Source organism: Acinetobacter sp. ANC 4636 (assembly GCF_054454555.1).
On sequence record NZ_JBTKVD010000007.1, the window covers coordinates 115,344 to 203,169 of the forward strand.

An 87,826-nucleotide genomic window follows, 5' to 3' on the forward strand; every position below is an offset into this window, starting at 1 on the left:
AGTGAATGATCCGCTCAAGGGCTTGGTTGGCATTGTTGGCATGCAGTGTCGCAAGTACCAAGTGGCCAGTTTCAGCAAACGCAACGGCATAGTCCATGACTTCCTTGGTACGAATCTCACCAATCAAGATTACATCAGGTGCCTGTCGTAAGGTATTTTTGAGTGCAACTTCAAAAGAGTTAGTATCAATACCGACTTCGCGTTGGGTGATAATACAGCCAGCATGCTGGTGTATAAACTCGATTGGATCTTCAATGGTAATGATATGCCCTTTGGAGTTATGGTTACGGTGACCTAACAATGCAGCCAAAGAAGTCGATTTACCTGTACCTGTAGCCCCTACAAAAATAATAATGCCACGCTTGGCCATGACCAGTTCTTTAAGAACAGACGGTAACTTTAATTCTTCAACACTTGGAATTTTGTGTTCAATACGGCGCAAAACCATACCGGGTAAATCCCGTTGGTAAAAGGCACTGACACGGTAACGTCGGGTTTGTTCACGGTTAGTAATCGCAAAGTTGCATTCCCGAGTTTCACTAAATTCTTTGCGTTGCTTTTCACTCATGATGGCATGAATGAGCTGGTCAACTATTTCACCGGTCAGTTTAGTCGATGAAATGGGGGTAAGTTGCCCATTGATTTTCATTGATGGTTCAGCATCTGCGGTAATGAACAAATCCGATGCTTTTTTCTCACTCATCATGTTGAGTAAGTCATTAAAATCCATAGCCATGGCAGGGTTCCCTTCGCTGAATTACATAAAGCTGTCTGGTTGTTTGGCGGCGGTACGTGCGACATCCTTGGTAATCACACCCTTTGTGACAAGGTTTTTGAGGCTTTGATCGAGTGTGACCATGCCCTGATTGGCACCTGTTTGAATTGCTGAATACATTTGTGCCACTTTGTTTTCACGAATTAGGTTACGAATAGACGGTACACCCAGCATGATTTCATGTGCTGCAACACGACCACCCCCCGTTTTTTTCAGCAGGGTTTGTGAAACCACTGCCTGTAAAGATTCTGACAGCATGGCACGAATCATATCTTTTTCTTCAGCAGGGAATACGTCAATCACACGGTCAATGGTTTTTGCAGCAGAGGTGGTATGTAGTGTTCCAAATACCAAGTGACCAGTTTCAGCGGCAGTTAGTGCCAAACGAATCGTTTCTAAGTCACGCATCTCACCGACCAAAATAATGTCAGGGTCTTCACGCAGTGCTGAACGGAGTGCTTCGTTAAAGCCATGCGTATCGCGATGTACTTCACGCTGGTTGATCAGACACTTTTTAGATTGATGTACAAATTCGATTGGGTCTTCGATGGTTAAAACATGATCATAACGGTTTTCGTTAATATAGTCGATCATTGCTGCAAGTGTGGTTGATTTACCAGAACCTGTCGGTCCTGTAACCAGCACAATACCACGAGGAAATTCACAGATTTCTTTAAAGGTATTGCCTAGACCCAGATCTTCCATAGTCAGGATTTTTGAGGGAATGGTACGAAATACTGCACCTGCACCACGGTTCTGGTTAAATGCGTTGACACGGAAACGCGCCACGCCAGGAACTTCAAAAGAAAAGTCAGTTTCTAGGAGTTCTTCATAATCATGGCGTTGTTTATCATTCATGATGTCATAAATGAGGCGATGGACATCCTTGTGCTCTAATGCAGGAAGATTGATGCGGCGTACTTCACCATCAATACGAATCATCGGCGGTAAACCTGCAGAAAGGTGTAAATCCGATGCCCCATTTTTTGCAGAAAAAGCCAGTAATTCTGTAATATCCATTCTTGCCCCAAAGGTTTCGTTATTTTTGTAAAATAATAACGGCTTTCAAAACATCTAACCAATACTTTCCACCGCAAAACATGAAAAAAACCTTGAGAGATGCCTGTTTATGAATCATTACCAAGAATCTCGTGATGCTGTATTGCAACAAATACAACATGCATGTGCACAATCCCACCGTTCAGCTGATAGCATTCAATTGCTTGCCGTGTCGAAAACCCATCCGAGCGATGCTTTACGTGGCATGTATGCAACAGGTCAGCGAGCTTTTGGCGAAAATTATTTGCAAGAAGCACTGGATAAAATTGAGGCGTTGCAGGATTTGGCGATTGAATGGCATTTTATTGGGCATGTGCAGCGTAATAAAACCAAACATCTGGCTGAAAAATTTGCTTGGGTGCATGGTGTTGATCGCTTAATTATTGCTGAACGCTTGTCAGGTCAGCGTTTAGACTCCGATGAACCATTGAATATTTGTTTACAGGTGAATATTGATGGTCAAGATAGCAAAGATGGCTGTGCCCCTGAAGAGGTTGCAACATTGGTTGCGCAGATTAGCCAGCTTCCTCGTTTGCGTTTACGTGGTTTGATGGTGATTCCTGCACCCAATAATCTGAAAGCATTTGCCGATGCACAGACGCTATTTGAACAAGTCAAAGAGCACCACGCTCACCCTGACGACTGGGATACGTTAAGCATGGGCATGTCGGGCGATCTTGAAGCAGCAGTTGCCGCAGGCTCAACCATGGTTCGGGTCGGAACAGCATTGTTTGGTGCGCGAGATTATCAAAAATAACCATACAGATCAGGTGCTATCAGTCAGGCAAAAATTAAATGCGCGGTCTTATGCATGTAGTCATATTGTTTTGGAAAACGGAAGTCAAAATGATGTGTGGTATTGACCAGACTGACTCAGGGCTTTTAGCTCGTTTCAATGGGCTTAGGGTGAATACACACTGATGGGCTTGTTTATACAATTGGGGTTTCCCAGTCGTTGAAAACACGTTGTTTGGGAGACGCACGATTTTGACGATAGCCTTTGCGGAGGAGGGCTGTTGTGGCATCGTACGGTTCCCATTCACATCGGATCTATTGTCTAGCCCACAATTTCAATTTTACTTGCTCCTGAACCGAGTGGCTGCACTTGAATTTGTACAGGGATGCGTTCATGCATGTCCTGAATATGCGAGATCAGTACGACTTTACGTCCCTGATTTTGCAATTGATCGAGTGCATTCATCACCATGTGTAGCGATGATGCATCTAAGGTGCCAAAACCTTCATCAATAAACAGTGATTCGATTTTCATGGAGCCTGATGCCATATTGGCAATCGCCAGTGACAAGGCAAGGGCAGTGAGGAAGGATTCACCACCAGACAGTGAGGCAACCGAACGTACTTCGCCATCCATATCATGGTCAATGATGGCGAGGCTAAGCGAGTGTTCCAGACGCTTGAGCGTGTAACGCTGTGACAGCATCGCCAGTTGTTGATTTGCATATTCAAGTAAAATATCCAGATTGTATTGCTGAGCCAGATCACGGAATTTTTTGCCGTTGGCATCTCCCATTAAACCTGAAATTTTACCCCAGCGATGTTCCTGCTGCTGAATTTGCTGAATCTGTTCGAAAAATTCTTGTTGTTTCTCTAGATTGCGCTGATGTAGTTCCAGTTTAAGTTTGAAGTTGTCGCGGATGTCTTGGGTTTGTTGCAGGGATTCAAGCAATACTGTGAATTCGGTTTGCAGTTGAGCCAGTCCAATTTCAGGCTGATGGCCCAAATGTTGTTGTAATTGCTCTTGAATGGCTTTTAGTGCCGCCTGAGCATCTGCCAAGCCACGCTCGGCATCTTGAACGTCTCGGCGGATCTGTTGGGCTTCTTCAGGCGAAATGTGTTGTAGCTGAGAAAGTAACGGCTGATCAAACTCTGCATGTTGTGTTAGCCATTGTTCGATTTCAAGGGTTGCTGCCTGATGTTGCGCCGTCACCTGAAGCAACTGAATGTTGAGCTGATCAAGTTGCCGTTGCTGCTGATCAAATTTTTCGCGGGCTTGTTCGAAACTTTGGCGAATTTGGTTAAATTGAATCTGTAGATTTTGACGTTGCTCATCATATTGAATCAACCATTCATGTGGTTTTTCAATCTGCATTTGCGTCATTTTAAAAATCAATTGGATCGCGAGTTCTTTATTTTCTTGCCCTTTACGCTCACATTCTGCTTTCTCTTTTTCTGCTTGTTGAATTTGCTCATGCTTGGTATGAATTTCATGTATTTTTTGCTGTAAGCGCTGAGCTTGAGTATCAAATTGATGTTGCAAAACTTCGATATGGTTTAAAAGCTGACTACGTTGGTTGAGCTGCTGCACCATTTGATTGGCAATCTTTAGAGGGTGTTTTTGCCATGCATCACGTTGCTCTGTCGTGAGTAGATCGAGCAGATACTGAATATTTTGTTCAGACTGCTGCACAATCGAAAGTTGCTGTGACGTTTGCTGAATGTGCTGGGCAAGCTCACGTTGCTGCTTTTGGAGAGTGTCTAGCTGTTGGATCGACTGTTCGATCTGCTGCTTATCGTGTTGAAGTGTTTGAATGATTTGTAAAAGCTTCTGCTGGGTTAGCTCAGGGGCTTGGCTGAAATCAAGGTCAATTTGAGCTTGTGTGCAGACCTGACTCATGGATTGCTGAGTTTTTTCAAGATCAGCGGTTAAAGCATTTAGGCGGCTTTGATTTTGCGTGAGCGCCATACTGTGTTGTACATGAATCTGCTGCGCCTGTTGCCAAGCCTGCAATTGCTGTTGTTCCAGTTGAATGGCTTGTTGTTCTTGTTGTTCCTGTAAATTAAACAGCTCACTGGAAAGTGCAGATAAATCTGTTTTAAACGGATGGTGAGTACTGCCACAGACCAAGCAGGCTTCGCCTTCAATCAATTGCTCACGTAGCTTTTCAATATTTTCGGTATGCACCAGGCGTTGCTGCTGCAAGAGGCGTTGTAACTGTTCTCGTTCCAGTTTTTGGGTTTGATATTGCTGTTCAGTGTGCTGAACCTGTTGTGTACTTTGCTCAATCTTTTGTGAGAGTTCAGTAGATTGTTTTTGAACAGTATCTTGTTCTAAGCGAAGTTGAACATATTGCTGAAATTGAGTATTGATGAGAGCCAATTGATGGCTTTGTGCAAATATTTTCTCATGCTGGCTACGGAGCTGCCGTAATTGTGCATCAATATTTTGCTCATGACCAAATTGCTGTTGCAGTGAAGCAAGCTGTCGTTGTTTTTGACTTAAATCTGTTTGTGCAGTTGCAAACTCACCGAATTGTTGTTCGAAGCTTTGAAAATGCTGAATAAAGCGTTGTAGTGGTGCTATATGTGCAGACACTCCTTGATCCAAACTTGAAAATTGTGCGGTTTGTTGTAGCTGTTGTGACCCTTGCTCAAGCTGCATGCTGAACTGATCGCAGTCCGTTTGCAATTGAGTCTGTTGTTGTAATAACGGTTGTAAAGTTTGTTGCAAACTTTCTAGCGTGGATTTGGCTTTAACAAATTGCTTGCCAATAAATTCGCGCTCTTGAATATAGGTTCGGACTTTCTCAAGGTTGGACTGATGTATTTGTTCAAACGTATGTTGAGCTTTAAATTGTTGATCGACATTTTCAAACACAGTTTTTTCTTGTTCAAAACCGTGTTTAATAACGTTGAATTTTAGCTGGCAGCTTTGAATTTGCGGTTGTAACTGATGCAGTTCCGCCTGAGTTTTTTGCTGTTGAATCACACTCGGGCGAATTGAGGCAAAGGTTTCCAATTGTTTAAGTTGCGTGCGTTTTGAACCCAATGCATCAAATTTTTGTTGCTGCTCAGTCAGATGTTGCTGGCGTTGTTGTATATCCTGTTCGAGTTGCTGCTGCTGGGTAAACCAGCGCTGATATTGCTCAAGTTTTATCTTCTCAGTATTGAGTTTTTCATACTGCATATTGCTGTGTTGCAGTTGCTCGGTCAGTTCAGTCACAGCTTCATCTGACAAGATTTCAATATGTCCTAAAACATTTTCCAGTTCTTTACGTTGCTTGGCAATGTCACGGGTTTTTTCAAATGCCAATTGCCCGATTTTGGCAAAAATCGCCGAGTTGGTCAGATATTCGAGCAGTTCACCGCGTTCACTGTCGCGGGCTTTTAAGAAAGCAGTGACTTCAGATTGGGCTAGCAACACCGCGCGGGTAAATTGTTCAAACGACAACTGGGTAATGTTTTTGATACTGTCATCGACGGCTTTGGTTTTGTCGGCAATCACCACACCATCGCTCAGGCAAGTTAGCGAGCGCTGTACGCTTTGTAATTTGCCCGTAGGGTTTTCACGGGCGCGCTTGAGTTCCCAACGTGCCAAATAACGTTTCTGATCGGGTGCAATAAAGCTCACTTCAGCAAAACCATGCCCCGCGCCTCGCCGTAGCACGGTTAAAGGTGAATTAGATAATAATTCTGAACCGTCGACATCACGAAGTTTACCGTCGCTTTCTTTGAGGCGCGGAATTTTATTAAATAGGGCAAGGCACATCGCATCCAAAATCGTGGATTTGCCTGCGCCCGTTTTGCCTGTAATTGCGATCAGCCCTGCATTTGCCAATGGCTGACTTTCAAAATCAATCCACTGTTCACCTGCCAGAGATGCCAGATTTTTTATGCGAATAGATAAAATTTTCATGGCAAATCCTTAAGCAGAGGTTTCATCATCAAGTACATGTTGGGCTTGTTCAACCAAACTCATAAAGTCTTTGAGTACGCTGTCATCGGCATCGTAACCTTGTTTTTGCCACAGGCTGCTAAATAGTTTTTCAGGGGTCGGTGGTTCTAGACTTATGTTTAAAGCCTGATCTTGTTGCTGTTCATTGGGTAAATACTGGCGGGAAATCTTGACCAGTCGATAACGGTTTTTTGGCAGTGCATCTTCAAACTGTTGCCGCAAATTTAGAGCAGGTGGTTGGGCAGTGCTGTATTCAATATCCACATATTCACGTTGTTCAATCTCCTCAATTTCGCCGTGTGGTAAAGCCTGTAACTGGGTAAAGACTTCATCGAGACTGCCGCGAATGGCAATCAGGTTGATGCTGCGTGGAATGGCTATTGCGTCAAAAGTACACGGCTGTTCAGGATTTTTGGGATCAATCCTGACATCAACTACCTGATGCTTATAATGAATTTCGCTAAAAGACAAGGGGATCGGCGAGCCGCTATAACGAATATGTGCTTGTCCGACTTTTTGCGGTTTATGCAAATGTCCCAGTGCCACATAATCAATTGCACCATCAAATAATGCAGTAGACAGCGCTTCTTCATTACCAATGATAATTGGTCGTTCCGAGTCTGATGTTTCTGCACCTTGCATGTGTGCATGCGACATGACAATCAATGCCTGTTCAGGTGTTTTTCTTTTTTGTGCTTCGCCAATCAGGGTACGATGTAGATATTCAATTGCGGATTGGCTGGTGCTGGTCTGATCGTTCAGGCCTGTAATTTCCGCAGAACGTAGAAAAGGCAGTGCCACACACCACGCCACAATATTTTTTTGGGCATCATAAATCGGCAAAATCAGGCGCTCAGTATTTAAGCTTTTGTCATCGTTCCAGCGAATTACACCGACAGCTTTTGCATGGTATTTTTCCAGTAATGGTTCGACCTGTTCGATTCGATAACCTGAATCATGATTGCCGGCAATCATCAGGGTTTGCATCTGTGGTGCAGCCTCGTGTGCATCGGCAAGGAATTGATAGAGTTGTTTTTGTGCCTGTGAGCTCGGATTGATCACATCGAAAATATCACCTGCAATCAGCAGAGCATGTGGTTGTTTTTCTTTGATTTGTTGAATGAGCCATGCCAGAAATTGTTCATGTTCATAGTGGCGAGAATGGTTATAAAAGAATTGCCCCAAATGCCAGTCTGAAGTATGAAGAAAATGCACGCTCATAAAGTTGGAAGTCCTGCGAATGAATGCCCATAAGGTAGCATAAAGCTGTATGCAAGTTGCAGAATACGCATCAAGATTGAAAGTGACTTTTTTACGGTAATTGAATTGGGTTGATTGAATCTATTTTATTTTATTGATTTTTTTCTGGGTATATTGTGTTTCGATATTGCTAACCCCATATTAATTTATAGGTGTGATATTCAATAGATTGCTTAAAACGAGTGAAAAAATATTCTGAAAAAGAAAAGACCAACGATTCGAGTGATATAAATCGTTGGTCTAAGATACTTCGTACAACGGGTTATTTTTATGAAGTTACCCGAGGCAAAGATTGTTGATGGCAGGTAACTGAAGAGACGTTTTCGCTGATGCCGTGCAAAAACGTCAACAACAGACCTTGTACCCTATATAACGTCAGTGTTTGAGTAATGGTTGACAAGAAAAGCTAAAAAACTTTAAAAAAACTCAAGCGGTCTAATTTGTGATCAAATATTGGCAAGCATGCTATATTTTAGAGCATCTCATCTAATAAAAATGAATAAAGGAAATACTATGTCTGCTGCAACTATTTTGATTACAGGTGCTTCGGGCTTTATTGGCGGGCATTTGTTACCGTATTTGTTAGAGCGTGATTATCGGGTGATTGCCCTGAGCCGTAAAAATCGAACGTCAGACCACCATAACCTGCGCTGGGTTCAGAAACTCAGTCAGGTCAATAATGAAATGATTGACTATGTGATTAATCTGGCGGGAGAAAATATTGGTCAGCAGCGCTGGAGTACAGAGCGCAAAGAGCAACTGATTTATAGTCGGGTTGAGACTACAACACAATTGTTTCAGTGGCTTAATCACCAGAAGCATCAGCCAAAACTGGTGATTTCAGGTTCAGCAGTAGGTTATTACGGGATTGATGAACAGCAACAGTGGCAAAAGATTTGCGATGAAAATACTGAGCCCCAAGACATTTTTATGTCAGAACTTTGTCAGCAGTGGGAACAGGCCGCTTTAGCATATCAAGCGCAGTACACGGTTAAAATTATCCGTTTAGGCGTGGTCTTTGCCGCAGATGGTGGAATTTTACCGCAGATGCTGCAACCGATAAAAATGAAACTGGTTGGAAAAATCGGACATGGTCGTCAGCCTGTCGCATGGGTGCATATTGCTGATGTACTCAGTGTGATTGAGTTTCTAATCACTCATCAGCCACAGGCACACGTTTTTAATGTAGTGGCACCTGAACAGTCGACCCAACAGCAGTTTGCCGAGTGCGCTGCCAAATATTTGCAGGTTCGTCCACTACTGACAGCCCCAAGTTTTGCTTTTAAGCTTTTACTGGGCGAGCAATCTCAACTGATTTTAAATGGACAGTTTGTCCAGCCCAAAGCTTTGCTTGACGCAGGCTATCATTTTCATTATCCAACTCTGGATTTGGCATTGCAGCAATTATTGGCGTAATTAGGCGAGGGCATTTTGTATGAGACGCTGCGGCGAATACGCTGCTGGATCGACCAAAGTGCTTTGTTGCAACATGAGTTGACGCAGTAGGCGCGCAGAAGCAGGTCCCATACATAAACCATTACGGAAATGTCCGAAGTTGGCCCATAAGTTGTCGACCTCTGGCATTTGCCCGATGTAAGGCACGCCGTCTGGGGAACTTGGGCGTAAGCCTGCCCATTGATCGACCAGTGGAAACTGTGCCAGTTCTGGCACCATTTCAAATACCGCATCGACAATATTTTGCTGAATATGGGCTTTTGGTGTGTTGTCAAAACCAAAATCATTCATGCTTGAACCACAGACAATATGTCCATCACGCCGTGGAATCAGGTACATGACCTTATTCATACACATGGTCGGCAACCAGTTTTCTGGTGTTTTAAACAGTGCCATTTGTCCATGTACAGGTTTGACTGGAATGCTTAAATTGAGTGGCTCAGCCCAAGTTTGACTCCACGCACCTGTGGCAAGTACCACCTGATCAGCTACAAATTTTTCGCCATTTTCAGTGTGAATTGCTGTGACTTTCTGATTTTGAATCTGTAATTTTTGAATTGCACAGTTTTCCACAAATTTGATTTGATGTTGCTGTTTTAAATAAGCAATTAAAGACTGCAACAGCCGTGGGTTTCGCACATTGGACAGGTGCGGAAAATACAATGCCTGCTGAAACTGTTCCGAGACACGTGGGTTGACCTGATGTAAGTGTTGTCCCTGTAGCAGTTCTGCGTATTGCATCGGTTCCTGATAGCGTTGCGCATAGCTTTGCCCAATGGCAAAATCTTCAGGGTCAAAAATCAGCATACCTGTATGCTGAATCTGAAAATCAATCTGGGTGATGGGATACAACTGTTCATTGTATTCCTGATAAAGCGCCTTGCCATATTGAGCCAGCTGGTTGACCGCAGCAGGGTAGCGCCACGGGTACATCGGCGACAAAATCCCACCGCCTGCCCATGAAGCTGCTTTGCCTGCATGTTGCTGGTCAAAAATCGTGACGGAACAGCCGTGTTGAATCAGTTCAAAGGCTGAGAGTAAACCACTTACACCCGCCCCAATGATGGCAATCTGCATCGTGCGCTCGATCTATCTAGGAAAACGAATTATTGCATTTCTTTGAGTTTTTGCGCAGCGACATCGGCAAAGTATGTCCAGATCCCGTCTGCACCTGCACGGCGGCAGCACAATAATGATTCTAGAATCACATTGTCACTGAGCCAGCCATTTTGAATCGCGCCTGCAAGCATGGCATATTCACCACTCACCTGATACACGAAGGTCGGAACACCGAAGGTATCTTTGACTTCACGCACGACATCTAGATATGGCAAACCTGGTTTGACAATCACCATGTCTGCACCTTCTTGCAAGTCTAGAGCAATTTCATGCAAGGCTTCAGCGCGGTTGCCGATATCCATTTGGTACGTGTATTTGTTGCCACCTTTTAAGTTGCTTGATGAACCCACAGCATCGCGAAATGGGCCATAAAAACTTGAGGCGTATTTTGCAGAGTACGCCATGATATTGGTATAAATGAAGTTATTTTGTTCGAGTGCCTGACGAATCGCGCCAATACGTCCGTCCATCATGTCACTCGGTGCAATCACATCAGCACCTGCTTCAGCGTGGCTGAGTGCCTGTTTAATCAGGCATTCTACGGTTTCATCATTTAAGACATAACCGTTTTCATCAATAATGCCGTCCTGACCATGCGTGGTATAAGGGTCAAGTGCGCCGTCAGTAATCAGCACCATTTCTGGTAATTCTTTTTTGAGTAAACGGCAGGTGTTTTGAACCACACCATCTTCACGCCACGCGGCTTCAGCAGTCAGGCTTTTGTCTTCTTGTGGTGTAACAGGGAACAGCGCCAGTTTAGACACTCCAAGCTCTAAAAGGCTTTCCGCTTTTTTCAACAGCAAATCAGCTGACAAACGCTGAATGTTTGGCATACTTGGAATGTCTTCACGCTGGTTTTGTCCTGGCAGTACAAATACAGGGTAAATCAGGTGGTGTGGGGTAATTTGAGTCTCACTGACCATCGCTCGAAGTTGATCATTCTTACGGATACGGCGCATACGGGTGGCAGGAAATGCAGGGCGATTGAACGTATAAGTCATAACAATCTCGATGTTCAGTATTAAACTTGGGGGCTATTGTAGCCCTATAATGAGGCGTTTGTACAAGAACATATCATCATTCAAGGAATAACTCAGCATGGGTCAAGCAAAAAAAACATGGACAGGGCAACTGGATATTTCATCTGAAAATCAGCTCTCTGCAGTCTTGCAGCAATTGTGTGATGCCTTTAACCATTCGCCTTTTTTACAACATAACGGGATTTGCATGCGGGTGGTGGATGATCAGATTCAAGGGCATTTGAATATGCAGCCAAACCTGATTGGCAATGTGGCTTATGAAATTTTACATGGCGGTGTGGCGGCCACCTTACTCGATAGCCTTGGCGGTGTGGTGGCAATGGCAGAATTATATAAGCGTGCCGATATTCAGCATCGAGAACAGGTACTTAAACAGATCGAACGTCTGGCAACACTGGATTTGAGGGTGGATTATCTGGCACCTGGTCGTGGGCAAGCATTTATTGCTCATGCAGAAGTCTTAAGAATGGGCAAAAAAAGTTGTACAATGAGAATGTCTATGCAAAATGACTGTTCAGTCACTATAGCGGTAGCAATCGCTTCTTATGCTTACTAAATAGATGAATATTAATAAATATTGATTAATATTAAAACTTTAGATTGTGTTTTTAGGTATTAGAAACCTCCTAAAATAAGGTGTTCTGTTGCACTTTGTACACGTTTTTACGAAAAAAACAATCTTGTATTTTTATAATCAAAATGTGATTTTTACCCGATATAACGAAGCAAACGATTCAAAAAATCAAGACTGGGTATAGTTCAAATACATTTCCTGAGCCGATTGGCGAAGCCTGTGCACAGCTGAGATGTATTTGAGGTGTTCTGATCACAGTTTGAGTTAATTTAGGAATATGTGATGACAGATGTCTCCAATAATACACCCGAGACCCAACCGCCAGAGTCAAATTCTGAACCAGCCATGAAAGCCAAACGCAAAAAAATGCTTGGCTTTTTGGCACTCATATTGGTTATTGCAGCGGTACTTTATGCAATTTGGGCCATTTTTTTCAATAATACGGTTAATACCGACAATGCCTATGTAGGCGCTGATACGGCTGAAATCACCTCAATGGTGACAGGGCAAGTCTCACAGGTTTTGGTACAAGATACCCAACAAGTGCATAAAGGCGATATTTTGGTACAGGTCGATCAGCGTGATGCCAAAATTGCACTCGCACAGGCAGAAGCGGCATTGGCAAAAGCCAAACGTCAATACCATCAGACCCAAGCCAACAGCAGCTCGTTAAATTCACAAATTTTTGTGAGTAGTGACAGCATTAGCAGTGCGCAGGCACAGGTTGTCAAAGCACAGGCAGATTATGACAATGCACGTCAAGAGTTAGCTCGTCGTCAGGCACTTGAGCAAACAGGTGCAATTTCCAAAGAAGAACTGACATCGTCACAAAGTGCAGCAAAAACTGCACTGGCAGCGTTAAATGTTGCCAAAGCAGCGGTGTCACAAGCCGAATCAAGTCGTAAAGCGGCACAAAGTAACTTAGCTGCCAATGAAGCCTTGATTACGGGGGCAAGTGAAAACACCGCACCTGATATTTTGACTGCACAAGCCCAAGTCCAACAGGCATTGCTTGACTTGGAACGCACGTTGATCCGTGCACCAGTCGATGGTGTGGTGACCAGCCGTAATATTCAGGTCGGGCAGCGGGTTGCACCAGGCACTGTGCTGATGAGTGTCGTGCCTATTTCACAGCTGTATGTTGATGCCAACTTTAAAGAAAGTCAGCTTGCCAAAGTCCGTATCGGGCAAACCGCAACGCTTACCTCTGACTTGTATGGAAAAAGTGTGGTCTATCATGGCAAAGTCATGGGCTTTTCGGGTGGAACGGGTTCAGCATTTGCCTTGATTCCTGCGCAGAATGCGACAGGTAACTGGATTAAGGTGGTACAGCGTTTACCTGTACGTATTGCACTTGATCCAAAAGAACTAGCCGCGCATCCACTACGTGTCGGTTTGTCGATGAATGCTGATGTTGACCTCAGTGCGAAGTAATTGCTTATGAAAAATGCCACTCCTTTTGCTGAGTTGACAGGAGGGCGATTACTGCTGGCAGCATTTGTAATCGCGCTGTCAAACTTTATGGTGGTGCTTGATACCACCATTGCCAATGTCTCAGTCACCCATATTAGTGGTGACTTGGCAATTTCAACCTCGCAAGGCACATGGGTGATTACGTCCTATGCAGTTGCTGAAGCAATCTGCGTGCCGTTAACAGGCTGGCTGGCTGGGCGTTTTGGCTCGGTACGGATTTTCGTTGCTTGTCTGATCGGGTTTACCGTATTTTCCTTACTGTGTGGTTTGTCCAACAGTCTTGAAATGCTGGTGTTTTGCCGAATTGGGCAGGGGCTGTTTGGCGGCCCGCTCATGCCAATTAGCCAAGCTTTGCTGATGCGTATTTTCCCACCTGAAAAGCATGCCCAAGCCATGGGGCTATGGGCAATGACCACCGTGGTGGGGCCGATTTTGGGGCCAATTTTAGGGGGCTGGATCAGTGACAATCTGACATGGCACTGGATTTTCTTTATTAATTTACCTGTCGGGATTATTTGTGCACTTGCTGCGATTCGAATACTCAAACCTGCGGAAACCCCAACGACACAGTTAAAAATAGATGGGATGGGCTTGGGATTACTGATTCTTTGGATTGCTGCCTTACAGTTGATGCTCGATCTGGGGCATGACCGTGACTGGTTCAATAACGGCATGATTGTGGTGTTGGGATTGATCGCAGCGATTGGTTTTGTGGTGTTCCTGATCTGGGAATATACCGATAAGCACCCTGTAGTGGATATTCGGATTTTCAGGCATCGGGGTTTTTCAATTGCAACCTTGACACTGGCGTTTGGTTTTGCCGCTTTCTTTGGCAGTATTGTGATTATTCCGCAGTGGCTACAAAGCAACATGGGTTATAACGCCACGTGGGCAGGTTATCTGACCGCAATGATGGGCTTTGGGAGTTTGACCATGTCGCCGATTGTGGCAAAACTTGCCAGCAAGTTTGATGCGCGACTACTGGCATCCTTTGGTTTTGTGCTGATGAGTGGCGTAACCTTGCTGCGGGCTTTCTGGAACAATGAAGCGGACTTTATGGCACTGGCATTACCACAGATTATTCAGGGTTTTGCTGTCCCATTTTTCTTTATTCCATTGTCTAATCTGGCACTAGGTTCAGTGTTACCGCAAGAAATTGCATCGGCAGCAGGGTTGATGAACTTTGTACGAACCATGGCAGGTGCATTGGGAACTTCATTAGCAGTGACCATTTGGGATGATCATAGCAAGATTGCCCGTAGTGAAATGGTATCTAACTTACATCCGGAAGGAACGGTACGAGCACTTGAAGCCAGTGGTATGAGTCATTCAACCATTGTGGGCACCATTGCGAATTTAGTCGATAAAGAAGCTTCAACCATTTCGGTCAATCATGTATTTTTAATTTTTACCTTGGTCTTTTTGGTCGGGGCAATTTTGATTTGGTTTAGCCCGCGTGCTAAAGGCAATGTCGAGGGTGGGCATGCTCATTAAAAGAAGCCAGTCATTCGACTGGCTTCTTTTATTTTAATTTAAATCTGAACGTGCACGTTGTAAGGCCCGATGCCACTGTTGTAGCTGGCTCTGGCGCTGATCTACTGAGATTTTTGGCTCAAAGCAACGATCAAGTTGCCAAGACTGGGCAATTTCCCCGACATGGGCAAACACGCCAATTTTCATGCCTGCCATAGCCGCTGCTCCCCATGCAGTGGCTTCACGCATTTTCGGGCGCATTACAGGGACATTGAGAATATCTGCCTGAAATTGCATCAGCATGTCGTTTTGACTTGCACCACCATCAACTCGTAATTCTTTTAAGGGTTGAGATAAATCCAATTGCATTGCTGTAAAAACATCAGCCACTTGAAAGGCGATTGCTTCTAGGGCAGCGCGAGCGATGTGGGCTTTGGTGGTGCCACGCGACATACCACACAGTAATGCACGTGCATCACTGTCCCAATAGGGCGCGCCCAACCCTGTAAAGGCAGGTACTAGCACAACGCCATCGGTGTCTTTGACCTGAGATGCCAGTTTTTCCACTTCTTGGCTGCTTTTAATGATGCCCAAGCCATCACGTAGCCATTGCACAATAGCACCTGCCATAAATACACTGCCTTCGAGAGCATAGTGAGTTTTATTGTTGCAGGTCCACCCCAGTGTGCTGAGTAGCTGATTGTGGCTGTATTGCAGTTGGTTGCCTGTATTGAACAGCATAAAACAGCCTGTACCATAGGTGTTTTTTGCCATCCCTGCTTCAAAACAGGATTGTCCAAACAATGCAGCTTGCTGATCACCTAAAATCCCTGCAATCGGGATATTGCTGCCGAGTAGACCTTGTGCAGTATCGGCAATATAGGCATCAGAATGGATAATTTTGGGTAAAACACTGGCAGGAATATCAAACAGTTCAATTAGCTCTTCATCCCAGATTTGGTGACTGAGGTTCATGAGCATGGTGCGTGATGCATTGCTGACTTCAATCACATGTTCTGCACCTTGGGTCAGATTCCATACCAGCCAGCTGTCAATCGTGCCAAATGCTACATGCCCTTGCTGTGCCAGTTGGCGTAAACCATCAACATTTTCTAATAACCATACTAGCTTGCCTGCACTAAAATACGGGTCAATTTGAAGGCCGGTTTTTTTGTGAATTTTTTCAGATAACTGTTGTTGAATTAACTGGTTACACCATGCAGTAGCACGGCGGTCTTGCCAGACTAATGCGGGTGCGAGCGGTCTACCTGTACGTTTGTCCCAAACTACAGTGGTTTCGCGTTGATTAGTAACACCGAGTGCCCGAATATCTTTAGCAAGAATCTGAGCTGAAGCCAAAGCTTGCTGTACCACGGCAATTTGAGTGGACCAGATTTCATTGGCATCTTGTTCGACCCAGCCCGAGTGGGGTGTCTGAATGGAAATTTCACGTTGTGCGATGGCATGAACTTGCCCAAGTTCATCAAAAATAATCGCACGGCTTGAGGTTGTTCCCTGATCGAGTGCAAGTAAGTAGCTCATTAACAAAACCATCGTATCGTAGGGGGATAATAAAAATACTAGCTTAACCCTATAAAGAAAGATATCTGCCTGATGTTTGCAAATCGGGAGAGATCAATTAAGCTTTAACGTGATTTAAAATAAATTGTTATCATCAGATGCATACGATAAAAAAACTTAAGTTGAATCAACAATTCACAGATTTGGATGTCCTTGAAATTGATAGTCCATCTTGTCGTGCTTGCATTGCCTTGCAGGGGGCGCAAATTTTACAGTATCAGCCAAAACATCGCGCGAACTCACTGCTTTGGTTATCTAAAGCCAATACAGGACAGGTGGGTAAAGCATTGCGTGGCGGCATTCCGCTATGTTTCCCGTGGTTTGGCGCGCATCCGCAAGGGCTACAACCTGCGCACGGTTTTGCTCGTAACCAGATTTGGGAATTGCAAAACGTGAGTTATGACGAAACTCAAGCCATTCACCATGTTGATTTTATTTTACAGGACTCGCCTGAAACGCGGAAAATCTGGTCACATGCCTTCCGTTTGAAATTGCGAATTTCTTGTGGGATATCTTTAAATCTGGACTTACAGGTCGAAAATATCGGGTTGCAGGCCTTTGAATTTAGTTTTGCTTGGCATAGTTATTTTCAGGTTGATCAGATTCGGCAGACTGAAATTCATGGTTTGCAAAATGCTGAATTTATGGATCAATTACAAAGTAATCAGCGCTTTTGTGAAGCAGATGCTGTGACCTTTCAACAAGAAACTGATCGAATTTATCCGAAAGCATCAGGTCATTATCAAATTGTACAAGCACATGCTCAGCCAATTCAGATTGCTGCACCTCGCTGTGCCAGTGTGGTGGTCTGGAATCCGTGGCAAGACAAAGCGAAGCGTTTGGGTGATATTGCTGAGGGCGACTGGCAGCATTTTGTCTGTGTAGAATGTGGGCAGATTGCCAGTGAAACTGTACAATTGGCGGCAGGTTCAAAAGTAGATTACCAGCTAAAAATGACAGATATATAAATAGAGAAAAGCTCACTGGTAAGAGTGAGCTTTGGCATGAATTTTTTGCGCTGAATTCATGTGAGACAAGGTGTTAAAAAACACTCAAGTTTGCGCGATTATAAAAGCCTCTAGAACTCAAGAAAACTCTATTGGTATGACACACTATCCTATTTTTTGATCTATTGCGGGTGTTTTTTAGACAAAAAACTTACCGTATTCATATAGCCAATATGTCCCTGATTCTAAGATTTCTGGGTCATTTACTGTTTGGATATGCTTTAAAATCGACCAGTCTGATAGAAACACTTATCGTATTTATGTCATTTGTGGTGGCAATTTTTGCTCTGACTAAAGTGGTGGAATATTTGATTGCAATGGGTCGGATAGGGGGCTGATTTTTAACTGTCTAGTCGGATGCTTAAAAGTAGAGTTATAAAACTTTGATCTATAAGTAGATTATCCTCTCTCATAGATCAACATTCTAATGGGAGTTAAAATGATCCAAGTGGATCGCTTTCATAAATTTTGTTGGCAATTGTCGTCACACATTTCATATAGAGAAAAGGAAAAATCATCAGAACCAAAAAAGCTAAAAAGCTGTGGTCATAATAGTCTTTTAAAAATAAAGCTGTACTGATGCTCAAGATAATCATACTGACCAGACCTACTTTCAAAAAAGTATCTTGGTTTTTTGGGAAAATTTTTTTCATAGCAGATGACCCTCTAGAAAATGTCGGCGATAATTAAAGCAAATTTCTAGGAATTTTTAATCAAGAAAATGTAACCTAATGCAAATAAACCAGAAAAACCTGAAAAGGAAATAATCATTTTAAGGGCTTATTTTTATAATAGATAAATCATAACTTGAAAGTATTTAACTGTTTTATATATAGATTTTATTAAGTTTTTTTTATAAAAAAACAATCAGCCTTGCCTAAACGATTTTATATAAAATCGAATATTTCTAGATTTGCTGTGTGATTGATTGAAAAGTCATACATTGATACATTAAATAGATGAGATTTGTTTGTGATAAAAGAGCATTCAAACTCAACCAAAAAGAAAAAGACTAGCCATCCTGTAACATATTGTTTTAAATGGATTGGATAGAAAAACTATATATTTTTTGTGTACATACTTCATTTAACTAACCATAACGATCTCAATAGACAGAGAGTATAAATATGAAAGGTACGTTGCTCGATTTTAGCATTCAATATAATGAAGGCATAATAAACGGTGAGGATAATAAACGCTATAGTTTTATTGGTGCAGAATGGAAAGAACAGATCGCCCCTGTTCGAGGGCAGCAGGTTGATTTTTTGGTCAATGAACTTGGTCAAGCTGTGGGAGTTTATTTGGCAACACTTGGAACGCCATTTCAACAGTCACCTGTATTTCAGGAAGGCAATGCACAGTTACAAGAAGAACAAAATTATGGTTTTTTTGATTGGGCAATGAAATGCTTAAAAAATTATACCAATTTCTCAGGTCGTGCTCGACGTAAGGAATACTGGTATTTTTATCTATTCCAGATTTTATTGGGTTTTATTTTAGGGCTGATTTTGGCGATTATTGGGCTCAGTGAAAGCCAGATGAATATTTTTACAGGGCTTTTAAACTTATTTTTCTTTTTGCCAGCGCTTGCCGTTGGAGTGCGTCGTTTACACGATGTTGACCGTTCAGGCTGGTGGATGTTGATTGCTTTTACCATTATTGGTTTGATTCCACTGTTTATTTGGATGGTAAGTGAAACCAAACCTGAGCGTAATCAATGGGGAAGCCCCGCGAAATAAAGACTCTTTAGAAATAGAAATCTTTTCTCGGTTAAAAAAGTAGTCATTTATTTGGCTATTTTCTACGATATAAACTTTATATTATTCTTCAACAGATAGATCATGAAAGTTAAACAGTGATACAAAAAGCCTAGCCAATTGTAGTTTATTATTTATACTCTCTAAAAGAATGAAGATTTATGTGAGTGTTAAAAATTGGTGCAAAATAAAGTCAAAAAAATTGCAAAATAAACCGAAAATTTATACATGCCACCATACAAGACTACAAGCTATAAGAAACTGCATATAACGTGATATACAGGCATAAAAAAATCCTAAATCATTGAGATTTAAGCTTAATTTACTTATATAACGTCATGTTATGGTCAATTGAACTCGACTTATAAGTTATTGAATATAATAGATATGTTTAGGGTGGTAATTGCTTGGGATACAAACTGGGATACAAATTACTTGCTGTTAGGCTGTTTTTAACTTTTCTCTCTGCCTTCTGATTTAAGCAACAATATTTTTTTTGATCATTTAAAAACATTACTGGATTTAAAATCCGAAATTCGGCTGTTATCAATTGTTATGGTTTGGTGATAACTACACTAAAAGGGTAGTTTGAAATTTAAACAATTCAATATCCTCATTTTGAGGATGTGCAATTATCGCTGTCTCGCGCGCGCATTTTCTTGATTCTGCATCATTACAACATCGGTCTGTTGTGTAATTTCCTAGCCTCAAATTGAGGGCGGTTATAACTGAACGAAATTTTTCGCTGTGCTTTTTTATGGACTCTGAAAATTCAGAAAGAATGCAGATAGAAAGATTACGAAAAATAACGGTTTCATGTGCGCAGTGATGTGCACACCCAAAAGCATGTTTTAGGATTGGTACGCACTGCCAAGTACGCAGCTTGGTACGCATGGAAACGCCTCTTTCATGGGGTTGTTTTCTCAAAATTAGACATGAAGCAAATTTGCGTCATGTTTTGGTCAAAAACTGTCTTTCATAGGATTGTTTCACAAATGGCAATTACTAGGCTAAAACACGCTTTCATAGGGTGAGTTTCGCAAAATCAGGTTTCAAAGGAAAACGGCGTTATTTTTGCTAATTTCTCTCTTTCATAGGGTTGTTTCGCAAATCAACATTTTCAGCCTGGGACAGCGCAATTTTGCGCTAAGCTGCTCCATAAATTTGTGGTTCAGGTATTAAGTTGAGCCCCATTTTTATGGGACTCAAATATAACCTTATTAACTTAACCGCCGCCTATCGTTAAAAAGACGATGGGAAAGGCATGGTTAGGTATGGGTTAACGCCTGTACTTGCTGGTAGGCGCATTACACCGTTGGTTTGATACTTGGTGACTGCTTGAGCGATTGGCTTGGTATCCAGGTTAATAGTGGTATGCACTTGAATTGGTTGAGAGTGTCGTGTGGCAACAGGGGCTGCTTTTCCATACTTCTCATTGGCTGCAACCGCGTCTACTGCTGGACCATATCCAAACGCTGCCAAACGCTTGGCAATCGTTTCGCCTAGCCAACCATCAAACTTTTGCCCGGTCTCTGTGTGCATGTAGGCTTCACGTATTCCCGTGCCAATTCCGTAGCCTACCCCCAGTGCTGCTGTAACCCCAGTGAGCCACTTGGCTAGTCCACCAATCTGAAGCATCGCTGCTGCAACGCCTGTAAGCTTAGAAGGCAAGCCAAATATCGAGCCACCCACTAGCGCAAAGGCTCGCGCTGTACCGCTAATCATAAGCGCCAATACACAGGACTTTGACGATTTGAGCCTTGTTTGTAAGGCTTCGGAAAAGCAGGGTCTTTTTGCACAAGTTGGCGCAAAGCATCACGTTTAATGCTTAAAAGTTCACATGCTTGATTGTATGTAATTCGGATAGGTTGCATTTATAAGCCCTCATACATTGGTATATGGGGCTTAGTATGTTTTTGATTTTTATTGATTTGAAGGAATTGGTCTGCTCTGTTTAAATCCTGAATAATTTAAGGCTAAATTTTTACGGAAACTATTGATCAAAAATTTTTCCGATTTTATCAAACTCGCTATAAGCTAAATATGCTAAAGCATCAATTATGGAAATTTCAGAAATTTCATCACTACCATTAAAAGTAGTTTGCTCAAGAATTTTTTTTCTAATAGGCTCAACACTTTTTCGTAAATTATCCTCTCCATACTCTCCCTTAGGGTAAAGTGTGGAACAAATAACAGCGTTAGTAATTTTCACTCCCTCATATAATTCAAATAATTTTAGATCAAAATATGGAAGTAACTTGTAAGATGCCCAATTCAATAAATCCTTTTGCGAGATAGCTTTATTTTTTTTATCAAAGCCTATTTTTTCTCTAATTTTAATTAGTAATTTTTGCAATTCTTTAATAATTACATCATCGGGATAGAATGGGTTAATTGTTATAGGGTAATCAGTCAAGCATACATTAATACCTATTGATGAGTTGATAACGTCCGCTACTGGTCTATAAGGTTTTTCATCATTCCATTCTTTAAATTTCCCCCCTGTATATTCAACAAAATTCTGCATTTTACTAAATTCATCTTCATAAAGTTCTGATACTGGTAAATTCTTTCTCATAAATGAATAGTGGTCAGACGTAGAAACATCAATAACAATATTTTTACCATTATGTTTGGTGTAATTAACAACTAAATCTAGGCTTAAAGGATTCTCAAGATGAGTTTTGATAATTTGAGAAATTGCCTCATCTTCCTCATCTTCTGATAATTCATTTTTTGGAATAAATGAAGTAGATAATCCATTTTCAAGTAAGTCATGTAATAAAAAACGAGTTTGGAATAGGAAAAACCAATCAAATGCTGATAATTTATCCATATCTGAGTATTTATCTATATTAAAGATTGATGGTAATTCATCTGTAGATTTAATTATTTTTCTCAATTTCTATGCCTCCCACAGCATCCCCAAAAAGTTACTAGGTCAACATATTGGGTATATGCTTTCGGATGCCTCCTAGACCTAGCACACTCAATATAAACAATATTTATTCATATTGCCGCATATTCAGCTAATAAGTGCGACTAATCTTGTCGTTATGCTTTCTTAAATTGAATGACTGTATCATCTGCCAATTGCTCTAAATGGTCGGCGTACCATTGCATTAAATGCTTACGGTCATTTAGATACTGAGCTTTGTTATATACGCCTGCCACGCCGTCTTTAACGTGGGCTAAAGCTGCCTCGATGTGCCTTTCATCAAAGCCCTTGTTATTGAGCAAGGTACTGGCAATGTGTCTAAAGCCATGAGGGGTTTGTCTCCCTTCATAACCTAAGCGCCGTAATGCCATGATGAAAACCGTATCTGATTTGGGTTTATTCTGATTAGATCGGCTCGGAAAGAGGTATTCAGATTCACCACGAATGGACTTTAATTCATTGAGCAAATTTACTGCTTGAGTTGGTAATGGAATGACATGTTCACGGCGTTTCTTCATCCGTTCTTCGGGAATATTCCAAAGCCCCTCATCAAGATCAAACTCATGCCATTGAGCCTCTCTTAATTCACTAGGGCGACAAAATAACATCGTAAGCAGTTTTAAGCCGATACGAATATCGGGAGTAGGGTAGTTGTCTATGGCTCTCAATAATGGCGGTAGCTCTTTTTCATCAACATGAGCCATATTCTCTTTTTTGCCTGAATCTAGGAATTTATGCAGCCCCTCAAGTGGGTTGTAATCAATTCTGCCTGTCACCTTTGCATAATCGTAAATATCTCGGCACATAGTGCGAATACGTTTCACCTGTTCATAGATTTTTTGTTCTTGTTGGATACCTTTTAAATGTTCCATCCATTCAATTGGGCGAATGGATACAAAGAGCCGTTTACCGAAAGTAGGGTAGATATGCTTTTCTAATGCACCCCTGTTTCGGGTCATGGTATCGGCAACCCATGTATTTTGTTTGGTGTCTATCCATTCTCTAGCCAGTGCCTCAAAGGTGGCATTATTTTCTTCGAGTTCTTTGGCTTTGCGCTCTTGCTTGGTGATGATTGGATTTTCGCCCTTGCCAATATCGGCAATTAATTCTTGGGCTTTCTTGCGTGCCAGTTGTCCGCCTATTTCAGGATAGCCCCCGATGCCTAGCCATGACCATTTACCATTGGGCTTCTTGTATCTGAGTTGCCATGACTTATTGCCATCGGGTTTTACACGAAAATATAGACCGTTGCCGTCTAGCTCTCGATATTCTGTTTGTTCTGCTTCTAGGTTGCCTAGAACAGTGTCGGATAATGGACGGCGTTTTATTTCGGTACGCTTCATTGTCTTGTATCCCTGTCGTTTCAATTTTTTATCAAGGATACACGCTGGGATACATGGTGAGCAATACTATATACAGTTATGATTAGTTATATACAGGCAAGAAAAAAGGCTTAAACCCTTTAGATTTAAGCCTTTCCAACTTATACATCGTCATATTACGGCATATAAATTTAAGTATATGGTGGAGATGGCGGGAGTTGAACCCGCGTCCGCCAGCATTACGCTCGAGAATACTACATGCTTAGATATCGTCTATTGTTTTAGCATTAAGTGACCCGACGAACAGGGTACAAAACGCGATCCTCTTAGTTTGGTATAAAGCCCCGAGGCTTGACTTTATACGGACTTGTGTGCGTGCGCTTCAGTCGGACTCTCTAACCACAAGTATTCGGAGAGGCGGACAAGCTGCCCTTAGGCAGCTAGAGCGTATGATTCGTCGTTTGCGACTAAAAAATGCAAATTTTATTTACGAGAGAAAATGCGCTCTCGGCATGCATCTATGAGTTTCATCACCAGCGTCGAAGCCAAGAACATCCCCATAATGATCTTGGGATTATAACATAACAATCGAGGAACTGATAATTTTTATTATATTCAGCCATCCTTGCATAATGATCAATACTCGATTTATTGCAGGAATTGATTGGAAAAATGATAATTATGTTATAATATAACAAATATTAAGTGATTTTTATTGTCAAATTTTTATGGTTTATTAGAGACGAATAAATTATGAAAAGAGGTTGAAAATGAAAACACTTCTCATTTATCATATTGAGACTTAATCGTTCAACTCGATAGTTGTGATTTATCTATCAAGATAGGTCATACGCCACAGGTTATAGTTGTGTTATGAGTCATTCTCCTGCATTGAATTTAGATCCTCACCTAAGTGATCGTATGAAAAAGAAAATACTTGCGACATTTATTGCCGTTGTGGTTGGACATGTCGGCGTATTTTGGGCGTTGGGTCAAATGAAAATTCAGGAGTTAAAGCCAGCTCATAAACAACCACTACAAGTACGTTTTGTTAAAATTCAACAACCTTCCAAGCCATTGCCTCCAAAACCAAAAGAAAAGCCAAAACCACAGGAAAAACCAAAAGAGGCCAAGGAAGTCAAAATTGTTGAAAAACAGCTGCCTCCACCACCTAAAAAAGTTGAAAAAATTCAACAGGTCAAGGCTCAAGCACCAAAACAGGCTGTAGAGCAACCTGTTGTGAAAGCTCCACCTGCACCTGTAGTCACCACGACAAAATCTACCATTACTAAACCAGCACAACAGTCTGCACCACAACCTGTTGCACCTCAGCCCAGCACTCCTGCTGCTGATCCATCACCAAAAACGGTGAGTATTGGGGGAGGTTCTGGTGTTGAATGGAAATATGGGACAGATAGGATTACACGTGGCTTAAATGAAGTTGTAGAAGATTTTTTAAATAGTAATACTGACGATAACCTAAAAGGTACTTTTGTCATAAAGCTAAGAATACATGCAACGGCAAAAGGTACGATCACTGATGTTGAAATTATGAAGTCATCAGGAAATAGTAAGTTGGATCAAATGGTGAAACGCTATATTTCAAGACAGAGCTTTAAGCCTTATGCGCATGATTTTATTGCACCTCAACCTTTTGCATTAAATCTGAATTAAATTTACGGCTAATTTATGGAATCAGGAGTTCGAGCATGAACTTTTCAATCTACTGGCAAAATGCCGATGCAGTAAGTAAAACGCTGTATTTCGTACTCATTGTAATGTCGATTACAACGTGGACGGTTTTTGCCTTACGTTTAATGGGTACACGTCACCTTAAACAACAAGCCTATGCTCAACTCGAACAAGCGTTGACCAAGCTTAAAGCTAAACTTGCACCTTTGGCATTTGATCAGCGTAAGGCAGTTGCTGAACAAGCTTTACTGCGTCAAATTTCTGAAGAAAAAACTTCAGCAGAAAAAGGCGTTGCTGTTTTGGGGACGATTGCTTCAATCGCACCATTTGTAGGACTATTTGGTACAGTTTGGGGAATTTTTCACGCGTTAGCGGCTGTTGGTCGTAGTGGGCAAGCTGGTTTGGCACAGGTTGCAACGCCAGTCGGTGAAGCATTGATCATGACAGGGCTAGGGTTGGGGGTTGCGATTCCTGCAGTACTTGCCTATAACATCTGTGTTCGTGCTAACCGCTCTTTAGCACATGCGCTACAAGATAAAGCTCATACTTTGCTGATTGACACCATGTTGCAACAAGATTCTGCGGCACAAGGTAATACTGCAAATGCTGCTAAAGCAGCTCAACAGAATTATGCTGGAGGTCAAGCATAATGGCTTTTCAATTGGGTGAAGATCACGATGCTGGCATGAATGAGATGAACCTCATTCCGCTAATCGATATTATGCTGGTGTTGATGATTATTTTCTTGGTGACGGCAACCGTTGCGAATCCATCGATTCCTTTGACTTTACCCAAGACCGCAGCGCAAATTACTACACCTCCACCACAGGCAATTACCATCAGTATTAATGCTAAAGGTGAGGTGGCGTGGAATGATCAGATGATCAGTTTAGATGATTTATCTCAGCGTTTTCATGCTGCAGGTCAACAAGCACAAAAACCAACTGTACAATTACGTGCCGATAAAGAATCACGCTACGATACAGTAGCGCAAGTCATGTCACGTGCAAGCGAAGCTGGGCTGAGTGATATTGCTTTCGTCAGTGAAAACTAAATCATACTGAGATAAAAAAGCGACATTTAAGTCGCTTTTTTTATGCTTTGAGCAAACTTTGAAACTTACTGCGTAATTTATTTAACTTTGGGGGAATAGCAAAATTGCAGTAGCCTTGACTTGGATTTTTAGCATAGTAGTTTTGATGATAATCTTCCGCAGCATAGAAAACTGGTGCGGCCGTTAATTCGGTTACCACTTGCACACCTTCTGCTTTGAGCTCATCAATAAACTGTTTAGCCTGCTGTTTTTGCTCATTATTATAGTAGTAAATCACTGAACGATATTGTGTGCCAATATCATTGCCCTGACGGTTTAATGTAGTTGGATCATGTGTTGCAAAAAAGACAGTCAATAAATCAGTGTAGCGAACTTGTTCTTCATCAAAGTCAATTTTTACAACTTCTGCATGTCCAGTATTACCACTGCATACCGCTTCATAGCTCGGTTCAACGAGATGACCACCTGCATAACCACTGGTTACCTGTATAACACCACGTAACTGTAAAAAAACGGCTTCTACACACCAGAAGCAGCCACCACCAAATAACGCCTGTTGCATATCTAGATCCTTAAATGAACTTAAAAAATTAGTGATTTTGAGAATGTAATTCCATAATCACATGGTTAGATTGATCTTTTAATTTTAAGATTTGTTTTTCTACACTAAAGCTTGTCACTTTTGCTAATCCCAAATGAAATTGATCACTGATTTGCATATTGCCTACACACATCATTCTAGTTGATGCCAGAGGGCCTAAGTGTAAATTATTGCCTTGCAACTGATAACTCCCAAAAATTCGGTTACAACCATCGTTACCTCTGACCTGTTGGCTATTTGCATCAAAATTTAAAGAAGGTTGATGAGTTAGTTCATCAGCAGAGAGAGCATGCCCTTGAATATGCGTGACCTGCCAAATCACTTGCTTTGCTTGAAGTTCTTGCTGTTGTTGTAAAATACTTGCTGAAGATTGGTAAGGTAAGCTTGAACATGCTGAAATGACGCCCAAACCGATAAAAAGAGTCAATAAAATAAGTTTTTTCATTACGGTAGTTTAATCCTATTTAAGCTATTTTTTTAAGTATATTTTTTAAAAATGCGACTAAAAAGTATTATATGAGATGAATTATGTTTATAAAAAGTAAAATGTGACACATGTCTTATAATTTACATTTCACATGAATTATTTACAAAATCCTTAAAAAGTGTGATTTATGTGTTGATTTGTATCGTTTTGTTATAATAGACTGGATTTTATTCAAAACAAAGATCTTAAAAAAGGAATGATTTTTATGAAAAAAAGTACAATTTTGATTGGGGCATTAGCTGCAGCAATTTCTGTTCCTGCTTTAGCAGCGGATGGTGTGTTAAAAGATGCATATGTATCTGCAAAAATTGGGGCAAACATCACGGATTTAGATCCAAATCACCTAACTTTTGACCAGCCTTATTTTGGTGGGAATGGTTCTTATAAATTATCAAATGATAAACAAACTTTGGCATCTGGTTCTGTAGCATTTGGTTGGAATTTAGACCCAAGTTTACACGTGCCTGTTCGTACAGAACTTGAATATTCAGCGCAACAAGATCATCAATTTGATAGTAAATATGTATTTGGAAGCAGTCCCTTTGCTACTATTTATCTTAAAGATGCGGTTAAGCTTCAACAACAGTCATTTATGTGGAATACTTATGTTGACTGGAAAAATACAACCAAATTCACGCCTTATTTTGCAGTTGGTGTAGGTGCAACGCGTATTCATACAAAGGATACACTTTCTGTGAATCAGGATTGGAATGAGGTTGGTGTTAGTGGCTCTTGGCAACAAAATATTGCTAAAACTTCAAAAACAGACATAAATTTTGCATGGTCAGTGGGTGTAGGTACTTCTTACGCAATTACTCCAAACCTAGCAGCTGATTTTTCTTATAAGTATATCGATTCTGGAAAATTAAAGCTTAATTATACTGCTAATACTTTTTTTAATGGAAATTCTGAATCAAGTTATAATTTACGTGCTCACAACCTTGCACTTGGTCTACGTTACTCATTCTAATTTGAGTTTGTAGCATCTAGAAGTAAAAGAGGAACAAATTGATTTGTTCCTCTTTTTTTTTGCTTATTTGGTATAAGTTGCAAACTCAAAAGCAACACCCGATTGTTCATCGATATGCTTTTCACTACTTATCTTGTGAAACTCGCTTGGAATTTCAGGGTAGTAGGCATCACCTTGTACATCAAGCTCAACATGGGTTAACTCCAAACGATCTGCAATTTGCATGGTTTGCGCAAAAATTTCCCCGCCACCAATCACAAAAATGCTTTCAGGTTTTTCACTTGCAGCTACGTCAGATAGCGCTTGAGCAAGTGCATCTTCGATGTTATGCGCTACTTTGACCTTGTCAAAAGACCATGATGTATCGCGGGTAATCACCCAGTTCACACGTTTGGGTAATGCGCGTCCCATGGACTCAAGGGTTTTACGCCCCATCACGACCACACCACCTTGAGTAATGGCTTTAAAGTGCTTTAAATCTGCAGAAATATGCCAAGGTAGGGCATTGCCTTTACCAATACAGCGTTGTTGATCCATCGCCACCACGTGGACGATTTCGATTCCTTGAAAACTCATACAGCCACCGGTGCTTTAATTGCAGAATGTGATTGATAATTAATAATTTCGATATCTTCAAATTTGAATTCAAAAATATCTTGAACGTCAGGGTTGAGCTTAAGCTGGCACAGTGGTAATGGTTCACGTGTTAACTGTAGGCGAGCTTGTTCAAAATGGTTGGCATATAAATGGGTGTCACCACCTGTCCAGATAAAGTCACCGACACCTAGACCACAGACTTGAGCCACCATATGGGTCAGTAGGGCATAGCTGGCAATATTAAATGGCACGCCCAAGAATACATCGGCACTACGCTGATACAATTGGCAAGACAGTTTGCCATTTTGTACAAAGAACTGGAACAATGTGTGACATGGCGGTAAAGCGACTTGTCCAGCTTCTTGTGGATTCCAGCCCGAAACAATCAGACGACGCGAATTTGGATTGGTTTTGATTTCGTTAATTAACCACTGAATTTGGTCAAAGCCATCTTTCTGGTAGCTGCCATCAGCATTTTTGCTGGCGCCAAAGTTACGCCATTGGTGTCCGTATACAGGGCCAAGTTCACCTTCAGGGCGACCAAAATGTGCGGTTTGTTCTGCGGTTGCCCATTCATCCCAAATGGTGACTTTGTTGTCTTGTAAGTACTGGACGTTGGTATCACCTTTTAAAAACCATAACAATTCAATCGCAATCGAGCGGAAATGAACTTTTTTGGTGGTCAGTAAGGGAAAACCTTGATTGAGGTCAAAACGCATTTGATGACCAAATACAGAACGCGTCCCTGTCCCTGTACGGTCGCCTTTGTCGCCGCCGTTGTCCAGAATGTGCTGTAGTAGATCAAGATACGCTTTCATAAAATTCCTATAGAGCTGAAATGTTACGACCTGATGTGTCGTACTGTGGCAGGTTGAGGATTTTACCCTAATATAGAACCTTGAATCATGTTTTTTAGCAAAAATGCCGATGGCTCTATCATTATCATACTGATGATATCAAAAACCGATGCCAATGACATTGGGGCCATTCTTGGTTTAATCAGTCAAAGCGTTTCGCTCGGTTTTGATAAATCGACATAATAAATAGACCTAAGATCATAAAGCTCAGCCCTTGACCGAGCCATGCCCAAAGCATATTGCTCGGTTGTAAACCAAGTGCAGTCAAACAGCCTACAGGTAAAATCCAGACCAGTAATTTGGTATACGGGCGGCGCGCACCAAATTGGTAAATCAAATGCATAAAAACCCCAACAACGACACAGATTCCGACCCAAATAGAAGGTAGGGCTGACACTTTGGAAAGGAGCGTTGTCATCACACAAATCGCGATAGTGATGGTGAGTTTAACGTTGCGGGTACAGCGTTCAGAATACCAAAATTGCAGCATAATTAAGATTCAGTTGAAGTGGATTTTGACAAACGTGCCAGTGGTGAAAAAATAAAAACACTCAGTGCCATAAACGCCAGCCCTTGAATGCCTAAAATCAGTAAATCATCCATAGTTTTCATAAACAACACTGCCAAAATCAGTGCAAGTGGAATCCATGTGAACACACGAAATAAAAAACGGCTTGGGTCATTTTTTGCAATTTGCAAACGCGCATAACGACAAATCAAAAACACCAATCCTGTACCTGTAAACATCAGAATCACCACAGATGGGAGTGGTTTATACAGATATAGACCCACAGCGATAGTAATCGTCATCAATAAAATCAGAATTTTACGCGCAAGTGTGGTGGTGGGTTCAAACCAGAATTCGAGCATATTGTGTGGAAAAAATGGCGAAGGAGATGCTGCACTTTAGCATAAAAAAAGGGACTTTCGTCCCTGATTGTATGATGTGACGGTGCCTTTATTTATTGACTGTCCAATCATAAATTTTACGTTGATAGGCAAATGCCAAGAGCAGTAAGCCTGCAATAATCATTGGGAAAGAGAGCATTTGTCCTTTGGTCACCCAACCGAACAAAATAAAGCCCTGATCCGCATCGGGTTCGCGGAAAAATTCCATAAAGAAGCGCGAAAAGCCATAACCCATAAGAAACAGCGCAGATACCGCCATACGTGGGCGTGGTTTGCTACTAAACCACCATAAAATAATAAATAACAATAACCCTTCACACAGGGCTTGGTAAATTTGTGAAGGATGGCGCACCAAATGCAATGGGTCAGTTGGGAAAATCATGCCAAATGGATAATTGGGATCGGTCACAGGGCGACCATACAACTCACCGCCAATGAAATTACCAATCCGTCCAAACATTAAGCCTGTTGGCACACACGGTGCAATAAAGTCCATGGTTTGAAACCAGGTTTTCTGGTATTTTTTACACCACAGCAGCATGGCCACCATCACCCCGATAAAGCCGCCGTGAAAGCTCATACCGCCTGTCCACACCTGAAACAGCCAGAGTGGATGAGCGATGAATTTATCAAACTCATAGAACAACACATAGCCAACCCGACCACCGAGCACGACACCTAACGCCCCATAAAAAACCAGATCAGATACCATCTCGGCTGTCCAGTCGGTACGTTGTTTTGCCCGATAGTTGGCAAGTCCCCATGCACATAAAAATGCCAAGAGGTACATTAACCCATACCAGTGTACTTTGAGCGGGCCAAGCTCAATCGCAATTGGATTGATGTTGGGATAGGTCAGCATGACTATTCCTTTCATTTCTGTATGTTTGGCAAGATTCTAGCCGATAAACCTTAAAAATGTTGTACATTCAATGTGTAAAGATACAAAGGATCTGTTATGTGTATTGTGGCGCTGGCATGGCAAGTGGTGGAAGGTTTACCTATATGTTTATTGTCCAATCGGGATGAGTTCTATATCCGTCCAACCCAGTCCTTACGACACTGGCAAGATAGCCCGATTATTGCAGGGCAGGACTTGCAGTCGGGTGGAACATGGATGGGTATCACTGAAACGGGGCGCTGGGCAGTAATCACCAATTATCGGGATGCTTCAGATCAGCGAATCTATCCGACTTCACGCGGTGAGATTGTGGCAGATTATTTGGCATCGGATTTACCATCGATTCGTTTTGCCCAGCAATTGGAGCAACGACAGCAGGATTACGCAGGGTTTAACCTGTTTGTGGGTGATCGGCAACAAGCCGTATATATGAGCAATCGAGGGGAAGCACCACAGGTATTGGCGCATGGTGCGTATGTGATGTCCAATGGTCTCATGTCGGAACATTGGGCGAAAAACCAGCATTTGCGTCAGCGTTTTGTACAAGAATTTTTGCCACTCTTGGCATTGTCTGAGGTATCCGAATCAGACTTGCAACAGGTGGCTTGGGATATATTGGAAGATCAGCGGCAGCGCTTGCCTGAACAGTTGCCACAGACAGGCATTGCTCAGGAGTTGGAGCAACTGCTGTCATCGACTTTTATTGCCAGTCCTAACTATGGCACATGCTGTTCTAATTTTCTGCGCTGTTTTCAGCAGCATGTTGTCTGGCTGGAAAAAACTCAGCAAGGGCCACAGCAAGGAAAAATTCAACGTATCGAGTTTAGCTACTCTGGTTGATGAGGCTTGATGAAATGCAGAGGATGGATTCAAATGTGCCAGTGATTTATGTCTGTAAATACATATTTTCAGAATGATTCCTATCTAATTTTTTGTGCTGTAAAAGTTAAAACAAAAGCTGAAAATGAAAATTCATAGCATAGATTGAGTAGTGAGATAGATCTGTTTTAAAGATCATCAATAATTTTATAAGAAATCAATCCTGTTATTTCTGGGTGGGAAATTATTTTTATATACTGAAATAGCTGTCATCAATAAGGATATTGAGGATGATGTGGGGAAAAATCGCACTGGCGATGAGTGCATTTGCAGCCAATTCAATTTTTTGTCGTTTGGCATTAGCAGACCGAATGATTGATCCATACAGTTTTAGCATCATTCGGATTGTCAGTGGGGTACTGGCACTGGCAGTATTGCTTGGTTCAGTAGAAAAACTTAAACCCCAGCGGGAAAACTGGAAAGGCGGATTGTGCTTAACAGGCTACATCTTGGCATTTTCAGTTGCTTATATGCAACTTGATGCAGGTTTAGGCGCACTGCTGTTGTTTGGTACAGTGCAAATTTCTATGGCGCTGTATGCAGTGTATAAAGGTGAAAAAGTTACGTGGTTCAGAGGCATAGGCTTATCGGTTGCTTTTTTAGGTATTTTGCTGCTCTTTTTACCTGCGACACATGCACCGTCTTTATTTTATGCTTTTATGATGATACTGGCGGGGTTAAGCTGGGCTGGATATAGCCTGATTGGAATGTCAACAGGCCAACCTATAGTAATGACTTATAACAACTTTATTTGGGCAGTGCCGATCTGTTTACTATTGAGTTTAGTCCGCATCCCCAATCTGTATATCCACTGGAATGGTCTGGCTTTAGCCATCATTTCGGGCGCATTCACCTCAAGTCTGGCGTATGTACTCTGGTATGATTTACTGAAACATCTTGATCGGATGACGGCAAGCACCTTGCAGTTGAGTGTACCGTGTTTGGCATTGCTGGCAGGCGTGATTTTTCTCAATGAAACTTTGAGTTTGCGCATGCTGTTTGCAACGATCATGGTCTTGAGTGGTATAGGTCTATTGATTTTTGCGGGGCGTAAAATCGCTGTTGTACAGCAAATCGCTAAAAATGACTAAGTTTCTCTAGCGTTTATGGTGTAGTAGATGTTGATTCTAATCAGGGTGCTGGATTTGCTTTTATTGGAACTTTCCAGTAATTTCAGAAGGTGCTTTTATCTATATCGAGGCATAAAACACACAGAATAAGGAGATCAGGGTGAGTCTACTTTTACCAACATTGGCATTTATATTGGGTTGGCTCACTGCATCATGGAAATCTGCCGAAGCGCTGAAAGTCTTTTGCTCTCGTATTCTGGCACGATTTTTTATTCCCTTTGTGATTATTTACAATATGGTTTACTACCAGGCAGGTAGTTTAAGCCTGATGCTGTTTAGCTTTAGCTCAGCTTTCTTGGTATATCTGGGTTTTGTTTATTTCTTTAAAGATCGGCTCATTGCACTCTGTGCCAGTTATGTCAATTTAGCATGGCTGGGTTTTCCATTTGCCTTGGCGATTTTTGGGCATCAGATCAGTTCTGCTATGATTGCACTTTATGTTGGTGGCTCATTGTTTGGCAATATTTGGGCCGTCTCTGCGGTCAGTTCAGCACCGCAAAATACAGCCAGTTTAATGAAAAAAGTGTCGTTGTCACCACCTGTGATTGCCCTAATCATTTCAGCGATTTTGCGTTTATTACACGTACAAAACATTTCAGAACCAAGTTGGGTGCTGCATTTGTATCAGTTTGCCAAAGTGGGCATGGTGTTCACTGGCATGTGTGTACTGGGGATGTGGCTTAGACATACTCAAGTGGCAAAAGCTGATCTGTGGCACAGCGTTCGTGTGATGCTACCGAAGTTGGTATTCGGAGGAATCATTTGTAGTGTGAGTTATTACTTCATTCCCGTTGAAACTTTTAAAGAATATATCGGGTTGATGTTCTTTTTATTCTGTTTACCGCCTGCGGCAAATATTGTGGCACTTGAAACCCATTATCAGGGCACTGGCTATTCGGCACGTTATATTGCGGCAGGAACGATTGTCAGTATAGGTATCATTTTACTGTATGGACTCGTATGGCGGCTGCTCAAGGGCTAAAAACTGAGTTTAACCCTTGAATTAATTAGTGATTTAAACTTGAGTCAGGCTTTTGCGGAACAGTTGCATGGCTTGACCACGGTGACTGATCTGGTTTTTCTCGGCTTTACTCAGTTCAGCACTACTTTTTCCAAGTTCTGGTAGCCAGAACAATGGGTCGTAACCAAAGCCATTTTCACCACGTACAGCATCTAAAATTTCGCCTGTCCAGATGCCTTGGAAAATTTTGGGTAAAGGGTCTTCGGCATGTTCAACCAAAGCCAGTACACAGACAAACATGCCTTCAATGGCTTGTCCTTCTTGACGAAAAGCGTTTAAGTCGCTCAGTAATTTTTGGTTATTGGCAGCATCATTGCCATGTTCACCTGCATAGCGAGCCGAATAAATACCAGGCGCACCGCCGAGTATAGGCACACAAATGCCTGAATCATCCGCCAAGGCTGGTTTACCTGAAATTTTTGCAGCATGACGCGCTTTAATAATGGCATTTTCTACAAAACTTAAGCCATCTTCGACCGCATCTTCAATATTTAGCCGACCTTGAGGAATAATTTCAATGGGTAAATTAAGCTGTTGGAATAGCGTTTCAAATTCGGCAACTTTGCCTTTATTGTTGCTTGCAAGTACCAATTGACCCGCATTGAGCCATGAAGGAGTAGACATAATCAATCATCAAAATTTAGCAAAACATGGGCAGAATTATGCCGAGTTTGCCGATGAAAAACAAAAGATAATATGAAAGGAAAAGGATAAGACAAAGCGTAGGGGAGTTTGCGTTGAATCACAGGGCATTCGGATCATCCCTGTGATTCGTTTCAAGCATTATTGTGCTTGAATCCATTTGTCAGCGCGGTCAACTGCCTGACGAATTTGTTCAGGTGTTAAGTTGGCTGCCAAAGCAGTTTTCTTGGTTTGTGACATATCAATCACTTTGTTGTCTAACATACCATCACGGGTTGAAAGTTCGTACCATTGATATGCATTCATATAGTTTTTATTGTGTTCTTCAATAAGAGCCAAGTTGAAGCTGGCACGGTTGTCACCGTGGCTGGCTGCTTTTTCAAGGTACTGACGCCCCAATTTTTCATTTTGACTCGTACCGATGCCTTCAACCAGCATACGACCGACATTGAGCTGAGCCGCAGAAACACCCTGATCAGCTGCTTTTTTATACCAAGTAAATGCCTGTTTTGGGTCTTTAGAAACTTCACGACCATATTGATAACGGGTTGCAACATAAAATTGTGCTGCAGCCTGACCTGCTTTCGCTTCGCTCAGCAATTCGTTAAAGCTCATGGTCGAATAACGCGCGGCCAAAGCCGATGTTGATTGCTGTGATGGTAGGTAATCAGCATGAACCTGAGTACTTAAAATACCAAACAAAATGGTGCTAAAGAATACTTTTTTCATAGGGCGCTTACTCGATAAATTGCGACTTCACCAAACAAATTTGGAATATGTTTACTGAGTAAACTATCTTTTTGATTCCCATTTACGGCGAGTCGATTAATAATCCTAATCTGATTTTCAGCACACAGTGCTTCAAAATCACGGAAAGTACATAAATGAATATTCGGCGTGTTGTACCACATGTAAGGTAATGTTTCCGAAACGGGCATCATTCCTTTAAGTGCAAGAAAAGAACGAGTCTTCCAATGCGCGAAGTTTGGAAAAGTAATAATTGCCTGTTTGCCCACACGCACCATATCTCTTAAAAGAACATCAGGTGCATCAACCGCTTGCAACGCTTGTGCCATAACAACATAGTCAAAAGACTGGTCGGCAAAGCGGTGTAACCCCAAGTTGAGGTCTTGTTGTATAATATTTAACCCTCGACTGATCGCAATTGCAATCTTTTCTTGGTCGATTTCTAGTCCGTAGGCACGAATTTGATGCTTTTTACTCATATGAGCCAAAAGCTCACCATCACCACAGCCCAGATCAAGCACACTTGAGCCTGGTTTGATCCATTTTTCTGCGAGTTGCTGATCTAAACGCATTACACGGTCTCCTGTGGTGGGGTACTTGCCAGATGTTCTTCACCACCCAAGAAAGCTCGAAGGGTTTTAACATACAGTGGAATCGGGAATAAGAACGAGTCATGACCTTGTTCAGCCTCAATATCGAGGTAGCTGACAGGCTTGTGATTGGTGATCAGAGCATTGACAATTTCCTGAGAACGCTCAGGACTAAAACGCCAGTCGGTGGTAAAGGACACCACCAAGAAACGGCATTGTGTATTTGCCATGGCTTTGGTCAATGAAGATTCATATTCACGTGAAGGATCAAAGTAATCTAAGGCTTTGGTCATAATCAGATAGGTATTGGCATCAAAGTTACGACTAAACTGCTCACCTTGATAACGCAAATAACTTTCGACCTGAAATTCGACATCGAACCCATACATAAATTTGCCTGACTTCAGGTCACGACCAAATTTCTGTTTCATGGCTTCTTCAGACAAATAGGTAATATGTCCGACCATACGCGCCAAAATCAGACCACGTTTCGGATAGCTGTCATGCTCTAGATAGCGCCCATGATGAAAATCTGGGTCGGATAAAATAGACTGACGGGCAACTTCGTTAAAGGCAATATTTTGCGCTGAAAGTTTTGGGGCACTGGCAATAATGACGCAATTTTTTAAGCGATCTGGATAATCCACAGACCATTGTAAGGCTTGCATGCCGCCTAAAGAGCCACCAATAATCGCATACCAAACTGAAATACCTAAACGGTCAGACAGCATGGCCTGAGTTTTGACCCAGTCCCGAACCGTGACTAATGGAAAATCTGGGCCATACGGTAGATTGTCATTTTCGGGGTTGGGAGATACAGGACCTGTTGAACCATTGCAACCTCCAATATTGTTCAGTGCAATGACACAAAACTTGTTAGTATCAATGGCTTTGCCTGGCCCAATACAGGCATCCCACCAACCTGGTTTTTTATCATCTTCATGATGATAACCAGCAGCATGATGATGGCCAGAGAGTGCATGGCAAATCAAAATTGCATTGGATTTTTCCGCATTTAACGTACCATAAGTTTCAACCATAAGATCAAAACGAGGTAAGATTCGACCACATTCCAGTTGGAGTGGTTGTTCGAATTGGTACTTTTGCGGGACGACCAAACCTACAGAGTCAGCTGAAAAAGACACGAGTGCAAATCGCCTTATATTTTGGAATTATGAAAAAATAAAAGGATACCAACTTGGGTATCCTTTTAAAATGTTTTTTTTAAGATTAAACAGCTTCAGAAATAATATCGCTGGTGCTAAGCAAGCCTTGTTCAATCAAGCTATTGGTACAAGCGAAGATAGCTTCAATGGATGATGTAACGGTGTTGTCATGAATACCTGCGCCAAATGCACTTTTACCTGTGCCTTTTACCTGTAATTCAACTAAGGTAAGTGCTTTAGCATGTGAACCTGAACCGATACTGCGTTCTTCATAATTCAAGACATCAATCGGCAATTGAAGTGCATTGACAATTGCAGAAATTGGGCCATTACCTTCGCCACGTAAATGCTGAGTTTCGCCGTCTATATCAATTTCAACATCAATAATCTGATTGCCATTTTCATCAGACAATTTGTAGTTTTTAGCGACGTAATTTTTGTCTTTAATGCTCACATAAGTTGTTTTAAACAAGTTCCAGATTTCATCTGCTGAAATTTCTTTAGCAGTTGCATCTGTATGTTGTTGAACCACTTGGCTAAATTCAATTTGCAAGCGACGCGGTAACACGACGTTGTAGTTTGATTCAAGCAAGTAAGCAATACCACCTTTACCTGACTGGCTATTGACACGAATTACAGCATCATAGTCACGTCCCAAGTCTTTTGGATCGATTGGCAAGTATGGCATATCCCAGATTTCTTCGTTTTTCTGGAATTCAAAACCTTTTTTGATCGCATCTTGGTGAGAACCTGAGAATGCGGTAAATACCAAGTCACCTGCATAAGGATGGCGCGGGTGAACTGGCAAACCAGTACATTCTTCTACAGTCGCAATCACTTCATTAATGTTGGAGAAATCCAAGTTTGGCGCAACACCCTGAGTGTACATGTTCAAGGCGATTGCAGCGACATCGACGTTACCTGTACGTTCACCATTGCCAAATACACAGCCTTCTACACGGTCAGCGCCTGCCATAATGGCAAGTTCAGATGCTGCGATACCGCAGCCACGGTCATTGTGGCAGTGAACTGAAATCAATACGCCGTCACGACGTTCAATATTGCGGTGCATCCACTCAATCTGGTCGGCATAGACATTTGGTGTCGACACTTCAACGGTTGCAGGCAAGTTCAAAATCACTTTGTTGTCTGGACGTGCATCCCAAATTTCAGTTACAGCATCACACGCTGCTTTAGCGACTTCCAATTCTGTGGCAGAGAAACATTCAGGGCTATATTGGAATACCCATTCAGTTTCAGGATACTGTGCTGCATATTCTTTCACTTTGGTGGCTGCATTGATGGCTAAAGCACGTGCACCTTCAACATCGACATTCAAGACTTTTTTACGGAAAGTCGGTGAGTTGGAGTTGTAAATATGCACAATGGCACGTTTGGCACCTACCAATGCTTCAAAAGTGCGTTGAATTAAATGATCACGCGCCTGAACCAAAACTTCAATGTAAACATCATCTGGAATATGATTTTCTTCAATCAACTTACGTGTGAAGTCAAAGTCAATTTGTGATGCAGACGGGAAGCCAATTTCAATATGTTTGAAGCCAATTTTCACCAACATCTGGAACATTTTGAATTTCTGATCCATATCCATCGGTTCAAAAATGGCTTGGTTACCATCACGAAGGTCGGTACTCATCCAGATAGGCGCTTTTGTGATTTCATTATTCGGCCATTGACGATCAGGTAAATCGACGCGCTGGTACATACGACGGTATTTTTTGCTTGGGTCAGCCAACATCATGGGGGTAGCTCCTTGCATAGCAGCATATGCCGAGGGGTAATTGGGCAATCTACTATATTATTTTGTGTTTAAACGAAGTGAATTCAACTATATTTCAGTTTTTTGCACTGAATGAGCAAATAAAATTTATATGCGCACAAAGCGCAGTTCAAACCACAGGGCAGATGCTATCGCAAACAACATTGGCATAATACCTCGGGTACATTACTCAATATAATCATTATAAGTCTGCTGTATAAAAAATATTTTTCGTTTTTTGCAATTTTTACACAATGCCTGAAATTTTTTTCTCTTTATTGAGTTAAAAATGCAAATAAAATCTAATTTCCCAGAGTGATCCGAAGATATTTTCGGGAAATTAGCGAGATTGCTTTATAGTTCTGCCCACATGCGAATCAGGTTGTGATAAATATTGGTGAGTTTCATCACTTCAGCATGCGCATCGCCATGTGCAGCACGCAGATTGCGAATGCTTTCGTCCAAGTTAAACAATAAATGACGTTTGCTGTCTTCACGAATCAGGCTTTGTACCCAAAAGAATGATGCAAAACGTGTGCCACTGTGAATGGTGCTGACCTCATGCAGACTGGTCGATGGGTATAACACCACATCACCCGCAGGTAGTTTGACTTCATGATAACCGTAAGTGTCTTCAATCACTAGGTCACCACCATCATATTCATCGGGTTCACTTAAAAACAGCGTACAGGACAAATCTGTGCGGATCTGGTGACTAGTGCCGCGAATCAGGCGAATGGAGTTATCGACATGAAAGCCAAAAGTTTCACTTTCATCGTAACGGTTAAATAAAGGCGGAATAATATGATGGGGGAGTGCAGCTGCCTGAAAAATCGGGTTTTTCCAAATGGCTTGGATTACTCGTTCACTTAATGCATGCGTCAGTGGATCTTGTTCGGAGAGCTGCTGATTGCGTTTGACTGAGGCAGATAATGTGCCTGCGGTCACTTTGCCACCGACCCAGTTGGCAGTTTCCATCAGACGACGAAATTCTGCGACTTCTTCTTTTGATAATACGTTTGGAATATGATGAATCATAATAACTCGATACGTTGTTCAAAAATAAAAAAGACCATTTCCAGTGTATACAAGAAATGGTCAGAGATTACAGTGTCAAATTAGTATTTGAAGTTGATCGCAAGTACAGCATTACGTCCATCACCTTCAATCGCATAGTGAGCTGCCTGAGCTGAAGTGAAGTAGCGTTTATTACTAATGTTGTTGACATTCAACTGAATATTTACATTCTTGTTTACATCGTATTTTGCCATGGCATTATAGATGGTATAAGCAGGTAAGTACTTGTTACTTGAAGTATTTGCATAAACCTGATCTTTATATTGAGCGCCAGCACCAATGGTCAGTTTTGGTAACACTTTATAGGTTGTCCAAAGTGTCGCGCTGTTTTTCGCAACAAATGGCAATGGCTTGCCTACCGTTGCGGCTGCATTGTAGGCAGCTTTTGTTAGTTCACTGTCCAAATAGCTATATCCGGCAGACATATCCCATTTATCGGTGATCTGACCTTTGAGGTCGATTTCAAAACCATTGACACGGCTGCTCCCCACATTGGAATAGGTGTTTGCATCGGTCAAGACACGGGTATTTTGCTTTTCAGTACGGAACACGGCAGCCGTCAGGTTGGCACGATTATTAAATAAATCCCATTTTGTCCCAAGTTCAACAGTACGTGCTTCTTCTGGTTTGAGATCGTCATAACTTGCTGAAACTGAATCTGCACCATCACCTTGGTCAATACCTACAGGGTTTGCAGAGGTTGCAAAACTTGCATAGATACTGCCATTTTCTGCTGGTTTAAAGACTAGGCCCACTTGGTAAGAAAAGTAATTTGAATCGCTTTGGAGAACCGTGCCAGCAGGAATTGTGGTGCTTCCACTGATCGTATTCTTATAATATTTACGCTCTGTATCGAATTGATCCCAACGCACACCCAGATTTAGTAACCATTGCGGATTAAATTCAATACTGTCCAGCGCATAGACTGCCGCATTTGTACTACGTGTGGTGTACTGGTTTTTGATGCTTCCGAGAGTATCGGTATATAACCCATTGGTTGGGTTGTTCACAGAGGTACACCAGCCACCGATATTCGTGGTTGTTGGTGAACAGTCAGTGCTGTGTACGGTTGAGGTTGTACCTAAGCTGTTGGTAAAGGTGTGTACACCTTGTTCAGATGATTGATAACTCCATTCTGTACCGATGTTAAACGAGTGTTGTAAGCTACCTGTATTGAATTTACCTGTTAAGGCTAATTGATCGCTCACCGCATCAGTGTCAACAATACGGCTGAGTGCTCGACGGGAAATCGTACCGTATGCCGCAATGTTACCTTTGGAATCATCAGGGTTGGTATAGACGTAGTCAGATTTTGATTTGGTGTATGACGCGGTATTTGATAACGTCAAATTGTCATTGAAATCATGTTCAAGTTTGAATGTACCAATGTGGTTTTCACGCTTGTCAAAATCACGATTTTTCCAGCCATAATATGTACCTTGCTTCACATAAATTGGCTTGCCGCCCGTAGTTAAAAATGGAATACCTGAATCGGGTTCATCGTAGCTTTGTAGATAATAATAACTTAGAGTTCCACGCGTTGCTGTACCCAGTCCCCATGCAAGGCTTGGGGCAATCCCGACACGGTTATATTCTGCGCCATCGATTGCACCTGGTTTATCATTTTGATGGCCCATAACCACAACACGACCTGCAACGCCGTTGCCAAAATCTTTGTTGGCATCCAGCATAATATGACGATAGTTGTCTGTACCACCTTGAATTGAACCCTGATATTTGTCGCCCTGATGAGCCACTTTGCTAATCAAGTTAATGCTGCCACCAACACCGCCACCACCAGAAATTGAAGAGCTTGAACCTTTGGTGACTTCAACTTGTTCGATGGCAAACATGTCACGGTTTTGTGAAGTCGTGTTACGAATACCGTCTACATAAATTGAACTTTGGCTGCTGTAACCACGGATATAAGGCATATCGGTAAATGGCGTACCACCTTCACCTGCACCTAAGGTAATTCCTGGTTCATTGGCAAGCGCTTGTAGAAGGGTATTGGAGTTGGTGTCTTTTAATAATTTTTGTGAAATAACTGCAACAGATTTTGGGGTGTCGAGTAAAGGTGCAACATATTTTTTATTTGCAGATTGTTTGACTTTAAAACCATCTTTTGTAGTCACAGCATGACTATAAATAGTGGGTAATTCTGCTGTTTCATCGGCTGCAATGGTCGCCGTAGTTGCCATAAGTGAAAGTGATGAGACAATTGCAGAAGAAACAATCTTCTTACGGGTTCGGATAAACGACATAATGAAGGGCTCTATAATTTTAGATGTTAATAATTCGCTAAATGTTAATAATTCTTGTTTATAATAACACTACTTTACAATAGAAAAAAACGATTAAAAATGTGAATTAATTGTGTATTTCTGGAGTAAGGGTTTACATATTGAAGTTAAGTATTTGAATTTAATTGTAAATTGAAAATATGAATTAGAATCTTAAAATTAAGTGTAAATAATAATGATTGTCATTTATTTTAATCTAAATGCTGTATTGAAATGAATCAAGACCTGCTCATTACACAGAACTATGTGTGAATAAGCCACATTAGCCTTGTCAAATTGTGATTTTAACTTTTCATCATAGAGGAGTTGATGGCTTTATATTAAAACCAATCAACTCTAAAGTTAAAAAACTGAACTGATGGCAAACGTTCTAAGAAATTGGATTAAAAATAGTCGCTAATAAAAAATCAAGATTGATCATCTGAAGCTTGCTGTTCATCCTCAGGATTTTCTAATTTGTTCTCGGCAATTTTTGCAGCTTCATAACCAGCAATTGCACTTGCAGCCTTTTCAAGAAGGTTAGCGTCTGGGTCAAGTTTATCAACACCTTGTTCTGCGATGATGGCACCCGCAATTTTTCCCACTTCATCTAAAATACTCATAGCCTTTCTTCTCCAGAAGGATTTCTCAAGATTGCAGTCTAATCAGATGAATTGTAAGTTGTGGTGTAGAAGTGTTGCACTTTAAAAGATTTATATGATGCATAAGAAGAAAATTGCTACTTTTTGATGAGTTTTAAGTTCAGGTTAATTTTTCTCATCATGAGATTTGCTGATACTCGTCATCAAATAGGCATAAAAAAGTGAAAAATAGAAGATGATGCTAAAATAATCTCGAACCAAATTTTGTATATCGTGTCATGATGGCTTATAATAGGCGACTTTAAAAATTTGCTACTACTAACTAGATATTGAGGAAGCCATGCAAGTAACGACTGAAGCGGTTTCGGGCGTTGCCCGTCGTTTAAATGTATCTGTACCGACGAGCCGTGTTAACGAGCAATTTGAAGCTCGCTTAAAACGCACTGCCAAAACTGCGAAAATCAACGGCTTCCGTCCAGGTAAAGTACCTGTAAATGTTGTACGCCGTGAATATGGCGCAGGCATTTACCAAGAAGTTGTAAATGACATCATTCGCGATACAGTATTTGAAGCAATTCAACAAGAAAAAATCAATGCTGTAGGTATGCCTAACATTGAGAAAGTTGAAAACAAAGATGATGCTTTAGTTTTTGAAGCGACTGTTGAAGTTTATCCAGAAATTCAAGTTAACGCGTTTGATGCTTTAGAAGTTGAACGTAAACAAACTGAAATCAACGACAAAGACGTTGATGTCATGATCGAAAACTTGCAAAAACAACGTCAAACTTGGGCTGTGACCAAAGGCATGGCGAAAAAAGACATGCAAGTGACTTTCGATTTTGAAGGTTCTATTGACGGTGAAACTTTCGAAGGCGGTTCTGCACAAGACTTTAAACTTGTTTTAGGTTCTGGTCGCATGATCCCTGGTTTTGAAGATGGCATCGTGGGTATGAAAGCTGGTGAAGAGAAAGTAATCGACGTTACTTTCCCTGAAGATTACCAAGCTGAAAACCTTGCAGGTAAACAAGCTCAGTTCAAAATCACTGTTAAGCAAGTTGAAAAACCAAAGCTTCCAGAAATTGATGCTGAATTCTTGAAAATCTTCGGTCTGACTGAAGAAGAAGGCGTTGAAAAATTAAAAGCTGACGTTCGCAAAAATATGGAACGTGAAGTGAAAAATGGTCTTCGTAACCAAGTTAAATCAGCTGCATTTGATGCATTGGTTGCTGCAAACGAAATCGAAGTTCCAAATGCTATGGTTGCTCAGGAAATTGACCGTCAACGTCAACAAATGATCCAGCAATTCACTCAACAGTTTGGTGCAGAAGGTGCGAAAGCATTTGATTCTAGCTTGCTTCCAGATGACTTGTTCAAAGAGCAAGCTGAAAAGTCAGTTAAACTTGGCGTATTAGTAAGCAAAGTATTGGCTGATGCTAAACTTGAAGTTGATCAAGCACGTGTTGAGGCTTACATCGAAGACATGGCTTCTTCTTATGAAGATCCAACTGAAGTGATTGAATACTTCAAAAACGATGCAAAACAACGCCAGCAAATCGAAGCTGTTGTGTTAGAAGACCAAGTTGTAGATTTCATCTTGGCTTCTGCTAAAGTAACTGACAAAGCGGTAAGCTATGAAGAGTTGCTGAAAGAACAGCAAGCTCGTCAACAAGGTTAATCCTTTGACATAAAAAAAGGCGCGCTTGTTGCGCCTTTTTTTATGCTGTAGAAAAATTGTTAATACGGTGAATAATACGTGTAATCCGATTATTTATCTGTTATTTAGATAGGGAATAGTTTTGCAATTTTGGCTTTTATCGCGCATATTGTTGTCATGGTTTAAGTCATAAAAATTTAGGAATAAATAAACGTATGTATGTTCCAAACATAGAAAATGCTTTAGTTCCAGTTGTTGTTGAACAATCCTCACGCGGTGAACGCTCATTTGATATTTTTTCACGTTTGTTACGCGAACGTGTTATTTTTCTTACGGGTGAAGTTGAAGACAACATGGCAAATTTAATTGTTGCGCAGATGTTGTTTTTAGAAGCAGAGAACCCAGATAAAGATATACACCTTTATATTAATTCACCAGGTGGTTCTGTAACGGCAGGTATGGCAATTTACGATACCATGCAGTTTATCAAGCCCGATGTTTCAACGATCTGTATGGGGCAGGCTGCATCTATGGGTGCATTCTTGTTAAATGCAGGCGCTAAAGGTAAACGTTACTGTTTGGAAAATGCGCGTGTCATGATTCACCAGCCACTCGGTGGTTTCCGTGGACAGGCATCAGACATTGAGATTCACGCACGTGAAATCCTGTTTATTAAAGAGCGTTTAAATCGCTTGATGGCAGAGCATAGTGGTCAAGATTATGAAACCGTTGCACGAGATACAGATCGTGATAACTTCATGACCGCACAAGCTGCTAAAGAGTATGGCTTAGTTGATGCTGTATTAACTAAACGTCCATAATGTAAAAGATTATTTATTGGAGAAAATATGTCCAACCATCCTCAAGGACAAAAACATTGTTCATTTTGCGGTAAAACGCAGTCTGAAGTCGGGAAACTGATTGCAGGCGAGGACGCATACATTTGTAACGAGTGTGTGGACGTATGTCTTGACTTGGTACAAACCAGTCAACAAGTCGACTCAGGTGACTGGGCAAGCCGTCCTTTGCCAAAGCCACATGAAATTCGCGCAGCGCTTGACCAGTATGTTATTGGTCAGGATATGGCGAAGAAAACCTTATCTGTGGCAGTTTATAACCATTATAAACGTTTAAAAGTGTCGCAAACAGGGCATAAGCACGACGATATTGAGATTGCAAAAAGCAATATCTTACTCGTTGGTCCAACAGGATCAGGTAAAACCTTACTGGCTCAAACTTTGGCGCGCTTGCTTGATGTACCATTTGCTATGGCAGATGCAACGACACTGACCGAAGCTGGTTATGTCGGTGAAGATGTTGAAAACATTGTACAAAAGCTATTGCAAAAAGCGGATTACGATGTTGAGAAAGCACAAAAAGGGATTATCTATATTGATGAGATCGACAAGATCACACGCAAATCAGAAAATCCTTCCATCACTCGCGATGTATCGGGTGAGGGTGTGCAGCAAGCCTTATTGAAAATGATTGAAGGTACTGTGGCATCGATTCCACCACAAGGTGGGCGTAAACATCCGCAGCAAGAATTCATTCAGATTGATACCTCAAATATTTTGTTTATTTGTGGTGGCGCATTCTCTGGGCTGGAAAAAATTGTTCAGCAACGTCAGGAAAAAGGCGGGATTGGTTTCAATGCTGAAGTGAAGAATAAAGATGACAATAAAAAAGTCTCTGAATTGTTCCGTCAGGTTGAAGCGACTGACTTGGTTAAATTTGGCTTAATTCCTGAGTTTATTGGTCGTTTGCCTGTTATTGCAACATTAGATGAACTTGATGAAAAAGCTTTGATTCAGATTTTGACTGAACCAAAAAATGCATTAACCCGTCAGTATCAACATTTGTTTGATATGGAAAATGTGGACTTGGTATTTGAAGAATCTGCGTTGCATGCTGTTGCGAAAAAAGCGCTGGAACGTAATACAGGTGCACGTGGTTTGCGTTCAATTCTGGAAAATGTTTTGCTCGATACCATGTATGACTTACCAAGTCGTACAGACGTAGGCACAATCATTATCAATGAAGCTGTGATTAATGATAAGGCTGAACCAGAAGTCAAAGCTGAGCGTGTACATACGGCACAACAGCCTTTGACTGAAAAAACTGATTTGAAGATTATTGACTCAAAATCAGCCTGATTCAGTTCTATAAAAAAAACGCGCATCATGCGCGTTTTTTTTATGCTTGATTATTTGCTCGAGGCTTTTTTCGGTAACGGTTTAAGGACATCACTAATCTGTTGGGTCATCTGCTGTTGAAATTTTTTATCTTGGGTGAGTTTTTCAGTAGCTTGGTTAATTTGCTGGGCGGTCTGTTGCAAAATAATCGGCATTTTTTTGTTAATAGACTGCCCTTCAGGAGATTTTAAGAAGCGGATATAGGCTTGAACCTCTTCTTCAGATAATTGCTCTGTATAGATATTTTTAATTATTTCAATAGGTTTTGCTTGCTGCAAAAATACTTCTACCGTGTTTACAAAAATTTTGGAAAGTTTTTGTGCTGCAACTTGATCTTGTTCGGTTAGAGTTTGATGTCCTGTGTAGTTTTTAATTACTTGCTCTGAATGTTTTTGGAAATACGGTGCGTAGTTTTTCACCGTTTCTTTTACCAATTGTTCGGCATTGGAGAGACGTATTAATTCTTGCACAGAAGCAGGTTGCGCAGGCGTTGCAAGCGCAGTTTGACTGATGCCGTAGCAGCAAACGCAAGCCAGTATAAAGCGAATAATAGTTTTTTTTGACATGATGTTTATCCTAAAGCTTTGAATGATTTTTAGAATGAATAGATTATCGTAATAAAAGAATATTTAAGTCTAAACTATTTTTATTGGGGTTGGGATGTGGGGGAGGCGCAAGCATAGAGATTACGCCTGAGAACTGAATTTAATTAGAATTATTCACTGTCGATACCTAGGACTTTAAATAGACCATGATTTACAGCGCTATTGTTCATCATGTTGTGAACCACGACGTTGTAGGTTTCTTGGCTTAGAGTTGGCATTTTGGCTGCTAAGGATTGCCCTTCAGGGGTGCGATAAAAACGGTTCAGTGCTTGGACTTCTTCTTCGGACAGGTTTTTTTGATAAAGCTGTTTCAGTTGTGGCTCAACATCTTGCCAGAACTGCTCTTTATTTAGACCGAGCGTTTGCAGTTGTTGTGGCTTGACCATGGATTGAGTATTTTGTTTTATTTGCAAGATATCAAAGAGTTGATCAATCGATTTGGGAGATGCAGGCTGTGCATGGCTCGAGTCAAAGAAAAACATTCCTCCAAGTAAAGTTAAAATCTGACTAATACTTTTGAGTTGCATGTGAAACGACCTTATGGCATTCGGTATAAATAGGGCTTATGTAATGTTACATTTTTGAGTGTTGAACAGGCCCTAATAATTTAAATAAAAAAACACGCCATGCGGCGTGTTTTTTGATGTATTTCGGTTAACCTGCTGTTGCATCTACAACAGGAATCTTGCCGATTTTCTCTTGCCAGATTTTTGGTGCAATCGCATGGATTGATGTACCGTTAACATCGACAGCAACAGATACAGGCATATCTTCAACCACAAACTTGTAGATTGCTTCCATACCCAAGTCAGCAAATGCAACCACTTCAGCTTGACGAACAGCTTTAGAAACCAGATATGCAGCACCACCCACCGCCATGAGGTAAGTCGCTTTGTTATCTTTGATGGCTTCAATTGCAGCAGGACCGCGGTCTGCTTTACCGATCATGCCGAACAAGCCAGTTGCTTCTAGGACTTGACGAGTGAACTTGTCCATACGTGTTGCAGTTGTAGGACCAGCAGGGCCAACCACTTCATCGCGTACAGGATCGACAGGACCTACGTAGTAAATAAATTTACCTTTAAGGTCTACAGGAAGCTCTTCACCGTTGTTTAACATGTCAACCATACGTTTGTGCGCAGCGTCACGACCTGTATAGATTGTACCGTTAAGAAGAAGCGTATCACCTGGCTTCCAAGAGTTCATTTCTTCTTGAGTAATGGTGTCTAGGTTGACACGTTTAGATTTAGAAGCATCCCAAGCAACTTGTGGGTAGTCTTCAAGTTTAGGCGCCTGAATATGCGCAGGACCTGAACCATCAAGTTGGAAATGTGCGTGGCGAGTTGCAGCACAGTTTGGAATCATACCAACTGGTTTACCTGCAGCGTGACAAGGGTAGTCCTTGATTTTGATATCAAGTACTGTGGTTAAACCACCAAGACCTTGTGCACCAATACCCAAAGCATTCACTTTTTCGAAGATTTCGATACGAAGCTCTTCCATTTTGCTTTGAGGGCCACGACGAAGCAATTCGTCCATGTTGATTTCTTCCATGAGAGCTTCTTTTGCAAGCATCATGGCTTTTTCAGCAGTACCACCGATCCCAATACCGAGCATGCCAGGTGGGCACCAGCCTGCACCCATGGTTGGAACAGTTTTAAGTACCCAATCCACAATTGAGTCAGATGGATTCAGCATCGCAAGTTTTGATTTGTTTTCTGAACCGCCACCTTTGGCAGCAACAGTAATATCAACTTTGTTGCCAGGTACGAGTTTGTAGTGAATCACTGCTGGCGTATTGTCTTTGGTATTTTTACGACCAAATGCAGGATCTGCTAAAACTGATGCACGAAGTACGTTGGTGTTTTCTAGGTAACCTTGGCGTACACCTTCGTTGATTGCGTCATCAAGACTCATGGTTAAATCAAATTTAACATCAAGCCCTACATCAACAAACACGTTGACAATCCCGGTATCTTGACAGATTGGGCGATGACCTTCTGCACACATACGCGAGTTAATTAAAATTTGTGCGATTGCATCCTTAGCGGCTTGGTTTTCTTCACGATCATACGCACGGCTCATCGCCTGAATAAAATCTTGCGGATGATAGTATGAAATAAACTGTAAGGCATCCTTGACCGAAGTGATCAAGTCATCTTGTTTGATAATGGTCGTCATATCAAAAGTCTCTTGAGCGGGCTGTTAGCTAGCGGGCTAAATTATATGACAAAATGAGCAGTCTGTGGGCAGTTTTGCCGAGATTTTGATCCAAGGTCGAATACAAGTAAAAATATAAAAATGAGCTGAAACTTTAACAACAGGAATATCGTCCCGTGACCCAAGAACATCTCGCTGAAAATATTATCGAAATTTATCGTCAGTATGGTCGTCAATGGACGAATTTGCGCGGTACGCATTTATATGAGAAACAGTGGCTAGATCGTTTTTTGGCTTTGCTTCCCGCATCTTCTCATATTTTAGATTTAGGCTGTGGTTCAGGTAAACCGATTGCTGCATATTTGATTGATCAGGGTTGTCGGATTACGGGAGTGGACAGTGCTGAGGTGATGTTAGAGATGGCACGATCTCATTTTCCTGATCAGCAGTGGGTTCGGGCAGATATGCGAACTTTTAGTTCTACACAGAAATTTCAGGGAATTTTAGCTTGGGACAGTTTCTTTCATTTAACCCGATCAGATCAGCGTGACATGTTTGCTCGATTTAAACAGTTATCTCAAACGGGTACAGTACTGATGTTTACCAGTGGGCCTGCCAATGGAGAGTCAATTGGAGAAATGTTTGGGCAGCCACTCTATCATGCCAGCCTAGCGCCTGAAGAATATCGGTTTTTGTTACATCAACATGGTTTTCAGCTGATTCATATGCTTGCTGAAGATGCTGACTGCGCAGGGCACACGGTTTGGCTTGCACAAAAGCAGCCGCAATAAAAAAGCCACTCAAGATGCTTGAATGGCTTTTTTAATTTCGACTGGCGATTAAGATGCTTTTGCTGTTTTTGCTTCAGCTTGCTGTTCTGCCTGAATTGCAGTTAGGGCAATGGTAAACACAATGTCGTCAACCAATGCACCACGTGACAAGTCATTGACTGGTTTATTTAAACCTTGCAGCATTGGACCGACACTCACCACATTGGCAGAACGTTGTACTGCTTTGTAGGTGGTATTGCCTGTGTTAAGGTCAGGGAAAATAAACACATTGGCACGACCTGCTACCTGTGAATTCGGCGCTTTAGAGCGTCCGACACTTTCAACCGAAGCGGCATCGTACTGCAATGGACCATCAATCAATAAGTCTGGACGACGCTGTTGTGCAATCGTAGTTGCCTGAGCCACTTTTTCCACGTCAGCACCTGCACCTGATGTACCTGTTGAGTAGCTGATCATGGCAATACGTGGTTCAATGCCGAAAGCTTTGGCAGAATCGGCAGATTGAATGGCGATTTCGGCCAATTGCTCGGCAGTTGGATCTGGGTTAATCGCACAGTCGCCATAGACATAGACTTCATCTGGCAACAACATGAAGAATACAGAAGAAACCAGAGAGTACTCAGGGGCTGTTTTAATCAGCTGGAAGGCTGGGCGAACGGTATTTGCAGTAGTATGTACTGCACCAGAAACCAGACCATCAACCTGATCGAGTGCTAGCATCATTGTGCCGAGAACAACGGTATCTTGTAGTTGTTCTTCCGCTTGAGCAGCATCAAGTTTGCCTTTACGCAGTTGTACCATCGGCTCGACATATTGTGCACGAATGCTGTCAGGATCAACGATTTCTAGATCACTTGGCAGTTCAATATTGCGTGCTTTCGCCACTTCAAGAACCTGTTCTGGTTTTGCGAGCAAAATACAGTGTGCCAAACCACGTGACTGACAGATTGCCGCAGCTTCAACGGTACGTGGTTCATCACCTTCAGGAAGAACAATACGCTTTTTCGCTGCAATTGATTTTTGTACCAACTCGTAACGGAAAGCCGAAGGAGATAAGCGTGGTTGGGTTGCAGCTTCACTGTGTTGAGTTAACCATTTTGGATCAAGATGGCTTGAAACAAAACGAGTCACTTGCTCTGCACGTTCTAAATCATTGGTTGGAACTTCATTGCTCAGGCTTGCAAGACGCTGTGCAGTTTCTAACGTATTGAGTGAGGTGTGTAAAATTGGTAAGCCTTGCTGGGTTGCCGATTTACAAAACTCTAAAACCTGTGCATTTGGTGCTTCACGTTCAGTCAGAATTAAACCTGCAAGAGGTACGCCGTTTTGTGTAGCAAGGCTGGCTGCCAAAATCACATCAATTCGTTCAGATGCGCTAATAATCAGCTCACCAGCGACAAATTTCTGTAGCTCATGTTCAACGCTTGAAGCAATCAGGCTGGTGTGAAGAACCCGACGCTGGGTCGCATCACCCTGATTAACCCATGTAGCATCGATGCTATTTGCAATATCAAGCGTACGTGGAACGCTGAGCGTGTTGCTAAATGGAACCAGACCTACTATAGGTAGCGCTGCTGTTCCGATATAACGATTAAATTTTTGTAGCTGAGTGGTGAACTCAGCAATTTCTTTTTCAAGACGTAGCGAAGTGTTGAGCGCCACAGGAATTTGTGCTGCGCTTTCAGCCAAACCTTTGGTGCGCATAAACAGTACACCTGCTGCGCGTTTGCTTTCTACACCGCCAAAGTGACGTAAGCTCGCTTCAATTTTTTCTGCAGTTTGTCGTGGCTGATTTAAATCAGCTTTGCTCACCAAAACGACTTTGGCATCAAGAGCTTTAGCGAGCTGTGCATTAAGCTCATTGGCAAAATAATCTTCTGCTGTTGCCAATAAACCTTCGACAATAATCACTTTATGCTGTTTTGCTACTTCGCGGTGCAGTCGAACTGCATCTTCAAGTAACTCGTCCACTTCACCCGAGTTCATTGCATCTAAGATTTGCTGATGCGTAATTGATGGTGTGGCTTGTGTGTGAAAAAGCTGTGCATATAAAGCGGCTGTACGGTTATGGTGCTGGTCTTGTTCCTGACAAAAAGGTTTGAAAAAACCTGCTTTAATGCCGCTACAGTCCAACGCATAAATCATGCCGAGGCAAGCGGAGGTTAAACCCACGCTTTCCTCGGTTGGAATAAGAAGAAGGGTATTCATAAAAACACCTGATTGTAATTTTATTGATTAAGCAATCGCTGCATTTGCCTCACGGCTAAGCTGTTCTACGACGTGCTCGGTTTCTTTTGCGATACGGCCTTCCTCATCAGTTGGAATAACCCAGATTTGAGGACCTACACCTGCATCGATACGGCCTTCAGTACCACGTTTTAGAGTATTGTTTTTCTCTTTGTCGAGATTGAAACCAAAGTGCGGCAAATATGCCATGGTTTTTTCACGAATATACGCTGAGTTTTCACCAATACCACCTGTGAAGAATAAACCATCAATACGTGGTAGGCCACAGCTCAATGCTGCTAAAGATTTTGCCAAACGGTAGCAGAACACTTCAATGGCTAAAGTAGCATCTTCATTGCCTTGTTCAGAAGCTTCAATCAAGGTGCGCATGTCATTTGAAAGATTGTTCGATAGACCAAGTAAGCCGCTTTCCTTGTTGAGCATTTTATCAATTTTGAAAATATCCCAACCGAGGTTGCTTGCCAAGAAGCTATGAATACTTGGGTCAACATCACCACTACGCGTACCCATAACCACACCTTCAAGTGGAGTAAGTCCCATAGAAGTATCGACGCTTTGACCATTCCAGATTGCGCAGGTTGAGCTACCATTGCCTAGGTGTGCAGTTAACCAACCACCTTGTTTCAGGCTGCCAGCAAGCTCAGAACCACGTTCTGAAACATAGGCATGGCTAGTACCGTGGAAACCATAGCGACGCACGTTATGGTCGGTAAATAAGAATTTTGGTACAGCATAGCGGTAGGCATGTGCTGGCATAGTTTGGTGGAATGCAGTATCAAATACGGCAACTTGCGGTAGTTCAGGGAACAAACGCATAGTTGCTTCAATCCCAACCAAATGGGCAGGGTTATGTAATGGTGCAAGCGGAGTTGCTTCACGAATACGCTGAATAATATCTGGTGTTAATAAATGCGCTTTAGTTAAAGTCCCGCCATGTACGACACGGTGACCAATCGCTTGTGGATTATAATGAGAAAGACGTTCTAGCAAGGTCTCTAGCGCTTGTTCATGGTTAGCATTTGGAATAGCCAACTCAAGGGGTTGACCACCCGCAGTAATTCCTTTGATGCGCGCGTTTTCTGAGCCAAGATTCTCTGCTAGCCCGTAGATACGATCTTCACGGCGTTCTGATACCAATGCATATTTAATGGAAGAAGAACCGCAATTAATCACTAAAACAGATGTAGACACGTCATTATTCCCAATTTTAATTGAAATCATATTCCTGTTCATGATCCGTGCTAGGAAAGAACCTGACTGATCGAATACATTATTTTTAACATGGGTTATTTTTTAGTCCAAGCTAGACTTTAGCCGATACGACTTTAGAATTATGATGGTATTTTTATTGATTAAACCTAGCTTTATCAATAATTTATCTAAATATTCTTTAAAATTACCCATATTCTTTTTAAAAATTACCAATATTTTTTTTAAAAATATTTAATTCTCAAAGCAAGTTTACTCACTTTGAGAATCTATCTCTATCTATTTCGAGTGCTTATTGGCGAATTTGACCATCCCCAAGCACAATCCATTTTTGTGAGGTCAGACCTTCTAGACCGACAGGGCCTCGAGTATGGATTTTGTCGGTAGAAATGCCAATTTCTGCACCTAAACCATATTCAAAACCATCAGCAAAACGGGTTGAGGCATTAATCATCACTGAGCTTGAGTCAACCCGAGCAAGGAACTGACGGGCCAACGTGTAGTTTTCAGTGACAATCGCATCGGTATGGTGTGAACCGTATTTGTTGATGTGAGCAATCGCATCATCCATATTGGCAATCACTTTCACCGCAAGAATTGGTGCAAGGTATTCGGTGTACCAGTCTTCTTCGGTTGCAGCAATCACTTGCTGACCTAAAATCTTCTGCGTCTGTTCACAGCCGCGAAGCTCAACTTGTTTTTCAGCATATTTTGCAGCAATCGCAGGTAAGAACTGCTCGGCAACAGCTTGGTGTACTAACAGACTTTCCATGGCATTACATACGCCATAACGGTGAGTTTTGGCATTGAAGGCAATCGCAAGCGCTTTGTCGAGATCCGCTTGTGAATCGACATAAACATGGCAGTTACCATCTAAATGCTTAATCACAGGAATACGTGCTTCACGGCTAATGCGTTCAATCAGCCCTTTGCCACCACGTGGTACGATTACATCGACAAATTCAGTCATGGTAATGAGATGACCTACTGCTGCACGGTCTGCAGTTTCGACGACTTGTACTGATGTTTCAGGTAAACCTGATTGTTGTAAACCAAGCTGAATGGCGTGTGCGATGGCTTTGTTGGACTGAAGTGCTTCAGAACCACCACGCAAAATAATGGCATTGCCTGATTTGAGTGCCAAAGATGCAGCTTCCAAAGTCACGTTCGGGCGTGATTCATAAATCATGCCTACGACACCCAAAGGCACGCGCATTTTACCAATCTGAATCCCGGAAGGACGATAGGCTAAATCAGTAATCTCGCCAATCGGGTCGGTGAGCTGAGCCACATCTTTTAGACCTTGTAACATTGCTGCAAAGCGTGCGGGGTTAAGCTCTAGACGGTCAAGTAAGGCGCTGTCGAGTTGATTGGCACGACCATTTTGCATATCAATTTGGTTAGCTGCCAAAACTTCAGCTTGTTGTTGTACCAAGGCATCATGGATTGCCATAAGTGCTTGGTTTTTGGTTTTCGTCGAAGCGCTCGCTAATGTTTGCGAGGCTTGGCGAGCCTGTTGACCGACGGTCTGCATGTACTCCGCAATAGACTGTTGCATAATATTAAGATCACTTAAAAAATCATCACTGATAGTAACAGTGTTATTTAAAAAATAAAACGCCTGATGATGCAGGCGTTTTGAGGGAATTTAAGTACGAATTGTACTGTTTTTGAATTCTTCAATGCGGTGTTTGACCTGTAACCACTCTTCACCCAGTGCTAAATTTTCGCTGAGATGTAGTGCTGGAATCTTGCCACGCATACGTTCCAGACGTTGCTGATTTGGTAGAGCAAAATCTTGAATGCTGTCGAGAGCAACAATTGCTGCTGCACGGTCATTACAAACCAGTCCCATATCGCAGCCTGCATTTAATGCCGCCTGAATTCGGGCATCTGCACCACCCGCGACACAGGCAGCTTGCATACTTAAGTCATCTGAGAACAAGACTCCGTCAAAGTGAAGCTGCTGACGGAGCACGGTTTGAATCCAGTGTTGAGAAAAGCCTGCAGGATTGGCATCGACTTGTGGGTAAATCACATGTGCAGGCATGAGAGCATTGAGGTCAGGCATGAGTTGAATAAAGCTTTGCATGTCTTGCTCATAGATTTCCTCATAACTGCGCGAGTCAATTGCCGCTGCAACATGCGAGTCGGCTTTGACTGAGCCATGACCTGGAAAATGTTTGCCTGTGGTTGCCATCCCTGCAGCTTGCATACCCTGCATAAAAGCGCGTGCTAGTGGAGCAATGTCTGCGATATTTTTAGCGAAGGCACGGTCGCCAATCACATCGCTAATGTCATTTAAGTCCAGTACGGGAGCAAAACTAAAGTCTATACCTACTGCTAAAACTTCAGTTGCCATAAGCCAGCCACATTGCTGGGCTAAGTTTAGGGCATGTTCAGGTTGCTCAAGATACAGCTCACCAAAGCGCCCCATTGCAGGCAATAATGTAAAACCTTGTTTCAGGCGTTGAACGCGGCCACCTTCCTGATCAACGGCAATCAAGATTTTAGGGCGAACACTACGAATATGATCGGTCAAGGCACGAACTTGTTGTGGTGACTCAATATTACGTGCAAACAGGATTAAACCGCCCACTTGAGGGTTTTTCAGTAATTCAATATCTTCTGGAGTCAGGGTGGTTCCTGCGATATCGAGCATCAATGCGCCAATCATAAGAGCTTCCGTTACTGGGTGAATTGCAAATGGAGATTGAATTTTGCAATGATTTGCTACATTTTGTCAGCACAGAATATGATAAAACTACACGACATGGTACAAAGACTTTGATTAAGATCATGAATATTCAAGTCTAATTAAATATTATTGCTATGTAATTTTTGGTGAAATCCAAGGAAGCACGATTAATATATGAAACTTCAAACAATCGCTTGCGCAGTTGCACTGGCAACAGGTGGTCTATTTTTTACTCATGTGATTAATGAAGCGGCTGCTGCGACCAGTGCGGAGTCTGTTGTATCGGCAGTACAACCAACTCAAGCACAGAAATTGGTGACACGTCAGCTTGCAACCTTGATTGATCGCCAACACTATCTGAATATGCGTCTGGATGCCAATACGTCCAATCGTATTTTAGGCATGTATCTGGATAGCTTAGACCCAGACCATACGATTTTCCTCGCATCTGATGTTGCCTCGTATAAACAAAAATATGGTGCAACCCTGGGAGCAGCGCTCAAAGCTGGTGATTTAACCGCGCCTTATGCGATTCATGCCCAGTATCGTCAGCGCTTAAAAGATTTTTATAGCTATATGCTGGCCGAGTTGAAAAAACCACAAAACCTAGAACAGAAAAATAACTATATTGATACTGATCGTGAAAAAGCACCGTATTTTAAAACTGAAATCGAGCAGCGTGATTACTGGCATAAAATGCTGCTATCACAGTTAATCAACCTGACGATTAGCAAGCAAGAAGATCTGGCGAAACAAAAAACTCTTAAAGCAGACCCTTCTTTGGCGCAGGGGCAGGATTTAAGTTCTGAAGATTTAACGCCTGAGCAAACGCTAACCAAGCGTTATACTCGCCAGTTAGAGCGTATTGGTCGTACCAAGAGTGACGATGTTCTGGATAAAATCCTGAACTCCATGACACTGACTTACGATCCACACAGTAATTATTTCCCACCTACTGATGCAATGGAATTGAATCGTCAAACCACCTTGCAGCTAGAAGGGATTGGGGTCTCGATTCGCCCTGAACGCGGTAATGAAGACTATACCAAAATTGAAACCATTGTAGATGGCGGGCCAGCGAGCAAGTCTGGTCAGGTCAAAGCAGGCGACCGTATCATTGGTGTTGCCCAAGGCGGTGACAAGATGGTTGATGTTGTTGGCTGGTCGAGTCAGGAAATTGTCGGATTGATTCGTGGTAAGCGTGGCACCAATGTCACCTTAAAACTATTGGGTGCAGGTGCACCAATGAGTCAGGCACGTACAGTGACTTTGTCGCGTGATGTGATTAAAGAAGATGATCAGGGCGTGCAATCACGTGTTGTGAAAGTTAACCGTGATGGTAAACAGCATACTTTTGGTGTCATTGAAATCCCATCGTTTTATCTCAACTATCGTGCACGCCGTGATGGCGCGGACTATCGTTCCGTATCCAAAGATACCAATGATGCTCTGAAAGCACTTTCAGTACAGAATGTTGAAGGCATTATTATTGATTTGCGTAATAACCCAGGTGGTTCGCTTGAAGAAGTGTCACGTATGATTGGTCAAGTGATTAAGTCAGGTCCAGTCGTACAAATCCGTGATGGGAATGGTAACGTCAATGTCTTTGAAGATAATGATGCTGGTCAACAAACCTATGCAGGGCCTTTGGCAGTGTTGGTGAACTTGGCATCGGCTTCGGCAAGTGAAATTTATTCTGCTGCAATTCAGGATTATGGCCGTGGTATTATTATTGGCAGTACCACGACAGGTAAAGGTACCGCGCAAGTTCAGCTAGACTCTTTGGCTTATGGTCAGGCAACGTTGACTCAGCGTAAATTTTATCGAATTACGGGTGGCAGCACGCAAAACAAGGGTGTGATTCCAGACATTAAACTGGTTGATATCTGGAATGATGAGTTCGGTGAGCGTAAAGCCAAAAATGCCTTGAAATGGGACACAATTCCAACAGCACCATTTAAGCGTGAAGGTGTAATCAAGCCGTATTTACCTGAACTAGAAAAACTTTCAACGCAGCGTGTCACTCAAGATCCTCAGTTTAGCTATTTGGAAGCTCGTCGTGCACTTGCCAAGAAAACTGATGATGAGAAACGTCTGCCTCTGAATCTGGATCAGCGTAAAGTTGAACTTGATACTTTAGAAAAGCAGACTTTAAATGCTGAGAACTTACGCCGTCAGCAAACAGGGCTCACGCCGTATAAAGACTGGAGCAGTTATCAGGCATCGCTTGATGCGCTCAGTGAAACACGTGCTAAATTGAAAGCCAATCTACGTCCAGCATTACCAGAGGAAGAAGCTTTTGTGACTGAAGCAGCCAATGTATTGCTTGATTACGCAAGATTGCAGCAACAAAAATCAGGTAATTAATTAAGTAATAATATAAAAAAGCTCGGGAATTAACCGAGCTTTTTTATAAATATAATCAGGTAAGTTTGTAAAAATATCATGAATTAATTTAAATAAATTTCAAAATAAAGGATAATATTTAGTTTTTCTAAAAAGCTAAAAATAAGCCATTTAATACCTCATCAAAAATAACCTGTGTGTCGATTAATAATAAAATAGTAGGTGAATCTATAGGCTTCTTTCACAAGCTGATTTAATTTTTCTTATACATCATTGAGATATGTTTTAATTTGACCGAGTGATTAAAATAAAAAGAGTGTAAATCAAATCATTATGAATGAAGGGCTGTGTAATCATGAGTCTTAAATGCTGATTTGACATCTTATAAAAAAATTGTTTTTTGATACTGTCGCAAATATAAAGCAAAGTAAATTTTTAAGATATTCTTGAATAAGCTGACTTAGGCATATTTTTTTAAACTAAAACAGATTACTATAAAATATAAATTCGATTTTTAAATAACCATGATATTTACTTTGAATTTGCGTTAAACATGATTCTGTTAACACCTGATCATATTTTTTTCAGGTTTTTATGAATAGGCTTTTGAAAAGAAGCAGGTCAATTACAAAAACAAATTTGGGTACATGAAATGACAGAACTCAATGATCACGTCAATTTTGTTGTGGGTGCTATGATTGTAGCCATATTGATCTGCTATGCCATGATTACATTACAAGGGGTATTGTTTAAATTTTTTTTGTATCAGCAGTACAAGAAAACCATCATTTTAATGAATGTTATTTTTTCTGCATTCGTTGTGTGGTCTTTACAGTTTTTTGGTATGTGGATGATACAACAGTCAGATGGCGTTCTTGTGCATAAATGGCTGTTACTCCCGTCATATTTAAGTATGTTAGTCGCTGCGCTAGGCGTCACTTGGTTACTAAAGCAGCCTAAACTTGAGCGTTATGCTTTAGGTTTAGGGGCTATTGGCATTGGAAGTGGTGTTTTTTTGATGCATTATTTTACCATGATGACATTTATTCCGCTAAAACAGGCATTTCAATATGATGCCTTGTGGACTGGAATTTTAGTCATGATTGCGGTTTTTGGATCTGGAGTGAGCTTATGGTTAACCTTTAGGTTAAAAAATGTGCAAAATAATGCCTTTATCTTAAAAATAGCTGTCGCTTTTATGGTGGCTTTTAGTATTGTAGCAATGCACTACGTGGGCATATGGGCGGCGCATTTTAATATAAAAAGTAGCCATGTACTTCAAACAACAACATCTGGTCATATTGTGATACTAGGTATAGTAATTGTTGCCTGCCTAATTCTGATTGCTGCATTTTTTGTGGCATTACTGGAATTAAGGCTGGAAGAACGAAATCGTCAACTGACAGAGGTTCATAAAGAGTTAACGCACTTAACAACGCATGACACTTTAACTCAGTTACCGAACCGTTTGTATTTAAATGATTATGTCAAAATGATTTTGGCTGAGCATCGTTTGCATCGTCAGCAAATTGCGGTGATCTACATTGACTTGGATCGTTTTAAATCCATTAATGATGCATTTGGTCATCATGTGGGAGATCAGTTGTTGGTGCAATTTGCCAATCGCATCACTGAGCAGATCGCAGAGCGCCAGACCTTGTTACGCATTAGCGGAGATGAATTTTTGCTGATTGCAGAACATTCTTCTGTTGCGCAGGCAGAACAACTAGCCCAAAAAATTCTGACCGATATTCAGCATGGTTTTAATATTGCAGGACGTAATATTAATATTACGGCAAGTATCGGTATAGCAATGTATCCTGAGCATGGTGAACATTTGCAAGAATTATTAATGCATGCAGATATTGCGATGCTGGCATCTAAAGAGCAGGGGCGTAATACCTATAGTGTTTTTAATTATAATATTGAACAATATGAAGAACGTCATCAATCCAAACTGATTAATGACCTCTTTAAGGCAATTGAAGAAGATCAGTTTGTTTTATTTTATCAGCCGAAATTTAATAAATACCGTAAAATTTGTGGTGTTGAAGCATTAATTCGCTGGCAGCATCCTAAAATGGGGCTGCTTGGTCCAAATATGTTTATCCCCTTGGCAGAAAAAACAGGATTAATCATTCCTTTGGGATATTGGGTCATGGAGCAGGCATGTAAACAGATTCAATTGTGGGAACAACAAGAACAAAACTTTTACCCAATTTCGATTAACTTGTCCGCAGTTCAGGTTGAGCATAAATCACTGATACAAACTTTAAAGCAGTATATTGAAGAATATCAGATTGATACAAATCATTTGATTATCGAAATTACTGAAAGCACAGCCATGCATCATATTGACTCAAGTATCGAGATTTTCCAGAAAATCCGTAAGTTAGGTGTGAAACTCTCGATTGATGATTTTGGTACAGGCCACTCAAGTTTCTTATATTTGAAAGATTTGCCAGTCAATGAATTGAAGATCGATCGTGCTTTTATTAAAGATTTACATCGTGGTTCAAAAGATGAACTGATTTTAGCCAGCTTGATTCAGCTCACCCGAAATTTGGGTTTAACCATTACGGCTGAAGGCATTGAAACTGAAGAACAACTGGAAATTCTCAACCGTTTAGGCTGTCAGCAATTTCAGGGCTTTTTATTAGGAAAACCATTTCCTAAAGAAGTGTTAGAACACAAATTTGGCATATATACCAGTTAAGAAATGCCAAGGCAGTTAGATGGTTTATAGACTGACTTCATTTCTGCGGCTGGCTTTATATCGTTAAAAGTGAGTTGAACCAAGATTGGGTATCGTAGGGAATACATGAGATTGATAATGTGCGCCCTAGAATATTCATGAACCCATTTAAGGGCAGTTCAGCGAGTATTTAGCATTATCAATAAGCTGAATAAAAATGGTGGATGAGGTCTATTCATTTATAAGAATGAATCGTGTTTTCAATGATGCTATAAATCTTCTCAAACTCACTATCACTTAACCAAGCCGAATTAGAAATACTAAAACACCTTTGCGCAAAACTTTCTGCTTGCGGCAAAGATGTATTTAAATGAGCGAGATTAGGATATTGATGTATCGCTCGTACAAATAATTTGGTTACACCCAAGCCTTGCGTCCATAGCTTGGCTAAAATTGCATGTGCTAACTCAGGTCGATCTGCAAGTAATAAAATAAATGGAAAGTTAGAGCTACTTTCAGCTTGTTCTTCAAAAACTTGAAGGTGAGGTAATTCTTTGAATCTTTGAATTCTAGATCTTGCCTGATACTGTGCTTTATGCAAATGCTTAGGTAATCGGGATATCGCAGAAGCTGCAACCTGACTTCTCCATCGACCTAAGCGATGAACTGGAATATCATTTTGATCGAAATTATCTCCTACAGCCGTAATTTCATCATTATTTTTTAAAGCACGACGTAAATGATTTCCATAAATCAGGCTAAGTGTTGAAGGTCGATACAAAAAAGTATAACCGACTAACTCGATCATTCTTTTCAATTCCCAGTCTTTGAGCACAGGCAAATCTTGACATGCTGCATGTAATTTTTGCTGCAATTCTGGATGTTTGCTAAATAAGATTCCACCTTCTGCGCTGGTGAGTCCCTTACCGAAAGCAAGGCTAAAAAAGCCGATGTCTCCAAATAATCCAACACTTTGATGATGATACTGAGCGCCCATGGCTTGGGCTGCATCTTCAATCATATAAGTTTGATGTTGATCTGCGATGTGTTGAATACCTTCCAAATCACAGACTAAACCTGCTATATGGGTGGCAATAATTGCCAGTGTGTTTGCGTTTGTTTTTAATGCGAGTTCGTTCAGATCGTAATCAAAATGATCTTTTTTCAGATCACATAAAATAGGCGTTAAACCAAGCTTTTCTATGGCTAATGGCACTAATGGGCATGTCCAAGCAGGAATAATGACTTGGTTTTTTTTAGGATGCATCGATTGTAGCGTCTTTAACGCAACCATCAAGGCAACAGTTCCTGAGCAAGTCAGCGCTGGCGTCGGTATCTGTAAAAGGTTGGCGACTGAACTCGCCAAATCATATTTATGCCCAAAAGAAACAAGATCCCTAAATAAAATAGGCAGACCATTTGTAGGAGGGATCTCTGTGCTCATAATTTAAGAATGGATGTTATACGGGACGTTTTCTACATCTGCTTTAGATTCATCTCTAGCTAAAAAGAAGACACCAGAAATGATAAATAAAGCGCCGATGATTTTAATTAAAGTGAGAGGTTCATTAAAGAGCCAGATTGAAAGTATAGTGACGCTAATCAATTCGAGGTGTGAAGCTGCAAAGGCAGGGCCGACTGGTGCATATTTTAATAGTGTCATCCAGGTAAAAAATGCCCCGATATAGCCGACAAATGCACCATAAATCCATGGATGGGAAAACACTCGAATCAGCCAAGGAAGGTCAAATGAAAGCGGCATGGCATGCACAGATGCAAATTTGAAACTGATCTGTGCCAGAGTATCAAACATCATGAGCACTAAAAAGCCAATAATATAAAAAGATTTCATGCGCCTAACCCTACAATAGTGACGCCAATCGAGATTAGAACCACACCTATTAATCTATTTCTGGATAATTTTTCTTTAAAAAATAGTCGTCCGGCCAGCATAATCACCACAATATTGATGCTACCTAGCATGATGCCATCAGATAATGGCACAAGAGATAAAAAGGCAAGCCAAGCAATAAACTCAAAAACGTAACAAAAAATTCCAATCCAAAGCCATGGTCGCTGGAGCATGGCTTTCCAGTGTTGCATACCCGCGTGCTCTGAGCTTTCTGAAGCAGCTGCTTTAAAAGCAAGCTGCCCAACGGTATCAATTAAAATAGTGATAATCCATGCGCCAATAACCAGTGGACTCATGCAATATTCTCTAATTCATGATCCAGTTGTGATGACTGGACAGATGCTTTAGGGGGGCTCTTGATGAATTGACTATCAATATTTCGTATAAATTTTAATGATTCTTCAATCACCTGTTTGCGATCATTATCAATCGTAATCATGTGGTAACTATTTTTAAGCCAGATGACTTGTTTTAATCCCGATACATGATTATAAACAATCTGACTATTGCGACGATGTGAAATATCATCATTATAGGCGTGTAGGCAAAGAGAGGGAGCTGTAATTTTACGCAAGTTTTTTCTGACATTGCGTGATAAGCGCTGCAATTGATATAAAGAATGCCAGGGATTACCAGGTAATCCAGCTTCACTACTATCACCACTATTCATTGCGTTTACAATGCGAGCGCGTAGAGACTCGTTACAAATACCGTAAGGTTCAGCTTCATCAAATGTATTATGGCGACCGATGTTTAAATGATAAACAATTGGTAGTGCAATTGGTGCAGCAATTTTTGACCAAAGCGGAATACTCCAGCCATCATACTGAAATGTGGGGCTATAACAAATCACGCCATTCAAAGGATGTTCAGAGGCATATTTTAAAGCCAGTAGTGCACCCATAGATAAGCCGCTGACATAAATTTGGTCAACGTGCTGTTTAAGTTTTTCTGCACCATCACATGCGCTGGCATACCAGTCTTCCCAACGGGTTTGAACCAGATCTTCGATATCACCACAGTGACCTGCCAGTTGAACACCGTAAACGCTGTAACCTGCCTGATGAAATGAACGGGCAATCCCACGCATTTCATTGGGTGTGCCTGTTAAACCATGAATCAGTAAAATACCAGTACGATTACCAGAAAGAAAAAATGAATTATCTGAAATCATACTGTCACCACAGCTAAACGACCATGCTTTTCATCGTTATGAATCAGTTGCACCAATTGCTCCTGAATTTCAATAAACGATTTAAATGCAGTATGTTCAATACTTTTTCCAATACAATGATTGATCAGGGATTTTTTTGCAAAAACATAATCTGCTGTTTCCGCAAGGCAAAAGTCTGAACGACCATCACCAATCAAAATGATCTGTTCCTTAAAATGTTGTTCGGCCACTTTACATTTACACGTTCCACTTTGACTGATACAGCGTGGATTTGTATTTGGAAATTCAAGTTTCCAGTTGCGCTCGCTTACTTGAACCAAGTGATTTGCAATAATAGGTAAATGTGCAAGATCATACTTTTTTAAAATATATTTAATCACGACATCCATGCCATCACTCACAATGGTTAATGGAATCTTGTGTGCGGTTGTCATGTGTACAAAATCAATAAACCCTGTATCGATTTCAATACTATCTAGGCATTGATAGAGTTCATTTTTAGACATGTCGAGTAATTCAATCTGACGCTGCATACAGATCTTAGAGCCAATCTTCCCTTGTTCCCACTCTTGTTCTATTTCTACCCAGCCAGGTTTTGCAAAAGTTTCTAATAATTGGTCTGTTGTATCATTTAAACTAATCGTCCCGTCAAAATCACATAAAATATGCCATTGAGCCGAAGAAGGGAGATTGTGACGGATAAGGAACATATATGCCTCACAGCGTTTAATTATTTTTTTCTTCAGCACATTGAAGAAAATTTGATTTGCAACATATCGCTTAAACCTTAAATATTCCTTATATCTCAGACCAAAGCCTAAAAAGTCTAGGGGGTATTTATACTTAATAATGAATGTGCTAGAGGCTAAATATATGAAAAATTAGTATATATTGTGGAATTATGCCAAATAATGAAATATATGGAATATTTGAATTAATTTTTTACTTTTGTATCTGATTTGTGTCAAATGATTGATAAAAAGAATAATAGATATATTTTGAGCATCAATCAAAATTTGGTCTAATTTTATGATTAATTTATTTGTTAGAAATAATAAGATATATTTTTTTATCTTAATAGGACTAAATTTTTGGTGTAATTATAGCTATGCAGAAGAGCCTACTACCCTGAGTGTAGGGTTGAATACTTCTCTGGATTTTCAAGCCTATAAGGGAAAAACCGCTTGGATGAGTGTTTTACCTACCGCTTTCTATGACAATAAAAAAATTTATATTGAAGGTGACGAGCTCGGGGTCTATCTCTTAAATAATGAGCAGAATCAATTTAGATTAAACGCCTATTATGATGGCAGTTATTTTAGCCCTTCTGGAAAATTAAATGCTTTAAGAACAAGAAAATGGTCTGTCATGTCTGGTGCAAGTTATATGCGAATTACGCCATTTGGCGGATTTAAAGCACAAATAGGTACAGATATTTTATCTCGAAGCAAAGGAACCGTAGCGACACTTTCTTATTTAGCTGAATTGAATACTGGGAAATGGTCTTTTTATCCAGAGTTTGGTTATCAGTGGAGTAACAGTCAATATAATGATTATTACTATGGTGTGACTGCATCTGAAGCACGTAACAGTGGGGTAACTGAATATCATCCTAAGGATAGTCTTCAGCCCTATATGGATTTGAACTTTAATTACAATTTAAATAAAAAATGGAATGTTTTTGGTGGGGTGAATATAAATTATTTATCAAATCAACAATATAGAAGTCCTATCGTTAAAAACCGTATAGATTTTTCGCCTTCTTTAGGGATAGTTTTTAAATTTTAAGCTTCAATTCAGAAAACTGCTTTTAAATTTTATGCCGTGGAAATGAACAAATGTGCTTCTATTTCGGTTGAAAAGACCAGTGGAATGCATCGAATAATTGAACAGTAAACATACGGTATAACTACCCAAAAGGATAGGTCTCATGACAATTAATGAAGCTCAACTATTAGCAGATGAGGCAAAATATTGCTCTCATGGAGATACTGTTCATTATGTAAATCCCCCAAAGATTTTTACAGATTGTCAGGGTAGTTATGTGTTTGATGATCATGGGACACCATACCTTGATCTACAAATGTGGTATTCAGCAGTTAATTTTGGTTATAAAAACCCACGCCTAGATCAAGCATTAATTAATCAAATTAACACATTGCCACAAATTGCAAGCCAATATTTGCACCCGACAAAAATTGAACTCAGTAAAGTGCTTGCTGAAGACATCTTGAAAAAAACAGGGGTGCAGGGCCGTATCCATTATAACGTTGGTGGTTCTCAATCCATTGAAGATTCTCTTAAGCTAGTCCGTAATTTCTGCAAAGGCAAAAGCAGAATGTTTGCCTTTGAAGGTGGTTATCATGGACGTACATTAGGTGCGTCATCAATTACTTCTAGCTATCGTTATCGCCGTCGTTATGGTCACTTTGGTGAACGTGCTCAATTCATTCCTTTCCCATACCCGTTCCGCCGTCCAAAAGGCATGACCCCAGAAGAATATGCAGTCAAACTTGTTGCAGAATTCCGCCGATTATTTGAAAACGAATATCATGGTGTTTGGGATCCGAAAGTTCGTGAAAGTGAATTTGCGGCGTTCTATATCGAAACTATTCAGGGGACTGGTGGTTATGTCATTCCACCAATGAATTTCTATCCAGAACTGAAAAAAGTGCTGGACGATCATGGCATTTTACTTGTGGTTGATGAAATTCAGATGGGCTTCTACCGTACTGGTAAACTATGGTCATTTGAACATTTTGATATCACGCCTGATGTCGTTGTCTTTGGTAAAGCACTGACAAATGGTTTAAATCCATTGGCTGGTGTTTGGGCAAAAGAAGAAATGATCAACCCTGTCACTTTCCCAGTAGGCTCTACACACTCAACATTTGCTTCAAACCCGCTAGGTACAGCGGTTGGTCTTGAAGTCATGAAAATGCTTGCTGAAAAAGACTATGAAAAACAGATCATGGAAAGTGGTGCTTACTTCCTCGAAGGTTTGAAAGATCTTCAAACACGCCACTGTGAAATTGGTGATGTTGATGGTTTAGGCTTGGCGCTTCGTGCTGAAATTTGTCAGACTGATGGCTTTACTCCAAATAAAGAGTTGCTTGATAAAATGGTTGATATCGGCTTATCTGGTACGCTTGAGTATGAAGGCAAGCAATGTGGTCTAGTGCTGGATGTTGGCGGATACTATAAAAACGTTATTACATTTGCACCAAACCTTGAAATTTCTAGAGCTGAAATTGATCAGGCAATGGTATTGCTAGAGCAATTATTAGTTCGTGCAAAAAAAGAGCTTTAATCTAAAAAAGTTTAGCTAGGCAGTATACATAATCTATTTTATGCATGCTGCCGAACATATTTTTGAGATTAAAAAAGAATAGTTGAATAATCATTTGACTATTCTTTTTAATATTATAAATATACTTCATAAATCTTATGGTTATAGTGAATTTAAGTATATTTGGGAACTGATATTTTTTACACTTATTGGGTTGAAATGAATAAGTTAAAAATCATATCAACTTTTGGTTAAAACGTATTGAATAAATATGAGTGTAGAAATTAATCTTAATCAATTAGAGCCACAATCTTTAATTGATGCCTTTTTAAAATATCCACCAGAAACTTTTGAGGTACGAAGCTCAAAAGAGGGTTTGCCATATTTTACGACGCAGTTTAATTTATTAACTACATTAGATATACCTGTTCGACAAAAAATTGAATCTATATTTGGATATAAATTTTGGGGGAAGTTACTTTATCTCTCCACGTGTTTCATCGGGACAACAGTCACAGAGTACACAGTTTTACCGCAAAATTATCAGATTGATGAAATTGTAGAAAATCTGAAAAAAAAATCAAAAAATAATACATTAACTATTATTAAAGATTTGCCATTAAATTCGCCATTATTAACAGATTTCGAAAATCAATACAGTCAAAAATTAATCAGTGCTGCTGAGAAATCAGGTTTTCTATCTTTAGAAGGCCAAGCTTTGGCTTATGTTGCAATTGATTTTCAAGATCGTGAAGATTATTTATCTCGATTTTCTAAAAGTCGGCGAAAAAATTTAAAAAGAAAACTAAAAAGTCTGGATGAGCTAAGATTAGAAGTTGTAGATACAGGGTCTGATATTTTTAAAAAACACGATTTCCGTACGCATTTATATCAACTTTATTTGGCTGTTTATCATCAGAGTGAAATTCATTTTGATTTGTTGCGTTCAGAGTTTTTCGATGAAATTTTACAAGACACGAACAGTGGCGGAAAAGTTTTTCTCTATTGGAAAGATGATATTTTAGTGGGTTATAATATTTGTTATGAATATAAAAATAATCTCATTGATAAATATATTGGTCTAAATTATGCATTAGCGACCGATTATAATTTGTATTTTATTAGCTGGTTTGTCAATTTGGACTATGCGAAGAAACATAATTTAAAATTCTATATCGCGGGTTGGACTGATCCAGAAGTGAAATCAAAACTTGGGGCAAGTTTTACCTTTACGCGGCACTTGGTCTGGATTCGTCAACCTGTACTCCGTTTTATTTTAAGAAAGATGCGCCATTTATTTGAGTCGGATACGCATTGGTATGAGCAATCCCAGGAGTCAAAATCATGAACAATCAGCATATGCGGCAGTCCATTGTTCTCAATTTTGATGATTCGACAGGGATTCCTGAAAATGCATTTAATCTCAATCTGAATTCTTGGCAAGAGATGATTCGCTTTGGTTGTAAGTGGAATCAGTTTCATCAGCTCTCTAGTTATTTAACCGATCAGTTACCTCAAAATACAACGTTGGGTTGCACATTAATAGGGAGTGGGGACTATCATCACATCACTCAATATTTGCTCAATAGATTCAAAGATGCTGAACCCTTTCATTTAATTGTTTGTGATAATCATCCAGATAATATGCGTTACCCATTTGGGATTCATTGCGGATCTTGGGTGTATTGGGCGAGTTTATTACCGCAGATTGCACGTATCGATGTGATTGGTATCGGTTCAAACGATATTGGTTGGAAACATGCTTGGGAAAATCATTGGTCACCACTTCGCCATGGGAAGCTGCATTATTGGAGTATTCAACAAAACGCCAGTTGGACTCGATGGATTGGAGCCTCAGGCGCCTGGTTTAATTTCCAAAACCCAGATGATTTAATGCAAGAATTTTTATCACAAATATCATCGTTAAATTTAAAAACCTATCTCTCTATTGATAAAGATGTTTTATCAAAAGATGTGGTAATGACCAATTGGGATCAAGGGTTTTTCCTAGAGCATCATTTAAAAGATTTAATTACACAGCTTAAAGGAAAGCTCATTGGGGCAGATATTACAGGTGATATTTCAGAATATCGTTATCAAAGTTTTTTTAAGCGCTTTTTAAGTGCATCTGATGGTCAGAGTGAAGAATTATTAGAAGAAAATATTAAATTGTTTCAAATTAATCAAAAGAAATTAAATAAAGCTTTAATTGAAATGATTAATCAAAGTTGGGTGAATGATTGATTTTGTTAAAATATAAATTGGAGTAAATAACTCGATATCAGAAATATGAAGGATATTTAATTTTACTTATTTAATTTACTTATTGAACTATAAAATATATAAAAACATTGATATTGATAGAATTTGTCAAGTCTTTAGCTATTAGGAAAATAAGAATATAATCTCGAATAATCCAATTTGGATAGTAAGAGTATGTCAAATAAAAAAATAAGTAGCCTTGCACTGGCTGCTCTAGGGGTCGTGTATGGAGACATTGGTACTAGCCCACTCTACTCATTTAAAGAAGCCTTTTTACATGGTCTTGCTTTAAATGAACTAAATATATTATCGGTTTTATCGGCATTCATTTGGTCGGTTCTTCTGATTGTTACTGTTAAATATATTAGTGTGGTAATGCAATATAATAATAATGGTGAGGGGGGCGTTTTATCACTATTAGCATTAGTTCTGAAAAAAATAAAACCTGGTTCTAAACAAGCTCGTGTGGTTTTATTACTTGGGTTGTTTGCGGCAGGGTTATTTTATGCGGATGCTTTTATTACACCTGCAATCTCTGTGCTTTCAGCAATCGAAGGGACAGAGCTGATTACCATACAGTTCAAATCATGGATTATTCCAATCACCATTAGCGTATTGATTATGCTTTTTTTGTTTCAACGTTATGGAACTCAAAAGATTGGAGGATTATTATTTGGGCCAATCATGATTATCTGGTTTTTAACGCTTGGTATATTGGGTTTAAAAGAAATATTTATAAACCCCGCTGTACTATATGCGTTTAATCCATTTTATGCGGTACAGTTCTTTTTTAATCAACCCAAAGAAGGCATATTTTTACTATCAGCAGTATTTTTAGCATTAACTGGTGGTGAAGCTCTATATGCCGATATGGGGCATTTTGGTGCACGTGCGATTCGTGTCGCATGGTATGGTTTAGTTTGGCCAAGTTTAACTTTGAACTATTTGGGGCAAGGCGCTTTATTAATGCATGAACCTACTGCAATTAATAATCCATTTTTCCTGCTTATGCCTTCATCAGGTTTAATCTTTTTAGTTATTCTTGCAACTTTTGCAACGGTTATCGCATCGCAAGCGACTATCTCGGGAACATTTTCACTGACATTAGAGGCATCTCGCTTAAGCCTTTTACCTCGAATTAATTTTTTACACACATCGGATCAAGAAAAAGGCCAGGTTTATATTCCCTTTATTAACTGGTTAATGTTGCTTGGGGTTCTATTTCTTGTTGTTACATTTAAATCATCAGGGGCATTGGCATCAGCCTACGGTCTTGCTGTATCAGGAACGATGTTAATTACAACGATTCTATTGATTTATATGCAACTCCTATATAGAGCATCTTATTTTAAATTATGTTTACTCGGGCTGTTCTTGATTATTGAAATTGGTTTTGTTATTTCAAACTTGACCAAAATTGCAACAGGCGCTTGGTTGCCAATTTTAATTGGATGCGTAGTATTTTCGATTCTCTTTATTTGGCAAAAAGGAATGCATTATTTAAAAGAAGAGCGTCGGAACCAAAGTTTGAATTTGGATATATTGCCGAATATATTAAATCAGGGAATTCATAAAGTTAGTGGAACTGCTATTTATTTAACTTCGGATAAAGATCTGATTCCAAATGCTTTACTACATAATTTAAAGCATTATCAGGTTATTCATGAATATAATATTTCTTTAACTGTTGAAACCTTGAATTCTCCTTATGTTGCTCAAGAAGATAAAGTGAAAGTGAATGAAATATTTGATAATTTCTATCAAGTCACAGTTTATTTTGGCTTTAGGGAATATCCTTATTTAGTTCCATTGATTGAAGGGTTAAAGTTACATGATTGGAAGTTTGATTTAATGTCAACAACTTTTTTTGTTTCAGATACCATTATTATTAATAATGGAAACTTTTTAAATCATGTCGAATTTAATGTATTTAATATATTGTTTAGACAGGCGGGTGAAATTCATCAATATTTTGGATTGCCACCGAATAGGACAGTTCAATTAGGAACACAGGTTGCTTTGTAAGATTAAATAATTTTATTCACGATCAGTGTTTAAGAGATCAATAAGAGAGGTGCTTCAAATATTGGAGCGCCTTTTTTATTGAGTAAGGCTTCTTTCATTAACCTATGTTTATAGAACAATAAAATAGTATCAATCATGATGAAAGGCATTTAATCAATGTAGCCATTTGCTTGGTTTAAAGCTTTTCGGGTTCAATTCAGCTTAAGTTGACGTGATCGACAATGATGACGGTTCTCGTATTTTAGGTGATCTGCTGATTTTAATTCTATCGGCGACAAAATTTACATCTATTTAATTTTTAGATTATTTTGAAATGCTTAGACGAGTGAATACCGCCAAACAAGCAATATGTTTTCAAAATTTAATTCAATATGAACAGTTTAGGCAAATCAACAATCAATCAACAGAAATTCTTAAATCTGCTACAATGGCGCCAATTTTGAATCCTTATATTTTCTGTTTTGTACTCATGTTTAAATAGGTACAAAACTGCGTACATATTGAAGATTGCTCTCATGTTTAAAGATGAATTGGTGGCTCAGGTCGCCCAACGCCGTACATTTGCTATCATTTCCCACCCCGATGCGGGTAAAACCACGATGACAGAAAAATTGCTGTTATGGGGGAAAGCCATTCAGGTTGCAGGAATGGTGAAAAGCCGTAAGTCCGACCGTGCAGCAACTTCTGACTGGATGGAAATGGAAAAAGAACGTGGGATTTCCATTACCACCTCCGTGATGCAGTTTCCTTATAAAAATCATGTGATTAACTTGCTTGACACCCCAGGGCATGAAGACTTCTCAGAAGATACTTACCGTACCTTGACGGCGGTTGACTCTGCGTTGATGGTGATTGATGGTGCAAAAGGGGTCGAAGATCGAACCATCAAATTGATGGAAGTCTGTCGTATGCGTGATACGCCGATTATTTCTTTCGTCAACAAAATGGACCGCGAAATTCGCGAACCTTTAGAGTTGCTTGATGAAATTGAAAACGTGCTGAAAATTCAATGTGTGCCGATTACTTGGCCATTAGGGATGGGGCGCGATTTCGCAGGTGTATACAACTTATTAGAAAATAAACTTTACGTATATAAAGCCGGTTTTGGCTCAACCATTACCGATATTGAAGTCCGTGATGGTTATGATTATCCTGATATTCGTGAAAAAGTAGGTGAGTTGGCATTTGCTGCATTTGAGGAATCACTCGAATTGGTGCAAATGGCAAATGAACCGCTAGATCGTGAACTGTTCTTACAAGGCAAACAAACACCTGTCCTGTTTGGTACAGCGTTGGGTAACTTTGCAGTGGATCATGTCTTGGATGCGTTTATTCAGTGGGCACCAGAACCAAAAGCACACCCAACGCAAGAACGTCCTGTTGAAGCAAGCGAAGAGGGTTTCTCTGGGTTTGTCTTTAAAATTCAAGCCAATATGGACCCGAAACACCGTGACCGTATTGCTTTTATGCGTATTTGCTCAGGAAAATACGAAAAAGGCTTAAAAATGAACCATGTTCGCCTTGGTAAAGAGGTACGTATTTCAGATGCCTTAACCTTCTTGGCAGGTGAACGTGAGCATTTAGAAGAAGCGTGGCCAGGTGACATTATTGGTTTACATAACCATGGTACGATTCAGATTGGCGATACTTTTACCAGTGGTGAAAACCTACATTTCACGGGGATCCCACACTTTGCCCCAGAAATGTTCCGCCGTGTACGTTTGAGAGATCCGTTGAAGTCGAAACAGCTGCAAAAAGGTCTCAAAGAGTTGTCTGAAGAGGGCGCAACACAAGTGTTTATGCCACAAAACAGCAATGACCTGATTGTGGGCGCGGTCGGTGTACTTCAGTTTGACGTGGTTGCTTACCGCCTGAAAGAAGAATACAAAGTGGACTGTATTTATGAGCCAGTCAACATCAACACGGTACGTTGGGTCGCTTGTGATGATGAAAAGAAATTCAATGAATTTAAGAAAAAAGCGCATGACCAATTGTCTGTCGATGGCGGTGGGCATTTAACTTATCTTGCACCGAGCCGTGTGAATTTACAGATCATGCAAGAGCGCTATCCTGATATTCAGTTCCGTAATACTCGCGAACACTAAGTTGAGTAATATTAAAAACAGCTTCTTTTGAGAGGCTGTTTTTCCAAAATGGATCAATGGACTAAATACATGAAACAACAGCAAACACTCATCATGGCAATCTTGTCGAGCGTATTGTTACTGAGTGCATGTCATAAAGAACCTGGCAAACAACAAGAACAAGCAGCCAGCAGCACACAAAATAGTAATCCCGATGTGTTGCCTTATCTCGATATTCAGACCAAACGCGCTGAATATGCATTGCCATTTTGTGAAAAGAAAAACTGCATTGATATCGATATTCAAAGTTTAGTCACTAAAGATACGTGGCTTAATCATTGGATTACGACAAATCAGAGTAAAGTGGTACAAGCCCAGATTGACCTAAAACAAAACTTGAGCTTGCAACAGGCGATTAACGCTTATGTGAAAAAGTCAGATATCTGGCAACATGAATTTTCAGCCAATCAGCCATATCGGTTACATATACAGACCCGTGTGGCTTCCCAGCGTAACCAGTATGTTTTGCTCCAGATGCAGGTGAGCAGTCGGCAGGCAGATGTCGAAATTAAAGAACGCCAATACTTCTTTGTTGCTGACCGTAAACTGCAAAAAGACCTGAGTATTTTGGATGTGATTGAGCCTAAGCAGCAGGTGGCATTTGATGGGATTGTTCAAAGTGCCTATCAGCAATGGCTGAAAAAGCAGCCCAAGAATGTACAGCTCGCTGCGCCCAAAAAATTGCACTGGGGACAAGCTGACTGGTTTTTCGATGGTGAAGGCGTCGGGTTACATTACCGTGCCAATGAAATTGTGAAAGATGCCAAGCAATTGGAAATTTTCCTGAACAAGTCGCAAACCCAGCAAATGCTCAAAGCTGATGTTTTTCACAAAATGTTTTAAAAAACAATACAACACTGTGAACGAAATGGCGTTATTTTAATTAAAAGCATGACAATAAAGGCGGCATTGATGTTGCATAAAAATCTCTCGATCCTATTCTCTGTATCGGTGCTTAGTGCGAGTTTATGCTTGAGTGCCTGTCAGAAACAAAATGATGATGCCGAGCAGTCTATCTCGACTCCGAAAGTGGCTCAGGTGAAACCCAAACCTGCACCATTTGAGTTTACTGCCAATTTAGACAATATCCCTGTACAGCTTCCTGCCTGTGAAGGCAACAATTGCCCTGAGTTTCAAGTGCAGCGTTTAAAAACCAATTATGCCTTTATTGATCAACAGGTGGATGCGGCAATTATTGCGACCTTACGCGATACTCTGGATTTAAGCATGGTTAATCCAGCAGCTTCGGAACTTGTGGCATCAGAACCTCAAACGACTGATCTGCATCAGCAAGTGCAACAATATGCCAAAGCTTTTTTAGCACTGGATCAGGAACTGAAAAAGATCAATGCCAATCCGCAAATCAGTTTTCATGTTCAGCCCAAAATTTTGCGCAAACAGGATCATTTGGTTACGGTACAGCTCAATTCGGATAGTTTCTTGGGTGGGGCGCATGGTGCTGCCGCACAGCAATATTTAATGTTTGATTTGAAACATCAGCAGCAGCTTCATTTGAATGACATTTTATTGCCAGATCGTAGAAATGCTTTGTTAAAACAGTTGCATCAGCAGTTTGCACAGTGGGTCGAGGCGCAAAAACTGGCAGACAATGTTCAAGAATATGAAGATGCTTGGCCATTTAAACTCACGAATAATTTTTATCTCAGCTCGCAAGGTTTGGTGCTGCAATATGCAGAATATGAAATTGGACCTTATGTGGTCGGGATGCCAAGTTTTACTATTCCATACGCACAGTTAAAAGGGATTCTTAAACCTGAATATTTACCAAAACCAGAGATAACGCAGACCAAAACTGCCAGCAAAGTTCAGCATTCAACATGAGTTTGGCTTTATTTGATACCCATACCCATTTCGATGTTCCCGAGTTCGATCCAGATCGGGAAATCTTGGCACTGGCTGCGAAAAAGGTTGGGGTGAAGGCTTTGGTGTTGATTGGATTTGTCGCATCACGGTTTGATGATTTATTGGCGACATATCAACAACTTCAGCAGTGGAGTCATGTGCCGAAAAGTTATCTGGCACCTGGGTTACATCCATTTTATATCGAAGAACATCAGCCAGAACATTTACAGCATTTAGAGCATATGCTGAGACAGCAAACTTGTGCGGCAGTGGGAGAAATCGGTTTAGATACCTTTTTAAAACAACATAAACAGCCTGAATTATTAGAAAAACAAAAACAGTATTTTACGGCGCAACTGGAACTGGCACAGCAGTTTGACTTACCTGTGTTATTGCATATTCGTAAAAGTCATGCCGATGTTCTGGCACTGTTAAAAAAACAGCGCTTTCGGCAAGGTGGGATTGCCCATGCTTTTAGTGGCGGCATTGAAGAAGCCAAAGCTTTTATTCAGATGGGTTTTAAGCTGGGTGTTACAGGGCAGATTACCAACCCGAATGCCAAAAAACTGCATCAGGTGGTGCAGGCTGTGGGTGCTGAACATCTGGTTTTAGAAACCGACTGTCCTGATATGACGCCACTTTGTTGTCAGGTCTTAAGCGAGCAGCGCACACGCAATACGCCTGTGAATTTACCTTTTGTACTCGAAGGTCTGGCACAGAGCTTGAATCTGCCTGTTGAGCCTTTAGCTGAAAAGCTTTGGCAAAATACCTTAGATGTTTTGCCGCTTGCAAAGACCAACATGCTCTAACCAAAACAGAACACTTCTCCAGTTAAATCGGCATAAAGTAAAGAAGAAAGGACGCCTAAAAATAAAATGCCGAATCGGAGGATTCCCGTATGGCTCATGCTAAATCTAAATACAGTCACATTAACAGTTTTCATGCATTACAAACCTTGCAGGTGGGTACGCAGAGTTATCAGTACTTTAGTTTACCCAAAGCCGCGGAACGGCTTGGTGATTTAAGCAAACTGCCAAAATCATTGAAAGTATTACTGGAAAACCTCCTGAGATTTGAAGATAACCATACGGTTACCAGTGCTCATATTCATGCGATTGTGGATTGGTTAAAACAAAAAACCAGTGAACAGGAAATTCAGTACCGCCCTGCACGGGTATTGATGCAGGATTTTACGGGTGTACCCGCGGTGGTCGATTTGGCTGCAATGCGTGCAGCAGTTGCCAAAGCAGGTCAGAACCCTGACAAGATTAATCCGCTGTCACCCGTGGATCTGGTGATTGATCACTCGGTGATGGTTGATCATTTTGCCAGTAGTCATGCTTTTCATGACAATGTTGAAATCGAAATGCAGCGCAACGCCGAACGTTACCAGTTCTTACGTTGGGGGCAGTCGGCATTTAATAATTTTAGTGTGGTGCCGCCAGGCACAGGGATTTGCCATCAGGTCAATCTGGAATATTTGGCACAAGCGGTTTGGACAGCCGAAGATGACGGGCAAACTTTTGCCTTCCCTGATACCTTGGTGGGGACAGACTCGCATACCACCATGATCAACGGCTTAGGTGTGCTTGGTTGGGGTGTCGGTGGAATTGAAGCCGAAGCCGCCATGCTCGGACAACCGATTTCGATGCTGATTCCCGAAGTGATTGGTTTTAAACTCACAGGAAAATTACCTGAAGGGATTACTGCCACGGATCTGGTGCTGACCATTACCCAGATGCTGCGTAAAAAAGGTGTGGTGGGTAAGTTTGTAGAATTTTATGGTGATGGCTTGGCAGCTTTGCCATTGGCTGACCGTGCGACAATTGCCAATATGGCACCTGAATATGGCGCAACCTGTGGCTTTTTCCCGATTGATGAAGTGACCTTGGAATATCTACGTCTAACTGGTCGCCAGCCTGAACGGATTGCACTGGTTGAAGCCTATAGTCAGGCACAGGGTTTATGGCGTTACGCAGGTGATGAACCTGAATTTACTGACAGTTTAAGTCTGGATATGTCCAGTGTTGAAGCCTGTTTGGCAGGGCCGAAACGTCCGCAAGATCGAGTGCTACTGTCGAATGTTGCTAAAACTTTTGATGAAGTCTTAGAACTTAGTATGAAGCCCGCCAAACAGGATAAAGAAAAACTTGAAAATGAAGGTGGTGGTACAGCAGTGGCTGCACAAACCGCCAGTGTGCAAAATGATGCACCAAGCTGTACGCTCAATGGTGAACACTTTGAGCTCAAACATGGTGATGTGGTCATTTCGGCAATTACTTCATGTACCAACACCTCCAACCCAAGCGTTATGTTGGCAGCGGGTTTGCTGGCGAAAAAAGCCATCGAAAAAGGCTTACAGCGTAAACCGTGGGTGAAAAGTTCTTTAGCACCTGGTTCTAAAGTGGTGACAGACTACCTTGATGCCGCAGGATTGACCCCGTATCTCAATCAGCTAGGTTATCAGTTAGTCGGTTATGGTTGTACCACCTGTATTGGTAATTCTGGACCTTTACCTGAAGTGATTGAAGAAGCGATTCAATGTCATGATCTGAATGTAGCATCGGTACTTTCAGGTAACCGTAACTTCGAAGGTCGGGTGCATCCACTGGTCAAAACCAACTGGCTGGCATCGCCACCGTTGGTGATTGCTTTTGGTTTGGCAGGTACGATTCGTATCGATTTAACCAAAGAACCATTGGCGACCAACGATCAGGGGGAAGCAATTTACCTCAAAGATATTTGGCCGACTACAGAGGAAATTACCACGGCATTACGGCAAGTCAATACCGCCATGTTCCACCGCGAATACGCACAGGTGTTTGAGGGAGATGCCAGTTGGAAAGCGATTCAGATTCCTGAAAGCCAAACCTATGCGTGGGATGATAGTTCGACGTATATTCAGCATCCACCATTTTTTGCAGACATTGATCAGCCTCCTGTACCAATTGACAATATTGTCGATGCCCGAATTTTGGCGGTGCTGGGCGACTCGGTCACCACAGACCACATTTCACCTGCGGGCAATATCAAAAAAGACAGCCCTGCGGGACGTTACTTGCAAGCTCATGGGGTTGAGCCGAAAGACTTTAACTCCTATGGTTCACGCCGTGGCAATCATGAAGTGATGATGCGCGGCACATTTGCCAATATCCGCATTAAAAACGAAATGCTAGGGGGGGAAGAGGGCGGCAACACCATTCATATCCCGAGCGCGGAGAAACTTGCAATTTATGATGCGGCAATGCGCTATCAGCAAGAACATACACCACTGCTGATTATTGCAGGTAAAGAATATGGGACAGGTTCATCGCGTGACTGGGCTGCCAAAGGAACGAATTTACTTGGCGTAAAAGCCGTGATTGCGGAAAGTTTTGAACGGATTCACCGCTCCAATCTGGTAGGCATGGGCGTGTTACCGCTACAGTTTGTTGATGGACAAACCCGCCAAAGCCTGAATTTAAGAGGACAAGAGATTATTTCAATTTCAGGGCTTTCTGATCATTTACAGCCACATCAAAGCTTACAGGTCCATGTCAAACGTGTTGATGGTTCGCGTGATCAGTTTGAAGTATTGTGCCGAATCGATACGCTGAATGAAGTGGAATATTTTAAAGCAGGCGGGATCTTGCATTATGTGTTGCGTCATCTGATCGCGTCCTAATGTTGGACTTCTTTCAGCAAAATTTACAACCTCTTTATTTTTCTCCTGGTAAGGAGGAACACAAAGGATTGATGAAAGAAGCCTATTGATGTTCTAGAGAAAAAGCGCCAAGACATTCTCGGCGCTTTTTTCATTCCCTCTAGGTTGCAAAAAGCAGTAAAATAGCCGCCCTGTCTTTTAATTCCTGAAATGTTAGTGCTATGACCGATCTTGCTCATGATGAATATGACCGCCGTTTTGCAGGTGTTGCCAAAATTTATGGTGAGCCGAATTTCAATCAGTTTGAACAAAGCCATGTCATGGTGATCGGGATTGGCGGTGTGGGCAGTTGGGCAGTGGAAGCCTTGGCACGTACAGGCATTGGACGTTTAACACTGGTCGATATGGACGTGATTGCATCATCCAATATTAACCGCCAGTTACCTGCTATCAGCTCGACACTGGGGCAGGACAAAGTTGCGGTGATGGCAGAGCGTTGCCGCCAGATTAATCCGCGTATGCAGGTCAACGTCATTGACGATTATCTTAGCCCTGAAAATGTTAAAGAACTTTTGATTGATGTGCCTGATGTGATTCTGGACTGTATTGATGATGTCAAAGCTAAACTTGCCTTGATGCTACATTGTCGTTTTAACAAGATTCCGTTGATTGTGTCAGGTGGTGCAGGGGGCAAACTCGACCCACTGAAAATCCGTGTGGCGGATTTGTCCAAAACAGAGCAAGACCCGATGCTGGCAAAACTGCGCGCCCAGTTGCGCAGTAAAGGCATTTGTAAAAAGCCCAAAGAGAAGTTTGGCATTACCTGTGTTTACTCGATCGATAATCCATTTTCCAGTGCTGATGTTTGCTCAAGCGCGGGCTTGCGCTGTGGCGGCTATGGGTCTGCGGTGGTAGTAACGTCAAGTTTTGCCATGATTGCGGTGGCTGAAGTGCTGAAAAAACTCGAAGCACTTCGTAAAAAATCAGTTTGATGTCCGATTGGTGCATACAGTCACCGTAGAGCTGTATGTATATTTTTTGATTACATTTAAACGCGTCTTTTTAAATGTATAGAGCAATATATTTACAAAAATGGAAACAAATGGTCAGCAGTATCAACATGCTCGATACTGTTGACCAAAATATTTAAAGCTGCGCTTCTCGTAAATAATCTTCAGTGCGTTTCATCGCTGCCTGAATGTTCTCAATCGCATGTTCAACATCAGTAAAGGTTTTGGCATTGCCGCCACTCAGTGCCTGACGCCATTTGCGTGCGCCTGGCAGGTTCTGGAACAAGCCTAAAATATGACGGGTAATAATCGACAAAGGCGCACCTTCGGCAAGACGTTGCTGAATGTAAGGCAACATCTGCTGCATGATCTCAAAACGGTCAGGCATCTCCAGATTCCACAGCTCGCCCAGTTCTGCCAGCAAATATGGATTGTGATAGGCTTCGCGTCCGATCATCACCCCATCAACATGTTCTAGATAGGCTTTGGTTTCAGCAACGGTTTTTATCCCGCCATTAATTTCAATAAACAGATGAGGACGATCTTGTTTTAAGCGGTAGACATCTTCATAGCGTAAAGGGGGAACTTCACGGTTTTCTTTGGGTGATAAGCCTTTGAGTAATGCAATACGGGCATGTACCACAAAATGCGTACAGCCTGTTTGAGCCACGGTATCAACAAAATGTAGCATTTCGTCATAAGACTGCATGTCATCAATCCCGATGCGGTGTTTGACATGTACAGGGATTTGCACGGCATGTTGCATGGCTGCAATACATTCTGCGACCAGTTCAGGTTCTGCCATGAGACATGCACCAATTTTATTATTTTGTACGCGGTCGCTTGGGCAGCCAACATTCAGGTTAATTTCATCATAACCCCAGTCTTGCGCCATTTTGCTACAGGTCGCAAGTTCTTTGGGATCTGAGCCACCCAGTTGCAGCACAATCGGGTGTTCTTGCTGATTGAAGTTTAAATGACGTGGCGCATCACCATGAATAATTGCACCCGTGGTCACCATTTCGGTATAAAGCACGACATTTGGGTTAAACAGGCGAGCAAAATATCGATAGTCTTTGGTTGTCCAATCCATCATCGGGGCGACACTGATTCGTGGAGATTTAGTGGTTTCAATGTTTTTGATATTAGTCATTAAAAATCATACCTTTAATCAATATTTCACAACCTGCGTGAATCTGTGTAAACCCATATTTAGGCGGGGTAATCGGTTTGCATTTACACCAAATTTTACACCATAATGGAAAAAATGGTTTTTGGTGTAAATTATGGGGTCAATTACAGCTAGGAAATGTGCTGATGGAGGTGTTACCTATCGTGCAGCAATTCGAATTAATCGAAAGGGCTTTCCTACTTATTCTGAAAGTAAAACATTTCATTCAAAAAAGTTGGCTGAAATCTGGCTTAAGAAGAGAGAAGTTGAAATTCAAGAAAACCCAGATATTTTGCTGGGTAAGGAACAGTTAATTGATCTGACCTTATCCGAAGCCATAGATAAATATTTGGATGAAGTCGGGAGCGAGTACGGAAGGACGAAACGCTATTCTCTGCTCTTAATCAAGAAGCTGCCAATCGCGCGCAATATTATCACAAAAATAAAATCAGTACATTTAGCTGAGCATGTTGCTTTAAGGAAGGGTGGTATTCCTCATCTTGGCTTAGAGCCGATTGCTACGAGCACTCAGCAACATGAGTTATTGCATATTCGAGGAGTCTTATCACATGCTGCTGTAATGTGGGAGATGGATATCGATCTGAACGGATTTGATAAGGCAACAGCTCAGTTAAGAAAAACTCGTCAGATTTCATCAAGTACCAAACGTGATCGACTGCCAACAAGAGATGAGCTAGTAGCTTTGACGAAGTATTTCTCTGAACGCTGGAAATCAAATAGATATGGGTCAAAGTACCCTATGCATTTAATTATGTGGTTTGCGATTTTTTCATGTAGACGAGAGGCGGAGTTAACTAGACTATTTTTGCATGATTATGATCAGTACCATTCAACATGGAAGGTACACGATCTTAAGAATCCAAATGGTTCAAAAGGTAATCATAAATTTTTTGATGTTTTGGAACCATGTGAAGTAATTATTAAACGGTTGATACATCTAGATATTCGAGAGCGGATGTTAAAGCTTGGGCATGATGGAAACTTGTTATTGCCCCTGAATCCAAGGAGTTTGGGTAAAGAATTTAGAGAAGCATGCCGAATGTTGGGAATTGAAGACCTACGTTTCCACGATTTGAGACATGAAGGTTGTACTCGATTAGCTGAACAGAGCTTTACTGTTCCTGAGATTCAAAAAGTTAGTTTGCATGACTCTTGGAGTAGCTTGCAGCGATATGTATCAATTAAAGCAAGAAGAAATGTTATACAGTTAGAGGAGGTGCTACGCCTCATTGATGAAACGTAGCAAAATCTTTGGAAGCTTCTGAATACTTTTTGTCTAAAACATCTGCTAAGTCTTTAACGTGCACCAGAAAAGGTGCGCGTTTACTTTGATCTATCTTAAACACAGAGAAAGGAAATTCTTGATTATTTGCCTTTCTCAATGCTTCGGCTTTACTCAGATGAGGATAATAGTCAGCAACTACTGCCATCAATTCAACAGCCATAGAGCGATATTTCATAAAGAGGTAATCAGCGGTGTTTAGCTGGAATATTCCCATGATTAAACTCGCATCGCATTAGTCAAATTTTGAATAAATGATTTGGAAAGTAGATTGCAGCTCATTCATTCTGTATAAAATGTCTGTACCTATTAGATAGCCTTTTAACCATTTCATCTGTTCCTTAAAGTCTTGGCTTTTTTTGTTAAAGCGGTTGATTCTAAAAAAACCGTTTAGGCATGACATTTCATGCTGAATGGCATAGCAGCTACTAGACTCAACTGTATGTTTTAGACTCTTAAAAAAATGAGAATCAGAGAACCCGTAAGGATCATCAATGAAATCCTTCTGAAGTATTACGATTAAACGTACTCTCATTCGTTGATTCAAGCATGGCTCTTTTTTTAAAAAGATTGCTAAGAACTTCTCTGGCTCAGATTCATGAATTAATGTTGATGACTTTTCAGCTATGAGTTTGATGAGATTATCAAATTGTAGTGAGTCATTTTGAATGGAACTACTTTCTAGAGTGAACTCTTGTAGCTCGAATCCAGACACATTTTTTATTATGTTTTTAAAACATTTATCAAAAGCTTGCTCATATGTTTTAAAAGATGCTTTCCAGTTTTCTTCACGTTCAAAGAAAACACGTGTTTGCATAGTAAGCTGCAATTCCTTGAGGAAAGACTCTATATTGCTCGAATTTTGATATACATATTTGCCCAAGGAAATTAAAGGGTGCATAGTTAATGGTGAAATATTTCCATTACTCCATACTCAGGGGCTGGAAGTCTTTGTGAGTGCCTTGCATGTCCTGATTTATATAGCGACCAAATTCAAAGGGCCATTTTCGGCAGACAGTTTTGCCCTGATGCAGGATCTGTTAAAAGCCTGTGATCTGGAACGGCAGGTTGATTTAAACCGTATGCTGCAACAATCTCGACCAGCATTTATTATCGTTGCACAGCAGTTGGCAAAAGGCTCATCACAACTGAGCGATATGCAGAAACGGCTGCTGTTTAAATGTGCAATCCAACTGATGTATATCAATCAGTATGGTTATTTGGACTTTCAAAGACAGACCGAGGATTTTTGCACCTTCCTCAATATTAGCTTCCCAGATGTGCAAAAGGCCATTGAAGAAGCTTTAACAGAGCAAACACAACAGACTGAGGAAACAGCACCCGATGAGGATGTTGAACCTCTGAACGATGAATTGCTTAAAGCCTGTCAACTCCTAGACCTCCAACCGCATCAGTTAAATTCCAGTAGCCTGCAAACAGCCTATCGACGCAAGATCGCTGAATTTCATCCCGATCAGTATCAAAGCCTACCTCAGGCTGTACGACAGCTGATTGAACAGCAAGCCCAGCAGTTAAATCAGGCACGTGATCTGTTACGTAGCTACCTACAGGCTGGATAAATCTCAATTCAAAAGATTTGACTTACATATTCTCATCATGTACCCGCAGCAGCTCCGTGCTGTTACGGGAAATATGATCTGGATTTGCCAATCGGCAAGTCTATACATGTTGAAGAATCAAGGAGAATCTAATGTCAAAACCGACTTGCCCACATTGTGGTAGCCAAAAAACACAAACACTTAGCTTACCCACCACAACGGTACTGCCTTCTGGTAACAACACACCACAAATCTTGCACACCATTGTCAGTTATGCCCTGATGGGTGCAGCCACTGCACAGAAATTTCGTGCCAACCGCCAACCGTGGGTACTACTCGCAGGAGTTGCCGTGGGGGGAGTGATGGGTTGTGTGGTGAGTTATCTGAATCAACAAAATAACAGCAATAACCAACATTCACTACATTACCACTGTCAGGAATGCCAGCAACAGTTTACAACTGCCTCAAGCAATGCCTCATTCAGCACCCTCTGGTCATAAGGAGTCATCGTATGGCACATCTACTTGAACAAATGGCCTATGTCGGTGAAACCCCTTGGCATGGTCTGGGCAATTCACTGACACCTCATCAACCGATTGAAGTCTGGGCACAGCAGGCAGGCATGGACTGGCGGATTGAATCCTCCAATGTCAGCTACATGGCTCAGAATGAGCGTGGACACAGCATCATTCTGCCCTATGAAGAACAACGGGTACTATATCGTTCTGATACCCATGCACCACTTTCCGTAGTCAGTCAGCGTTATCAGGAAGTCCAGCCCTTGGAGATTCTGGAGTTCTACCGTGACCTAACGGAACAAGCAGGCTTTGAACTGGAAACCGCAGGGGTACTCAAAGGCGGTAAGAAGTTCTGGGCACTGGCGAAGACTGGGCAAGGTGGTGGAAAAGAATGGTAAACGCCTGCCTGAAAAAGATGATCAATTTACCATTACCAGTCAAATCCACAGTAAAGAGGGTTGGGTTAAACATCCCCTTGATGAACAGCTGCGCGCCAAATCGCCCAATCAGAAACTCAGAAGTATTCCAGTCCGCATGCTGTTTGATGATCCAGAACTCAATCTACGGGCTGAATACACCTTGTTTGACCGTCAGACGGGACGACCAATCTGTATTGGTGATGGTGAAAGTTGTCAGCGTCGAACAGGTAACGGGGTTGAACAACATCCTTGTCCATCGCCTGATCTGTGCCCACTGGCACAAGGGGGACAGTGCAAGCCTTATGCCCGTCTATACGTCAACTTGGATGAACAGGATGAGCTGGGTAGCTTTGTACTGAGAACCACAGGTTTTAACAGCATTCGTACCTTAACCGCACGGCTGCGTTACTACCATGCGGCAGTCAATGGTTTGCTGTCCTGTTTACCGTTACAACTGACTTTAAGAGGGAAAAGTACCAGTCAGAGTTATGGCACACCGATCTACTATGTGGATTTGACCTTAAGAGAGGGAGTTAGTTTGCAACAAGCCATTATCGAAGCTAAGCAACTGCAACAAGAAGCCCAAGCTTGTGGGTTTCAACAAGAGTCACTCGATCAGGTGGCAAGACAGGGTTATGCCAATGCAGTATTTGATCGGGATGAGGGAGAGGATGGGGTAGAAGTTGTGGGGGCGTTTTATCCAGAAAATGAGGTCTCTAACCAAGACAATAACAACGTTTTATCCAGCAAGATACCAATCGAATCACTATCCACATATGAGTTACAGCAACAACTCAAATATGGGGTATCCACTGTCACTTGAGCTTGCCGCTTTCCAGTCCTATGGACTGGAAAGCGTAATGAACTAGATCATTTTTTATTTTAAGGTAGAAAAAGTCTACTTGGGAATAATGCTACTCATATCAGTTTTTAAATTCAATGTCTTATGCTGTTAGTGTCTACTCGATTTATATGAATCAGGTTTTTTTACATGGATCTTAACGTTAGGAAATCATTGCTTAATCAATGTTCTACATTATATCCTTTTATCAATTTTACCTAAAGTATTAACCTCTGCAAAAATGGAGAGGTAACTGACGAATTTGGGTTGCCACCACTCTCACTCTCTATAAAAGTTCATACATCAACTTATTTTCTAAAAATCTTAATTATTTTACTGTACTTAATCTATGCAAATTATCCGATGAACATGTATATTGCACAGCAGAATTTAACCCTCGTATCTCAAGCAGTTCGATGATCAACTTTTATATCTGGTGTATCAAAGATAAATGTGATGAGCTTTGGGTTAAATACAGTGGCTTTGTGATGCCATATTGTTGTTTCTATTCAGAAATGATTATTTCTTATTAGTAACATGGATGATGACTAACTCGATATCGCACTCATGCTCCGATCTTTTT

The 87,826-nt window shown here is 41.1% G+C and carries 77 protein-coding genes, 1 other RNA gene and 1 pseudogene (1 of these 79 running past the window's edge); 36 read left to right on the plus strand and 43 right to left on the minus strand.

Annotation, left to right across the window (positions count from 1 at the left end):
* Together ACX1N5_RS09465 and ACX1N5_RS09470 are read right to left on the minus strand one after the other, a co-directional pair.
* Positions 1-730 carry the 5' portion of a PilT/PilU family type 4a pilus ATPase gene (locus ACX1N5_RS09465; RefSeq protein ID WP_131379708.1) on the minus strand. Its footprint begins 389 nt before the window's first position, so the window shows 730 of its 1,119 coding nt (coding positions 1-730); its start codon is at positions 728-730; its stop codon lies off the left edge, out of view.
* A 27-nt stretch (positions 731-757) separates the two neighbouring features.
* Positions 758-1,795, minus strand: coding sequence for a type IV pilus twitching motility protein PilT (locus ACX1N5_RS09470; RefSeq protein WP_131379199.1), 1,038 nt, complete (start codon positions 1,793-1,795; stop codon positions 758-760).
* Between the two features lie 109 nt (positions 1,796-1,904).
* Here ACX1N5_RS09470 and ACX1N5_RS09475 point away from each other — a divergent pair, with 109 nt between their 5' ends.
* On the plus strand, positions 1,905-2,591 hold the full coding sequence (locus ACX1N5_RS09475; RefSeq protein WP_458801678.1) for a YggS family pyridoxal phosphate-dependent enzyme: 687 nt from the start codon (positions 1,905-1,907) through the stop codon (positions 2,589-2,591).
* A 300-nt stretch (positions 2,592-2,891) separates the two neighbouring features.
* Here ACX1N5_RS09475 and ACX1N5_RS09480 read toward each other — a convergent pair whose 3' ends face one another.
* Together ACX1N5_RS09480 and ACX1N5_RS09485 are read right to left on the minus strand one after the other, a co-directional pair.
* Complete coding sequence (locus ACX1N5_RS09480; protein WP_458801676.1) at positions 2,892-6,488, minus strand: AAA family ATPase; 3,597 nt, start codon at positions 6,486-6,488, stop codon at positions 2,892-2,894.
* Between the two features lie 9 nt (positions 6,489-6,497).
* Positions 6,498-7,748, minus strand: a complete 1,251-nt coding sequence (locus ACX1N5_RS09485; protein WP_458801674.1) for an exonuclease SbcCD subunit D C-terminal domain-containing protein — start codon at positions 7,746-7,748, stop codon at positions 6,498-6,500.
* A gap of 552 nt (positions 7,749-8,300) precedes the next feature.
* Here ACX1N5_RS09485 and ACX1N5_RS09490 point away from each other — a divergent pair.
* Positions 8,301-9,203 carry a TIGR01777 family oxidoreductase gene (locus ACX1N5_RS09490; protein ID WP_458801672.1) on the plus strand — a complete coding sequence of 301 codons (903 nt, stop codon included), beginning with the start codon at positions 8,301-8,303 and terminating at the stop codon, positions 9,201-9,203.
* On the opposite strand, the gene thiO is transcribed toward ACX1N5_RS09490, so the two are convergent.
* The gene (gene thiO / locus ACX1N5_RS09495) at positions 9,204-10,319 is read right to left on the minus strand and encodes a glycine oxidase ThiO (RefSeq protein WP_458801670.1); all 1,116 of its coding nucleotides are present in this window, start codon (positions 10,317-10,319) and stop codon (positions 9,204-9,206) included. It abuts the gene before it with no gap.
* Between the two features lie 29 nt (positions 10,320-10,348).
* A complete protein-coding gene (gene hemB, locus ACX1N5_RS09500; protein WP_116727427.1) occupies positions 10,349-11,362 on the minus strand; it encodes a porphobilinogen synthase in 1,014 nt (337 codons plus the stop codon).
* Between the two features lie 97 nt (positions 11,363-11,459).
* On the opposite strand from hemB, the gene ACX1N5_RS09505 reads away from it, so the two are divergent.
* The 3 genes from ACX1N5_RS09505 to ACX1N5_RS09515 all read left to right on the plus strand — a co-directional run bounded on the left by ACX1N5_RS09505 (position 11,460) and on the right by ACX1N5_RS09515 (position 14,942).
* Positions 11,460-11,957: a thioesterase family protein gene (locus ACX1N5_RS09505; RefSeq protein ID WP_458801668.1), complete on the plus strand. Its 498-nt coding sequence runs from the start codon at positions 11,460-11,462 to the stop codon at positions 11,955-11,957.
* A 300-nt stretch (positions 11,958-12,257) separates the two neighbouring features.
* Positions 12,258-13,409, plus strand: coding sequence for an HlyD family efflux transporter periplasmic adaptor subunit (locus tag ACX1N5_RS09510; protein ID WP_458801667.1), 1,152 nt, complete (start codon positions 12,258-12,260; stop codon positions 13,407-13,409).
* Between the two features lie 6 nt (positions 13,410-13,415).
* On the plus strand, positions 13,416-14,942 hold the full coding sequence (locus ACX1N5_RS09515) for a DHA2 family efflux MFS transporter permease subunit (protein ID WP_458801665.1): 1,527 nt from the start codon (positions 13,416-13,418) through the stop codon (positions 14,940-14,942).
* A gap of 33 nt (positions 14,943-14,975) precedes the next feature.
* Here ACX1N5_RS09515 and glpK read toward each other — a convergent pair whose 3' ends face one another.
* Entirely contained in the window at positions 14,976-16,463 is a 1,488-nt protein-coding gene (gene glpK, locus ACX1N5_RS09520; protein WP_458801664.1) for a glycerol kinase GlpK, read from the minus strand.
* Positions 16,464-16,600: 137 nt separating this feature from the next.
* Between glpK and ACX1N5_RS09525 the strand changes: the two genes are divergently transcribed.
* Positions 16,601-17,470 (plus strand): D-hexose-6-phosphate mutarotase, encoded by an 870-nt coding sequence (locus ACX1N5_RS09525; protein ID WP_458801663.1) that lies wholly within the window; start codon positions 16,601-16,603, stop codon positions 17,468-17,470.
* Between the two features lie 473 nt (positions 17,471-17,943).
* On the opposite strand, the gene ACX1N5_RS09530 is transcribed toward ACX1N5_RS09525, so the two are convergent.
* Positions 17,944-18,162 (minus strand): hypothetical protein, encoded by a 219-nt coding sequence (locus ACX1N5_RS09530; RefSeq protein WP_458801662.1) that lies wholly within the window; start codon positions 18,160-18,162, stop codon positions 17,944-17,946.
* 474 nt (positions 18,163-18,636) lie between these two features.
* Here ACX1N5_RS09530 and ACX1N5_RS09535 point away from each other — a divergent pair, with 474 nt between their 5' ends.
* Positions 18,637-19,248 (plus strand): DUF805 domain-containing protein, encoded by a 612-nt coding sequence (locus tag ACX1N5_RS09535; RefSeq protein ID WP_004753915.1) that lies wholly within the window; start codon positions 18,637-18,639, stop codon positions 19,246-19,248.
* 1,260 nt (positions 19,249-20,508) lie between these two features.
* Here the strand turns inward: ACX1N5_RS09535 and ACX1N5_RS09540 are convergent.
* From ACX1N5_RS09540 to ssrA, 5 genes are all read right to left on the minus strand, one after another.
* Positions 20,509-20,991 (minus strand): hypothetical protein, encoded by a 483-nt coding sequence (locus tag ACX1N5_RS09540; RefSeq protein WP_458801661.1) that lies wholly within the window; start codon positions 20,989-20,991, stop codon positions 20,509-20,511.
* Complete coding sequence (locus tag ACX1N5_RS09545; RefSeq protein WP_458801660.1) at positions 20,988-21,140, minus strand: transcriptional regulator; 153 nt, start codon at positions 21,138-21,140, stop codon at positions 20,988-20,990. Before ACX1N5_RS09545 ends, ACX1N5_RS09540 begins: the two co-directional genes overlap by 4 nt.
* Before the next feature lie 119 nt (positions 21,141-21,259).
* Positions 21,260-22,168: a DUF6387 family protein gene (locus tag ACX1N5_RS09550; RefSeq protein WP_458801659.1), complete on the minus strand. Its 909-nt coding sequence runs from the start codon at positions 22,166-22,168 to the stop codon at positions 21,260-21,262.
* A 152-nt stretch (positions 22,169-22,320) separates the two neighbouring features.
* Positions 22,321-23,547 (minus strand): tyrosine-type recombinase/integrase, encoded by a 1,227-nt coding sequence (locus tag ACX1N5_RS09555; RefSeq protein ID WP_458801658.1) that lies wholly within the window; start codon positions 23,545-23,547, stop codon positions 22,321-22,323.
* A 179-nt stretch (positions 23,548-23,726) separates the two neighbouring features.
* Positions 23,727-24,085: a transfer-messenger RNA gene (gene ssrA, locus ACX1N5_RS09560) on the minus strand.
* Between the two features lie 314 nt (positions 24,086-24,399).
* Here ssrA and ACX1N5_RS09565 point away from each other — a divergent pair.
* The 3 genes from ACX1N5_RS09565 to ACX1N5_RS09575 are packed head-to-tail and all read left to right on the plus strand — an operon-like array spanning position 24,400 to position 26,272.
* Positions 24,400-25,200 carry a TonB family protein gene (locus tag ACX1N5_RS09565; RefSeq protein ID WP_458801657.1) on the plus strand — a complete coding sequence of 267 codons (801 nt, stop codon included), beginning with the start codon at positions 24,400-24,402 and terminating at the stop codon, positions 25,198-25,200.
* Positions 25,201-25,235: 35 nt separating this feature from the next.
* Positions 25,236-25,868, plus strand: a complete 633-nt coding sequence (locus tag ACX1N5_RS09570) for a MotA/TolQ/ExbB proton channel family protein (protein ID WP_458801656.1) — start codon at positions 25,236-25,238, stop codon at positions 25,866-25,868.
* Positions 25,868-26,272: an ExbD/TolR family protein gene (locus ACX1N5_RS09575; protein ID WP_458801655.1), complete on the plus strand. Its 405-nt coding sequence runs from the start codon at positions 25,868-25,870 to the stop codon at positions 26,270-26,272. Before ACX1N5_RS09570 ends, ACX1N5_RS09575 begins: the two co-directional genes overlap by 1 nt.
* A gap of 40 nt (positions 26,273-26,312) precedes the next feature.
* Here the strand turns inward: ACX1N5_RS09575 and msrA are convergent, their stop codons facing one another.
* Together msrA and ACX1N5_RS09585 are read right to left on the minus strand one after the other, a co-directional pair.
* A complete protein-coding gene (gene msrA, locus ACX1N5_RS09580; protein WP_458801654.1) occupies positions 26,313-26,834 on the minus strand; it encodes a peptide-methionine (S)-S-oxide reductase MsrA in 522 nt (173 codons plus the stop codon).
* A gap of 28 nt (positions 26,835-26,862) precedes the next feature.
* Entirely contained in the window at positions 26,863-27,318 is a 456-nt protein-coding gene (locus ACX1N5_RS09585) for an META domain-containing protein (protein WP_458801653.1), read from the minus strand.
* Between the two features lie 247 nt (positions 27,319-27,565).
* Between ACX1N5_RS09585 and ACX1N5_RS09590 the strand changes: the two genes are divergently transcribed.
* Positions 27,566-28,330, plus strand: a complete 765-nt coding sequence (locus ACX1N5_RS09590) for an outer membrane protein (protein ID WP_458801652.1) — start codon at positions 27,566-27,568, stop codon at positions 28,328-28,330.
* A gap of 63 nt (positions 28,331-28,393) precedes the next feature.
* Here ACX1N5_RS09590 and ACX1N5_RS09595 read toward each other — a convergent pair whose 3' ends face one another.
* From ACX1N5_RS09595 to lgt, 5 genes are all read right to left on the minus strand, one after another.
* The gene (locus ACX1N5_RS09595; RefSeq protein WP_458801651.1) at positions 28,394-28,906 is read right to left on the minus strand and encodes a dihydrofolate reductase; all 513 of its coding nucleotides are present in this window, start codon (positions 28,904-28,906) and stop codon (positions 28,394-28,396) included.
* The gene (gene thyA, locus ACX1N5_RS09600) at positions 28,903-29,745 is read right to left on the minus strand and encodes a thymidylate synthase (RefSeq protein ID WP_458801650.1); all 843 of its coding nucleotides are present in this window, start codon (positions 29,743-29,745) and stop codon (positions 28,903-28,905) included. The genes ACX1N5_RS09595 and thyA overlap by 4 nt, the downstream gene beginning before the upstream one ends.
* 181 nt (positions 29,746-29,926) lie before the next feature.
* Positions 29,927-30,274: a hypothetical protein gene (locus ACX1N5_RS09605; protein WP_458801649.1), complete on the minus strand. Its 348-nt coding sequence runs from the start codon at positions 30,272-30,274 to the stop codon at positions 29,927-29,929.
* Between the two features lie 2 nt (positions 30,275-30,276).
* Positions 30,277-30,654 (minus strand): hypothetical protein, encoded by a 378-nt coding sequence (locus tag ACX1N5_RS09610; protein ID WP_458801648.1) that lies wholly within the window; start codon positions 30,652-30,654, stop codon positions 30,277-30,279.
* 88 nt (positions 30,655-30,742) lie between these two features.
* Positions 30,743-31,555: a prolipoprotein diacylglyceryl transferase gene (gene lgt / locus ACX1N5_RS09615; RefSeq protein WP_004753865.1), complete on the minus strand. Its 813-nt coding sequence runs from the start codon at positions 31,553-31,555 to the stop codon at positions 30,743-30,745.
* Between the two features lie 96 nt (positions 31,556-31,651).
* On the opposite strand from lgt, the gene ACX1N5_RS09620 reads away from it, so the two are divergent.
* From ACX1N5_RS09620 to ACX1N5_RS09630, 3 genes are all read left to right on the plus strand, one after another.
* Entirely contained in the window at positions 31,652-32,434 is a 783-nt protein-coding gene (locus ACX1N5_RS09620) for an NRDE family protein (protein WP_458801647.1), read from the plus strand.
* Between the two features lie 269 nt (positions 32,435-32,703).
* Positions 32,704-33,564, plus strand: a complete 861-nt coding sequence (locus ACX1N5_RS09625) for a DMT family transporter (protein WP_458801646.1) — start codon at positions 32,704-32,706, stop codon at positions 33,562-33,564.
* Between the two features lie 139 nt (positions 33,565-33,703).
* Entirely contained in the window at positions 33,704-34,585 is an 882-nt protein-coding gene (locus ACX1N5_RS09630) for an AEC family transporter (protein ID WP_458801645.1), read from the plus strand.
* A gap of 33 nt (positions 34,586-34,618) precedes the next feature.
* On the opposite strand, the gene rdgB is transcribed toward ACX1N5_RS09630, so the two are convergent.
* The 8 genes from rdgB to ACX1N5_RS09670 form a co-directional block, all read right to left on the minus strand.
* The gene (rdgB, locus tag ACX1N5_RS09635) at positions 34,619-35,248 is read right to left on the minus strand and encodes an RdgB/HAM1 family non-canonical purine NTP pyrophosphatase (RefSeq protein WP_458801644.1); all 630 of its coding nucleotides are present in this window, start codon (positions 35,246-35,248) and stop codon (positions 34,619-34,621) included.
* A gap of 159 nt (positions 35,249-35,407) precedes the next feature.
* The gene (locus ACX1N5_RS09640; RefSeq protein ID WP_116727451.1) at positions 35,408-35,995 is read right to left on the minus strand and encodes a tetratricopeptide repeat protein; all 588 of its coding nucleotides are present in this window, start codon (positions 35,993-35,995) and stop codon (positions 35,408-35,410) included.
* On the minus strand, positions 35,992-36,585 hold the full coding sequence (gene metW, locus ACX1N5_RS09645) for a methionine biosynthesis protein MetW (protein WP_004753850.1): 594 nt from the start codon (positions 36,583-36,585) through the stop codon (positions 35,992-35,994). The genes ACX1N5_RS09640 and metW overlap by 4 nt, the downstream gene beginning before the upstream one ends.
* Positions 36,585-37,748, minus strand: coding sequence for a homoserine O-succinyltransferase MetX (gene metX / locus ACX1N5_RS09650; RefSeq protein ID WP_131388911.1), 1,164 nt, complete (start codon positions 37,746-37,748; stop codon positions 36,585-36,587). The genes metW and metX overlap by 1 nt, the downstream gene beginning before the upstream one ends.
* Before the next feature lie 85 nt (positions 37,749-37,833).
* Positions 37,834-39,531 carry a 2-isopropylmalate synthase gene (gene leuA, locus ACX1N5_RS09655; protein ID WP_458801643.1) on the minus strand — a complete coding sequence of 566 codons (1,698 nt, stop codon included), beginning with the start codon at positions 39,529-39,531 and terminating at the stop codon, positions 37,834-37,836.
* Positions 39,532-39,903: 372 nt separating this feature from the next.
* Entirely contained in the window at positions 39,904-40,587 is a 684-nt protein-coding gene (locus tag ACX1N5_RS09660; protein WP_131379149.1) for a Fe2+-dependent dioxygenase, read from the minus strand.
* A gap of 80 nt (positions 40,588-40,667) precedes the next feature.
* On the minus strand, positions 40,668-42,890 hold the full coding sequence (locus tag ACX1N5_RS09665) for a TonB-dependent receptor (RefSeq protein ID WP_458801642.1): 2,223 nt from the start codon (positions 42,888-42,890) through the stop codon (positions 40,668-40,670).
* A 446-nt stretch (positions 42,891-43,336) separates the two neighbouring features.
* Positions 43,337-43,531: a hypothetical protein gene (locus tag ACX1N5_RS09670; protein ID WP_004753842.1), complete on the minus strand. Its 195-nt coding sequence runs from the start codon at positions 43,529-43,531 to the stop codon at positions 43,337-43,339.
* A gap of 319 nt (positions 43,532-43,850) precedes the next feature.
* Between ACX1N5_RS09670 and tig the strand changes: the two genes are divergently transcribed.
* From tig to clpX, 3 genes are all read left to right on the plus strand, one after another.
* Entirely contained in the window at positions 43,851-45,185 is a 1,335-nt protein-coding gene (gene tig, locus ACX1N5_RS09675) for a trigger factor (protein WP_131379147.1), read from the plus strand.
* Positions 45,186-45,379: 194 nt separating this feature from the next.
* A complete protein-coding gene (gene clpP / locus ACX1N5_RS09680) occupies positions 45,380-45,985 on the plus strand; it encodes an ATP-dependent Clp endopeptidase proteolytic subunit ClpP (protein WP_004753838.1) in 606 nt (201 codons plus the stop codon).
* A gap of 27 nt (positions 45,986-46,012) precedes the next feature.
* A complete protein-coding gene (clpX, locus tag ACX1N5_RS09685) occupies positions 46,013-47,320 on the plus strand; it encodes an ATP-dependent protease ATP-binding subunit ClpX (RefSeq protein WP_458801641.1) in 1,308 nt (435 codons plus the stop codon).
* Positions 47,321-47,370: 50 nt separating this feature from the next.
* Here clpX and ACX1N5_RS09690 read toward each other — a convergent pair whose 3' ends face one another.
* From ACX1N5_RS09690 to ACX1N5_RS09700, 3 genes are all read right to left on the minus strand, one after another.
* Positions 47,371-47,925, minus strand: coding sequence for a DUF2059 domain-containing protein (locus ACX1N5_RS09690; RefSeq protein ID WP_458801640.1), 555 nt, complete (start codon positions 47,923-47,925; stop codon positions 47,371-47,373).
* 149 nt (positions 47,926-48,074) lie between these two features.
* Complete coding sequence (locus ACX1N5_RS09695; protein WP_004753830.1) at positions 48,075-48,491, minus strand: DUF2059 domain-containing protein; 417 nt, start codon at positions 48,489-48,491, stop codon at positions 48,075-48,077.
* Positions 48,492-48,618: 127 nt separating this feature from the next.
* On the minus strand, positions 48,619-50,145 hold the full coding sequence (locus ACX1N5_RS09700) for a fumarate hydratase (protein ID WP_116727460.1): 1,527 nt from the start codon (positions 50,143-50,145) through the stop codon (positions 48,619-48,621).
* A gap of 155 nt (positions 50,146-50,300) precedes the next feature.
* Here ACX1N5_RS09700 and ACX1N5_RS09705 point away from each other — a divergent pair, with 155 nt between their 5' ends.
* On the plus strand, positions 50,301-50,915 hold the full coding sequence (locus ACX1N5_RS09705) for a class I SAM-dependent DNA methyltransferase (protein WP_458801638.1): 615 nt from the start codon (positions 50,301-50,303) through the stop codon (positions 50,913-50,915).
* 48 nt (positions 50,916-50,963) lie between these two features.
* Here ACX1N5_RS09705 and pta read toward each other — a convergent pair whose 3' ends face one another.
* The 4 genes from pta to nagZ all read right to left on the minus strand — a co-directional run bounded on the left by pta (position 50,964) and on the right by nagZ (position 57,048).
* On the minus strand, positions 50,964-53,123 hold the full coding sequence (gene pta / locus ACX1N5_RS09710; RefSeq protein WP_458801636.1) for a phosphate acetyltransferase: 2,160 nt from the start codon (positions 53,121-53,123) through the stop codon (positions 50,964-50,966).
* 27 nt (positions 53,124-53,150) lie between these two features.
* Positions 53,151-54,353, minus strand: a complete 1,203-nt coding sequence (locus tag ACX1N5_RS09715) for an acetate/propionate family kinase (protein ID WP_458801635.1) — start codon at positions 54,351-54,353, stop codon at positions 53,151-53,153.
* Positions 54,354-54,663: 310 nt separating this feature from the next.
* Positions 54,664-55,929, minus strand: a complete 1,266-nt coding sequence (locus tag ACX1N5_RS09720) for a glutamate-5-semialdehyde dehydrogenase (protein WP_116727463.1) — start codon at positions 55,927-55,929, stop codon at positions 54,664-54,666.
* 90 nt (positions 55,930-56,019) lie between these two features.
* Entirely contained in the window at positions 56,020-57,048 is a 1,029-nt protein-coding gene (gene nagZ, locus ACX1N5_RS09725; protein WP_458801633.1) for a beta-N-acetylhexosaminidase, read from the minus strand.
* Between the two features lie 195 nt (positions 57,049-57,243).
* Between nagZ and ACX1N5_RS09730 the strand changes: the two genes are divergently transcribed.
* Together ACX1N5_RS09730 and ACX1N5_RS09735 are read left to right on the plus strand one after the other, a co-directional pair.
* Complete coding sequence (locus ACX1N5_RS09730) at positions 57,244-59,436, plus strand: carboxy terminal-processing peptidase (protein ID WP_458801631.1); 2,193 nt, start codon at positions 57,244-57,246, stop codon at positions 59,434-59,436.
* A 631-nt stretch (positions 59,437-60,067) separates the two neighbouring features.
* On the plus strand, positions 60,068-62,131 hold the full coding sequence (locus tag ACX1N5_RS09735; RefSeq protein WP_458801629.1) for a bifunctional diguanylate cyclase/phosphodiesterase: 2,064 nt from the start codon (positions 60,068-60,070) through the stop codon (positions 62,129-62,131).
* A gap of 214 nt (positions 62,132-62,345) precedes the next feature.
* Here the strand turns inward: ACX1N5_RS09735 and ACX1N5_RS09740 are convergent, their stop codons facing one another.
* Genes ACX1N5_RS09740 through ACX1N5_RS09760 form a run of 5 tightly spaced genes read right to left on the minus strand, consistent with a single transcriptional unit; the run spans position 62,346 to position 65,906 of the window.
* Positions 62,346-63,554, minus strand: a complete 1,209-nt coding sequence (locus ACX1N5_RS09740; protein ID WP_458801627.1) for a DegT/DnrJ/EryC1/StrS family aminotransferase — start codon at positions 63,552-63,554, stop codon at positions 62,346-62,348.
* A gap of 3 nt (positions 63,555-63,557) precedes the next feature.
* Complete coding sequence (locus ACX1N5_RS09745; protein ID WP_004753811.1) at positions 63,558-63,962, minus strand: DMT family transporter; 405 nt, start codon at positions 63,960-63,962, stop codon at positions 63,558-63,560.
* Positions 63,959-64,318: an EamA family transporter gene (locus ACX1N5_RS09750; protein WP_458801625.1), complete on the minus strand. Its 360-nt coding sequence runs from the start codon at positions 64,316-64,318 to the stop codon at positions 63,959-63,961. The genes ACX1N5_RS09745 and ACX1N5_RS09750 overlap by 4 nt, the downstream gene beginning before the upstream one ends.
* Positions 64,315-65,196 carry an alpha/beta hydrolase gene (locus tag ACX1N5_RS09755; RefSeq protein ID WP_458801624.1) on the minus strand — a complete coding sequence of 294 codons (882 nt, stop codon included), beginning with the start codon at positions 65,194-65,196 and terminating at the stop codon, positions 64,315-64,317. Before ACX1N5_RS09755 ends, ACX1N5_RS09750 begins: the two co-directional genes overlap by 4 nt.
* On the minus strand, positions 65,193-65,906 hold the full coding sequence (locus ACX1N5_RS09760; protein WP_458801622.1) for an MtnX-like HAD-IB family phosphatase: 714 nt from the start codon (positions 65,904-65,906) through the stop codon (positions 65,193-65,195). Before ACX1N5_RS09760 ends, ACX1N5_RS09755 begins: the two co-directional genes overlap by 4 nt.
* A 319-nt stretch (positions 65,907-66,225) precedes the next feature.
* Here ACX1N5_RS09760 and ACX1N5_RS09765 point away from each other — a divergent pair, with 319 nt between their 5' ends.
* The 11 genes from ACX1N5_RS09765 to ACX1N5_RS09815 all read left to right on the plus strand — a co-directional run bounded on the left by ACX1N5_RS09765 (position 66,226) and on the right by ACX1N5_RS09815 (position 81,414).
* A complete protein-coding gene (locus tag ACX1N5_RS09765; RefSeq protein ID WP_458801620.1) occupies positions 66,226-66,984 on the plus strand; it encodes a MipA/OmpV family protein in 759 nt (252 codons plus the stop codon).
* Between the two features lie 142 nt (positions 66,985-67,126).
* Positions 67,127-68,506 (plus strand): aspartate aminotransferase family protein, encoded by a 1,380-nt coding sequence (locus tag ACX1N5_RS09770; RefSeq protein ID WP_004753803.1) that lies wholly within the window; start codon positions 67,127-67,129, stop codon positions 68,504-68,506.
* A gap of 250 nt (positions 68,507-68,756) precedes the next feature.
* The gene (locus tag ACX1N5_RS09775) at positions 68,757-69,833 is read left to right on the plus strand and encodes a GNAT family N-acetyltransferase (protein ID WP_458801618.1); all 1,077 of its coding nucleotides are present in this window, start codon (positions 68,757-68,759) and stop codon (positions 69,831-69,833) included.
* The gene (locus tag ACX1N5_RS09780) at positions 69,830-70,729 is read left to right on the plus strand and encodes a hypothetical protein (protein ID WP_458801616.1); all 900 of its coding nucleotides are present in this window, start codon (positions 69,830-69,832) and stop codon (positions 70,727-70,729) included. The genes ACX1N5_RS09775 and ACX1N5_RS09780 overlap by 4 nt, the downstream gene beginning before the upstream one ends.
* A 192-nt stretch (positions 70,730-70,921) precedes the next feature.
* Entirely contained in the window at positions 70,922-72,772 is a 1,851-nt protein-coding gene (locus ACX1N5_RS09785) for a potassium transporter Kup (protein WP_131379128.1), read from the plus strand.
* A 515-nt stretch (positions 72,773-73,287) separates the two neighbouring features.
* Complete coding sequence (locus ACX1N5_RS09790; RefSeq protein ID WP_004753795.1) at positions 73,288-74,877, plus strand: peptide chain release factor 3; 1,590 nt, start codon at positions 73,288-73,290, stop codon at positions 74,875-74,877.
* 69 nt (positions 74,878-74,946) lie between these two features.
* The gene (locus ACX1N5_RS09795; RefSeq protein WP_458801613.1) at positions 74,947-75,759 is read left to right on the plus strand and encodes a hypothetical protein; all 813 of its coding nucleotides are present in this window, start codon (positions 74,947-74,949) and stop codon (positions 75,757-75,759) included.
* Between the two features lie 69 nt (positions 75,760-75,828).
* Positions 75,829-76,758 carry a DUF3298 and DUF4163 domain-containing protein gene (locus ACX1N5_RS09800; protein WP_131379125.1) on the plus strand — a complete coding sequence of 310 codons (930 nt, stop codon included), beginning with the start codon at positions 75,829-75,831 and terminating at the stop codon, positions 76,756-76,758.
* Between the two features lie 2 nt (positions 76,759-76,760).
* Complete coding sequence (locus ACX1N5_RS09805) at positions 76,761-77,588, plus strand: TatD family hydrolase (protein ID WP_228259239.1); 828 nt, start codon at positions 76,761-76,763, stop codon at positions 77,586-77,588.
* An 89-nt stretch (positions 77,589-77,677) separates the two neighbouring features.
* A complete protein-coding gene (gene acnA, locus ACX1N5_RS09810) occupies positions 77,678-80,443 on the plus strand; it encodes an aconitate hydratase AcnA (RefSeq protein ID WP_458801611.1) in 2,766 nt (921 codons plus the stop codon).
* A 200-nt stretch (positions 80,444-80,643) separates the two neighbouring features.
* Positions 80,644-81,414, plus strand: coding sequence for a tRNA threonylcarbamoyladenosine dehydratase (locus ACX1N5_RS09815; protein ID WP_458801609.1), 771 nt, complete (start codon positions 80,644-80,646; stop codon positions 81,412-81,414).
* 154 nt (positions 81,415-81,568) lie between these two features.
* Here the strand turns inward: ACX1N5_RS09815 and dusA are convergent, their stop codons facing one another.
* Positions 81,569-82,585, minus strand: coding sequence for a tRNA dihydrouridine(20/20a) synthase DusA (gene dusA, locus ACX1N5_RS09820; RefSeq protein ID WP_458801607.1), 1,017 nt, complete (start codon positions 82,583-82,585; stop codon positions 81,569-81,571).
* 133 nt (positions 82,586-82,718) lie between these two features.
* Here dusA and ACX1N5_RS09825 point away from each other — a divergent pair, with 133 nt between their 5' ends.
* On the plus strand, positions 82,719-83,867 hold the full coding sequence (locus ACX1N5_RS09825) for a tyrosine-type recombinase/integrase (RefSeq protein WP_458801605.1): 1,149 nt from the start codon (positions 82,719-82,721) through the stop codon (positions 83,865-83,867).
* On the opposite strand, the gene ACX1N5_RS09830 is transcribed toward ACX1N5_RS09825, so the two are convergent.
* Together ACX1N5_RS09830 and ACX1N5_RS09835 are read right to left on the minus strand one after the other, a co-directional pair.
* The gene (locus ACX1N5_RS09830; protein ID WP_458801603.1) at positions 83,851-84,123 is read right to left on the minus strand and encodes a pyocin activator PrtN family protein; all 273 of its coding nucleotides are present in this window, start codon (positions 84,121-84,123) and stop codon (positions 83,851-83,853) included. The two genes, ACX1N5_RS09825 and ACX1N5_RS09830, sit on opposite strands and share 17 nt — an antisense overlap.
* 18 nt (positions 84,124-84,141) lie before the next feature.
* Complete coding sequence (locus tag ACX1N5_RS09835; RefSeq protein ID WP_458801601.1) at positions 84,142-84,723, minus strand: hypothetical protein; 582 nt, start codon at positions 84,721-84,723, stop codon at positions 84,142-84,144.
* Positions 84,724-84,859: 136 nt separating this feature from the next.
* Here ACX1N5_RS09835 and ACX1N5_RS09840 point away from each other — a divergent pair, with 136 nt between their 5' ends.
* From ACX1N5_RS09840 to ACX1N5_RS09855, 4 genes and pseudogenes are all read left to right on the plus strand, one after another.
* Positions 84,860-85,486: a J domain-containing protein gene (locus ACX1N5_RS09840; RefSeq protein ID WP_458801599.1), complete on the plus strand. Its 627-nt coding sequence runs from the start codon at positions 84,860-84,862 to the stop codon at positions 85,484-85,486.
* Between the two features lie 131 nt (positions 85,487-85,617).
* Entirely contained in the window at positions 85,618-85,965 is a 348-nt protein-coding gene (locus ACX1N5_RS09845; protein WP_458801598.1) for a hypothetical protein, read from the plus strand.
* Between the two features lie 11 nt (positions 85,966-85,976).
* A pseudogene (locus tag ACX1N5_RS09850) lies at positions 85,977-86,360 on the plus strand (DUF932 domain-containing protein); the annotation flags it as partial.
* Positions 86,353-87,225, plus strand: a complete 873-nt coding sequence (locus ACX1N5_RS09855) for a recombination directionality factor (protein ID WP_458801806.1) — start codon at positions 86,353-86,355, stop codon at positions 87,223-87,225. The pseudogene ACX1N5_RS09850 and the gene ACX1N5_RS09855, both read left to right, overlap by 8 nt.
* Positions 87,226-87,826: the final 601 nt, after the last annotated feature.

Bases quoted from the DNA above. Each gene is read 5' to 3' on its own strand.
- ACX1N5_RS09770 (WP_004753803.1), top strand. From the start codon at position 67,127: ATGACAATTAATGAAGCTCAACTATTAGCAGATGAGGCAAAATATTGC.
- ACX1N5_RS09730 (WP_458801631.1), top strand. From the start codon at position 57,244: ATGAAACTTCAAACAATCGCTTGCGCAGTTGCACTGGCAACAGGTGGT.
- dusA (WP_458801607.1), bottom strand. From the start codon at position 82,585: ATGACTAATATCAAAAACATTGAAACCACTAAATCTCCACGAATCAGT.
- ACX1N5_RS09660 (WP_131379149.1), bottom strand. From the start codon at position 40,587: ATGATTCATCATATTCCAAACGTATTATCAAAAGAAGAAGTCGCAGAA.
- ACX1N5_RS09605 (WP_458801649.1), bottom strand. From the start codon at position 30,274: ATGCTGCAATTTTGGTATTCTGAACGCTGTACCCGCAACGTTAAACTC.
- ACX1N5_RS09830 (WP_458801603.1), bottom strand. From the start codon at position 84,123: ATGGGAATATTCCAGCTAAACACCGCTGATTACCTCTTTATGAAATAT.
- ACX1N5_RS09545 (WP_458801660.1), bottom strand. From the start codon at position 21,140: ATGCAACCTATCCGAATTACATACAATCAAGCATGTGAACTTTTAAGC.
- ACX1N5_RS09570 (WP_458801656.1), top strand. From the start codon at position 25,236: ATGAACTTTTCAATCTACTGGCAAAATGCCGATGCAGTAAGTAAAACG.
- ACX1N5_RS09505 (WP_458801668.1), top strand. From the start codon at position 11,460: ATGGGTCAAGCAAAAAAAACATGGACAGGGCAACTGGATATTTCATCT.
- ACX1N5_RS09480 (WP_458801676.1), bottom strand. From the start codon at position 6,488: ATGAAAATTTTATCTATTCGCATAAAAAATCTGGCATCTCTGGCAGGT.
- ACX1N5_RS09620 (WP_458801647.1), top strand. From the start codon at position 31,652: ATGTGTATTGTGGCGCTGGCATGGCAAGTGGTGGAAGGTTTACCTATA.
- ACX1N5_RS09595 (WP_458801651.1), bottom strand. From the start codon at position 28,906: ATGAGTTTTCAAGGAATCGAAATCGTCCACGTGGTGGCGATGGATCAA.
- ACX1N5_RS09760 (WP_458801622.1), bottom strand. From the start codon at position 65,906: ATGTTCCTTATCCGTCACAATCTCCCTTCTTCGGCTCAATGGCATATT.
- ACX1N5_RS09555 (WP_458801658.1), bottom strand. From the start codon at position 23,547: ATGAAGCGTACCGAAATAAAACGCCGTCCATTATCCGACACTGTTCTA.
- ACX1N5_RS09800 (WP_131379125.1), top strand. From the start codon at position 75,829: ATGTTGCATAAAAATCTCTCGATCCTATTCTCTGTATCGGTGCTTAGT.
- ACX1N5_RS09525 (WP_458801663.1), top strand. From the start codon at position 16,601: ATGCATACGATAAAAAAACTTAAGTTGAATCAACAATTCACAGATTTG.
- ACX1N5_RS09790 (WP_004753795.1), top strand. From the start codon at position 73,288: ATGTTTAAAGATGAATTGGTGGCTCAGGTCGCCCAACGCCGTACATTT.
- ACX1N5_RS09585 (WP_458801653.1), bottom strand. From the start codon at position 27,318: ATGAAAAAACTTATTTTATTGACTCTTTTTATCGGTTTGGGCGTCATT.
- ACX1N5_RS09780 (WP_458801616.1), top strand. From the start codon at position 69,830: ATGAACAATCAGCATATGCGGCAGTCCATTGTTCTCAATTTTGATGAT.
- clpP (WP_004753838.1), top strand. From the start codon at position 45,380: ATGTATGTTCCAAACATAGAAAATGCTTTAGTTCCAGTTGTTGTTGAA.
- msrA (WP_458801654.1), bottom strand. From the start codon at position 26,834: ATGCAACAGGCGTTATTTGGTGGTGGCTGCTTCTGGTGTGTAGAAGCC.
- ACX1N5_RS09590 (WP_458801652.1), top strand. From the start codon at position 27,566: ATGAAAAAAAGTACAATTTTGATTGGGGCATTAGCTGCAGCAATTTCT.
- ACX1N5_RS09510 (WP_458801667.1), top strand. From the start codon at position 12,258: ATGACAGATGTCTCCAATAATACACCCGAGACCCAACCGCCAGAGTCA.
- ACX1N5_RS09690 (WP_458801640.1), bottom strand. From the start codon at position 47,925: ATGTCAAAAAAAACTATTATTCGCTTTATACTGGCTTGCGTTTGCTGC.
- pta (WP_458801636.1), bottom strand. From the start codon at position 53,123: ATGAATACCCTTCTTCTTATTCCAACCGAGGAAAGCGTGGGTTTAACC.
- ACX1N5_RS09475 (WP_458801678.1), top strand. From the start codon at position 1,905: ATGAATCATTACCAAGAATCTCGTGATGCTGTATTGCAACAAATACAA.
- metW (WP_004753850.1), bottom strand. From the start codon at position 36,585: ATGCGTTTAGATCAGCAACTCGCAGAAAAATGGATCAAACCAGGCTCA.
- ACX1N5_RS09535 (WP_004753915.1), top strand. From the start codon at position 18,637: ATGAAAGGTACGTTGCTCGATTTTAGCATTCAATATAATGAAGGCATA.
- rdgB (WP_458801644.1), bottom strand. From the start codon at position 35,248: ATGTCTACTCCTTCATGGCTCAATGCGGGTCAATTGGTACTTGCAAGC.
- leuA (WP_458801643.1), bottom strand. From the start codon at position 39,531: ATGATGTTGGCTGACCCAAGCAAAAAATACCGTCGTATGTACCAGCGC.
- ACX1N5_RS09665 (WP_458801642.1), bottom strand. From the start codon at position 42,890: ATGTCGTTTATCCGAACCCGTAAGAAGATTGTTTCTTCTGCAATTGTC.
- hemB (WP_116727427.1), bottom strand. From the start codon at position 11,362: ATGACTTATACGTTCAATCGCCCTGCATTTCCTGCCACCCGTATGCGC.
- tig (WP_131379147.1), top strand. From the start codon at position 43,851: ATGCAAGTAACGACTGAAGCGGTTTCGGGCGTTGCCCGTCGTTTAAAT.
- glpK (WP_458801664.1), bottom strand. From the start codon at position 16,463: ATGAGCTACTTACTTGCACTCGATCAGGGAACAACCTCAAGCCGTGCG.
- ACX1N5_RS09835 (WP_458801601.1), bottom strand. From the start codon at position 84,723: ATGCAAACACGTGTTTTCTTTGAACGTGAAGAAAACTGGAAAGCATCT.
- thiO (WP_458801670.1), bottom strand. From the start codon at position 10,319: ATGCAGATTGCCATCATTGGGGCGGGTGTAAGTGGTTTACTCTCAGCC.
- nagZ (WP_458801633.1), bottom strand. From the start codon at position 57,048: ATGATTGGCGCATTGATGCTCGATATCGCAGGAACCACCCTGACTCCA.
- ACX1N5_RS09845 (WP_458801598.1), top strand. From the start codon at position 85,618: ATGTCAAAACCGACTTGCCCACATTGTGGTAGCCAAAAAACACAAACA.
- ACX1N5_RS09515 (WP_458801665.1), top strand. From the start codon at position 13,416: ATGAAAAATGCCACTCCTTTTGCTGAGTTGACAGGAGGGCGATTACTG.
- ACX1N5_RS09695 (WP_004753830.1), bottom strand. From the start codon at position 48,491: ATGCAACTCAAAAGTATTAGTCAGATTTTAACTTTACTTGGAGGAATG.
- ACX1N5_RS09610 (WP_458801648.1), bottom strand. From the start codon at position 30,654: ATGCTCGAATTCTGGTTTGAACCCACCACCACACTTGCGCGTAAAATT.
- ACX1N5_RS09490 (WP_458801672.1), top strand. From the start codon at position 8,301: ATGTCTGCTGCAACTATTTTGATTACAGGTGCTTCGGGCTTTATTGGC.
- ACX1N5_RS09785 (WP_131379128.1), top strand. From the start codon at position 70,922: ATGTCAAATAAAAAAATAAGTAGCCTTGCACTGGCTGCTCTAGGGGTC.
- ACX1N5_RS09540 (WP_458801661.1), bottom strand. From the start codon at position 20,991: ATGATTAGCGGTACAGCGCGAGCCTTTGCGCTAGTGGGTGGCTCGATA.
- ACX1N5_RS09740 (WP_458801627.1), bottom strand. From the start codon at position 63,554: ATGAGCACAGAGATCCCTCCTACAAATGGTCTGCCTATTTTATTTAGG.
- ACX1N5_RS09530 (WP_458801662.1), bottom strand. From the start codon at position 18,162: ATGAAAAAAATTTTCCCAAAAAACCAAGATACTTTTTTGAAAGTAGGT.
- ACX1N5_RS09470 (WP_131379199.1), bottom strand. From the start codon at position 1,795: ATGGATATTACAGAATTACTGGCTTTTTCTGCAAAAAATGGGGCATCG.
- ACX1N5_RS09765 (WP_458801620.1), top strand. From the start codon at position 66,226: ATGATTAATTTATTTGTTAGAAATAATAAGATATATTTTTTTATCTTA.
- ACX1N5_RS09750 (WP_458801625.1), bottom strand. From the start codon at position 64,318: ATGAGTCCACTGGTTATTGGCGCATGGATTATCACTATTTTAATTGAT.
- ACX1N5_RS09815 (WP_458801609.1), top strand. From the start codon at position 80,644: ATGACCGATCTTGCTCATGATGAATATGACCGCCGTTTTGCAGGTGTT.
- ACX1N5_RS09720 (WP_116727463.1), bottom strand. From the start codon at position 55,929: ATGCAACAGTCTATTGCGGAGTACATGCAGACCGTCGGTCAACAGGCT.
- clpX (WP_458801641.1), top strand. From the start codon at position 46,013: ATGTCCAACCATCCTCAAGGACAAAAACATTGTTCATTTTGCGGTAAA.
- ACX1N5_RS09575 (WP_458801655.1), top strand. From the start codon at position 25,868: ATGGCTTTTCAATTGGGTGAAGATCACGATGCTGGCATGAATGAGATG.
- ACX1N5_RS09565 (WP_458801657.1), top strand. From the start codon at position 24,400: ATGAGTCATTCTCCTGCATTGAATTTAGATCCTCACCTAAGTGATCGT.
- ACX1N5_RS09795 (WP_458801613.1), top strand. From the start codon at position 74,947: ATGAAACAACAGCAAACACTCATCATGGCAATCTTGTCGAGCGTATTG.
- ACX1N5_RS09735 (WP_458801629.1), top strand. From the start codon at position 60,068: ATGACAGAACTCAATGATCACGTCAATTTTGTTGTGGGTGCTATGATT.
- ACX1N5_RS09640 (WP_116727451.1), bottom strand. From the start codon at position 35,995: ATGAAAAAAGTATTCTTTAGCACCATTTTGTTTGGTATTTTAAGTACT.
- ACX1N5_RS09745 (WP_004753811.1), bottom strand. From the start codon at position 63,962: ATGAAATCTTTTTATATTATTGGCTTTTTAGTGCTCATGATGTTTGAT.
- ACX1N5_RS09625 (WP_458801646.1), top strand. From the start codon at position 32,704: ATGATGTGGGGAAAAATCGCACTGGCGATGAGTGCATTTGCAGCCAAT.
- ACX1N5_RS09485 (WP_458801674.1), bottom strand. From the start codon at position 7,748: ATGAGCGTGCATTTTCTTCATACTTCAGACTGGCATTTGGGGCAATTC.
- ACX1N5_RS09700 (WP_116727460.1), bottom strand. From the start codon at position 50,145: ATGACGACCATTATCAAACAAGATGACTTGATCACTTCGGTCAAGGAT.
- ACX1N5_RS09670 (WP_004753842.1), bottom strand. From the start codon at position 43,531: ATGAGTATTTTAGATGAAGTGGGAAAAATTGCGGGTGCCATCATCGCA.
- ACX1N5_RS09825 (WP_458801605.1), top strand. From the start codon at position 82,719: ATGGGGTCAATTACAGCTAGGAAATGTGCTGATGGAGGTGTTACCTAT.
- ACX1N5_RS09775 (WP_458801618.1), top strand. From the start codon at position 68,757: ATGAGTGTAGAAATTAATCTTAATCAATTAGAGCCACAATCTTTAATT.
- lgt (WP_004753865.1), bottom strand. From the start codon at position 31,555: ATGCTGACCTATCCCAACATCAATCCAATTGCGATTGAGCTTGGCCCG.
- acnA (WP_458801611.1), top strand. From the start codon at position 77,678: ATGGCTCATGCTAAATCTAAATACAGTCACATTAACAGTTTTCATGCA.
- thyA (WP_458801650.1), bottom strand. From the start codon at position 29,745: ATGAAAGCGTATCTTGATCTACTACAGCACATTCTGGACAACGGCGGC.
- ACX1N5_RS09755 (WP_458801624.1), bottom strand. From the start codon at position 65,196: ATGATTTCAGATAATTCATTTTTTCTTTCTGGTAATCGTACTGGTATT.